97 protein-coding genes, 1 tRNA gene and 3 pseudogenes (2 of these 101 cut by a window edge) are annotated in these 115,343 nt (G+C 66.8%); 53 read left to right on the top strand and 48 right to left on the bottom strand.

What is annotated here, in order from left to right; translation table 11 throughout:
• The 4 genes in view from ACVWWN_RS39860 to ACVWWN_RS39845 are tightly spaced (at most 53 nt apart) and all read right to left on the bottom strand, a layout consistent with a single transcriptional unit that may run on beyond the window.
• A protein-coding gene (locus ACVWWN_RS39860; RefSeq protein ID WP_457148799.1) for an acyl-CoA dehydrogenase crosses the window boundary here: on the bottom strand, positions 1-2,066 show its 5' portion. 127 nt of this gene lie to the left of the window's left edge; only the first 2,066 of its 2,193 coding nucleotides appear in the window; the start codon lies at positions 2,064-2,066; the stop codon falls past the left edge of the window.
• Positions 2,067-2,119: 53 nt separating this feature from the next.
• Positions 2,120-3,067 (bottom strand): 2-hydroxyacid dehydrogenase, encoded by a 948-nt coding sequence (locus tag ACVWWN_RS39855; protein WP_457149458.1) that lies wholly within the window; start codon positions 3,065-3,067, stop codon positions 2,120-2,122.
• On the bottom strand, positions 3,064-4,206 hold the full coding sequence (locus tag ACVWWN_RS39850) for an alpha/beta hydrolase (RefSeq protein WP_457148798.1): 1,143 nt from the start codon (positions 4,204-4,206) through the stop codon (positions 3,064-3,066). Before ACVWWN_RS39850 ends, ACVWWN_RS39855 begins: the two co-directional genes overlap by 4 nt.
• A gap of 1 nt (position 4,207) precedes the next feature.
• Positions 4,208-4,837, bottom strand: a complete 630-nt coding sequence (locus tag ACVWWN_RS39845; protein WP_457148797.1) for a TetR/AcrR family transcriptional regulator — start codon at positions 4,835-4,837, stop codon at positions 4,208-4,210.
• An 89-nt stretch (positions 4,838-4,926) separates the two neighbouring features.
• On the opposite strand from ACVWWN_RS39845, the gene ACVWWN_RS39840 reads away from it, so the two are divergent.
• Positions 4,927-5,505 carry a VOC family protein gene (locus tag ACVWWN_RS39840; RefSeq protein ID WP_457149457.1) on the top strand — a complete coding sequence of 193 codons (579 nt, stop codon included), beginning with the start codon at positions 4,927-4,929 and terminating at the stop codon, positions 5,503-5,505.
• Here ACVWWN_RS39840 and ACVWWN_RS39835 read toward each other — a convergent pair.
• Complete coding sequence (locus ACVWWN_RS39835; protein WP_457149456.1) at positions 5,502-6,137, bottom strand: TetR/AcrR family transcriptional regulator; 636 nt, start codon at positions 6,135-6,137, stop codon at positions 5,502-5,504. The genes ACVWWN_RS39840 and ACVWWN_RS39835 overlap by 4 nt on opposite strands.
• 72 nt (positions 6,138-6,209) lie before the next feature.
• On the opposite strand from ACVWWN_RS39835, the gene ACVWWN_RS39830 reads away from it, so the two are divergent.
• Together ACVWWN_RS39830 and ACVWWN_RS39825 are read left to right on the top strand one after the other, a co-directional pair.
• Complete coding sequence (locus ACVWWN_RS39830; protein ID WP_457148796.1) at positions 6,210-7,109, top strand: oxygenase MpaB family protein; 900 nt, start codon at positions 6,210-6,212, stop codon at positions 7,107-7,109.
• A 50-nt stretch (positions 7,110-7,159) separates the two neighbouring features.
• Positions 7,160-7,468, top strand: a complete 309-nt coding sequence (locus ACVWWN_RS39825) for a hypothetical protein (RefSeq protein ID WP_457148795.1) — start codon at positions 7,160-7,162, stop codon at positions 7,466-7,468.
• Between the two features lie 332 nt (positions 7,469-7,800).
• Here ACVWWN_RS39825 and ACVWWN_RS39820 read toward each other — a convergent pair.
• Positions 7,801-8,994: pseudogene (locus ACVWWN_RS39820) on the bottom strand (alpha/beta hydrolase family protein).
• A 31-nt stretch (positions 8,995-9,025) separates the two neighbouring features.
• Positions 9,026-10,888 (bottom strand): ArnT family glycosyltransferase, encoded by a 1,863-nt coding sequence (locus ACVWWN_RS39815; protein WP_457148794.1) that lies wholly within the window; start codon positions 10,886-10,888, stop codon positions 9,026-9,028.
• 98 nt (positions 10,889-10,986) lie between these two features.
• Between ACVWWN_RS39815 and ACVWWN_RS39810 the strand changes: the two are divergent.
• Positions 10,987-11,755 (top strand): annotated as a pseudogene (locus ACVWWN_RS39810) (trans-aconitate 2-methyltransferase).
• Here ACVWWN_RS39810 and cysC read toward each other — a convergent pair.
• The 5 genes from cysC to ACVWWN_RS39785 form a co-directional block, all read right to left on the bottom strand.
• Positions 11,752-13,620 (bottom strand): adenylyl-sulfate kinase, encoded by a 1,869-nt coding sequence (gene cysC / locus ACVWWN_RS39805; RefSeq protein WP_457148793.1) that lies wholly within the window; start codon positions 13,618-13,620, stop codon positions 11,752-11,754. The pseudogene ACVWWN_RS39810 and the gene cysC overlap by 4 nt on opposite strands.
• A complete protein-coding gene (gene cysD, locus ACVWWN_RS39800) occupies positions 13,620-14,540 on the bottom strand; it encodes a sulfate adenylyltransferase subunit CysD (RefSeq protein ID WP_457148792.1) in 921 nt (306 codons plus the stop codon). The genes cysC and cysD overlap by 1 nt, the downstream gene beginning before the upstream one ends.
• Positions 14,537-15,340 carry a trehalose 2-sulfotransferase gene (stf0, locus tag ACVWWN_RS39795; protein ID WP_457148791.1) on the bottom strand — a complete coding sequence of 268 codons (804 nt, stop codon included), beginning with the start codon at positions 15,338-15,340 and terminating at the stop codon, positions 14,537-14,539. Before stf0 ends, cysD begins: the two co-directional genes overlap by 4 nt.
• Positions 15,341-15,407: 67 nt before the next feature.
• Positions 15,408-16,793, bottom strand: a complete 1,386-nt coding sequence (locus ACVWWN_RS39790; RefSeq protein ID WP_457148790.1) for a sulfatase family protein — start codon at positions 16,791-16,793, stop codon at positions 15,408-15,410.
• Positions 16,794-16,905: 112 nt separating this feature from the next.
• Entirely contained in the window at positions 16,906-17,388 is a 483-nt protein-coding gene (locus tag ACVWWN_RS39785; RefSeq protein ID WP_457148789.1) for a hypothetical protein, read from the bottom strand.
• A gap of 48 nt (positions 17,389-17,436) precedes the next feature.
• On the opposite strand from ACVWWN_RS39785, the gene ACVWWN_RS39780 reads away from it, so the two are divergent.
• Positions 17,437-18,108, top strand: coding sequence for a phosphatase PAP2 family protein (locus ACVWWN_RS39780; protein WP_457148788.1), 672 nt, complete (start codon positions 17,437-17,439; stop codon positions 18,106-18,108).
• Here ACVWWN_RS39780 and ACVWWN_RS39775 read toward each other — a convergent pair.
• Positions 18,062-19,555, bottom strand: a complete 1,494-nt coding sequence (locus ACVWWN_RS39775) for a phosphatase PAP2 family protein (protein WP_457148787.1) — start codon at positions 19,553-19,555, stop codon at positions 18,062-18,064. The genes ACVWWN_RS39780 and ACVWWN_RS39775 overlap by 47 nt on opposite strands.
• A gap of 116 nt (positions 19,556-19,671) precedes the next feature.
• Between ACVWWN_RS39775 and ACVWWN_RS39770 the strand changes: the two genes are divergently transcribed.
• Positions 19,672-20,304, top strand: coding sequence for a L,D-transpeptidase family protein (locus ACVWWN_RS39770; protein ID WP_457148786.1), 633 nt, complete (start codon positions 19,672-19,674; stop codon positions 20,302-20,304).
• 3 nt (positions 20,305-20,307) lie between these two features.
• Here ACVWWN_RS39770 and ACVWWN_RS39765 read toward each other — a convergent pair whose 3' ends face one another.
• The gene (locus ACVWWN_RS39765; RefSeq protein WP_457148785.1) at positions 20,308-20,769 is read right to left on the bottom strand and encodes a nuclear transport factor 2 family protein; all 462 of its coding nucleotides are present in this window, start codon (positions 20,767-20,769) and stop codon (positions 20,308-20,310) included.
• 219 nt (positions 20,770-20,988) lie between these two features.
• Between ACVWWN_RS39765 and ACVWWN_RS39760 the strand changes: the two genes are divergently transcribed.
• Positions 20,989-22,824, top strand: coding sequence for an Hsp70 family protein (locus tag ACVWWN_RS39760; RefSeq protein WP_457148784.1), 1,836 nt, complete (start codon positions 20,989-20,991; stop codon positions 22,822-22,824).
• A gap of 11 nt (positions 22,825-22,835) precedes the next feature.
• On the opposite strand, the gene ACVWWN_RS39755 is transcribed toward ACVWWN_RS39760, so the two are convergent.
• The 5 genes from ACVWWN_RS39755 to ACVWWN_RS39735 are packed head-to-tail and all read right to left on the bottom strand — an operon-like array spanning position 22,836 to position 28,481.
• Entirely contained in the window at positions 22,836-23,837 is a 1,002-nt protein-coding gene (locus ACVWWN_RS39755) for an ABC transporter ATP-binding protein (RefSeq protein WP_457148783.1), read from the bottom strand.
• Positions 23,824-24,822 (bottom strand): ABC transporter ATP-binding protein, encoded by a 999-nt coding sequence (locus ACVWWN_RS39750; protein ID WP_457148782.1) that lies wholly within the window; start codon positions 24,820-24,822, stop codon positions 23,824-23,826. The genes ACVWWN_RS39755 and ACVWWN_RS39750 overlap by 14 nt, the downstream gene beginning before the upstream one ends.
• Positions 24,819-25,781, bottom strand: coding sequence for an ABC transporter permease (locus ACVWWN_RS39745; RefSeq protein WP_457148781.1), 963 nt, complete (start codon positions 25,779-25,781; stop codon positions 24,819-24,821). The genes ACVWWN_RS39750 and ACVWWN_RS39745 overlap by 4 nt, the downstream gene beginning before the upstream one ends.
• A gap of 4 nt (positions 25,782-25,785) precedes the next feature.
• The gene (locus ACVWWN_RS39740; RefSeq protein WP_457148780.1) at positions 25,786-26,823 is read right to left on the bottom strand and encodes an ABC transporter permease; all 1,038 of its coding nucleotides are present in this window, start codon (positions 26,821-26,823) and stop codon (positions 25,786-25,788) included.
• Positions 26,823-28,481 (bottom strand): ABC transporter substrate-binding protein, encoded by a 1,659-nt coding sequence (locus tag ACVWWN_RS39735; protein ID WP_457148779.1) that lies wholly within the window; start codon positions 28,479-28,481, stop codon positions 26,823-26,825. The genes ACVWWN_RS39740 and ACVWWN_RS39735 overlap by 1 nt, the downstream gene beginning before the upstream one ends.
• A gap of 415 nt (positions 28,482-28,896) precedes the next feature.
• On the opposite strand from ACVWWN_RS39735, the gene ACVWWN_RS39730 reads away from it, so the two are divergent.
• The 5 genes from ACVWWN_RS39730 (at position 28,897) to ACVWWN_RS39710 (ending at position 34,226) form a co-directional block, all read left to right on the top strand.
• The gene (locus ACVWWN_RS39730) at positions 28,897-29,187 is read left to right on the top strand and encodes a hypothetical protein (protein ID WP_457148778.1); all 291 of its coding nucleotides are present in this window, start codon (positions 28,897-28,899) and stop codon (positions 29,185-29,187) included.
• 133 nt (positions 29,188-29,320) lie between these two features.
• Entirely contained in the window at positions 29,321-30,850 is a 1,530-nt protein-coding gene (locus ACVWWN_RS39725; RefSeq protein ID WP_457149455.1) for a S53 family peptidase, read from the top strand.
• The gene (locus ACVWWN_RS39720; RefSeq protein WP_457148777.1) at positions 30,847-32,745 is read left to right on the top strand and encodes a zinc ribbon domain-containing protein; all 1,899 of its coding nucleotides are present in this window, start codon (positions 30,847-30,849) and stop codon (positions 32,743-32,745) included. The genes ACVWWN_RS39725 and ACVWWN_RS39720 overlap by 4 nt, the downstream gene beginning before the upstream one ends.
• A gap of 198 nt (positions 32,746-32,943) precedes the next feature.
• On the top strand, positions 32,944-33,783 hold the full coding sequence (locus ACVWWN_RS39715) for a glycoside hydrolase family 26 protein (RefSeq protein WP_457148776.1): 840 nt from the start codon (positions 32,944-32,946) through the stop codon (positions 33,781-33,783).
• Complete coding sequence (locus ACVWWN_RS39710; RefSeq protein ID WP_457148775.1) at positions 33,783-34,226, top strand: cupin domain-containing protein; 444 nt, start codon at positions 33,783-33,785, stop codon at positions 34,224-34,226. The genes ACVWWN_RS39715 and ACVWWN_RS39710 overlap by 1 nt, the downstream gene beginning before the upstream one ends.
• Positions 34,227-34,232: 6 nt before the next feature.
• Here ACVWWN_RS39710 and ACVWWN_RS39705 read toward each other — a convergent pair whose 3' ends face one another.
• Positions 34,233-35,426: a DUF7159 family protein gene (locus ACVWWN_RS39705; RefSeq protein WP_457148774.1), complete on the bottom strand. Its 1,194-nt coding sequence runs from the start codon at positions 35,424-35,426 to the stop codon at positions 34,233-34,235.
• A 454-nt stretch (positions 35,427-35,880) separates the two neighbouring features.
• Here ACVWWN_RS39705 and ACVWWN_RS39700 point away from each other — a divergent pair, with 454 nt between their 5' ends.
• The 4 genes from ACVWWN_RS39700 to ACVWWN_RS39685 all read left to right on the top strand — a co-directional run bounded on the left by ACVWWN_RS39700 (position 35,881) and on the right by ACVWWN_RS39685 (position 39,620).
• On the top strand, positions 35,881-36,546 hold the full coding sequence (locus ACVWWN_RS39700) for a hypothetical protein (RefSeq protein WP_457148773.1): 666 nt from the start codon (positions 35,881-35,883) through the stop codon (positions 36,544-36,546).
• A gap of 179 nt (positions 36,547-36,725) precedes the next feature.
• Positions 36,726-38,057: an L-fucose:H+ symporter permease gene (fucP, locus tag ACVWWN_RS39695; protein WP_457148772.1), complete on the top strand. Its 1,332-nt coding sequence runs from the start codon at positions 36,726-36,728 to the stop codon at positions 38,055-38,057.
• Complete coding sequence (locus ACVWWN_RS39690; protein ID WP_457148771.1) at positions 38,054-39,325, top strand: ABC transporter substrate-binding protein; 1,272 nt, start codon at positions 38,054-38,056, stop codon at positions 39,323-39,325. The genes fucP and ACVWWN_RS39690 overlap by 4 nt, the downstream gene beginning before the upstream one ends.
• Positions 39,312-39,620 (top strand): putative quinol monooxygenase, encoded by a 309-nt coding sequence (locus tag ACVWWN_RS39685; protein WP_457148770.1) that lies wholly within the window; start codon positions 39,312-39,314, stop codon positions 39,618-39,620. The genes ACVWWN_RS39690 and ACVWWN_RS39685 overlap by 14 nt, the downstream gene beginning before the upstream one ends.
• A gap of 14 nt (positions 39,621-39,634) precedes the next feature.
• On the opposite strand, the gene ACVWWN_RS39680 is transcribed toward ACVWWN_RS39685, so the two are convergent.
• Complete coding sequence (locus ACVWWN_RS39680; RefSeq protein WP_457148769.1) at positions 39,635-41,122, bottom strand: mannitol dehydrogenase family protein; 1,488 nt, start codon at positions 41,120-41,122, stop codon at positions 39,635-39,637.
• 87 nt (positions 41,123-41,209) lie between these two features.
• Between ACVWWN_RS39680 and ACVWWN_RS39675 the strand changes: the two genes are divergently transcribed.
• The 5 genes from ACVWWN_RS39675 to dhaK all read left to right on the top strand — a co-directional run bounded on the left by ACVWWN_RS39675 (position 41,210) and on the right by dhaK (position 46,419).
• Positions 41,210-43,015: a LuxR C-terminal-related transcriptional regulator gene (locus ACVWWN_RS39675; RefSeq protein WP_457148768.1), complete on the top strand. Its 1,806-nt coding sequence runs from the start codon at positions 41,210-41,212 to the stop codon at positions 43,013-43,015.
• A 73-nt stretch (positions 43,016-43,088) separates the two neighbouring features.
• Positions 43,089-43,949, top strand: a complete 861-nt coding sequence (locus tag ACVWWN_RS39670) for a class II fructose-bisphosphate aldolase (RefSeq protein ID WP_457148767.1) — start codon at positions 43,089-43,091, stop codon at positions 43,947-43,949.
• Between the two features lie 7 nt (positions 43,950-43,956).
• The gene (locus tag ACVWWN_RS39665; protein WP_457148766.1) at positions 43,957-44,724 is read left to right on the top strand and encodes an HAD-IA family hydrolase; all 768 of its coding nucleotides are present in this window, start codon (positions 43,957-43,959) and stop codon (positions 44,722-44,724) included.
• Between the two features lie 44 nt (positions 44,725-44,768).
• Positions 44,769-45,404: a dihydroxyacetone kinase subunit DhaL gene (gene dhaL / locus ACVWWN_RS39660; RefSeq protein ID WP_457148765.1), complete on the top strand. Its 636-nt coding sequence runs from the start codon at positions 44,769-44,771 to the stop codon at positions 45,402-45,404.
• Positions 45,405-45,423: 19 nt separating this feature from the next.
• On the top strand, positions 45,424-46,419 hold the full coding sequence (gene dhaK, locus ACVWWN_RS39655; RefSeq protein ID WP_457148764.1) for a dihydroxyacetone kinase subunit DhaK: 996 nt from the start codon (positions 45,424-45,426) through the stop codon (positions 46,417-46,419).
• A 7-nt stretch (positions 46,420-46,426) separates the two neighbouring features.
• Here the strand turns inward: dhaK and ACVWWN_RS39650 are convergent, their stop codons facing one another.
• Together ACVWWN_RS39650 and ACVWWN_RS39645 are read right to left on the bottom strand one after the other, a co-directional pair.
• Entirely contained in the window at positions 46,427-47,365 is a 939-nt protein-coding gene (locus ACVWWN_RS39650) for a D-2-hydroxyacid dehydrogenase family protein (RefSeq protein ID WP_457148763.1), read from the bottom strand.
• Positions 47,362-48,165, bottom strand: coding sequence for an IclR family transcriptional regulator (locus ACVWWN_RS39645; protein WP_457148762.1), 804 nt, complete (start codon positions 48,163-48,165; stop codon positions 47,362-47,364). The genes ACVWWN_RS39650 and ACVWWN_RS39645 overlap by 4 nt, the downstream gene beginning before the upstream one ends.
• A 134-nt stretch (positions 48,166-48,299) precedes the next feature.
• Between ACVWWN_RS39645 and ACVWWN_RS39640 the strand changes: the two genes are divergently transcribed.
• The 4 genes from ACVWWN_RS39640 (at position 48,300) to ACVWWN_RS39625 (ending at position 51,744) form a co-directional block, all read left to right on the top strand.
• On the top strand, positions 48,300-48,875 hold the full coding sequence (locus tag ACVWWN_RS39640) for an SLC13 family permease (RefSeq protein ID WP_457148761.1): 576 nt from the start codon (positions 48,300-48,302) through the stop codon (positions 48,873-48,875).
• Between the two features lie 667 nt (positions 48,876-49,542).
• On the top strand, positions 49,543-49,716 hold the full coding sequence (locus ACVWWN_RS39635; protein WP_457148760.1) for a hypothetical protein: 174 nt from the start codon (positions 49,543-49,545) through the stop codon (positions 49,714-49,716).
• Positions 49,717-50,129: 413 nt separating this feature from the next.
• Positions 50,130-50,648, top strand: coding sequence for a hypothetical protein (locus tag ACVWWN_RS39630; protein WP_457148759.1), 519 nt, complete (start codon positions 50,130-50,132; stop codon positions 50,646-50,648).
• A gap of 208 nt (positions 50,649-50,856) precedes the next feature.
• On the top strand, positions 50,857-51,744 hold the full coding sequence (locus tag ACVWWN_RS39625; protein WP_457148758.1) for a L,D-transpeptidase: 888 nt from the start codon (positions 50,857-50,859) through the stop codon (positions 51,742-51,744).
• Between the two features lie 722 nt (positions 51,745-52,466).
• Here the strand turns inward: ACVWWN_RS39625 and ACVWWN_RS39620 are convergent.
• From ACVWWN_RS39620 to ACVWWN_RS39610, 3 genes and pseudogenes are all read right to left on the bottom strand, one after another.
• Positions 52,467-53,963 (bottom strand): amino acid permease, encoded by a 1,497-nt coding sequence (locus ACVWWN_RS39620; RefSeq protein WP_457148757.1) that lies wholly within the window; start codon positions 53,961-53,963, stop codon positions 52,467-52,469.
• A gap of 95 nt (positions 53,964-54,058) precedes the next feature.
• Positions 54,059-54,235: pseudogene (locus ACVWWN_RS39615) on the bottom strand (hypothetical protein); the annotation flags it as partial.
• Between the two features lie 1,359 nt (positions 54,236-55,594).
• Positions 55,595-55,668: transfer RNA gene (locus tag ACVWWN_RS39610), tRNA-Gly, on the bottom strand.
• Between the two features lie 58 nt (positions 55,669-55,726).
• On the opposite strand from ACVWWN_RS39610, the gene dcd reads away from it, so the two are divergent.
• From dcd to ACVWWN_RS39590, 4 genes are all read left to right on the top strand, one after another.
• Positions 55,727-56,299, top strand: a complete 573-nt coding sequence (gene dcd / locus ACVWWN_RS39605; RefSeq protein ID WP_457148756.1) for a dCTP deaminase — start codon at positions 55,727-55,729, stop codon at positions 56,297-56,299.
• A gap of 20 nt (positions 56,300-56,319) precedes the next feature.
• On the top strand, positions 56,320-57,639 hold the full coding sequence (locus ACVWWN_RS39600; protein ID WP_457148755.1) for an ammonium transporter: 1,320 nt from the start codon (positions 56,320-56,322) through the stop codon (positions 57,637-57,639).
• A 243-nt stretch (positions 57,640-57,882) separates the two neighbouring features.
• Positions 57,883-59,526 carry a DUF7159 family protein gene (locus tag ACVWWN_RS39595; RefSeq protein ID WP_457148754.1) on the top strand — a complete coding sequence of 548 codons (1,644 nt, stop codon included), beginning with the start codon at positions 57,883-57,885 and terminating at the stop codon, positions 59,524-59,526.
• An 82-nt stretch (positions 59,527-59,608) separates the two neighbouring features.
• A complete protein-coding gene (locus ACVWWN_RS39590; RefSeq protein ID WP_457148753.1) occupies positions 59,609-60,958 on the top strand; it encodes a UDP-glucose dehydrogenase family protein in 1,350 nt (449 codons plus the stop codon).
• On the opposite strand, the gene ACVWWN_RS39585 is transcribed toward ACVWWN_RS39590, so the two are convergent.
• Positions 60,936-61,556 carry a TetR/AcrR family transcriptional regulator gene (locus tag ACVWWN_RS39585; protein ID WP_457148752.1) on the bottom strand — a complete coding sequence of 207 codons (621 nt, stop codon included), beginning with the start codon at positions 61,554-61,556 and terminating at the stop codon, positions 60,936-60,938. The two genes, ACVWWN_RS39590 and ACVWWN_RS39585, sit on opposite strands and share 23 nt — an antisense overlap.
• 67 nt (positions 61,557-61,623) lie before the next feature.
• On the opposite strand from ACVWWN_RS39585, the gene ACVWWN_RS39580 reads away from it, so the two are divergent.
• Genes ACVWWN_RS39580 through rfbA form a run of 4 tightly spaced genes read left to right on the top strand, consistent with a single transcriptional unit; the run spans position 61,624 to position 64,955 of the window.
• Positions 61,624-62,940, top strand: a complete 1,317-nt coding sequence (locus ACVWWN_RS39580) for a cytochrome P450 (RefSeq protein ID WP_457148751.1) — start codon at positions 61,624-61,626, stop codon at positions 62,938-62,940.
• A 1-nt stretch (position 62,941) separates the two neighbouring features.
• Complete coding sequence (locus tag ACVWWN_RS39575) at positions 62,942-63,694, top strand: maleylpyruvate isomerase family mycothiol-dependent enzyme (protein WP_457148750.1); 753 nt, start codon at positions 62,942-62,944, stop codon at positions 63,692-63,694.
• Between the two features lie 17 nt (positions 63,695-63,711).
• Positions 63,712-64,089, top strand: coding sequence for a nuclear transport factor 2 family protein (locus ACVWWN_RS39570; protein ID WP_457148749.1), 378 nt, complete (start codon positions 63,712-63,714; stop codon positions 64,087-64,089).
• Positions 64,089-64,955 (top strand): glucose-1-phosphate thymidylyltransferase RfbA, encoded by an 867-nt coding sequence (gene rfbA, locus ACVWWN_RS39565; RefSeq protein WP_457148748.1) that lies wholly within the window; start codon positions 64,089-64,091, stop codon positions 64,953-64,955. Before ACVWWN_RS39570 ends, rfbA begins: the two co-directional genes overlap by 1 nt.
• Here rfbA and ACVWWN_RS39560 read toward each other — a convergent pair.
• The 6 genes from ACVWWN_RS39560 to ACVWWN_RS39535 all read right to left on the bottom strand — a co-directional run bounded on the left by ACVWWN_RS39560 (position 64,906) and on the right by ACVWWN_RS39535 (position 76,934).
• Positions 64,906-66,177 carry a YibE/F family protein gene (locus ACVWWN_RS39560; RefSeq protein WP_457148747.1) on the bottom strand — a complete coding sequence of 424 codons (1,272 nt, stop codon included), beginning with the start codon at positions 66,175-66,177 and terminating at the stop codon, positions 64,906-64,908. The genes rfbA and ACVWWN_RS39560 overlap by 50 nt on opposite strands.
• 31 nt (positions 66,178-66,208) lie before the next feature.
• Positions 66,209-67,483 (bottom strand): pyridoxal phosphate-dependent aminotransferase, encoded by a 1,275-nt coding sequence (locus ACVWWN_RS39555; protein ID WP_457148746.1) that lies wholly within the window; start codon positions 67,481-67,483, stop codon positions 66,209-66,211.
• A gap of 38 nt (positions 67,484-67,521) precedes the next feature.
• Positions 67,522-70,632, bottom strand: a complete 3,111-nt coding sequence (locus ACVWWN_RS39550) for a heterodisulfide reductase-related iron-sulfur binding cluster (protein ID WP_457148745.1) — start codon at positions 70,630-70,632, stop codon at positions 67,522-67,524.
• 126 nt (positions 70,633-70,758) lie between these two features.
• Positions 70,759-72,438 (bottom strand): Hsp70 family protein, encoded by a 1,680-nt coding sequence (locus ACVWWN_RS39545; protein WP_457148744.1) that lies wholly within the window; start codon positions 72,436-72,438, stop codon positions 70,759-70,761.
• A gap of 140 nt (positions 72,439-72,578) precedes the next feature.
• Positions 72,579-75,107 (bottom strand): isoniazid response ATPase/transcriptional regulator IniR, encoded by a 2,529-nt coding sequence (gene iniR / locus ACVWWN_RS39540; RefSeq protein WP_457148743.1) that lies wholly within the window; start codon positions 75,105-75,107, stop codon positions 72,579-72,581.
• Between the two features lie 3 nt (positions 75,108-75,110).
• The gene (locus tag ACVWWN_RS39535) at positions 75,111-76,934 is read right to left on the bottom strand and encodes an Hsp70 family protein (RefSeq protein WP_457148742.1); all 1,824 of its coding nucleotides are present in this window, start codon (positions 76,932-76,934) and stop codon (positions 75,111-75,113) included.
• 213 nt (positions 76,935-77,147) lie between these two features.
• On the opposite strand from ACVWWN_RS39535, the gene ACVWWN_RS39530 reads away from it, so the two are divergent.
• The 6 genes from ACVWWN_RS39530 (at position 77,148) to ACVWWN_RS39505 (ending at position 83,298) form a co-directional block, all read left to right on the top strand.
• Positions 77,148-77,720, top strand: a complete 573-nt coding sequence (locus ACVWWN_RS39530; protein ID WP_457148741.1) for an Rv0340 family IniB-related protein — start codon at positions 77,148-77,150, stop codon at positions 77,718-77,720.
• 232 nt (positions 77,721-77,952) lie between these two features.
• A complete protein-coding gene (locus ACVWWN_RS39525; RefSeq protein ID WP_457148740.1) occupies positions 77,953-78,903 on the top strand; it encodes an IniB N-terminal domain-containing protein in 951 nt (316 codons plus the stop codon).
• 112 nt (positions 78,904-79,015) lie between these two features.
• Positions 79,016-80,875 carry a dynamin family protein gene (locus ACVWWN_RS39520; protein ID WP_457148739.1) on the top strand — a complete coding sequence of 620 codons (1,860 nt, stop codon included), beginning with the start codon at positions 79,016-79,018 and terminating at the stop codon, positions 80,873-80,875.
• Positions 80,876-80,945: 70 nt separating this feature from the next.
• Positions 80,946-82,439 (top strand): dynamin family protein, encoded by a 1,494-nt coding sequence (locus ACVWWN_RS39515; protein WP_457148738.1) that lies wholly within the window; start codon positions 80,946-80,948, stop codon positions 82,437-82,439.
• Between the two features lie 51 nt (positions 82,440-82,490).
• Positions 82,491-82,880 (top strand): hypothetical protein, encoded by a 390-nt coding sequence (locus ACVWWN_RS39510; protein WP_457148737.1) that lies wholly within the window; start codon positions 82,491-82,493, stop codon positions 82,878-82,880.
• A gap of 130 nt (positions 82,881-83,010) precedes the next feature.
• A complete protein-coding gene (locus ACVWWN_RS39505) occupies positions 83,011-83,298 on the top strand; it encodes a hypothetical protein (protein WP_457148736.1) in 288 nt (95 codons plus the stop codon).
• A 180-nt stretch (positions 83,299-83,478) separates the two neighbouring features.
• On the opposite strand, the gene ACVWWN_RS39500 is transcribed toward ACVWWN_RS39505, so the two are convergent.
• The 7 genes from ACVWWN_RS39500 to ACVWWN_RS39470 all read right to left on the bottom strand — a co-directional run bounded on the left by ACVWWN_RS39500 (position 83,479) and on the right by ACVWWN_RS39470 (position 88,576).
• On the bottom strand, positions 83,479-84,420 hold the full coding sequence (locus ACVWWN_RS39500) for an LLM class F420-dependent oxidoreductase (protein WP_457149454.1): 942 nt from the start codon (positions 84,418-84,420) through the stop codon (positions 83,479-83,481).
• 12 nt (positions 84,421-84,432) lie between these two features.
• Complete coding sequence (locus ACVWWN_RS39495) at positions 84,433-85,053, bottom strand: TIGR03085 family metal-binding protein (RefSeq protein WP_457148735.1); 621 nt, start codon at positions 85,051-85,053, stop codon at positions 84,433-84,435.
• 40 nt (positions 85,054-85,093) lie between these two features.
• A complete protein-coding gene (locus tag ACVWWN_RS39490; RefSeq protein WP_457148734.1) occupies positions 85,094-86,269 on the bottom strand; it encodes a GAF domain-containing sensor histidine kinase in 1,176 nt (391 codons plus the stop codon).
• Between the two features lie 116 nt (positions 86,270-86,385).
• Positions 86,386-87,093, bottom strand: a complete 708-nt coding sequence (locus tag ACVWWN_RS39485; protein ID WP_457148733.1) for an oxygen-binding di-iron domain-containing protein — start codon at positions 87,091-87,093, stop codon at positions 86,386-86,388.
• Between the two features lie 16 nt (positions 87,094-87,109).
• Positions 87,110-87,652 carry a hypothetical protein gene (locus ACVWWN_RS39480; protein WP_457149453.1) on the bottom strand — a complete coding sequence of 181 codons (543 nt, stop codon included), beginning with the start codon at positions 87,650-87,652 and terminating at the stop codon, positions 87,110-87,112.
• Positions 87,653-87,769: 117 nt separating this feature from the next.
• Positions 87,770-88,042, bottom strand: a complete 273-nt coding sequence (locus ACVWWN_RS39475) for a hypothetical protein (RefSeq protein ID WP_457148732.1) — start codon at positions 88,040-88,042, stop codon at positions 87,770-87,772.
• A gap of 15 nt (positions 88,043-88,057) precedes the next feature.
• The gene (locus ACVWWN_RS39470; RefSeq protein WP_457148731.1) at positions 88,058-88,576 is read right to left on the bottom strand and encodes a class I SAM-dependent methyltransferase; all 519 of its coding nucleotides are present in this window, start codon (positions 88,574-88,576) and stop codon (positions 88,058-88,060) included.
• A 189-nt stretch (positions 88,577-88,765) separates the two neighbouring features.
• Here ACVWWN_RS39470 and dnaK point away from each other — a divergent pair, with 189 nt between their 5' ends.
• From dnaK to ACVWWN_RS39450, 4 genes are read left to right on the top strand one after another with little or no spacing between them, the layout of a single operon-like run.
• Positions 88,766-90,637 carry a molecular chaperone DnaK gene (dnaK, locus tag ACVWWN_RS39465; RefSeq protein WP_457148730.1) on the top strand — a complete coding sequence of 624 codons (1,872 nt, stop codon included), beginning with the start codon at positions 88,766-88,768 and terminating at the stop codon, positions 90,635-90,637.
• Positions 90,634-91,248: a nucleotide exchange factor GrpE gene (grpE, locus tag ACVWWN_RS39460; RefSeq protein WP_457148729.1), complete on the top strand. Its 615-nt coding sequence runs from the start codon at positions 90,634-90,636 to the stop codon at positions 91,246-91,248. Before dnaK ends, grpE begins: the two co-directional genes overlap by 4 nt.
• Before the next feature lie 30 nt (positions 91,249-91,278).
• Complete coding sequence (gene dnaJ, locus ACVWWN_RS39455) at positions 91,279-92,454, top strand: molecular chaperone DnaJ (RefSeq protein ID WP_457148728.1); 1,176 nt, start codon at positions 91,279-91,281, stop codon at positions 92,452-92,454.
• Positions 92,454-92,834, top strand: coding sequence for a heat shock protein transcriptional repressor HspR (locus tag ACVWWN_RS39450; RefSeq protein WP_457148727.1), 381 nt, complete (start codon positions 92,454-92,456; stop codon positions 92,832-92,834). The genes dnaJ and ACVWWN_RS39450 overlap by 1 nt, the downstream gene beginning before the upstream one ends.
• Here the strand turns inward: ACVWWN_RS39450 and ACVWWN_RS39445 are convergent.
• Genes ACVWWN_RS39445 through ACVWWN_RS39435 form a run of 3 tightly spaced genes read right to left on the bottom strand, consistent with a single transcriptional unit; the run spans position 92,821 to position 95,944 of the window.
• Entirely contained in the window at positions 92,821-93,723 is a 903-nt protein-coding gene (locus ACVWWN_RS39445) for an aldose 1-epimerase (protein WP_457148726.1), read from the bottom strand. The two genes, ACVWWN_RS39450 and ACVWWN_RS39445, sit on opposite strands and share 14 nt — an antisense overlap.
• 27 nt (positions 93,724-93,750) lie before the next feature.
• The gene (locus ACVWWN_RS39440; RefSeq protein WP_457148725.1) at positions 93,751-94,917 is read right to left on the bottom strand and encodes an FAD-binding oxidoreductase; all 1,167 of its coding nucleotides are present in this window, start codon (positions 94,915-94,917) and stop codon (positions 93,751-93,753) included.
• Between the two features lie 16 nt (positions 94,918-94,933).
• Entirely contained in the window at positions 94,934-95,944 is a 1,011-nt protein-coding gene (locus ACVWWN_RS39435; RefSeq protein WP_457148724.1) for an ABC transporter permease, read from the bottom strand.
• A 98-nt stretch (positions 95,945-96,042) separates the two neighbouring features.
• Here ACVWWN_RS39435 and ACVWWN_RS39430 point away from each other — a divergent pair, with 98 nt between their 5' ends.
• A complete protein-coding gene (locus tag ACVWWN_RS39430; protein WP_457148723.1) occupies positions 96,043-96,681 on the top strand; it encodes a TetR/AcrR family transcriptional regulator in 639 nt (212 codons plus the stop codon).
• Here the strand turns inward: ACVWWN_RS39430 and ACVWWN_RS39425 are convergent.
• Positions 96,676-97,344 (bottom strand): GAP family protein, encoded by a 669-nt coding sequence (locus ACVWWN_RS39425; RefSeq protein WP_457148722.1) that lies wholly within the window; start codon positions 97,342-97,344, stop codon positions 96,676-96,678. The genes ACVWWN_RS39430 and ACVWWN_RS39425 overlap by 6 nt on opposite strands.
• 235 nt (positions 97,345-97,579) lie before the next feature.
• Here ACVWWN_RS39425 and ACVWWN_RS39420 point away from each other — a divergent pair, with 235 nt between their 5' ends.
• A complete protein-coding gene (locus ACVWWN_RS39420) occupies positions 97,580-100,765 on the top strand; it encodes a multicopper oxidase domain-containing protein (RefSeq protein WP_457148721.1) in 3,186 nt (1,061 codons plus the stop codon).
• Between the two features lie 28 nt (positions 100,766-100,793).
• On the opposite strand, the gene ACVWWN_RS39415 is transcribed toward ACVWWN_RS39420, so the two are convergent.
• From ACVWWN_RS39415 to ACVWWN_RS39405, 3 genes are read right to left on the bottom strand one after another with little or no spacing between them, the layout of a single operon-like run.
• The gene (locus ACVWWN_RS39415) at positions 100,794-101,765 is read right to left on the bottom strand and encodes an antibiotic biosynthesis monooxygenase (RefSeq protein WP_457148720.1); all 972 of its coding nucleotides are present in this window, start codon (positions 101,763-101,765) and stop codon (positions 100,794-100,796) included.
• 2 nt (positions 101,766-101,767) lie between these two features.
• Entirely contained in the window at positions 101,768-104,485 is a 2,718-nt protein-coding gene (locus ACVWWN_RS39410; RefSeq protein WP_457148719.1) for a molybdopterin-dependent oxidoreductase, read from the bottom strand.
• Entirely contained in the window at positions 104,482-105,309 is an 828-nt protein-coding gene (locus ACVWWN_RS39405) for an FAD binding domain-containing protein (protein ID WP_457148718.1), read from the bottom strand. Before ACVWWN_RS39405 ends, ACVWWN_RS39410 begins: the two co-directional genes overlap by 4 nt.
• A 371-nt stretch (positions 105,310-105,680) precedes the next feature.
• Between ACVWWN_RS39405 and clpB the strand changes: the two genes are divergently transcribed.
• The 8 genes from clpB (at position 105,681) to nhaA (ending at position 114,720) form a co-directional block, all read left to right on the top strand.
• Complete coding sequence (gene clpB, locus ACVWWN_RS39400; RefSeq protein WP_457148717.1) at positions 105,681-108,227, top strand: ATP-dependent chaperone ClpB; 2,547 nt, start codon at positions 105,681-105,683, stop codon at positions 108,225-108,227.
• Positions 108,228-108,297: 70 nt separating this feature from the next.
• Positions 108,298-108,420 (top strand): hypothetical protein, encoded by a 123-nt coding sequence (locus ACVWWN_RS39395; RefSeq protein WP_457148716.1) that lies wholly within the window; start codon positions 108,298-108,300, stop codon positions 108,418-108,420.
• Between the two features lie 106 nt (positions 108,421-108,526).
• Positions 108,527-109,369 (top strand): trehalose monomycolate transport factor TtfA, encoded by an 843-nt coding sequence (gene ttfA / locus ACVWWN_RS39390; protein ID WP_457148715.1) that lies wholly within the window; start codon positions 108,527-108,529, stop codon positions 109,367-109,369.
• 14 nt (positions 109,370-109,383) lie between these two features.
• Positions 109,384-110,160 carry an SDR family NAD(P)-dependent oxidoreductase gene (locus ACVWWN_RS39385; protein ID WP_457148714.1) on the top strand — a complete coding sequence of 259 codons (777 nt, stop codon included), beginning with the start codon at positions 109,384-109,386 and terminating at the stop codon, positions 110,158-110,160.
• Positions 110,161-111,060, top strand: a complete 900-nt coding sequence (locus ACVWWN_RS39380) for a hypothetical protein (RefSeq protein WP_457149452.1) — start codon at positions 110,161-110,163, stop codon at positions 111,058-111,060.
• Positions 111,053-111,694, top strand: coding sequence for a TrmH family RNA methyltransferase (locus ACVWWN_RS39375; protein ID WP_457148713.1), 642 nt, complete (start codon positions 111,053-111,055; stop codon positions 111,692-111,694). The genes ACVWWN_RS39380 and ACVWWN_RS39375 overlap by 8 nt, the downstream gene beginning before the upstream one ends.
• 15 nt (positions 111,695-111,709) lie before the next feature.
• Positions 111,710-112,873 (top strand): glycoside hydrolase family 76 protein, encoded by a 1,164-nt coding sequence (locus ACVWWN_RS39370; RefSeq protein WP_457148712.1) that lies wholly within the window; start codon positions 111,710-111,712, stop codon positions 112,871-112,873.
• Positions 112,870-114,720, top strand: a complete 1,851-nt coding sequence (gene nhaA / locus ACVWWN_RS39365) for a Na+/H+ antiporter NhaA (RefSeq protein ID WP_457148711.1) — start codon at positions 112,870-112,872, stop codon at positions 114,718-114,720. Before ACVWWN_RS39370 ends, nhaA begins: the two co-directional genes overlap by 4 nt.
• Here the strand turns inward: nhaA and ACVWWN_RS39360 are convergent.
• Positions 114,704-115,343, bottom strand: partial view of a LysR family transcriptional regulator gene (locus tag ACVWWN_RS39360; RefSeq protein WP_457148710.1) — the 3' portion only. The gene runs 320 nt beyond the window's last position; the window shows 640 of its 960 coding nt (coding positions 321-960); its start codon lies beyond the right edge, outside the window — the gene reads right to left on this strand; the stop codon is at positions 114,704-114,706. The genes nhaA and ACVWWN_RS39360 overlap by 17 nt on opposite strands.

The following is a 115,343-nucleotide window of genomic DNA, read 5'->3' as shown; positions in this document are numbered from 1 at the left end:
TCGGGATCGCCGATCGCACCGTCGGTGCCGAACGACGACACGGCGAACTCCGCGTAGCCCTGGCCGGTCCTCATCGACAACAGTTTGGATATCGCCGCCGCCGGCATCGGATCCCCCCCGGCCAGCGTGAGCAGGGTAGACCGCAGGTTCAGCACCTTGGCCGCGTGACCCTCGGCGATCAGGTGGCCCGCGTGGTCGTGCCCGATCTGGTCGAACTGGCCGTCGCGGATGAACTCCACGAAACCATCCAGGCTGGGCAGGAACGGCGGTTCGCTGGAGCCGATCGACACCCGCTCGGCGGTCAGGGTGTTGCGGCTGACCTCCCAACCGCGGTTCACCTCGCCGAGCACCAGGTCGTCGGGAACGAAGACGTCGTCGATGAACACGGTGTTGAACATCGCGTTGCCGGTCAGTTCACGCAGCGGCTTCACCTCGATGCCGTCGCTGCGCATGTCGAGCAGGAAGTAGGTGATGCCGTTGTGTTTCGGCGCGTTCGGGTCGGTCCGCGCCAGCAGGGCGCCCCACTCCGAGACCTGTGCACCCGTGGTCCAGATCTTCTGCCCGGTGATTCGCCAGCCGCCGTCGACCTTGGTGGCCTTGGTGGTCAGGCTGGCCAGATCCGATCCGGCTCCTGGCTCGGAAAAGAGCTGACACCAGATCGTCTCGCCGCGGAAGGTCGGCGGCAGGAAACGCTCCTTCTGCTCGTCGGTGCCGAACGCGACGATCGACGGGATGATCCAGGCGGCGATGCCCATCGCGGGCCGGCGCACGCGACCGCTGTTGAACTCCTGGGCGATGATGATCTGCTCCACCGGACCCGACGCACGTCCCCACGGCACCGGCAGATGCGGCTGCACCCAGCCGCCCTCGGCGATCGCCACCGTGCGCTCTTCACGCGGTAGCGCCTTGAGCGCATCGACTTCGGCCCGGATGGCGTCCCGCAGCTCCGTGGTCTCCGGGTCGAGGTCGATGTTGACGGAGCGCAGCCCGCTCGTCGTCGCGAGGTCCACCACCAGTTGCGGATAGTCCGCGGCGCGGCCGAAGCACGCGGCCAGCACGAGCGCCCGGCGGTAATAGATGTTGGTGTCGTGTTCCCAGGTGAAGCCGATGCCACCGTGTACCTGGATGCAGTCCTGCGCGCAGTGCTGTGCGGCGGCTGGCGCGAGCGTGGCAGCGACGGCGGCGGCGAATTCGTATTTCGAGCCTTCCGAACCGCTTTCGCGGGCCGCGTCGATGGCGCGAGCGGCGTCCCATACCGCCGCGGTGGCCTGTTCGGTGTCCGCCATCATGCCCGCGCACTTGTGCTTGATCGCCTGGAACTGACCGATCGGGCGGCCGAACTGCTCACGGATCTTCGCGTAGGCCGCCGCGGTGTCGGTCGCCCAGCGGGCGACGCCGATGGACTCCGCGGACAGCAGCGTCGACATCAGCGCACGGGCCAGCGTGCGACTCAGGTTGCTCAGTACCCGGTCGTCGCCGACCTCGACCGCGTTCGCGCGCACGTGGGCCAGCGGCCGCAGCGGGTCCACGCTCTTGACGGGTTCGATTTCCAGCGTATCCGCGTCCAGCACCACCCACTCTTCGCCACTGTCGATGGCCACCGGCAATACGAGCACGGACGCCTGCGCGGCCGCGGGCACCGCACGCACCTCACCGCGGATGACCAGGCTGTCCCCGTGGCGGGTGGCGGTGAGCCCCGAGTCGATGGCGTAGGCGGCGATCACGTCGCCGGACGCCAGCTCGCCCAGCAGCTTGGCATCGGGGTCGTTCGCGGAGATCAACGCGCTGGCGATGGCCGAGGGGACGAACGGCCCCGGCACGGCGCCGTAGCCGAACTCGGCGATGACTATGGCCAGTTCAAGGATGCCAAACCCTTGTCCGCCAACGGATTCTGCGAGGTGCACACCCTGTAGGCCCTGCTCGGCCGCGGCCTTCCAATAGGGCGGTGGATTTGGGATCGCAGTCTCCAGCGCGTCCTGCAGCACCTCGGACGGCGCCACCCGCGCCACCAAGGACCGCACCGAATCGGCCAGGTCGTTGTGTTCAGGAGTGATCGCGATGGGCATCGATGCACCTCTTCGTGGGGGCTTCCCTATTAACCGGTCGGTGGGGAGCGACATTACCCGTTCACCACGTTGGCGAGTTCACCCCCGTCGCGCATCCGACGGCAGTTGTCCACCGCTTGTTCCAGGTAGCGCCGCATGGTGTCGGCTGTGTACCAGGTGACGTGCGGCGTGAGCACGACGTTGTCGAGGACCAGCAGCGGATTGTCGGCGGCAACGGGTTCGACGGCGAAGACGTCGAGGCCCGCGGCGGCCAGTCCGCCGCTGTTCAGCGCCTCGACCAGGGCGGCCTCGTCGACGACCGGGCCTCGTGACGTGTTGACCAGGACCGCGTCCGGCTTCATCCCGGCGATGGCGGCCCGGTCCAGCATGCCCGCGGTCCGTTCGGTGAGCGGCAGGTGCAGCGAGACGATGTCGCTGGTCGCCAGGAGGTCGGGCAGCGTCCGCCAGCCGGGATGCCCGTCGTCGCGGGTGCTGGTGTGCAGCACCCGGGAAGCCGGCGTGCCCATCGCCGTCACGATCGTCTCCACCCGCTTGGCGATGTTGCCGTAGCCGATCAGCCCGACGGTGCAACCGCCGACATCGCGTACGGTCTCGCCGAGGCTGGCGTCAGAGGGCCAGCCTCGGCCCTCGCGGGTGGTCCGGTCCAACTCGGGCAGCCGGCGCAGCGCGGCAAGCATGAGCAGCACGGCACCCTCGGCGACCGACGGCGCATTGGCCCCGGGCATGTTCGCGACGGCGACGCCCAGCCGGGTCGCGGTATCGACGTCGATGGTGTTGACCCCGGCGCCGAGCTTGTGCACCAGCCGCAGCCGTGGCGCCTTCTCCAGGTCATCACCGCTTATCGGGCGCAGAACGTGCCAGATCACGTCGGTGTCGGGGAGTTCGCGATAGAACGTCTCGTCGTCGTCCTCGGCGCAGTACCGAATGTCCAGCCAATCCGTCTGTGAGGCAAGGAAAGCCGTGGCTTTCGCGCCGGGGGTGAAGTGTGCGAGGACTTTCAGCGCCACCGCTTCGCTATCCACCTGGCGATCGTATCGGCCTTCTCGCTGCGCGCGCCGGGCGTGGTGAAGTAGTGGTCGGTGTCGATTGCGCACAGTGCCTTGTCGGTGCTCGCCAGCGCATTGTGGATGCGTTGCGCGTCGGACGGGAACACACCGGTGTCCTGCTCGGCGTTGATCACCAGCGCCGGGCAGGTGATGCGGGCCAGATGCGGTTCGGCCCGGGTCTGCGCGTGCCGCAGGCTCCACATGCCGAGCCAATTGCGCAACGTGCACGCCGCGGCGATGCCGTGGGCGGAGCGGTTGGCCTTGACCGGCGGACCCGCGTAGCACATGTTGGCCGGGCGCTTCGTCGGTTCGATCGTCGGGTCGATCATGCGGGGGTCGGCCCATGTGCGCAGGACCGTGAAGGGGCGGTCGGAGAAGCCGGCCGCGTGTACCCGTTTGAGTTCGGCCTCGGCCCAGTCGGTGATCGCGTTGCTGCGGGCGATCTGGGCCGCACGGTATCGCTTGAGGAAATCGGCCGAGTACGGCGGACCGTTGCGCCCGTCGAACAGGTCGAGGTCGGGATCGCTTGGAATCGGGTCGCTTTCGTCGACCACCGACGCGTCCATCCACGCGGCGAGGACATCGGGTCGGCCGGGGTGCGCCGCGCTGGCGATATAGCCGTCGGCGGGCGTCAGGTCGTTGAGGCCGGCCGCAGGGCGCATGCCCTCCAGGGGTGTGACATGCGGGTCCACGGCCTGTGCCTGGTAGGCGGCCATCAGCGAACCACCGCCGGAGTTGCCCAACAGCACCACGGTTTCCACGCCCGCGACCTCGTGCAGCCAGCGCACACCGACACCGATGTCGACCAGGGCGTGGTCGAGCAGGAAGCTGCTTTCGAATCCGCGGTAGCGGGTGTTCCAGCCGAGGAAGCCGATGCCGCGCGTGGCCATGTAGTCGGCGAGATAGTGCTCCGAGAAGTCGATCTGGTAGTGGGTGGCGATGATCGCGACCTTCGGCTTGCGCCCCACGCCCCGGTGGTAGAGACCCTGACACGGGTGACCGCCCGCGCCCGCGCGCCTGGCGGTCGCCGACGGCAGCCCGACGAATTCGCGGGTGACGCCCGGCGAGCCGGAAGACGCCGATGTTCTGGTCATGTCAGCTGGTCTCCTCGTGATAGATCGTCCGGTAGAAGATCTTGGCCAAGGTGGTGACGCATGCCTCGTCGTCCACCGCCTGCAGCACACGGTTGCCGCTCAACTGTGTGTAGCAGAACTGGTTGAGCATCGACACCATCGCGACCGCGATCAGGTGTGGATCATCATCCTGCCTGCAAAGTGCCTCGCGCTGAGCCTGTTTCACGATTTCCGTGATCAGCCGGATCGGCAGCGAACAGATGTCGTTCCAGTACCCGGCGAAGTCGTCACTGACCATCGCCAGCTGCGACACGCTGATGATCTCGGCCAGTCGGTTGCGGTAGGTGTGCCAGTGTGCCGCTGCGGCCTCATACGACCGCTCCCAGTTGGTCAGGCCCGGTTCCGCGGCGGCCCGGGATCGTTCGCGTGCCTCATCGCGGAATCGGACGGCCCACTCGTGGACCATCGCCTCCTTGGAGTCGTAATAGTTGTAGAACGAGCCGGTTGACTTGCCCGCCTCGGCGGCGATATCCGAAATCGTGGTCGCGAGGATCCCCTTGCGCGCGATCACCGTCTTGGCCGCGGCGTCGATCGCGGCCTGCGTCTGCCTGCCGCGCAGGGTCGGCAAGTGTTCGCGCGGGCCGGTGGTCACTGTGGCGCGCCCCTTCGTCGGGCGTTGTCCGGAACTGAACCTGATGTTAGATTCAGATTACGATCTTGACCAGGGCTGGGAGGGCCGACGTGATCAAGCCGGACAATCCCAACTCGGAGTTCGAACTCGGTGGCGTCAACCATGTCGCGCTGGTGTGCTCGGACATGGCGAAGACCGTCGACTTCTACCGCAATGTGCTGGGGATGCCACTGATCAAGTCGCTCGATCTCCCTGGCGGCATGGGCCAGCATTTCTTCTTCGATGCAGGCAACGGAGACTGCGTCGCGTTCTTCTGGTTCGTCAAGGCACCTGACCGGGTGCCGGGTATTTCGTCGCCTGAGGCGATCCCGGGCATCGGGGACATTGTCAGCGCGGTGAGCACCATGAACCACTTGGCATTTCATGTGCCCGCGGAGAAGTTCGACGAGTACCGGCGGCGGCTCAAAGCCAAGGGTGTGCGGGTCGGGCCGGTGCTCAATCACGACGAAAGTGATGCCCAGGTCTCGTCTACCGTGCACCCGGGCGTCTACGTCCGATCGTTCTACTTCCTGGATCCAGATGGCATCACACTCGAGTTCGCCTGCTGGACCAAAGAATTCACCGAGAGCGACACCAGCGCGACGCCGAAGACCTCGGCAGACCGCCGACCGCCGGTGGCCGCGGGCTAGCCCGTGTAACGCGACGGGTCGGCGAGCGCATCGAGCGTTGCCGCCAATTGGTCTGCGAGCTGCCCCGCGCTCAGCGTGACCGCGCCGGAGAGCCACGCCGAGATGGCCTGGCTTACGCCGCCTACGGCGAAATGTGAAGTGGCCCCGGTGGTGTCGTTCTCCTGTGCCCCGAGAGACCCGGCATGTTGAAACAACAGCGCCGCGAACAGCGCGGTCGATTCCGCGCGTTTGCGCACGATCACCGCATTCGACAGTTCGGCACCGAACAACAGACGGCCCACCCGGGCGTCGGCGGCGATGGCGCGGACGACGTTGGCCATGCCGGCCCGGCTCTGCTCGTCAGCCGGCGCCGCTGCGACGGCGGCCTGCGTGGTGGCCGCGATGTCGGCGATGACCCAGTCGAAGACCGCGGCGACCAGATCGTCCTTGTCGGTGAAGCTCTCGTAGAAGTACCGAACGGTCAGACCGGCCTGCCGGCAGACCGCGCGCACGGTGAGCTCGGAGGCATCCGGTTCCGACCCGAGCAGCTCGAGGCCAGCCTCCAGCAGCTGTCGCCGACGACAGGCGAGGCGATCTGCCGCATCGACGCCGCGGTACGGCCGCGCGGTGCCATTCGACGCCATGCGGACCATCTTGACACCCGTCACGCCGTGCGGACAATATCAGGAAACACACGTTCTCACATTCAGTCGACCGAGGTGGCCATGACCGTCAGCGGGCCGATAGATCACGTCGGACGGGCGATCAACGATCCGGTTCTGGCGGGTGGGAGGCGACCGCCCCGATGGATGGCCGCATCTGAGGATGCCATGCTGGGGATCGGGCTGTTGTCCGGGGCGGCCAACGTGATCATGGAACTCGCCCGGCCCGGCGTCGGCTATGGCGTGAAGGATTCTCGGGTCGAGAGCGGACGCGCGGACCGACACCCCTTCAAACGGGCGAGGACCACGATCACATATCTCGCCGTGGCCCTCGCCGGCAGCGGGACACAGAAGGCAACCTATCGTCGGGCGGTCAACAAGTCTCACGCCCAGGTGTACTCGTTGCCGGAGAGCCAGGTGTCATACAACGCCTTCGACAAGGACCTGCAGCTGTGGGTCGCGGCGTGCTTGTACAAGGGCTTCGTCGACGTCGTGCGGATCTTCGTCGGTGAGATGGACGACGAGTGGGCGGACCACCATTATCGGGAAGGTAGGAAGCTCGCCACGACGCTGCAGGTGCCCGCACAGATGTGGCCTGCGGACCGAAAGGCCTTCGACGAATACTGGCAACAGTCGCTGGATCGGGTGCACATTGACAACGCCGTCCGTGACTACCTGTATCCGATTGCCGCGGGCCGGGTCGCCGGGGCGAATCCACCCCGCTGGCTGGAAAAGCGCCTGGACCCGGTGAATCTCTTCGTCACGACCGGCCTTCTGCCGCAGCGGTTCCGCGACGAGATGAACCTGCCGTGGGACGAGGCAAAGCAGCGCCGGTTCAACCGGGTGACGGCGGCGCTGGGCAGGATCAACAACCTGCTGCCGCGCGCTGTTCGACGGTTCCCGTTCAATTGGGTGCTGATAGACCTGGATTGGCGAATTCGGACGGGACGCCCGCTGGTCTAGCGGCTTGACACCCGGTACACCCCGATATCGCCGTATAGACCCTTGAGCCGTTGTGGACCAAAGCTTTCGAAGCCAAACCAGATCCCGCCGACAGATCGCGCACTGTCCGGCTTGGCGAGCACGTCACCCGTGCCGGCCAAGTTTTCGATCCGGGCGCCCGTGTGCAGGTCTCGCTGACGCTGGGCGCCGCGGACAATCTTGCGGCCTTACGGGCGAGGTCACCGCGGATCCCGTTGCGCGACACCGCCGAAGTCGCCGTCCGCATGCTGGTCGACCACCTCAGCGAGACCGGCTGGAATGTCGTGGTCACCAACGCCGTCGATGCGCCGATCCATGGCATGACGAAGGAGACCAGGTGAGGGATGCGCGACGCGTCAGGGTATGTGACCGCCTGCCGCGTCGCGGTCGATGCTCGGCTGACGAGCACCCTCACCAAGCTGTGGTCCGATTCGGCGCCGGAGATCTGGACCGCACTTGAATTCGGGGGGACCACCCGAAATCGGACCATCGCGGTGCTCTGCGCCATTCGCGGCGGTGAACGACCGGGGCCAAAGCGTCACTGCCGGGTCTCTCGCCGCTGCGCGCATGGTACGGACCTCCGTCGACGCCCTGTACCCGCTGTCGGTGGATCGGCTGGACACCGCGCCCGGCCCAATTGCACCAGGCCGGTCACGTCCCGGCTCGCCGCGGCTCAGGTGAGCATGAAGTCGTGCAGGAACCGGGTCATGCGCCGCAGGTAATCCGGCTGGCTGACGTGCAGGATGTGGTTTCCGGGAAACCAGTGGAAGGCGCAGCGGTCCCAGTGTTCCCACAGCAGCTCGGCCTGTTCGGGAGGCGCCAACCGGTCGCCGAGACCGGCGATGATCAGGCGCCGGTCCCGTGGTACCAGCGGCCGATAGTTCAGTGGTGAGGAGTACCTCGTCGCGGCGCGGCTCAGCTCCGTGTCCGTGCCGGAGAGCGCCTCTCGCAACGCCACCACCTTGTTGGCGGGGAACCATTCGTCGACCGTCCTGTCCGGCGTGACGACCGGCACGTTGGGAATGACTGCCTGAATCCTCTCGTCGACGCTGGCGATCAGCGCAGACGTGTAGCCGCCCAACGACATGCCGGTCAGCGCGATCCGGTCGACACCGGTGAACTCGAGATAGTCGATGAGCGAACGGAAGTCGTGTACCGCCTGCGCCATCGCCTCGGCGAATCCGGCGAAGCCGTGCGCAAAGTAGCCGTAACCACTGAACAGGGAATCCTTTTCGGCGCGGCCACCGTGGAAGGGCAGCGTGTACAGCATGATGTCGTAGCCGGAGCGGTAGAACCACGGCAGCGAGAAGAACAATCCGTTGAACAGGTATGCCGACCCCATGAAGCCGTGAATCAGGCACAGCGTGGGGCGTGGCCCGTCGCCGTGGCGCCAATGCTGGGCGTGGACGACGTTGTTGCGCGCGTATCCCCGGCACTGCTCCCGCAGCGCTGGGTTCACCGCCTCGAAGCTGCTGTTGAACCGGATGTTGTGCACGTTGCCCTTGGCGATCCACTCGGCGACGGGGTTCGCCGGCCGTGAGGACACCCGGGGCACCGACGTCGGCGCCGGGAACGCGAGCGAAGTGTCGCGAGCGCTCGCCAACTCTGCGTAGAAGCGCAGGTGATCATGCTCCGCGCGGGACCAGGAGCGCCGCAGCGCTCCGACCACCGTCGGCAGCATGGTGGCACTCAGCAGCGACGCGATGGCGGTGCGCAGCGCGATGTCGGCGACGGCCTACGAGTCGACGATCGCGCGCTGGCGAAGCGTCAGGTCGATGCGGCGCGGCAGCCCGCGGGCACCGGCGTCGGCGCCGGCAACGTCGGGGACGGGGATCGGCGGATCGACTGGGGCACCGTCGGTATCCACGCCCGCATCGTAACCCGACCTGTGCGCGCCGTTACGTCAACCGATAGACCGTCGAATTGCCAACGGTGGTGCTGGGATAGTGTGCGGCGACCCAGTCGGCGATCTCCCTGGTGTGCGATGCGAAGTGATTCTCCGAACGGATGACCTCACCGTGGGCGCCGGGCCCGAGCGCGCCGTGTCCGCCCTCGACGTAATAGGCGATCTTGCCGGCATGCACGTCGTCGATGAACTGCCGCAGGGTCGGCACGGGGTCGCCGCTCCAACCACCGACAGCCATCACCGAAGTGCCCGACGCGAGCTCCAACGCCGCCGCAGACTGCGAGCCGTTCGTCGCCGCAGCCCACGGGGTGTGCGTCGCGGCCAGCAGGCCGGCCAATTGGGTGTTGGTGCCTTCGTCGCCCATCCACGTGAGGCTTTGGATCGCGGGCCGGATGGCGGTCGGTATCGAGCCGTGGTGCGGTGTGCTGACGGTGGCGAGGGAATAGACCGCAGTACCGGCGAGGCCGGCGATTGTCCCGAGCACCACCGCGGCGACCTGCGTGTGGCGCCACATGACGCCGATGGCGCCGACCGCCGCCACCGCCACGATCAGCCAGGCGAACCACAGCGGACCAAAAGCGTTGCGGGGCAGCAGTATCACTGATGCCGCGGCTGCCAGCGCGAACATCACGGCCGCAGCGACACGACCGTCCCACCTGGACCGGGACCCAAACGCCCACACCCCGCCCATGCCGATGAGTGCGGCGAGGGCCGGTGCCAGCGCAACGGTGTAGTACGGGTGGACCACGCCGCCCATGAAGCTGAACACCAGCGCGGACAGCACGAGCCATCCGGTCCACATCGACAATGCCGCCATCTCGGCCCGACTCAACCGGCGGCGGGCAGCCAGATATGTGCCGAATACGATCACGAACAACGCGACGGCAAGCAACCAGGCGATCTCGTTGCCCATTTCCCCGGTGACCAGCCGGTGCAGACCGGTGCGCCCCCCGAACAGCGGCAGGCCGGATCCGCGGCCCCAACTGCCGAGCGCCACGCCTGGGCTGCGATGGCCCAGGATCCGGCTGATCCCGTTGTATCCGAAAGCCAGATCGAGGACGGTGTTGTCGCTCGAGCCACCGATATAGGGGCGGGCATCCGCGGGGGTGAGTTGCACCGCCAGTACCCACCACCCGGCGGTGACCACCGATCCCGCGGTGGCGGCGAGCAGGTGCAGCGCACGCCGGGGCCACGTCGTCGGCGCGAACCACAGGTAGGTGAGCGCGAAACCCGGCAGTACCAGGAATCCCTGCAACATCTTGGTCAGAAACGACGTGCCCATGACCACGCCGACCAGCACCAGCCAGCGCCATGACGCTGTTTGCACGGCCCGCGCGAGGCAATATGCGCCTGCCGTCATCAGCAGGACCAGCAGGGCATCGGGATTGTTGTAGCGGAACATGAGGGCCGCCGCGGGCGTGAGGGCCAGCACCGCGCCGGCCAGCAGGCCCGCGGCGACGCCCTGGGTGCTGTCGCTGAAACCACGTCGTACCGTGCAGAACAACACCGCAACGGCGGCGACGCCCATGAGTGCCTGCGGGGCCAACGCGGAGAGGCTGTTCACTCCGAACAGCCGCATCGACAGCCCGGTCAGCCAGAGCGAAGCGGGCGGTTTGTCGACGGTGATGAAATTGTGCGCGTCGAGTGACCCGAAGAACCACGACGACCAGTTCTGCGAGCCCGCCTGAGCCGCAGCGGCGTAGAAGGAATTGCCGTAACCGCTGGCCGACAGGTTCCACAGGTAGAGGACCGCGGTCAAGACAAGCAGCACCGTCAGCGCCCAACGCGGCCACGCGGCGCGACGCCCGCCCGGATCGGTGCCGGCCGTGGCAGGCAACTCGACAAGGGCGGTCACGTTGCCACCGTGCAGGTTGATGCTGGGCCGGGGACTGTGCCGCTGCTGCGAACCTCCTGAGAGTCCGGTGCCGCCGGTGATGATGCGACACTGGCGTCATGTGGAACCCCGACGTCTATCTGACCTTCGCCGATCACCGCGGCCGACCGTTCTACGAGTTGGTGGCGCGGGTGGCCGCCGAAGCGCCCCGCCGAGTGGTCGACCTGGGCTGCGGGCCGGGCAACCTCACCGCCACCTTGGCTCAGCGATGGCCGGCGGCCGTCATCGAGGCGTGGGACAGCTCACCGGAGATGGAAATCTGTCGAATCCGCGCGCGAGCGTGGGGTCGACGCCAAGGTCGGCGACGTGCGCGAGTGGCAGCCTGAGCCCGATACCGACGTCGTCGTGACCAACGCCGCCCTGCAGTGGGTGCCCGAGCACCCCAAACTGCTGGTGCGTTGGGCGGGCCAGCTGACCGCGGGTTCGTGGATCGCCATGCAGGTGCCAGGCAACTTCGACGCTCCGTCCCATCAGGCCGTGCGCGAACTCGCCAGACGCGAAAACTGGTCAGAGCCGTTGCAGGACTTCCCGTTCCGGGAGGGGCAGGTGGAATCCCCCTCGGGATACGCCGACCTCCTCACCGACGCCGGCTGCACGGTGGATGCGTGGGAGACCACCTACATCCACGAGTTGGAGGGTGAGAATCCGGTGCTGGAGTGGATCACCGGAACCGCGTTACGGCCGGTGAAGAGCCTGCTCACCGAACCGCAGTGGCAACAGTTCCGCCTCGAGCTGATCCCGCTTCTGGACGCCGCCTATCCGCGCCGACCCGATGGCAAGACCTACTTCCCGTTCCGCCGGATTTTTCTTGTGGCACAGGTGAATTAGGCGGAGCGTCGCTTGTTGAGCAGATCGATCACCCGGGCGACGAGATCGTCGATGTCGGCGCCGGTGGTGTCCAGCACCAGGTCGGGGTTCTCGGGCGCCTCGTAGGGTGCGTCGACGCCGGTGAGGCCCTTCAGTTCGCCGGACCGCGCCCGCGCATACAGCCCCTTCGGGTCGCGCCTCTCGCACTCGTCGCGGGGTGTGGCCACGTGTACCTCGATGAATGGCAACCTGGCCGCGTCGTTGAGGGCCCGGGCGATCTCCCGATCGGATTTCAGCGGAGACACCAGCGAGGCCAATGCGACCACGCCCGCGTCGGCGAAGAGCCGGGTGAGGTGTCCGACGCGCCGGATGTTCTCGGCCCGGTCTCCGGCCGAGAACCCTAGATCGTCGGAGAGCCCGTGCCGGATGTTGTCGCCGTCGAGCAGGTAAGCCACGTCTCCGGACTCCACGAGCGCCCGCTCCACCGCCACCGCGACCGTTGACTTGCCGGACGCCGGGAGCCCCGTGAACCAGATCGTGGCGCCGCGCTGACCGGTCGCGGCGAAGCGGTAACCGCGGTCCAGCGACGACGGGTGCCAGCGGATGTCGTTGCGGGTCTGCACACCCGGTTTCACCTCACGTGGCTCGATGATGGTGCCTGCACCGACGGTGTCGTTGGTGGTCTCGTTGATCAGGATGAACGCACCGCTGTCACGGTTGTCGGCGTAGGAGTCGGCGACGACCACCGAACTGGTCCGCAGCGTCACCTCGCCGATGTCGTTGAGGACCAACTCGACTGGGTTGTCGAGCTCATCGAGGGTTTCGGGGTCCAGGCGGGAGTGCAGCGCCTGGACGGTGGCCCGCACGGTTCTGGCGCCCTGTTTGAGGGCGAGCCGGTCGCCGGCGCGCAACGGGCTGTCGACGAACCAGCACACCGTGGCGTCGAGTTCGCGGGCGGACACCGGCAGGCTCGCCGCGTCGGTGCCACTGACGAAGACGTCACCGCGGCCCACGTCGATGTCGTCGGCGAGTTCAATCGAAACCGACAGCGGCGCAACCGCGGTCGTGCGGTCGTCGTCGAGGGTGTCCAGTGCGGTCACGACCGATGTGGTGCCGGACGGCAGGCTGACCACCGGATCGCCGACGCGCAGGGTACCGGCCGACAGCCGGCCGGTGTAACGGCGGCGCTGCTGCGCGGTCGGTCGGGACACCCACTGCACCGGAAGCCGAAGCTTGCCCGGTACGGGTTGTGGTGCCGACAGCTCGACGTTCTCCAGGTAGTCCAGCAGGGTGGGGCCGTCATACCAGGGCGTGCGGTCGGATGGGTGAACGACGTTGTCTCCGTGCTTGGCCGCGATCGGGATGACGGTGATGTCGACACCGCCGAGACGTGCGGCCACCTGATGCAACTCCTCGGTGACCTCGGCGAACCGCGCCTGGTCGAAATCGACCAGATCGATCTTGTTCACTGTGGCGACGAAATGCTTCATGCCCAACAGCTTTGCGATCCGCGCATGCCTGTTGGTCTGGCGAAGCACCCCGGCGCGAGCGTCGACCAGCAGCACCGCCACATGGGCGTTGGACGCACCGGTGAACGTGTTGCGGGTGTAGCGCTCATGTCCGGGTGTGTCGGCCAGGATGTAACTGCGGCGCTCGGTGGAGAAGAAGCGATAGGCCACGTCGATGGTGATCCCCTGCTCCCGCTCCGCGCGCAGACCGTCGGACAGCGCGGCAAGATCGGCGACGCCTTCGTCGTCCGTCACCGCCTCCAGATGGTCTAGGGGGAGGCTGTCGGTGTCGTGGAGCAGTCGGCCGATCAGCGTGCTCTTGCCGTCGTCGACGGAGCCCGCCGTGGTGATCCGTAGCAGTTGACGGGTCTCGGTCATCAGAAATACCCCTCGCGCTTGCGGTCTTCCATGGCGGCGGCCGAGGTGCGGTCGTCAGCCCGCGTCTCGCCCCGCTCGGACACGGTGGCCGCGGAGACCTCGGCGATCACCCGTTCGATGTCGGTAGCGGTGGACCGCACCGCGCCGGTGATGGTGAGGTCGCCGACGGTGCGGTAGCGCACCCATTCGACCGATGCGGTCTCGCCGTCGGTTGGTCCGGCGTATTCGGACACTGCGAGCAGGATCCCGTCGCGTTCGAACACCTCGCGTTCGTGGGCGAAGTAGATCGACGGCAGCTCGAGGTGCTCCAGTTCGATGTAGCGCCACACGTCCAGTTCGGTCCAGTTGCTGAGCGGGAAGACCCGGACCTGTTCGCCCCTCTTGATCCGGCCGTTGTACAGAGACCATGGCTCCGGGCGCTGGGCGCGAGGGTCCCACTGCCCGAACTCGTCTCGGAAGGACAGGATGCGTTCTTTCGCCCGGGCGCGTTCCTCGTCACGGCGCGCACCGCCGAACGCCGCGTCGAAACCTCCGGTCTCCAGTGCGTCCAGCAGAGTGCGGGTCTGCTGCCGGTTGCGGGAGGCGCCGGGTCCCGGGTCGGGCACCCGGCCGCTGTCGATGGATTCCTGGACTGCGGCGACGATCAGCCTGTGGCCCTCGCCTGTCACGCGGCGGTCGCGGAACTCGATGACCTCGTCGAAGTTGTGCCCGGTGTCGACGTGCATCACCGGGAAGGGCAACGGGATGGGCCGAAAAGCTTTCTCTGCCAGGCGCAGAAGGACGATCGAGTCTTTGCCCGCCGAGAAGAGCAGCACGGGTCGCTCGAGTTCGGCGACCACTTCCCGGATGATGTGCACGGCCTCGGCCTCGAGGAGGCGCAACTCGTCGACGTGCAGCGTGTCGCTGGTGGTGTGGATCATGTCGGTAGCCCGTCTCGTTCCGCGTCGACCCGGTAGCGGTCTGCCCATTCATCGGAGCGTTGATCGGCCTGACGTTCGAGCACCGGCGAGGGTGCCAGTCCCGGGTCCTGACCGAGCGCCTCGAGCACGGCGCCCACGATCTCGGTGAGGTTACGCCAGAGCACCGGGTAGGAGACCTCGATGTGTTCGACACTCTCCTCGTCGAACCAACCGCGCCAGCCCTTCTCCTGTTCGCGCAGCATCGTGACGACATGGGCGATGGCGGCTGCGTTGTACTCGGCACGGGAGTCACGCGCCGGATCGGGTCGGCCGCGCCAGACGCGGGTCTGAACGGCTCGCCAGAACGAAACCGCCTGGGAGACCACGTCGGGGCGGTAGACGTGGATCAACACCGGATCGCTTCCGATGACGTCGCGGATCGCCGAGAGCAGCCCGTGCCCGGAGCGGTCCGCCAGACCCTGTGCGCGCTGCAGTAACAACGGGGTCTGGTTCCACATCAGCTTGCCGCCCCAGATGCCGTTGGGTGTCCGGCCCACCGTGCGGATGTAGTCGCGCCAGATCTCCGGCGGTGCGAGGTCGGGCTTGCCCTCGTCGAGTGGGTCGAGCAGTCGCAGGATCGATGGGTCGTCGACACCGTGGAACCATTGCCGCGGCTGCGGCGACTGGCTCGTGGTCGGCAGATACTGGAAGAACTCGCCGGGCTCACCCGCAACCCCGGTCGCCCGCAGCGATTCGACGAGCAGGGTGCTGCCGCTGCGTTGCGACGCAAGCACCAGATATGCCGTCGGGTGGGCTGACATGCGCGTGAGCCTAACGGCAATCAAAAGTCGCGGCAGCCCCAAGGAATTTGGGTCTTGCTGAATATAACTATTGCGCAGGGGTGCTGGTCGGTTCGTCCTCGATGCCGCGTTCCGCCGCGATCGCCGAACGGCTGGTCACCTGTGCGCCATGGATTTGCAGATATGTCTCGGTATAACGCTCCGAAATTCTGGTGCCGGCGAATTCGGACGGTATCACGTCATTGGTTTTCTGGCGCCAGTCGTTCAACAGCAGCGAGAGGTCGTTGGCGATCACCTCCGCCTTGTCCGTGGCGCCCGGTCCCAGCAGGTTGTGTGACTCGGTGGGGTCCTCGACGAGGTCGTAGAGTTCACGCTGGGGGCGTTCCCCCAGCACCAGCGGGGCCATGGTCCGGCCCGGCGCGCTCTCAGCAATGTCCCACGGCAGATCGAGCATCGGCCGCGCCGCGTAATTCTCGATGTAGCTGTATTCCTTCGTCCGAATGGCGCGTATTGGATCAAAAGAATCGTGGTATGTCTTTGTGGTGTAGACCTCGGAGCGCGCTATCGCATTCTCGACCGGTGCGGCCAGCAAATTGCGGGCATGGGAGACACCGTCGACTTCCGCGGGAATGTCGACAGCGAGGACTTCGAGGAGCGTCGGCAGAAGGTCGACGCCGCTGAACAGTTCGTCGTAGACCCGCGGCGGCAAGGCGGAATCCAGCGGCGGGCGAACGATCATCGCGATTCCGGTGCCCGCGTCGTAGAGGGTGGACTTCGCCCGGGGCAGTGCCGGGCCATGGTCGGTCATGAAGACGACCCAGGTGTTGCGGTCCAGGCCGGTCTCGGCGAGGGTGTCGAGCAGTCGTCCGACGGCGGCGTCGGCGACCGAGATGGACCCGTAGAACTCGGCAAGATCCTGACGGACGTCGCCGGTGTCGGGCAGGTAGTCGGGCACAAGGACGTCGTCGGCATTCGCGGGTTCGTAGCGATCGCGCGGGTAGGGCCGGTGTGTCTCGAAGAATCCCGCGGTGAGAAGGAACGGGTCACTCGGCGGATCGCTCAGCCAGCGGTTGGCGTGTTCGACGACGTACTCGCAGTACGAGTTGGACACGTCGAATTCGTCGAAGCCAAGCGTGGACGGGTACGACGTCTCGTGCTGCATACCGAATAGTGCGGTGTGCCAGCCTGATTCGGACAGTACCCGGGGTAGCGTGCGGACTCCGGTGCGGTATTCCCAGCCGTGGTGGGCGAGTCCGACCAGGCCGTTGCTCTGGGGGTAGCGGCCGGTGAACAGCGAGCCGCGCGACGGCGAGCACAGGGGCGCGGTGGCATGCGCGCGGGTGAACAGGATGCCTTCGGCCGCGAGCCGATCCAGCCGGGGGCTGAAGACGTCTTCATGGCCGTACACGCCGAGATAGCGGCCGAGGTCATGCCAGTGCACGATCAGCAGGTTGTCTCGTCGCGGCTCGGTCACTTCGCTTCACTCCTGGGGTCTTCCGGGGTACTTGGTCGGCCGCCGCAGACAAGAGCCGCGCTGACGTGCGTCTCGCTGTTCGAACTCCATGCGGCCATTGCCTTTTGCGCCGCTACGGGTGGTACGGCACTCCGACGGCGCGGAACACGTACTCCGGGGGCACGTCGAACGCCAACGAGCGCCGGGGCAGGCGCATCAGGACTTCCTCGGGGATGGCGTCCTTGTAGTGCAGCGACAGATGACCGGTGCACCGCGGATCCACGTCGGCGACTTGCACATCGAGTACCAGGCCCGTCGCCGAAATTTCACCCTTGACGGCACCCTGCTGCGACGCATCCCATCGTTGGTCGATGGTCCGTCCCGCCAACTTCGGCACGACGGACATGGTGGCGAGCACCCTCTGGTTGGTGAGAACCAACGATCCGACGTAGCTCGTGATGCTTCCCGCCGACCGCTTGCCGGGCACCTTCCCGGTGAACCGGCGCGTGACGGCGATGTACTCGGCGATGTGCAAAATGCCCTCGGCTTCGAGCTCGGCGCGCATCTGGTCGGGCAGCTTGCCGATGCGGAACAGCTTGCGCAGAAACACAGCCATGGCCAGTCACCATAACGGCCCGAAGTTACAGGTGGTACAGGTTGGAGGATGACACCGCCGAAGAGCTGGCTGATCGGCTCGGCGCTGTCTGCGGTCGCGATTTACGCACTGATGTGGATCGGCTACACGCAAGGCTGGAACTGGCTGAACACCATCGACTCCTCGGCACTCGATGCATTCCATCGCCACGGCGTCGACCACCCCGGCTGGGTGATCGCATGGAATGTGTTCTGTACCGCCTTCGGCCCGACCGCCTTCCGCCTCGCGAGTCTGGTGATCATCGTCATCGCGCTGGTCCGGCGCAACCTGCGGCTCGCGATGTTCCTCGTGATCAGCGTCGAGCTGAGCGGACTGATCACCGAGATCGCCAAAGCGATCGCCAACCGACCCCGTCCCGAGACGGCGATGGTCTTCGCATTGTCGACCTCTTTTCCGTCCGGTCACGCACTCGGGGTGATGGTCGGCGTCCTGGCCCTTCTCACCGTCGTACTGCCGCTCGTGCGCCAAACCCGATGGCCGTGGATCGTCGCGCTGGGGCTAGTGGTCGTGATCGCGGTCGGCGTCGGCAGGGTTGTGCTGAATGTCCATTATCCGTCCGACGTACTGGCCGGCTGGGCGCTGGGTTACGCCTACTTCGCCGGCTGCCTGCTGTTGGTGCCCCCCACGCGTCCCGTCACGGAAGCGGACGAAATACCGGAAGCGCCCGGTATCGCACGCTGAATTTCGCCTTGGTCAACTCCGTCCCGACCTCGCCGTCGTGGGCGAGCACGGTCGGACCGTCGACCGATGTGAACTCGAATTCCGGGACCCGCATCTCGTGATAGAGCGGACTGCGGGTCAGTCGGCCGAGGAGCAGACCGACCAGAATCCGCACCTTGCTCAGCCGGCGCCCGGTTTCGAGGATGCGGACGTCCATCAGGCCGTCGTCCATCCGGTGCCTCCGCGACGGTGCGAACCCCGACGGCAGGTAGGTGGAGTTACCGAGGAAGAACAGCGACGTCTGCAAGTTGTGGTTGTCGTACTCGATGCGCACCGGAGCCTCGCGGCGCAGCGTATGGAACATCGCATAGATGCCCGCCAGGGGCTTACCGATCCGGCGTTCGAGTTTCTCCCGCGTCCGCACGAACGCCGGATACGCGCCGATGCTGGCGGTGTTGATCACCAGCCGCTCGTCGTTCAAGCACACGAGGTCGACGCAGGAGACGCTGCCGCGGCGAATAGCGTCGACCGTTTTCGCCACGGTGTCGCAGCCGATGTCCTTGGCGAAGTGGTTGAACGTGCCGCCGGCAAAAACCGCAAGCGGAACACCGGCCTCGACGGCGATCCCCGCGGCACACGACACCGTCCCGTCCCCGCCGCCGACGGCCAGCACCTCCGCGCGCTCGCTGGCCGAGCGCAGCACCTGCTCGAGATCGTCGCCCTCGTCGAGCAGGACGATCTCCGCCTGCGGCAGCGCGTCGCGGACCTCGTCGACCACGCGGGCGCCCGTGCCGCCACCCGAGTTGGGATTGATCACCAGCACCACACCGGTGCCGTCCGGACGCTCCGGTGTGTCGATCCGCAACGGGTCGGCCGTGGGCAACTTTGTTTCGACGACGGGCGGCACCACGCGGGCACCGATCACCGCGATCGCGGCACCGATGCCGAACCCCGCGAGCACATCGCCCGGGTAATGGGCGCCCGTGGCGATACGCGACATGCCGACCAGGCCGGCCAGCAGAGCCAGTCCCAGGCCGGCCGGCGGGTTCTCCAGGCCCACTCCCACTGCGAATGCGGCTGCGCTGGCCGAGTGACCCGACGGCAGCGAGTTCGATGTCGGAGTGCGCCGACCGCGCCGGGCCAGCGGCACCACGAGCTTGTTGGGCCGCGGCCGCTTCCAGGTCTGCTTGGCCACCTGATTGGTGAAGAGGCTGGTCACGGCGAGACTCGCCACGCCGCGGAGGGCGCCGCGCTGTGTCGCGTTGTGGCGCGTCGCCACCAGCGCCCCCGCGATCGCCAACCACAGCTTCGAATGATCCGCGGCCGACGTCAGCCGCGGCATCACGGCATCGAGCAGCGGGCTGGGCGACTCCGCGACGGCCTCGAACACCTCGCGGTCCAGCGTGCCCAGACCCTGGCCGATCTGCCGGACCCCGATCCAGCGCCGTCCCATGTCCAGCAATTCCATGTGGCCAACCTAGGTCATCGAGGATGGCTCGCCGACCCCGGAGAGGAGACCGGGTCGGCCCGACCATGTGCGACCATGGTCGCGTGCGCCATTGGCGGGGAGGTCTAGGTGCGGCGATGGTGTCGTTCGTGCTGGCAGCGGTCGCCGCACCGGCCGCGGCCGCCGACTACGTACCGTGGTTCGCCCCGAAAGTCGGCAACGCCACCCAGGTGATTTCCGTTGTGGGAGCCGCCGGTTCCAAGGCGACCCTGGACGTTTTTCAGCGCACCGCCGCCGGATGGCAATCCATTCGCGTCGGGATCCCCGCCTTCATCGGCTCCAACGGCATGGCGCCCGAGACCCACGACGGCCAGGCGAAAACCCCGATGGGCATCTTCACGCTCGACTTCGCCTTCGGTACCGCCCCGAATCCCGGGGGCGGTCTGCAGTACGTCCAGGTCGATTCCGACCACTGGTGGGACGGCGATATGAAAAGCGCGACCTACAACACGATGCAGGTGTGCAAGAAGAATCAGTGTCCATTCGACACCGATCCAGCCAGCGGCACCGAGAACCTCAAGATCCCGCAATACGTGCACGCGGTGGTGATGGGTGTCAACAAGGCGCGCGTTCCCGGCAACGGTGGCGCGTTCTTCCTGCATGCCACCGACGGCGGACCGACCGCCGGCTGTGTGGCCATCGATGACGGCACCCTCGTCGAGATCATGCGCTGGCTCCAGCCGGGCGCACTCATCGCGATCACCAAATAGTGCTCAAATATTCAGCGCCTTACCGGGATTCACCTTGAAGCCGGTGATGTTCTCGGTGGACATGTTCACCTCGTAGGTGCGCTGGTAACCGGTCGCGCTGATCCGCCAGCCGTCGGCGGTGCGCCGGTAGCGGTCGTTGTAGAAAGCCGCGCCGTAGAGCATGAAATTGAAATCGGGCACGATCACCCGGTCCTGCAGATACCAGACGCCGGTGGCCTCGTCGCCGTCGACGTCGATCTCGGGGTGGGTCACCCGGTGCTCGGTCAGCACATTGGCGGGCATCGACTCACGCATGAACTCGACCAACGTGTCGCGATCGGTGAAGTGGTGCTCTTCGCCTAGTGAGCTCCCGTAGTCACCGACGATGTCCTCGGTCAGGGTTTCGGCGAAGTCGTCCCAGTGCTTGGTGTCGAGCGCGCGCAGGTACCGGTATTTCACTCGCTGGATCTCGTCGATGTCACTCATGACCGACATTGCAACACAGCTGGTCCGGCAGGAATTGCTCGACCTGGCTTCTGTCGTGGTTACCGCTGCGGCACCGGTTGCTGTGTCCCACATCTGACAGTCCGTGGAAGGCGCTGGCCATACGCACCAAAAACGTGCTGGCGGAACGCTGTTCGTCGTGCGTTGTTACGGAGTGTCTAACGGCCGTCGCGGCGCCGGGCGGCTATCGTGTGCACCGTTATGAGCGACCCGCTGGGGTTGTCGATCGGGACGACCAACCTGGTCGCAGCCCGTCTCGGTAATCAACCGATGACACGGCGTTCGGTGTTGACCCTGTTCAACCACACCGCGCCGGAAGTCGGCATGCCGTCACCACACACCGACGGCATCGTGCTGGGCGGGTTCGTCGAGCGCGTCGGCGATCCGGTGCCCATGGTGGCCGCCGACGGTTCCTCCTACCCCGCTGAACGACTGCTGGCCGACGCTCTCGAGGGCATGTGTCTCGCAGCGGGCGGTGAACCGCCCGCCGAGATCGTGATCGCCGTACCCGCGCACTGGGGGCCGGCCACCCAGTTCGCCCTCCGCGAGGAGCTGCGGACCAGCCCGACGCTGGCTCCCACCGGCGCGCCGCCCCGACTGGTCGGCGACGCCGTCGCCGCACTCACCGCGCTGCAGCGCGATCCTGGCCTCTCGTCGCAGGGGGTGGTGGCGCTCCTCGATTTCGGCGGCAGCGGCACGAGCATCACCCTGGCCGACGCCGCATCGGCGTTCGAACCGATCGACGAGACCACCCGCCACATCGAATTCTCCGGCGATCAGATCGACCAGGTTCTGCTCAGTCACGTGCTGGAGGGCCTTGCCAATGCGGGCGAACTCGATCCGGCCGGAACCGCCGCCGTCGGATCGCTCACCCGGTTACGTGAGGAGTGCCGTCACGCCAAGGAGAGGCTCTCGGCCGACACCGTCACCGAACTGATCGCCGAGCTACCCGGTACGCGGGCCGGTATTCGGGTGACGCGCGGCGAACTGGAGGACATGATCGCCCAGCCGCTGGCAGGTGTGCTGGCCGCGCTGGAAAATGCGCTGGAACGCAACAGGATCAGCTGGTCGGCGGTATCCGCGGTGGTCACCGTCGGCGGTGGAGCCAGCATCCCGCTGATCACGCAGAAGCTGTCCGAGCAGTCACAAGCGCCGGTGGTGACGACACCGCAGCCCGCGCTGGACGCCGCGACGGGCGCAGCCCTGCTCGCCTCGTACGGTTCGAGCGCCGATGCCGAGACCGGGTTGGCCCCCGTGCCGGCAACCGAAAACTCAACGTCCGCTGGCGGGTCCGATTCATCGACGTTCCGCGCGTTGGCGTGGTCGCAGGACGACGACGCCTCGGGCGAGCCGGTCCCGTACGTCGGTGACGACCTCTACGACACCGTTGGCACCGCCGCCCGTCCGCCAGTCCAGTACGTGCCTCCGACCGAGCTGATCGAGGCGGTCCGTCCCTGGCACCGTTTGCCGCAGTTGATATTCGGGATCGCGGCCGCGCTCGCGCTGATCGCCGTAGGCGGTGTCGCCATTGCGCTGACGAGCGCCACCGACAGTTCCGACACCAAACAGGCGCCCAAATCTGTGACGTCGGCAGCGCCGCCACCCCCGAGCACCGAGCCGCCCGCGGCTCCGCGCGTCGAAACCGTCACGGTCACCAGCGAGCCGCCGCCGCCACCGCCGCCCACGACGACGCAGCCTCCACCTCCGCCGCCGCCGACGACAACGTGGGTCACCACCACACAACCCACCACGGCGACGCCGACCACGACGACCACCACCACGACGACGACAACCACAACGACAACAACCACAACGACACCCACGACCACGACGACCACCACGACGCCTCCGACGACCGCGATGACGACGACGTTCATCACCGTGCCGTTCGTCCCGGTGCCGATTCCGATTCAGGTGCCGCAGACCCAGGTGCCGCAGAATCCCTATCCGCAGAATCCCTATCCGCCGAATCCGTTCGCGCCCAATCCGTTCGCGCCGAATCCGTATCAGCAGTTGCAGCCGCAGCAGCTGCCGTAGCGACGGTTCTGCTACACCGGCTGTGCGACGTTGCGCGGATGGTGGCACGCCGCGACATGACCGGAATCATGTTCCGTCAGAGCGGGTTCGTCATCGGTGCACACATCGGTGGCCCATGGGCACCGGGTGTGGAAGCTGCATCCCGGCGGTGGATCGATGGGGCTCGGCACGTCTCCTTCCAGCACCAGCCGGTCACGCTCGGCGTTGCGCCTCGGATCGGGGATCGGCACGGCCGACAACAGCGCCGTCGTATACGGGTGATGCGGCTGCTCGTAGAGCGGGTCGGTGCTGGAGTCCTCGACAACTTTACCGAGATACATCACCGCCACCCGGTCGGATACGTGCCGCACGACGCCGAGGTCATGGGCGACGAACAGATACGACAGGCCGAACTCGTCCTGTAATTCCTTGAGCAGGTTGATGATCTGAGCCTGCACTGATACGTCGAGCGCCGATACCGGCTCGTCGGCGACAATCAGCTTGGGTTGCAGCGCCAGGGCCCGTGCGATGCCGATGCGCTGCCGTTGCCCGCCGGAGAACTCGTGGGGGAAGCGGTTGTAATGCTCGGGGCGCAGCCCCACGCGGTCGAGCAGGTCCTGCACTCGACGCTTGACGTCGGACCCTTTCGCCAGCCCGTACAGTTCCATCGGGTCACCGACGATCTGACCGACGCGTTTGCGCGGATTGAGCGAGGCGTAGGGGTCCTGGAAGATCATCTGCATATCGCGGCGGACCGGACGCAGGTCGCGTCGCGACAGGCCAACCAGTTCCTTCCCACGGAACCGGACCGAACCCGATGTGGGTGCGGTGAGTTGGAGTATCGCTCGGCACAACGTCGACTTGCCGCATCCGGATTCGCCGACCAACCCCAGCGTCTCGCCCTCATTCAGGCTGAGGCTGACTCCATCGACGGCGCGCACGCGCGCCACCTCCCGGTCGACCACCAGCCCCGACTTGATGGGAAAATGCTTCACCAGATCAGTCACCTCGAGCAGAGGTTCACCGGTTGACACGGTTCACCTCCCGCTTCTCGGCGGGTTCCAGCCAGCACCGGTCGAGATGGCCGTCACCGGCACGAGCCTCGAGGGGCGGCATCGTGTCACACTTGTCGAACGTGTGCGGGCAGCGGGCGGCGAAGCGACAGCCCGCCGGCGGATCGAGCAGCGACGGTGGCGCACCCGAGATCTGGTTGAGCTTGCCGGCGCGCGGCTCATCAAGTCGCGCAAGCGATCCGAGCAGCCCGGCGGTGTAGGGATGCTGGGGATCGTAGAAGATCTCGTCGACTGTGCCGTCCTCGACGATCTGTCCGGCGTACATCACGACCACACGGCCGGCCACCTCGGCGACCACACCGAGATCGTGGGTGATCAATACGACCGCGAGATTGCGCTCGAGGTTGAGTTTCTCGATCAGCCGCAGGATCTGGGCCTGCACCGTCACGTCCAACGCTGTGGTGGGTTCATCCGCGATGAGCAGTTCGGGCTCGAGCGCCAGCGCCATCGCGATCATCACCCGCTGACGCATACCGCCCGAGAACTCGTGCGGATAACTGCGTATCCGCCTCTCGGGGTTCGGGATGCCGACCGTGCGCAGTAATTCGACGGCACGAGAACGGGCCTCGGCCTTGGAGACCTCGCGGTGGGCCCGGATCATTTCGACGATCTGGTCGCCGATGCGGTACACCGGGTTCAGCGACGACATCGGATCCTGGAAGATCATCGCGATCTGTTCACCCCGGACACCGCGCAATCCCTGGTCATCGAGCTTGGTCAGGTCACGGTCCTCGAAGTCGACGGCACCTTCGATCGTGGCGTTCGACGATCGGGTCAACCCGATGATGGTCTGCGCCGTCACGCTTTTGCCGCAACCGGATTCGCCGACGATGGCCAGAATCTCGCCGGGTGCCAGATCGAAGGACACCCCGTCGACCGCCTTGACCACGCCGTCGTCTGTGGCGAAGCGCACCCGTAGGTCGCTCACCGACAACAGTGGACTCATGCAGGTGCCGCCTCTCCCAGCCGGATCCGCGGATCGAGATATGCGTAAAGGGTGTCGACGATCGTGTTGAACAGCACGATGAAGAACGCTCCGAACATGGTCACGCCCATCAGGGGCGGGAGGTCGAGGCTGCCGATGGCTCGGCCCGCGTACAAGCCGACGCCGTTGATGTTGAACACGGTTTCGGTGAGGATCGCGCCACCGCCGACGACGGCACCGAAGTCCAGCCCGAACAGCGTGATGATCGGAATCATGGAATTGCGGAGCACGTGGCGGATGCGCACCTGCCGTTCGCTGACTCCCTTTGCGCGAGCGGTGCGTACGTAATCCTCGTTCATGACGTCGAGCATGTTAGAGCGCAGCACCCGGCTGTAGAAGCCGACGTAGAGCACGGCGAGCGTCAGCCAGGGCAGGATCAGGTGCGATGCCCACCGCAACGGATCCTGCGTCAGTGGGACGTAACTGCTTGTCGGGAACAACTCGATTTTGAAGGTGAAGAAGTAGAGCAGGATCGCCGCCAGCCAGAACACCGGCATCGAAATACCCACCAGTGACAGGATTGTCAGGGCCCGGTCGGTGAACCTGCCGGCATGGACGGCGCTCATGTAGCCGAACACGACCGCGAGCACCATCCACAGGACGCCGGCGCCGATGGTGAGCGACAGCGTGGCGGGCAGACCGCGCCAGATCTGCTCGGTGACGTTCTGGGCACTCGCGTACGAGGTGAGCTGCCCGGTGAAGATCTTCTTCATCAGGGTCAGGTATTGCACCGGCAGGGGCTGGTCGAGCCCGAGATCTGCACTCACCCTGGCGATCAGCTCGGGGTTGGCGTTCTTGCCGGCGATCCGGACCGCCGGGTTCGAGTTCGGAATGACGTTGAAGATGAGGAAGACGATCACCGAGATGGCGAACAGCACGGCCACCATCCCGGTTACCCGTCGGGCGATGAATCGGGTCATGTCGTCAGTGCTCCAACCGGATCTTGGCGCGCGGATCAAGCGCATCGCGAAGGCCGTCGCCGAACACGTTGAGCGACAACACGGTGAGCACGATCATCAGCCCGGGAACGATGGTCAGATGCGGTGCGGTGTAGATGGTCTGGTAGCCGTCGGCGATCATCGTGCCCCACGACGCGCTCGGCGGCCGCACACCTGCCCCGAGAAAGGACAGCGCCGACTCCAGAAGCATGTCGTTGGCGATGTTGAGCGTGAAGAACACGATGATCGTCGACACCACGTTGGGCAGCAGTTCGGTCACCATGATCCGCAACGGGCCCTTGCCCTGGGCGACCGCGGCCTCGACGAACTCCTTCTCCCGCAACGCCAGGACCTCGCCCCGGATCGGTCTGGCCATGTAAGGCACATAGACCAGGCCGATGATCAGGATCGGGATCCAGACCGAATCACCGGCGATCGTCGTGACGCCGATGTTGAGGCCGCCGACCGCAAGTGCCGTGCCCAATGCAATCCCGAGCAGCAGCACAGGGAACGCCCACACGACGTCCATCGCCCGCGACAGTACGGCGTCGATCCAGCCACGGTAGAAGCCGCACAACATCCCTACGATCACCGCGACGACCGTCGTGATCGCCGCCGAGACGACGCCGATGAAGATCGACGTGCGGCCACCGTAGAGCAGGCGCACCATCACGTCGCGTCCGTTCTGGTCGGCGCCGAGCAGGTACTGTCCGCGCAGTCCCGGCCCGACCGGGGTGCCGTCGGGGGACACGATGTCGACCTGTTGGCCGTCGACGGTGATCTGGTCGGTGATGTGGTTGGCGTCGGGTGTGGTGTGGGCGACGTGGTCGGCCCACAGCGGAGCGCACAGACACAGCACCACGATGGCGATGAACAGCACGCCGAATGCCAACGCAACCTTGTTGCGGCGCATCCGGAGTGCGGCCAGATACCAGGGGCTGCGCCCCTGGATCAGGGCAGACGGAATCCCGGTGGGAAGCGGCGGTTCTCCCGGCGCCTCCACCTCGGTGAATGGAGCGGCCATTACTTCACGGCGAACGAGGTGAAGTCCTGGGCGAACAGCAGATGTCGATAGCTCTTGTCGAAGTCCATGCGCTCCGACAGGAAGGTCGTGTACTGCTCATTGCCGTACGGAGCCCACACCGCCTGCTCCATGTACGCCTTGTCCAAAGCGGCGTACTGCTCCTTGACGCCGCCATCGCCGAGTTGCTCGTTGCGCAGCTGGTTCATCTTGGCGTCGAGATCGGGGAGATTGACCCGGGAGTAATTGTTTCCATTGGTGGGCAGGATACTGGCCCCGTTGAGCAGCGGCCGGAAGAAGTCGTCCGGGTGCGGGAAATCCTGGAACCAGTCAGCGAAGCCGGTGTCGAGGTCGGGTGTCGACTGGTTGCCGATGGTGGTCCAGTACACGTCGCCGGCGATCACCTTCAGCGTGGCGTTGAATCCCAGCTGGGTCAGCACGTCGTGGTAGTACTCGCCGATGCGCTTGCGGTCGGGCTCGTCGTCCGTCCATACGGTGATGTTCTTGTCGGCCGGGTTGGCCTCGGCCATCAGCTGCTTGGCCTTGTTCATGTCCGGGCCGGGGTACAGCTTGAACTCCTCGTGGCCCGGCATGCCCGGTGGCAGGATCTGTTGCGACGCGTGAAGACGCCCGCCGAACACCCGGTTGAGCGCCTCGGGATCGACCGCGTAGTTGACGGCCTGGCGCACCTTGATGTCGTTGAACGGCGCCTGCTGGGTGTTCATCCAGAAGTAGTAGGTGTTGATGGAGTCCTCCATCCGGAAGCGGTCGCCGTAACGCGACTTCACCTCCGCGAGCCGGTCGGCGTCCGGCGGATCGGACATGTAGTCGACGCGGTTCTGCTCGATGTCGGTGACCTGTGCGGTATTGCTCTTGTTCTGGTTGACGGTGATCTTGTTGACGTTGGCATCCGCCACCTCGCTGGCGCCCGCGTCCTTGACGGTCTTGAACTGCGGATTGCGCTCCATGGTCAGCGTCTGCGGCGCCTGGACATGGGTTATCACGAACGGGCCGCTGGCCGGTGGCGGATTGTTGGTCGCGTCCTTGTCCAGCGCAGTCGACGGAGGCACCGGCGCGGCGAACGGCAGAGCGAGGATGTTCTCGAACGTGCCGTTGGGCTCGGTCAGCGTGATGGTGATGTCACCGGTGTTGTCGTCGGTGACGATACCGGTGATCGTTGGGGCCGTACCGTCTGCATATTCCTTTGCGCCGACGATAGGTTCGTAGAACACCGAGCCGCCGGAGTTGGCTTTGAAGAGACGCTGAATGGCATAGGTGAAGTCCGACGCCTTGATGGCTGTGCCGTCGGAGTACTTCATGTTGGGCCGCATCTTCAGCTTGTAGGTCTTGCCGTCGGGCGAGATCTCGGGCATGTCTTGGGCCAGGCCGGGGACGACCTGTGTGCCCTCTTCGCCTTTGGCGTGCTTGTAGGTGAGCAGGGGCGTGTAGACGTTGTAGAGGGTCTCCCAACCCTCGACGGTGTAGGACAGCTGCGGGTCGACGTAGTCGGGGAACGACGACATCGTGACCGTGATGTCGCCGCCACCGCCACCACCGCCGCCGCCGCCGCCCGAGGTCTCTTGCCCACCGCACGCGGCAACACCCATCGCGATCAGCGGGGTGACACACGCGATGGTCAGGACTTTGCGCAGTTTGTACATCTCGCTCCCTTTGCAGGCGCCGGGCTGATTCCCGTACAGCTTTCCCTTGTTCCGACGGCCTCGTTGAATCTTCGGGAAAATTCCTGCGTTGGCAACTCGAGACGAAAAAATTTCGGTGCTCGACCGCCATTTCAATGGGCAAGCCTGACAACATCTTTGACGGACCCGGGGGGAGTCCGAATTGTCGGCCTCGGTAGCTCGAATTGAACACCGGGCCTGCATAGGCAATCTCGAGAAATTAGCTCATATCGATTCGACCGGAAAGGCGCGGAAAAAGACGGATTCGTCAATTTTTCCGATATAGTGGCGGGCACAGAGTTAACTGTGGCATGATGGCGTCGTCATGTAACTCGTCTGTCAGACTGGTTTAGGGTCGCAAATCAGCTGGTAGCAGGCCATAAGAATGGGAATTAACATGGATTCACCACGTCTGGCTCGCCGCCTCAGTGCCGTTGCCGGCGGTCTTGCGATCGTCGGAATGGTCAGCTTCACTGCGTCCTGCGCCAAGGAAGAAGAGAAGGCGCCCGAAACCTCGACAACGACGACAACCACCACGACGGCGACCACGACGTCGCCGGCGGCCCCTCCGTCCCCAACGGAGAAGAGCATCAATCCGACCGGCCCCAACGCCTTCACGCCGACCCATGTCGAGCCCGCGGCGCCGCCCACCGGTCGTCACGGTGAGAGGCCCGCTGACGCGCCGTAAACGGCGGCCAGCACCAGTCGATCGTCGTCAGACCGCGCAGCTGATGGCTGCGAGGTTGCCTTGGCAAAGTGCAACTGCCGGTTATCGGCTGCTGGTGATGCTCGCTGTGGGCGGGCTCGCACTCGCCGGCTGTATGCGCGTCACCTCTGTGGCGCACGGGCCCGAACTGATTCGTGGGCCCCTGCGGTACTTGTTGGCGAGCTCAACCGATCTGGGTCCGTCGCGGTCTGCCGACGCACAAGTGACGGTCACTCTGTCGGACACGCGGCCCGCGGGGCTGATCGAGTGGGCGGATTCTCGTGGTCTGTCGGTGCGTTGGCGATCCGGTGATCGGTGGGCGGTCGTGGAAGGGCCCGCCAGGGCGCTGGCACGTGCCTTCGACGTTCCGGTGCACGACTATCGGGGCCAGGAGGGGCAGATGTACTATGCGTCCTCACACCAGGCGCAGGCCCCGGAAGCGCTGCGCGACAAGGTCACCGAGGTGGGGCGGATCCTGAGCTACACCCCGCACCGCACGAACAGCCCCGGTTTCCTTCCGCTCGATGTGCCCCAGAAGGGGTTGACGCCGACCGCCCTGTTGGAGGCGTACAACGCCGCCCCGCTCAGCGCAGCGGGTTTCACCGGCAAGGGCGCCACGATCGTGTTCTTCGAATTCAGCGGCTTCGACCAGGAGGATCTCGACACCTTCTCGGAGACCTCGCGCCTGCCCAAGTTCACGCCCGTGATGGTCGGAGACCAGTTTCCCGGGTCGGGTGCCGAGACCGTGATGGATCTCGAAGTGGCACACGCGGTTGCGCCGGATGCGCAGAAGGTTGTCGTCAACGCGCGGCCGACCGTCGAAGGGGACGGCGGATACGAGAAGATCGGCCAGCTCTTCGAGACGGTCGATCGGCAGTTCCCCGGTGCGGTGTGGAGTCTGTCGATCGGGTGGGGGTGTGACGCGCTGGTCCGGGCCGCCGACCTCGCACCGGTGGCCTCGGCGCTGGAGGCTGCGCAGAAGAACGGAACGTCGGCGTTCGATGCGAGCGGGGACACCGCCGGTCTGGAATGCAAGGGTGGTGACGAATGGTCGTCGCCACCGGGCCCCGACGATATCGGGCTGGACGCCGTCTCGTCGCTGCCGGCGATGACGTCCGTCGGTGGCACCACGCTGTCGACCGACGAGCGCGGGCGATGGATTGCCGAACACGCCTGGATCGATTCGCCGCTGTCGCAGGGGAGTAGCGGCGGGGTGTCGGGCCTGTACGGCCGGCCCCAATGGCAGAACCGATTGACCGTCGAGCGCGACCTCGAGCACCGTCGGCTCTCCCCCGACGTGGCCGCGGTCGCCGATCCGTTCACCGGCGTGCGGATCATCTACAACCAACAGGAGCTGATCGGCGCGGGAACCTCGCAAGCGGCGCCGATCTGGGCGGCGTTGACTGTCTTGATGAACCAGTACCTGGTGGCGAACGGCGGCCGCCAGCTGGGCAATATCAACCCACTCCTCTATCGGGTCGCATCAGGCGCCAACCTGCCCGGGTTCCGTGATGTGATCCTGGGGGGAAACGCCGTCGACTTCTCTGCGCCCGGCTACGACCTGGTGACCGGGCTGGGCAGTCCGAACGTCGACTACCTCGTCCGCGATCTGCTCGACATCCAGAGGGGGCGCGCGCCGCGATGACCACGGCCGCCGACGGTGCGGTGCCGATGACGCGGTGCGCGGCTTGCCGCACCGACGTGCCTGCCGCCGCCTTCTGCGGCACCTGCGGCGCGCAGTTGACGACGCTGCGTGGAGATGGCCGCGGCCTGATGCGGGCGGGGGCATACGCGGCAGCGCCCGGCGAGCACGTGCTTCGGCTGTCGGTGGCCAGCTCGTTGTTCCCGCACCTGCCGCACCGCTCGCGCATGCCGTTCCGGGTCGGATTGGCGATACTGCTCATCGGGGTGGTCGCCCTGGCATTCCTGCGATGGCAGGCGCCCCTGATCGCGATCGGCTCGCTCGGTTTCCCGCTGCTGTTTTTCTTTTATCTTCACGAGTCCGACGTCGACGACGATCTGCCGGTTGGTTCCCTGGCCCTGACCGCGGCGATGGGCGCCGTTCTCGGCGTCGGGTGGGCGTGGTTCACCGGGAACATCATCGCCCACTCGTACGACGTCGCGCTGAGCGACGGTACGTCCGGGGCGCATTCCCTGCTGGAGGGCCTCATCATCCCGGCAGGCACCGCGATCTGCATGCTCGCGCCCGCCACGGTGATGCGGCTGTTCCGGCCCGCGACTCGAGAGTCGTTGGACGGGTTCGTAATCGGCGCACTGGGTGCGATCGGCTTCACCGCCGCGGCGACGCTGACCCGGTTGGCGCCGCAGTTCGCCACTGGAGTGGTGGCACGAGATCAGCCGGTCGACGATCTACTCACCGAGGCGGCAATTCAGGGGGTGGCCCTGCCATTGTCCGCCGCGGCGATGGGCGGATTGGTCGGTGCCGCACTATGGTTCACCCGGCCGGCCGACGCACGACATACCCGAAGACTCCCGATAATTCTGCTCATCTCCAGTGTGCTTCTGGTGATTGCGGTGTACACCGCCTTGGGTTTGTTGGAGACGGTTCCGATCTCGAACGGAGCGCACGTCGGCGCTCACTTGGCGGTCACCGTAATCGCATTACTGGCTTTGCGATGCGGATTGCAGGCCGCGCTCCTGCACGAGGCGCACGACGAGATCGACACGGACGCACAGGTGTTGTGCCCACACTGCGACCACGTTGTTCCCGATATGGCGTTCTGCCCGAACTGCGGCGTTGCCACCCGGGCGGCGTCCCGAACCGCCCGCTCGGCGCGGCGGGCACAGCCCGACGGCGCGGTAACGACAACGCGCCCCGGGTATGCGGTGCCCGCGGGATCGTATGCGGTGCAACCGGTGCGTCACACCAGCCATCGGCGGCTGCTGCTGTCGTTGGGTACCGGTGTGCTCGTCGTGGCGGCGGTGGCGGTCGGGCTGTCGATCCTGACCACTCCGGTCGTCCCACGATATGTGTGTCCGCCCGACTGCGGGACGCCCCCGATCGGGAAGCCGGTGGAGAGCAACCCGCGGTTCACGTCGAGTGACGGCAGATTCTCGGTCCAGTACCCGGGAGAAGGATCGGCGTACAAGGCGACACTGGATCCGGACGGGGTGGCGCTGGAATTCACCGGCGGTGACACCGGAACGCTGGACCTGTTCGGTCTCCCCGGGGAGGACCGCACGCCCAAGCAGATCGCCGAGCACCTGATCCACGAGTGGTACCCGGACGCCACCGTCGATTACGAGATCCCCAATGCGATGGTCGGATACCAGCCCGGCTACGGAGTGGTGGCCGACGATTACCCGCAGGGCTCGAGCGGCAGCTTCACGCGGCTTCGAATGGTCGTGATGGTCGCGGTGAAGAACGACTACGCGCTCGTGGCGGCAGCGACCGGTCCCTATCACGCGTTCGCCCCCGACTTCGGCAGCGGCCACCCGTCGGGCGCCAACCTGCAACTGGCCCTGGACATGGGCAAGTATGTGAACAGCTTTTCCTGGCGTGACGACTCACCGCACTGAGCGGGCCCGGAGTCCTCACCATCTGTCTGACGGATACGTCAATTCCACCTCCTCGTGTTCAACCTGTTTGCGAGAATTCCGGCGTGGGAAGTTCGGCGTCTCGCAGTCAGAGGTCAGGTGGGGGCTGGAATGGAGACACAGGCATTAGCGGTTAGCTGTGCACAGAACACGGAGCTCGACGAGCCGCTGAGATTCGGCGTGAGCACCCCCGGAGGATTCCTGGGCGCGGCAGAACTCCAGGCGGTCGCGGACGCCGTCGGCCGGCGGGCCGAGATGGTGATGGCGTTCGAGGACTTCTTCGCCACGCCGCCGATCGCAGAACTGGCGGTGGTCAAGTACTGCGGCGCGGATCCGATCATCACGTGGGAACCGTGGTGCTGGACCGACGACCGATCTCCCGCTGTTGTCCAGTCCGTGTTGTCCGGGGCGTTGGACGACTACGCATCCCGCTGGGCCGACGAGATCAGAGACTGGGCATCGACCGTCTACGTCCGGTTCGCCCACGAGTTCAACGGGGACTGGTATCCGTGGACGCCGACGTTCGGCACGTCGGCCCGCGCTTACGTGGAGGCATGGCGCCGCCTGCACGACATCTTCGCGGATCGCGGGGCGGGTAATGTCAAGTGGGTATGGGCACCGTCGGCCATCGGGGCGAGCAATTTTCGGGACTGGTATCCCGGCGACGACTACGTGGACGTGCTGGGCATCGACGGCTACAACTGGGGGGCCAGTCACCGGTCGACCAGATGGGCAGCCCCCGACGAACTCTTCGGTGACCCGCTGGACGCGCTGCGCGCCGTCTCAGCAGACAAGCCGATCCTCATCTCTGAAGTCGGGTGCGCCGAATCCGGTGGCTGTAAAGCAGATTGGATTGCGCGTTTCATGGAATTCGTCGTGGAGGCGCGAGATGTGATGGGCTTCGTCTGGTTCGAGCACGAGAAGGAGACGGACTGGCGGATCGTCAGCACTCCGGAATCGGCGGCCGCGATGGCAAAAGCGTTGCACGAAGCGAAATTCGGCCGGACGGGAGGCCGATGATGCGCGTCTTCATCGCGCCAGCCGCGGCGATGTTGTCCTTCGTTGTCGCACCGGTGGGCGCTGCGGGTGCAACGCCCGCCGAAGGGGAGATCGTTCGCACCGAAATCGCCAAGGGCACAACGGATGTGCCGATCGCGATTGTCGCTGTCGGCCAGGAGACCACCTTCTACGTACAGAATCTGGTGCTCAAGCCTGCCGCCAGCAGCGGATGGCACACCCACGCCGGGCCGGAGTACACCGTCATCAACGATGGCACCGTGGACATCCAGCAAGCGTCCGGGTGCGTGCCGGTCGCCTACACCGCGGGTCAGGCGGTCTTCATCCAGGCCGGCGTGCCGCACGCGGTGTCCAACCGTGGACCGGGGACCGCCGAGGCGGTGGTCACCTACACGCTGCCGGCGGAGCATGCCGTGCGCGATGACGCGGCGTCGGCGTGTCCCTGACTCCCCCTAGGGATATTCGGGTTCGTGGAACCGGTTGATGATCGGTATGCGCTCGATGATGCGATCGCGTAGCCGCGGCTGCTGCGGTACGGGCGGTACATAGTTGGGCGCGGGCGGCACGTAGGCCGGCGCCGGCGGCACGTAGGCCGGCGGCGGCGCCACCGGGGCCTGATAGACCGGGGGCGGCTCGACCGGCGCCGCGGCAGGCGGTGGGTTGTACACCGGTTCAGGTGCCGCTTCCGGAGCGGGCGGGGCGGCCGCCGCGATGGTCTGCCCCACCGGGGGAACGGCGTCGGCTGGGGGTGCCGGCGGCGGCGCGACGGGCGGCGGCAGTTTCGGCGCGGCCTTCGCGATCGACGGCACCCCGGCTACCCGCCCCAGGGCGGGCGTGGCCGCAGTGGCCAACTGCTGCTTCTTTGGACCCGGATCCGCGCCGGGCGCCAACCGAAGACCGACGGCAACCGACAGCGACACCACAAAGGTCATCACCGCCGCGACGAGGACGGCGGCTACCGCGCCGCTTCGCGTGACAAACGGCCGGCGCGACGTGGTGGGCCGGGGCGCAGGGGTGGCGACCGCGCGCGCCGACGTCACCGCCGCACCGCGGGCCAGCGCGAGATCGGCGTCGGCCGCGGAGAAGATCAGTGAGTCGACGGCGCCGTCGAGCGATGACGCGAGCGCATCGGCGTCCTGCGCCGAACCGAGCACGAATATCGCGCCGGGCCGGCGGTCGCTGCGTTCCAGCAGGGCGGTGACGTCGCCGATGTGCTGCGCCGCGCCGTCTCCAGACACTCGATCGATGGTCTCGAGCGACACCGTCGCGGCGCCGACCAGCGCGACGATGGTGGCGTCCTCCTCGACGATGCACACCGCAATATCGTCGTAGCCGGACATCTCGCCGACACCGACCGCCAGCGCCTCGGCCGCCTCGAGTTCGGAAACCGCGACCACGGCGCCGAGGCCGCTGTCCGTCAGGGCCTTCAGGACGCCCGACGCCGCACCTTGGGCGCCGCTGGTCCACGTCACGCCGATGGCGTGGAGCCTGTTGCCGAACGCGGCGGCGATCTCGTCGCCGAGCGTGTCAACGGTGGCGATGTCGGACACGCCGCGAGAGATGGTGGCGCCCTCACCCGTCGTCCCTTCGACGAGCACCCAGCGCACGGTCGTCGACGTCATCGATAGACCGAGCACGAGGTCCATAACTGCCCCCGATCTGCCTGTCAATCGGTCACGAGACTACCGGGTGGCGGGTCAGGCCGAGTTACACCAGTTTGCACGTCCGCGATGTCGACGACCGGAAGATATTTGCCGAGGCGTACGGCGCCGTCACCCAGCAAAGGGGCCGGTGATCACCATCGGCCGCGGGAAGGCAACGCCGGTAACTGCGCCAACGAGTCCAAGAACGCACACCGTCACGGCGGCGGCCAAAACTGCCGCCCACCGTACAGTTACCTTCGATTGGATTGCCGTGACCGTCAATCTGGGTGTCTTTCATGGTTGTCTGGGGATTGCGCGAGAACGGGTGATTGCTGAGCGTCCCAATGGCTCCCGAGGGCCGCGGTGCCTGCCGGGGACCGCCCCGATGCGCCCGCACATCACGATTTCAATCTACAAAGGTTGCTATTTGGTATCGGTTTCCTCGTAAAGTGCTTCTGTGGGCAGGCACCGACTAGCCAGCACCCGACGAAAGTCGTCGGTCGTCATGGCGACAGTCATCGCGCCCGCCGCTGTCTTTCTGGCGGTCGCGGGGGATGTCTACCCGCTCGCCACCGGCCCCCGCACCGACCCTGTCGCCGAGAGTCTCCCGCCGTGCTGCCTGGAGATCGTGGCGGCTCCGATCGCGCTGTCGTCGGCGACCTACCTCACGCAGTCGGCCACCAGCCCGGCCTCCGGCGAGCTGGTCTCGGCATCGCGATGGCGCGTCGTCGACATTCCGCGGGCGCTTCCCACCGGTGTGGCGCCGGAGCAGGGCCTGCAGGTCAAAACGATTCTGGCGGCCCGCAGCATCAGCGCGGTCTTCCCCGAGATCCACAACATCGGCGGCGTCAGACCCGACGCGCTGCGCTGGCATCCGAACGGTCTGGCGCTCGACGTGATGATTCCCAACCCCGGCACCGCCGAGGGCATCGCGCTCGGAAACCAAATCGTCGCGTTCGCGCTGAAGAATGCCGTTCGATTCGGACTGCAGGACGCGATCTGGCGCGGCGTGTACTACACGCCCAACGGTCCGCGGGGCAGTGCGGGCGGACACTTCGACCACGTTCACATCACCACGACCGGCGGCGGATATCCGACCGGCGGCGAGGTCTACTACCGCTGAGGCGATAGCCGGACTGTCGGCTTCGACGCCCCGCGGCGAAACGGTTTCAAACGGGGGAATACCCACGTCAAACCACATGCGCAAACCGACGCATCCGTCGACAGACCTGAGTAGCGTGATCCAGATCACAGGTTGAATTCGGGAACTGAACTCTTCTCGGATGACGAGAGGTACCGCGCATGACGACGACTCAGCATGCTGATCAGCCGGCCGACGTCCCAACGGCCAAGACGGCGAAACAGGGTTTGGTGTTCCCGGGGATGGGGCTGCTGTTCGTGGTCCTCATCTGCTGTTTCACCGCGTGGGGAATCGCGGCCGACCTGACCACCCCGATGGTGGCGGGGTTCAAGCAGATCTTCGACATGAACACCTTCCAGGCATCGCTTGTGCAGTTGGCGTATTTCGGCGCTTATTTCCTGCTCGCTATTCCTGCGGCCCTCATCAATCAGCGGTTCGGGTACAAGGCCGGACTCCTGAGCGGTGTGCTGCTCGCGGCGGCGGGTGCCATTGCCTTCTATCCGGCCAGCAAGATCATGACCTACGAGGCGTTCCTGGTCGCCCTGTTCGCGATCGCCGCGGGTTGCTCGATTCTCGAAACGTCCGCGAACCCGTACGTGCTGTCGCTCGGGCCGGAGGAAACGGCCACCCGCCGGCTGAATTTCGCCCAGGCGTTCAACCCCGTCGGGACGAACATCGGCGTCCTCCTCGCGGCCACTCTCATCCTGCCCAAGCTGGACGAGCCGATGAACATGGCGAACCTGACCCCCGCGCAGGAGCAGACCATCCGGGCCGGACAGCTGGGCGCGGTGATGGGCCCATACCTCGGGCTGGGATTCGTACTCATTGCGATCGGGATCGTGATCGCCATCAAGAAGTCCCCGCCGATCGTCGAGGAGTTTCCGGACTCTGACATGGAAGGCCAGCGGCCGCTGAAGATCCTGCTGTCGAACAAGCGCTACGTGTACGGAGTCGTCGCGCAGTTCTTCAATGTGGCCGCCCAGGTGTGTACGTGGACCTACCTCATCCAGTACTCGCAGCAGGCGCTGAACGGCTCGCTGGAGTTGGGCGGCTACCTGTTGCAGGTCAGCCTGATCGTGTTCCTCATCTCGCGCTTCATCATGACGTGGGTCATCGGTCGCGTCCGGGCGACCAAGGTGCTCGGGATTCTGGGCGCACTGGCCGTCGTGCTCTGCGTCTTCGCGATGGTGTCCCCGAACGTGGCCGGTGTCACCGCGGTCGTCGCGTTGTCCTTCTGTCTGTCCCTGATGTTCCCGACGATTTACGGTGTCGCGCTCCAAGGGCTCGGCCCGGCAACCAAATTCGGCGCCGCCGGCCTGGTGATGGCCATCGTCGGAGGTGCGATCATGCCGCTGATTCAGGGGCGACTCCTCGACGCGACCAGCCCCGCGCTGTCCTTCATCGTCCCGGCCGTCTGCTTCGCCGTCGTCACCAGTTTCGCCGTTTTCGATCTGAAGGCATCACCCAACGCGGTTAAGGAACAAGCAGCATGAAGCGCTACTGGATCATCTTGCTGACGCTGGTCCTGGCCGCCTGTGGTGGTGGCGGCCAGAAGGCCAACTTCTCCGACGCGACGAAGCGGCTCGAGGTCGTGTCCTGGTGGGTGTCTCCGTCGGAGCATCCAGCTTTCGAGGTATTGCTGAACGCCTTCAAGGCCGGAAACGCCGACGTGGAAGTCGTCGATGGTGCCGTCGCCGGCGGCGGCGGCAGCAATGTGCAGGTCGCGCTGGCCGCGCGGCTGAGGGCCGGTGACCCGCCGGACGTCTGGCAGACGTTCCTCGGCAGTTCGTTGCGCGCGTGGGTGGACGCCGACCGGATCGTCGACGTGTCCCGCGTGTTCGAGAGTTCGGGGTTGGACCGCACCATGCCGCAGACCCTGCTCGACGCGGCGACCTACCGGGTGAAGGCCTGGGGCGTGCCGACAGGCTCGCATCGAGGCAACGTGCTGTGGTTCAACCTGCGCTTGCTCCGTGAGGCGGGCATTGCGCCGCCCGGGCCCGGCTACACGACAGAGGCGTTCCGGGCGGATCTCGCGAAGCTCGCGGCCGGCGGCAAGACCGCGTTGTGTCTGGGCGCCAAGGACAGGTTCACCTCCACCGAGCTGTTCGAGAACACGCTGCTCGGCGTGGTCGGCACCGACGGATGGGCCAAGATCCGAGACGACTCCTTCAACTGGACGGGATCCCAGCTCCGACAGGCCGTCACAGAGTATGGCGAGATCGTCGCGCGCGCCGATCCGGCCGCCGGGGGACTCACCTGGGATCAGGCGGCGAAGAAACTGGCGACCGGCCAGTGCGCGTTCCTGTCGATGAACGACTCCGTCTACGGAGAACTCGTCGCGAACAAGGCTGTGGAAGGCCAGGACTTCGGGTACATCCCCTATCCCGGAACGACGGGGGCCTACCTCGCCATCGTCGACACGTTCGTCGTATCGGTCGACGCGAAGGACGGGGTGAATGCCTTGAAGTTCTTGGAGACCGTTGCGGACCCGAAAGTGTCGCTGGAGTTCAACAAGCTCAAGGGATCCGTGCCGATCCGCAGCGATGTCGACGTCGCGTCGCTACCGCTGTATCAGAGACAGGCCTCGGAGTCGTTGTTCAACGACAGGGTTCTTCTCTCGATGACCCACGGTGAGCTCATGTCCTCGGATTTCCAGGGTGCTCTGTACGACGCGGTGGCCGCCTACGGGGGTAGCAAGAACGCGAACGCGTTCATCGATACCCTGCAGAACTCGATCGAGGTGCCTGTTGCCGGACGGTGACGAGGACCAAGCACTGTTTCTCGTCGTGACGATCAAGCCTCGACTCGACCGCCTCGAGGAGGCGGCGGCCCAGCTGAAGTCGATGCGACAGCACACGCTCACCGAGCCCGGCTGTGTGTTCATGCATTTTCTTCAGCCACAAGACGATCCGGACACGTGGATGATGCTCGAGATGTTCCGGTCGCGGGCGGCGTGGGACGAACACATGCGTCAGCCGTACAACACCGAGGGCAACAGGATTCTCGAAGATCTCCTGCGCGAGCCCTCCGACCTGCGTCTGCTCAACGAGAAGTAGTTCGCCGCGACGCATCAGGCCGTGGCGTCCAACACTGCCGCGATCGTCTCCTTCGCGCCGTGCTCGGCGAGAGCGCAGCGGTACCGGTCGAAAGCGGCAACGAAGCCGGCGTGCTCCGCGGCACCGCTCGCCAGAAGCGGCTCGATTCGCAGCGCTTCGGACGGATCGCCCGATACCAGTAGATTCCGCGCGCTGTCGTCGAGGCGAGGCTCGGTTGCCTCAATGGCCTTGCCGTCGTCATCCTGGCCCTGCAGCACACGACTCCACGCCGCCAGCGTGAACGCGGGGATGCGGTGATCGCCGCCGCGCGTGAGCAGTTGGTTGAGCGTGGCGGTGAAGAAGACGGGAATCTTGGACGCGCCATCAGATGCAATGCGCGTCAGCTGGTCGTGCATCGCCTCGTTCGAGAAGCGTTTGAGCACAGTGTTTTTGTAGTCGGTCAGATTCACATCGCGCGGAGGTTCGAGCAATGGCAACACGACGGTGTCGAGGAAGCGGTCGAGCAGTGCCCGCACCTGCGAGTCGCGCATGGCCTCGGCTACCTCGTGGTAGCCGAGCAGCACGGCCGGATATGCCAGGGTCAGGTGGCCGGCGTTGAGCACCCGTACTTTGACCTGTTCCCAGAGCTTGACTTCGTCACTGAACTGCACACCGACGGCGTCGAGCGCGGGGCGTCCGTCGACGAAGCGGTCCTCGATCACCCACTGGGTGAAGTCCTCGGCCACGAGCGGGATTTGGTCGTCCAGGCCGCTGCCTGTGTTCAGCCGCATCGCGTCCTCGGCAGACACCGACGGCGTGATGCGGTCGACGAGCGAGTTGGGAAAGGCGACGTTGGTGGCGATCCAGTCGCCGAGTTCCGGGTTGCGTGCACGGGCGAAGCCGACGAAGGCGGTACGTGCGACGTCGCCGTTGTGGCGCAGGTTGTCACACGAGACCACGGTGAACGGCGTGACGCCGGCCGCGCGGCGGCGCGCGAGGGCCTCTGTCACGAAGCCGAAAACGGTTCGCGGGTGGTCGTTTCCGGCAATGTCGTGGGCGACGTCGGGGTGGTCGGTGAGAAACGAGTCCGATGCCGCATCGACGTGGTAGCCGCCCTCGGTGATGGTCAGCGTGACGATGCGCAGGTCAGGGCTGGTCAGCAACTCGAGCACCTCGCCGGGCTGCTCGGGCGCGAGCAGGTACTCGAGTTGGGCACCGATCACGCGTACCTCGGTGTCGCCGTTCGCCGACGCGATGGTGAGCGAGTACAGGCAGTCCTGGGCGTGGTACTGCGAGGCCTTGCGTTGCGCGCGCTCACCGCCGGAGAGGCCGATGCCGACGATGCCCCAGGCCTGCTGACCGGGCAGGGCCAGGCACCGGTCGATGTAGAAAGCCTGGTGCGCGCGGTGGAAGTTTCCCACCCCGAAGTGGGCGATACCACGCTTGAGGCGGGCGCGGTCATAGGACGGCGTCGCCACCTGGGGCGGCAACTGCGAAATCGTGCGATCGTTGAGTTCGGTCATCGATGACCTCCCAACTTGACGGTACGCCGAATCGTTCAACCGTCGAGGGGCTTTCGAGTCGATCGGCGCCGCGGGTACGTTGAATACATGTCGCTGACGGGTACCGAGCCGTCTTGGGCCACGGCGCAGGCGGTCACGGCCGTTGCGGAAGACCTTGCGGGCGAGTTCTCGTTGCGGCCGCTCCTTGAACGGATCTTGTTGCGCTGCACAGAATTGCTGGGATGTGACGCCGGATCGATCTCCAGCGTCGACGAGGCGGCCGGCACCTACCGCAAGGAAGCGGACATCGGCATCCGGTGCCAATCGGGCCAGGTTTTCCCCATCAGCGAGGGGATGACGGGCGCTGTCGTCGGCCACCGGCGGCCGGTCTGGTTCGACCGCTACGACGAGGTGGTGGGCGGCCACGTCGACTCGGCGGACCGCGCGACCCTGCGGGGCGTCATCGGAGTGCCGCTGGAATGGCGCGGGTCGATCATCGGCGTCTGCATCGTGTTCAGCCGCGACGACGCCCGGGCGTTCGGCCCCGACGATGCCGAACTGCTGTTGTTGTTCGCCAAACAGGCCGCGGTCGCGCTGACCAATGCCCGGATGCATGACATCGCGGAGGAACAGGCGCGTGCGCGGGCGACTGCGGCCGAACGGGAGCGGCTGTTGCGCGAGGTCTACGACACCCTCAATCAGGGCCTGGTCGGTGTCGTCGGTTACCTCGGCCGTGCTGAGGACGCACTGTCCGGCGGTCTCGACGGGGCCCTCGACACCGCTGTCCAGCATCTGATCGGCGTGGCACACCAGGAAGCCCGAAACGCGCTGTCGGCGACCCGCCGAAACATGTTGGGGCTGATGGGTTCTGCCCTCGGTGACCGCGGGCTCGAGGAGGTGCTGGCCGATGAGGTCGAGTGGGCCCGGCGGGCGGGTCGCCTCGACGTGCGGCTGGTGGTCGCCGGAAAGTCGGCGCCCCTGGATCCGGCGCAGGCCCACGAGATGCTCCGGATCGCCCAGGAGGCCTTGACCAACACCGTCCAGCATGCGGACGCGACGTTGGTCCGGCTGGGTATCGCCTATGACCCGGCGGGTGTCTCGCTGTTGATCCAGGACGACGGCCGCGGTTTCGATCCCCACAGCCTTTCGCCCGATGCCGGATCGGGACTTCGGCGCATGTCGGATCGCGCCCATGCCGTCGGCGGCCGGGTCGAACTCGACTCCGTGCCCGGCTGGGGAACGAGCCTGCGCGTCCGGTTCCCTTATTCGCAGCCGGCGCCAGCGGCCGAGGGCAGGCCGCTGCGGGTCCTGATCGTCGATCCGCAGCCTCTGGTGAGGGCCGGTGTCCGCAGGCTGATGACCCAGGCCGGCCTGAACATCGATGTGGTCGGGGAGGCCGTGGGTGCCGACCAGGCGGTCGGGCTGCAGGACGTCGTGTGTGCCGACGTGGTCGTTTCGAGCCTGCGCCTCGGCGACGACGGGGAGGCCGACGGCGTCGAGTTGACCAGGCGGCTCGTCGAGGCCGGCCGCGGACCGGTGCTGTGCCTGTCCGAACCCGGCGACGACCATCTCGTGGCGGCCGCGCTGCGGGTGGGGGCGCACGGCTGCCTGGACAAGGGTGTTGACGGGCCCGCGTTCGCGCAAGCGGTCGTCGCCACCGCACGCGGCCAGGCATTTCTGTCCGGAACGGCATTGCAGAGCCTTCGGCGCGGCCTGCGCCGGGAAGGCTCCGGCACGCTCACCAACCGGGAGCTCGAGGTGCGCGCGCTGCTCGAGAAGGGCCTGCCGGACAAGCGGATCGCCCAGGAGCTGATGATCTCGGTCAAGACCGTCGAGAAACACGTCAGCTCGTTGCTGCGCAAGTCGCAGGTACGCAATCGCACGGAACTCGTGGCGTCCGTCCATCGACGTTGAGGGGGATATCCCCACCCCGAGACGGGTGGTTTCACCGATACCCGGCCGCCGGGCGCGCACGTAGGTTCGGTGCGTGCCCGTCGTGCCCTTGAAAGACATCCTGGATCGTGCGCTGGCCGAGCGATACGGCGTCGCCGCGATCAACATCTTCAACGACCTGACGCTGGAAGCCGTGCTCGCCGCGGCGGTCGACCGACGTTCGCCGATCATCATCCAGACCTCGGTGAAGACGGTTCGGTCGATCGGCCTGGATGTGCTGTACGGCATGTGGGAGACGATGACCGCAGGCATCGAGGTTCCGGTGTGCCTGCACCTTGACCACTGTCCGGAACGGGACGTCATCACCGATTGTCTGCGCAAGGGCTGGAACTCAGTGCTGTTCGACGCGTCTCGGCTGCCGGTCGAGGAAAACCTGCGCCAGGTCATCGAGGTCGTGGCGGAAGCGCGGTCCGTCGGCGCCCACGTGGAGGGCGAGATCGAGGCGATCACCGGGGTGGAGGACGGCATCGGCTCCGACGACGTGGCCAAGCGGCAGTCACTCGAGGTGGCCGTGGACTTCATCGGACGCTCCGGCGTCGACGTCTTCGCACCGTCGATCGGGAACGCCCACGGCGTGTACGTCGCCGAGCCCACGCTCGACGCGCAGCGGGTCAGCGATCTCGTCGAAGCGACGGGGATACCCGTTGCGCTGCACGGCGGAACGGGCATGACCGACGAGCAGTTCGCCGACCTCATCGCCCGCGGCTGCGCGAAGGTCAACATCTCGACGGCCCTCAAGGTCGCCTTCATGAAGACCAACCTCGAGCTCCTGCGCGGCGCCGAGGCGGCCGACAAGTGGGACCCGCCTTCGCTGTTCCGTGATGTGCGCGCGACGGTCATCGATCTGGCGGCGGGATACATCGACAGGTTCGGCAGCGCGGGCAAAGCGTGGTGAGTCGCCGGTGAGCGCGCTCATCTTCGACTGCGACGGCGTGCTGGCCGACACCGAACGCTTCGGACATCTGCCCGCGTTCAACCAGATGTTCGCCGACTTCGGCCTGCCCGTGCGCTGGAGCGAGGAGGAGTACGGCCGCAAGCTGAAGATCGGCGGCGGCAAGGAGCGGATGATGAGTCTGCTCACCCCCGAGTTCGTGGCCGCCGCCAACCTGCCTTCCGATACCGATGGGCAGCGGGCGGTCGTCGGTCGATGGCATCAGCGTAAGACCGAGATATACACCGAGATCGTCGGCGCGGGAGCCCTTCCCGCGCGTCCGGGCGTCCGGCGCCTGGCCGCGGAGGCGGCGGAGGCGGGCTGGCGGCTGGCCGTCGCGTCGACCTCGGCCGAGTCGTCGGTGCGGGCCGTGCTGGAGCACGTGGTCGGGCCGGAGGCAGCGGCCGGATTCCTCGTTCTTGCCGGCGACGTGGTGCCGCGCAAGAAACCGGCTCCCGACATCTACCTGCTGGCGCTGGAACGGTTGGGGCTGCGGGCCTCCGACGCTGTCGTGATCGAGGACTCCGGAAACGGACTCGACGCCGCTCATGCCGCAGGCATCAAGTGCGTGGTCACCGTCAACGATTACACACGCGACGATGACTTCGGCACCGCCGCCCTGGTGGTGTCGAGCCTGGGCGATCCCGACGGCGAGGACACGGAGGTGCTGGCTAACGCCAGCGGCGTGCCGGTGGGTGACTGGGTCACGCGCGCGACGCTCCAGGCCCTGGTGTGCTGAGCCCGTCGCCACCCGACTTTTCTGATCGACGAAGGGAAAATCTCATGGCTGCAACACTTCTCGACGTGGAGCGCACCGTACGGGTGATCGCCGAAACCGTGGTGGCCAACGAGAAGTACTTCGGCGATCTCGACGCGGTCGTCGGCGACGGCGACTTCGGCTATTCGATGGCGCGAGGCTTCGAGATCGTGCTGTCCGATTGGGACGGCTTCGACCGTACCGATATCTCCACCTTCCTGAAGAAGGTCGCCGTGGTGATCACCAGCCGGATCGGAGGGACCTCAGGCCCCATCTGGGGCACTGGGTTCCTCCGCGCGGCATCTACCGCGGCAGGCGCCAACAGCCTTGAGGCAGAACAGATTGCCGCCATGCTGAGAGCGGCCGTCGAAGGAATCAAGGCACGCGGCAGCGCCGAGCTCGGTGATAAGACGTTGCTCGATGCGCTCATACCCGTCACCGACATGCTCGAGGAGCGGGCGAAGGCGGGATCGACCGCGGGCGAGACACTGCAGGCCGCGGCGGCGACAGCGCGGTCGGCGGCGGAAGCGACGCGACCGATGGTCGCCAAGAAGGGACGAGCCGCCTATACCGGCGAACGAAGCGTCGGAACGCTCGATGCCGGTGCGGTGGCCGTCGCGGTTCTCATCGAAGCACTGGCAGACCAATGGCAACGCAATTGAACGACAGGAAGGCACTTCAATGAAGAAGTTCGTCAACGATCCCAAGGAATTCGTGCCGGAGATGCTGCGCGGTATCGCGCTGGCGAATCCGGACACCTTGAAGTACGTACCCGAGTACAACCTGATCATGCGGACCGACGCACCCTATGAGAACAAGGTGTCGATCGTCCAGGGCTCCGGTTCGGGCCACGAACCCGCACACGTGATGATCGTCGGTAAGGGGATGCTCGACGCGGCCTGCCCCGGCGATGTCTTTGCGGCTCCGCCAATGGATTACGTGCTCGAGACGTCGAAACTTCTCGCATCGCCGATGGGTGTGCTGCACATCATCAACAACTACACGGGCGACCGGATGGCCTTCGATATGGGCCGCGAGATGGCGGAGGCCGACGGGGTCATCATCAAGACACTCGTTGTCGACGACGACGTCGCGGTCAAGGACTCCACCTACACGGTCGGGCGCCGCGGCGTGGCAGGCAATTTCTTCGTGATCAAGGCGGTCGGCGCGGCGTCGGAGAAGGGCGCGGACCTCGACGAGCTGATCCGGATCGGCGAGAAGGTGAACTCGGTGACCAGGACCATGGGGATGGCGCTGACGTCGTGCACACCACCGGCGAAGGGATCGCCGCTCTTCGAACTCGGTGCCGACGAGATGGAGATGGGTGTCGGCATTCACGGCGAGCCCGGTCGGCGGCGCGAAAAGCTTGCCGGCGCAAACGAAATCATCGACGAACTGGTGGAGGCTGTGGTCAGCGATCTGCCGTACGACAAGGGTGACGACGTCGCACTGATGATCAATGGTCTCGGCGGCACCCCGATCAGCGAGCTTTACCTGCTCTACGGCCGCGCACACGATCAGCTGGCCGGCCGCGGCATCAATGTGGGCCGAAGCTACGTCGGTGAATACTGCACGTCGCTGGACATGGCCGGCTGCTCGGTGACCCTGGTAAGGCTCGACGACGAGATCACCTCACTGCTGGCCGAGCCCGCGGAGATAGCCATCCGGACGTTCTGAGTGCGGGTCAGATCACGCGGACCGGGGTTCCGGCGCGCCAGGCGGCGATGTCGTCGACGGCGTCACGGAAGAAGATGTCGTATGAGCCGCGGGTGACGTAGCCCAGATGCGGACTCAGTACCACGTTGTCCAGCAGGGTGAACGGGTGCCCGGCGGGTAATGGCTCCTGGTCGAACACGTCGAGACCCGCGGCGGCGATGCGGCCCGCGCGGAGCGCGTCGATCAGAGCGGCCTCGTCGACCAGTGGGCCGCGGGACGTGTTGATCAGGACCGCCGACGGCCGCATCAGGGCGAGCTCGGCTGCGCCGACGATGCCGCGCGTGCGCTCGCTGAGGCGCAGGTGCAGAGTGACCACGTCGGAGGTCTCGAAGAGTTCGTCGTGCTCGACACGGCGTACACCGGCCTTCGCGGCGGCGTCGTCGGTCAGGTTCTGCGACCACGCGACGACGTCCATCTCGAAGGCGAGCCCGACGCGGGCCACCTGGCGGCCCAGCCGGCCCAGCCCGACCACCCCGAGGCGAGCGCCGGCCAGGTCGAACCCGATGGTCCGCTGCCAACGACCGGCGCGCACGTCGGCATCCGACCGCGGTACCTGCCGGGCGACCGCATGGATCAGCGCCCAGGTCATCTCGGCCGCCGGTGTGCTCAGACCACCTGTGCCGCAGACCGTCACACCACAACTACGGGCTGCGTCCAGGTCGATCGCCGCGTTGTGCGGCCCGGTGGTGACCAGCAGCCGAAGACCTCCCAGTTGGGAGAACAACGCCGCGTCGAACGCCACCCGCTCCCGCATGGCCACCACCACCTCGGCGGCGCCGATGCGCCGTGCCAGCGCGCCGCCGGTGAGATGCTCGTTGACGAAGTCGACCTCGGCGTCGTCCAACGTGGTCCAGTCGGCGAATTGCGCTGCGCAACTCTGATAGTCGTCCAGTACAACAATCCTCATGAGCCGGCCCCCATCCGGGTGCCGTGGGCGCCCAGCCGTTCCGAGAGTTCGTCGGTGGCCCTGCGCAGCACCGGCACCAATCCCAGCAGCTCATCGAGTCCGGCCCGGATCGACGGAATGGAGATACTCAGCGCACCGACCAGGCCACGATGGTCGAAAATCGGCATGGCCACGGCGACAACACCTTTCACGCGGTCCTCGAGCGATGTCGCGTAGCCCCGGCTGGTGGCTTCGGCCAGCTCGGTGCGCAGCTGTGCCGCCGCTTGCGGATCGGACTGCGCCAGCGTGTCGAGCACCTTGGATCTGACCCCGGCGTCGGCATATGCCAGCAGGACCTTGCCCGGCGCCCCCTGATGTGCGGGTATCGCGATGCCGAGATCGGTGTAGGTGCGGCGCAGGGCCTGGTGCGACTCGACCTGCCCGATCGTGCGCCGGCTCGGGGTCGCGTCCAGGATGTGCAGGCCGACGGTCTCGTCGGTGACGTCCCGCAGGCGGGTCATCACCGGCCGGGCCTGGTTCTCCAGCGACAGCTGTTCGCGGGCGTTGTCGGCCAGGCTGAGTAGCCAGGGTCCCAGTGAGTACGCGCTGGAGTCGGGGACCTGGGTCAGCAGCCCGTGCCGCACCAGTGCGGTGACCAACCGGTGCGTCGTGCCGCGGGTGAGGCTGGTCTGGCGCGCGATCTCGCTGATCCCCATCACCGGCCTGGCCCTGGAGAAAGCACTCAGAATCGCCGCGGCGCGTTCGATCGACTGCACGCCGGTCGAACGGTCGGGAATCACGTCATCGGGCTCGGTGCTCACGCCGGGAGCCTAAGGCAGCCCACCTGGAGATCCCTGAGCCGGACCCGGGTCCGGTGCCACCACCCATCCGGGGAGTGGTCTCCAACACGTGACGTTGCCCGTATAGCGGAACACTGTATCGGGGAGTGGGCACGATGGCACCAGACCAATCCGGCCGCCGCTACCACCGAGGACGAGAACCAGTCGATCAGACGGCCCCGGCCTCGCCCCACCAGCGGTTCGACGATCTGCGCGGCTCTGTCGGACTGTGGCTCGGACCGGTGCTCTTCGCCCTCGTGCTGGTCCTCGCCTCGGGGCCGGAATGGCCGCAGCGAGCACCGTCGGCGGTGTTCGCGCTCGTCATCGTGTGGTGGATCAGGGAGGCGCTACCGCTGGCGGCGACGGCGATCTTCGCGATCGTGCTGTGCGTGGCGATGGGCGTCGCCGATGAGGACACCGTGTTCGGCGCATTCGGCTACGACACGATCTTCACGTTCCTCGACGGATTAATCATCGCCCGCGCCGTGACAGTTCACGGCCTGGACCGGCGGATCGCGCTCGGGGTGCTGTCGGTGCCCTGGATCATGCGGTCGCTCGCCAGAACCGTGGTCGCGTTCGGTGCGTTGGCCGCCCTGCTGTCAGCGTTCATCTCCAACACCGCGACGGCCGCCATGCTGTTCCCGATCGGCCCCGGCATCGTCAGCGCGGTGAGCGCCATCAGCACCAAGTAGGGCGGACCCGCCGGCTACGGGCTCCCGGTGTCCACGCCGCCGAACGCGATCGGGTACGGCTCGGGGGGATGGTGCCGTTGACCACCACGCTGCGCAGCGGGATCGTGTTCGACATCCTCGGCGTCGCGGTGCTGGTGACCGGTGTGCTGTTCTACGCGCCACTGATCGGCATCTGAGTCGTCGAGCGTCGCGAGCGCGTACTCCCTTGCGCGCCTGGGCATTTTTACAGGTAGTCCGCTACGCGTGCCCTGCCTGAGACGCGTCGATACGTTTCGGATGTCATCAGACAGTCGAAACGGGGGACCGACAATGTCGTCGAAACTGATAGCAGTACAGATCGCCAATGTGGCAGCCAATGCACGATCCGAGCGACGCGACGTGCATCGCAAGCGCCATCCCAGGCCGACGAGAACCACTGCCGGGCGGCATGTGGTGGCGGTTCCGGAAACGTCGTGGACTGTGCCGGCGCGCCGGGTCCGGCCGATCCGGTCTGTCGTGGGTGCGGCCGTTGGGGCAATTGCCCGGGTACGCGCGGCTTTGACCAACTCGCCCAGCGAGGCCGAGGTAGTGCCCGTCGCAGCCAAGTGAACGTCAAGCGTAAGCGCGCCGTCGGCGGGGTGAAACGCGCTGCAAGACAGCGGCGTGATTGCCGGCTATTCAGCCGGTCGTGGCGCAGACCGCCGTCGGACTGGCGATCACCGCGTTCGCCCGCCTGACCTTGCAGTCGCACACACCCGAAGTCGTCGACGCCGTGGAGGCGAAACTGCGCGCGGTGCCTTCCATCAAGACCGCATTCGCCTTCGCCGTCACGAAACCCTTGTCGCCGCTGCACATTCCGTGATCGGTCGGCGATATCTCGCAAGACGTGTCGGTCGCTTGACCACCTTCGATCGGGCCCGACGAATGGCATTCGGATTTGCCATGCACACTTCGCCGTAAAACGACTTCGGTAGGACTCGGCCGGCGGGTGCGGCCGGCGAGCAAAGAGCGAGGTGGGGGGCGTTTCAAGATCACCTGAGCGGTATATGATCCCCTGCGTCGCGGGAGTCGAGAATGATGTGGTAATTGCAGACGGTTGCTGAGTGGGGCTCGGCACTGTCAAAGTCACCTTTTGGAAACGATCGGTGCGGCGCGTGTCGTTTTTCGTATCGGCGCTGCTCCAATTGTGTCGGCCGTCAATTGTGGCAGGTCTTCACGCACGAGTTCAGTACAGCCGGCGGGCCGGCTGGATTAGCGGATAGGGAGTTGACGTTGATGACGATGTTAGATCGGGTCAGCATCAAAGTAGTTGCTGGCGCTGGGTTGTGCGTGGCGGCCGTGACGTTGAGCCCGGGCGCGGTCGCCGCCCCGTTCATAACGGGCGGCGGCTACGCCTGCATCCAGACGTCAGCGGGCGGCGGTGCGGCGCCGGCAGCCGCCGGCGCGCCGGTAGCCGCCGGCGGGCCCGCGGGCGCGTGCAGTCCCGCCAGTGCTCCGGTCGTCGACATGGCTGCCGGTGTTCCGCTGGCGTTGCCTGGGCCGGTGCCGGTGGCTGCGCCGGTGCCTGTCGGTGCGCCGGTGCCGGTGGGTGCGCCGGTGCCGGTGGGTGCGCCGGTGCCGGTGGGCGCTCCGGTGGGCGCGCCGATTCCGGTGGCTGCGCCGGTGCCAGTGGGTGCGCCACTGATTGACATGGCTGGGGCCTTTGCCGGTAAGGGCGATCCCACTGGACCGCCGCCGCCTGGCGCACCTCTGCCCGGTCAGCCGATTGTGCCCGGTCCGTCGCCTGCGGGCTGAGGCGGAAGCTCTTTGCGTTTGTGCGGACCCGCTGGGGTTGCCCCCAGCGGGTGCGTGGCACGTCCTCGGCGTGCCATTGCCCAGATTGGCTCAGGATAGCCAATGCGTGACTGACTAGCGACGAATGACTAACGCACGCTTGTATTTTCACTCTTCACGTCAGCCCTACCATCACAATGACAACTTCATTTCGACGGGAGTAAGAGCCATGCGGGCGGTTGTTCGGTGTGTTCTCGCGATGAGCGTGATCGCGGCGAGTGTGGTCGCGGGGCCCGCTGGTGTCAGCGATGCGGCGGCGAACGGGCCGGATGGGCTCGCCATCGCGTCGGTTCTACCGACGCGGGGCGAGGTGGTGGGTGTGGCGCACCCTGTGGTGGTGACGTTCAGTGGGCCCGTCGCCGACCGGCGCGCGGCCGAACGCGCCGTGGACATCAAATCGGCAGCTGCGATGTCGGGCAAGTTCGAGTGGCTCGACAACAACATTGTGCAGTGGGCCCCCGACCGATTCTGGCCGGCGCACAGCACGATCGCGCTCTCGGTCGGCGGCCTGGCCACGAGCTTTCAAACGGGACCCTCCGTCGTCGGTGTTGCCAACGTCGCGGATCACACGTTCACCGTGAGCATCGACGGTGTCGATGCGGGACCGCCGTCTGCGCCGCCGGCGCCGCACCACCGACCGCACTGGGGTGAAGCGGGCGTGTTTCCGGCCTCGATGGGTCGGCCTGAATACCCGACGCCGGTCGGCATCTACCCCGTGCTGGGCAAGGACCGCGACGTGACAATGGATTCGAGCAGTGTCGGCATCCCGGTCGACGCGCCGGACGGTTACCTGCTGGACGTGGAATACGCCGTCCGCATCACCGACCGCGGCCTCTTCGTGCATTCCGCTCCGTGGGCCGTCAACTCACTCGGGTTCGAGAATGTCAGCCACGGCTGTATCAGCCTGAGCCCCGAGGACGCCGAGTGGTACTTCAACACGGTCAACGTCGGCGACGCGGTGATTGTGCAGGAAAACAGCGTCGAAGTCCCCCGAGCGGTCACGCCGACACCGGGAGCCGACGACAGGAATCGAACCCGCGTCCTCATCGGAAGCTGACCACTTCCGGGTAGCGGCGTAGTACGCGAAACCCGTTGCGTGCTCTCGGAAACGATCCTGATGGCACGCGCAGGATGGCGGCTATTCGGGCTCAGGCCAACACTGCAGATGACGTTGATGAGCAAACTGGCGACTGTTACTACGGGCCCCGTCGTCCCGGAGATGTCCACGCAACTCGGACAGGTCCCGCCGGCCGCCCTGACCGCCACGCCGGCTTCGCCGGGACTGCCGCCCAGGGCACTCGCGCCAGGGGCGCCCGACCCGGCTCCGTTTCCGAATCGGACGTTCGGCCTCGTGCTTCGGAAGTACGACGTGCTCCGGTCACTCGGGGCGGCGCTGGAATCGGAGATCCTCGACAACGTCGATCTGTCGGGGCTGTGGCAGTCCCTGGGCTATGACCTGGAGAGCGCCATCAACACGGCGCTGGGCACCATGCTGACACAGACCTGTCCGGCGTCGCGGTCGATGTCTGCGGCATCCCCTTGCTGGGTTCGATTTCTCTCCGGGCGCCGGTTACACCAACGTGGCGGCACACTCGCGTTGATCGGGTTCAACCTCGCCGACCCGCTCAATTTCGCCAGAGCACCCACGCCCGGCCTCAACATCATCAGCGCGGGCCCGCTCTGCTCCCCTCCAGCTTCATCGTTGACGCCGAGGAAGCAAACCACCAGATCGCTCGGTTCAACGCCGAACTCGCCGATGAGATCGCTCCGGGACTGGCGTTATTTGTCGTCGTCCTCATCGTGTGGCAGCGGGCGGTTGGCGACGACCGGGAATTGGCCGGTGAAGCCCTCGCGTTCCCGAGCGACCTCCAGCACCCGCCCGCGGACCGCAAACCAGCCGACGATGAGTGCCGGAATGATGACCACCAGCGTGGCGACGGTCCAGGTGCCGATCGGCGGGTCGAACGCCATCAGCACGACGACCCCGAACAGGAACACCAACGTGAGATAACCGGTGTACGGCGTGCCCCACAACCGGAATGACGGCCGCTCGAGGATGCCCCGTTTCGACCAGCGGTAGAGCTGGATCTGACAGATGACGATGGTGCCCCAAGACGCGATGATTCCGAGGGCCGCGATGTTGAGCACGATCTCGAACGCCTGGCCGGGCACGAGAAGGTTGAGAATGACGCCGAACAGCCCGACGGCCGCGGTCAGGAAGATTCCGCCGTACGGCACGCCGCGGCTGGACATCTTCGCCGTGAACTTCGGTGCGCTGCCGTTCATTGCCATCGACCGCAGGATCCGGCCGGTCGAGTACAACCCGGCGTTAAGGCTGGAGAATGCGGCGGTCAGCACGACGATGTTCATGACCGTGCCCGCGCCCTGGACTCCGATCTTGGAGAAGAACGTGACGAACGGACTCTCGCCGGCCTTATAGGTGGTGTACGGGAGAAGAAGGGCCAGCAGGAACAGTGAACCGACGTAGAAGACAGCGATACGTGCAATCACCGAGTTGATCGCACGCGGCATGATCTTATGCGGATGAGCGGTCTCACCGGCCGCTGTTCCAACGAGTTCGACTGCGGCATAGGCAAACACGACGCCAGACATGACAATCACCAACGGGAATAGGCCGTGGGGAAAAAGCCCGCCATTGTCGGCGATCACGCTGAAACCGGTTGGCTGCCCTTGGATCTGGTAGCGGCCCGCAAGAAAGATGGTGCCTGCGACCAGAAATGTCATCAGTGCAAGGACTTTGATGGCCGCAGCCCAGAACTCGAGCTCCCCGAACAAGGTAACCGAGATGAGGTTTATGCCCACCACGGCCGCCAACGCGAGCAGGGCGATCAGCCACTGCGGGACGCTCCCGAACGACGTCCAGTAGTGGAAATAGGTGGCGATCGCCGTCGAGTCGACAATGGCCGTGAATGCCCAGTTCAGCCAGTACATCCAGCCGGCGACGAAGGCAGCCTTCTCGCCGAGGAATTCGCGCGCATACGACACGAAGGACCCCGACGACGGTCGGTGCAGCACGAGCTCGCCCAGCGCACGCAGGATCAGGAAGACGAAGATGCCGCAGAACGCGTAGCTCAAGAACAGGCCCGGTCCGGCGTTGTGTAGTCGGCCGCCGGCACCGAGGAACAGCCCGGTGCCGATGGCACCGCCGATCGCGATCATCTGCAGTTGCCGGGGCTTTAGGCCCTTGTGGTAGCCCTCGTCCTCCGCCATCAGCGCGGAGTTGTCGTAAGCGGGCGACTTGGGTGTGGTGGTCATCGAACCAGTCCTCGCTCTAGTTAGTTTCGGGGTGATGCAGGATCAATAGGATTACCTAGGGCATCCCACTGTTCCGGGGGCCCCGGCGTGTCGCGGACGTCCCGAAACGTCATAACGAAGCCACACACGGCGACGACGGCCGCAATCGCGTAGCCGATTATCGAATACCAACCGGCGTGGAGGTACGCGGTGACCGCGACGATGAACATCGCCAGGAACACCAGGGACATCCCGATCAATGGAATCTTCGCAAACAGATCAATGCGTGCCATGAGACCCACCTCGATAGACCGAATCACGGTGTTAACAGTGAACACCTTCCGACCTGTGGCGGTGGCGAAATGGAACTACGCGCTGCTTGGGGCTCGCAACGCGTATGCCGCCAGGCCGTGCCGCTTGCCGCCGTCACCCCAGTCACCTGCTTTGCCCTGGCATTCCGCCACGTGTCAGGACAGCGAGGCGCACTATGGGCGCTTGAATGCAGCCCCAGACCGACCTGAGTCGGCGAAACTGCAGCTGACATCTCCCGAATGTCCACATGGGTTTCGGACATCACGGAGCATGCCGCTGCCCGGTGTGGAACGGCAACGGCTCATCGCCCGTGAGCGGAATTGGTTGAAGGTGAAGCCACGATCCACTCCTCGATGAGAGCACGCGAACTTCGTCCGTAATTCCGTGCACCCAGCCTTTTGCCGGGCCATCTTGGCAAAGGTCTGCTAGAAACCCAGGTTTATCAGGATTTATAGCTCGCACTCGCCGATTCGACGCCAGGAGTTCGCTCCGGAATCGGGGCTGATCTCCATCGAGCACATGCTGGGGAAATAGTCATTCCTTACAAACCCGACCACTACCAGACCGCTGCCAGCGCGACGGTGCACATCCCTCGAGAGTGCATGGATCGCGATATTGCGCAACCGCGTTCTTTTGGGAGCGGTTGACCGAGTGGAGTTCTGATTTAGCGATCCTTCGAACAATTGGCTCTTTGAAGTCAGTATGAACTTGATCTCGCCGCAACCGCCTGGGCCGATTGATCGGTGAGGCTATCGAGCGCAGATCTCCAGCGGTTTTTGATGATGGGTCGGTTATCACGAACTAGTTCATCGGGTCAATTCAAGAGCTTCGGAATTACCGCACTCGTAATTTGACCAGCGGTCAGGTGAAACGCGGTAGAGATGCATGGTCTGTAACGTTGCGATGCAAAAAACCCGGCATTTTCTTGCCGGTAGGCTTTGATGATGGTTTTCCAGGGGCGCTGTTAACCTTCGCGAAGTTCTAGACCAACACGCCGATGTTCGAGCCTTTGATGAGCTCAAATAGCTTGTTTTGCACCTTCGTATGTCTTCGATCGTCCCGACCGATCTGCTCGGCCGATCGTGACCGCGCTATCAGCGGCGAGCGCGACCGCCGAACGGCTCATGACCGCCACGGCGGTCACGGAGTCCCCTCACTCGCAACGGCACTTGCCAGGACGAAGATATAGCCAGTGGGGCCACCTGAGCGCAGAAACTCTGAGGTGGGCGCGAATCGGCTAGCAAACTGCCTTCCGGCGATGGCAGCGTTACGACCGCGTCACGTGTGGGTGTACTAACATTTTTTCGGCGCCCGTAAGTTGCCGTTTAGCCGCGGTTTCGTGGAGCCGATGACGGGAATCGAACCCGCGTATTCAGCTTGGGAAGCTGATGTTCTGCCATTGAACTACATCGGCCTGACTGGCTGATCCCAGTGAACACGAAGGCTAACACCTCACCGGCTACGCTCGTCGCGTGCTGCTCTCCGATCGCGACATTCGTGCCGAAATCAAAGCCGGGCGGCTGGGCATCGACCCGCACGACCCCGATCTGGTGCAGCCATCGAGCGTCGATGTCCGTCTGGACAACCTGTTCCGCGTCTTCAACAACACCCGCTACACCCACATCGACCCTGCGACCCGGCAGGACGACCTCACCACGCTCGTCGAGCCCAAAGAGGGCGAGCCGTTCGTGCTGCACCCCGGCGAGTTCGTGCTCGGGTCCACGCTGGAGCGGTGCACGCTGCCCGACGATCTCGCCGGTCGCCTCGAAGGCAAGTCGTCGCTGGGACGTCTCGGCCTGTTGACGCATTCCACCGCGGGCTTCATCGACCCGGGCTTCACCGGCCACATCACCCTCGAGTTGTCGAACGTCGCCAACCTGCCGATCACGCTCTGGCCCGGGATGAAGATCGGTCAGCTGTGCCTGCTCCGACTGACCAGCCCCGCCGAGCATCCCTACGGCAGCGCCCGGGTCGGCTCGAAGTACCAGGGCCAGCGCGGCCCGACGCCCTCGCGCTCGTATCAAAACTTCATCAAGTCCAGCTGACCCGGGCAAGGGAGCCTGAAGTGCCAGTCATCGATCCTGCCCTCACCGCCTGGCTGCTCGCGAGCACCGCACTCGTCCTGCTCATGACGCCCGGCCTGGCCATCTTCTACGGCGGGATGGTGCGCACCACGGGCGTGCTCAACATGATCATGATGAGCTTCATCTCGATTCCGCTGGTCACCGTCGCCTGGCTGCTCGTCGGCTACACGCTGGCTTTTTCCGAGGACAGCGGTGGTGGGCTGATCGGCAACCTCACCCACTTTGGGATGCTCGGCATCGACCCGGGCACCGCGCGCGGGCCGGTTCCCGAACTGCTCTTCGCCACTTTTCAACTCGGCTTCGCAATCGTCACCGCCGCACTGGTCAGCGGCGCGATCGCCGACCGCGCCAAATTCGCGGCCTGGATGGTCTTCGTCCCGGTGTGGACGGTGACGGTCTACGCCGTAGTCGCCCACTGGGTGTGGGCCCCTGACGGCTGGCTCTTCGAGTTCGGCGCCCTCGACTACGCGGGTGGCCTGGTGGTCGAGATCGTCTCCGGCATGTCCGCACTGGCGCTGGCTCTGGTGCTCGGCCCGCGGATCGGTTTCAAGAAAGACGCGATGCGGCCGCACAACCTGCCCTTCGTGCTGCTGGGGGTCGGCCTGCTGTGGTTCGGTTGGTTCGGCTTCAACGCCGGCTCGGCGCTGGCCGCCAACGGAATGGCCTCGGCCGTGTTTTTGAACACGTTGGTGGCCGGGTGCCTCGGCATGCTCGGATGGCTCACCGTCGAACAGGTCCGCGACGGTAAGCCGACGACGTTCGGCGCCGCCTCCGGTGTGGTCGCCGGCCTGGTGGCGATCACACCGTCCTGCGGAACTGTGAACACCCTCGGAGCCGCGGCCGTTGGACTCGCCGCCGGGATCGTGTGCTCCTTCGCCGTCGGGGCGAAGTTCCGGTTCGGCTATGACGATTCCCTGGACGTCGTCGGCGTGCACTTCGTCGGCGGTGTCGTCGGGGTGCTGCTCATCGGGCTGCTGGCGACTCGGGCGATGACCGGGGGTGCGAGCGGCCTCTTCTACGGCGGCGGCTTCGCACAATTGGGCAAGCAGGCGCTGGGCGCGCTGGTGGTGGGCACCTACGCCTTCGCCGTGTCCTATGTACTGGGCAAGGTGATCGACCACACCGTCGGTTTCCGTCTCAGCGCCGAGGACGAGACGTCCGGCGTCGACTTCACCCAACACGCCGAGACCGCCTACGCCGAGGGCGTGCACGGCCATCAGCCGTTGCGCCGCCCGTCGTTGCTCGGTGAGCTGGGAGCGCCCCGCCCCCGACCGAAGCCCGCCGGAGGAACCGACTCCTGAGCATCGTCCCGGGAATGTGAACCGCGCGGCGCCCGTTGTCGTTAACCCGGGTAAGGTTCTTCTTACCGGCGCCGGCGAGCACTTGAACCGTCGCGGTCCGGCCAGAGCTTCAGCGCCATCAGCTAACACCGTTTGATGTAACGCCACTGCTGTCAGCGCCGATGAAGTCTCTAGTAGCCGGCTCGTACGGGATGAGTGCCCATCGGTGGCCCCGAACACGTAGCAAACATTTTGGAGGGTGGAGTGGACATCGTATTAGGTGTGTCGATGACACCTACGACGGTCCGCATGGTGCTGGTCGAGGGGGAGAAGGCCGACGGGAAAACCGTCGACCACGATGCATTCGACATCGCGTCCGTCGAAGGCCCGCAAACATTTAGTGCGGCAGACCAAGTGATCTCCGCCGTCCTCGGCACCAAGGAGAGTGCCGAAGCCGGCGGCCATCACCTCAAATCAATCGGCGTCACGTGGAGTGACCACACCGAGGCGTCCGCGCTGCGCGACGCGCTGACCGCCCGTGGCATCGACGACGTGATGCTCATCGCGGAGGGCCATGCCGCCGCAGCCCTGGCTCAGGCCGTGGGCCGAGCGGTCGGCTACGACACCACCGCCCTGTTCTTCATCGACCGCGACAACGCGACCCTGTCGGTGGTGCAGACCGACGACGGCTCCGTCGTCAAGGTGCTCAGCCGCACCCTGCACAGCGCCGACGCGATGGCCGTGCTCAGCGAGATGGCCGCGGCAGTCGACGAGCAGGATTCGCCGCCGCAGGGGATGTTCGTCGTCGGGTCCGGCGTCGACGTCAGTTCGGTGAAGGCGCACCTCGAGCACCTCGTCCGCATTCCGGTCAGTGCGCCCGAGGAGCCGGGGCTGGCCCTGGCCCGCGGTGCGGCGCTGGCATCGGCCAACGCGCCCGCGTTCGAGGCGACCACCGTCGGCCTGGCCTACTCGCAGGATCCCGACGGCACGACCGCCGGTAACGCCTATCGCGGCCTTGCGTTCGCGGATACCCAGATGGCACCCGCAGGCGGCGCGGACGCGCTGCTCGACGACTACGCTCCGCAGACCGACGAGGAACCGATCGACGAGGGACGCAAACCCTTCCTGCTGGTCGGCAGCGCGTTGACGTCGATCTTCGTCGTGGGCGTTGTCGCGCTGGTCATTTCGCTGGCGATCAGCATCCGTCCCACCGCCGACCAACGGCCCAGCCCCGGTCAGAGTGCGATCGTGCCGAGCAGCCAGGCGCCGGCCGCCGCACCGCCGGCACAGGAGGCCCAGCAGCCGGTTCCGCCGCCCGCGCCGCCGCCGGAGACGATCAAGGCACCCGTGCCCGTCGCCGTGCAGGAAGCGCCGCCACAGGCGCCGGCGCCGCGACAGGTCGTCGTCGAGCAGGCGCCCCCTCCGCAGGCAGCACCGGCCCCGGCGCCCGAGGCGCCGGCTCCCGCTCCGCCGCCGGATGCGCCCCCGCCTGCGCTGCCCCCGCCGGCCTGGGTCCCGCCGGTCGTGCTTCCGCCGCCGGTGGTCGTACTGCCACGCCCGCAGAATCCGTGGAACCCGTGGCAGCCGCCGCAGCAGAACCCGCCGTGGAATCCGTGGCCCCAACAGCCACAGCTGCCACAACAGGAGCCGGACGAACCCGACTTCCCGCAGCAGCCACCGTGGCAGCAGTGGCCGGGTGGCGGTTCGGGCGGCGGCTCGGAGTCGGGCGGTCACGGGGGTAACGGAGGCCATGATGGCTTCCCCGGTAACGGTGGCGGTTCGGGTGGCTTCCCGGGCTTCGGTGGCGGTTCTGACCACGGCCCCGGCGGCGGTCGCGGCGGGGGCGGCGGAGGTGGCGGCGGCGGAGGAGGCTGCTTCCTGATCTTCTGCAGCGGCGGCCACCGCTAGGAACACGGTTCGTCACCTACCGTTGGTCTGCTGCTCAGTGTCGCGTAGCAGTTAGCTCATCGCGGCTGCATATAGAAGCAGTATGCGATGCACCGTCTTCGGAACGGGTTACCTCGGAGCCACACATGCGGCCGGGATGGCCGAACTCGGACACGACGTTGTCGGCGTCGACATCGACCCGGGTAAGGTCGCGAAACTGGCGGCCGGCGACATCCCGTTCTACGAGCCGGGCTTGCGAAAGATGTTGAGCGACAACCTCGCGGCCGGCAGGTTGCGCTTCACCACCGACTATGACGACGCTGCTGAGTTCGCCGATGTGCACTTCCTCGGCGTCGGAACTCCGCAGAAGAAGGGCGAGTACGGCGCCGACCTGCGTCATGTGCACGCTGTCATCGACACGCTGGTGCCCCGGCTGGGCCGGTCCGCCGTCATCGTCGGCAAGTCGACAGTCCCCGTCGGAACCGCCGCTGAACTGGTCCACCGGGCCCAGAGGCTGGCGCGCGACGGTGTCGACGTGGAGATCGCCTGGAACCCCGAGTTTCTCCGGGAGGGTTACGCGGTCAACGACACCCTGCACCCCGATCGCATCGTGATTGGTGTGCAGAAGGATTCGGCGCGGGCCGAAGCGGCGATCAGAGAGCTCTACGCACCGCTGCTCACGGAGGGCGTGCCCTTCCTGGTGACCGACCTGCAGACCGCCGAACTGGTGAAGGTGTCCGCGAACGCGTTTCTGGCCACCAAGATCTCGTTCATCAACGCGATCTCGGAGGTATGCGAGGCGGCCGACGCAGACGTCACGTTGTTGGCGGACGCGCTGGGGTACGACCCGCGGATCGGTCGTCGCTTCCTCAACGCCGGCCTGGGCTTCGGCGGGGGCTGCCTGCCCAAGGACATTCGCGCCTTCATGGCCCGCGCAGGCGAGCTGGGCGCCAACCATGCGCTGACCTTCCTGCGAGAGGTCGACAGCATCAACATGCGGCGCCGATCCCGGATGGTCGAGCTGGCCGGCACGGCCTGCGGCGGGTCGCTGCTCGGCGCCAACATCGCCGTGCTCGGCGCGGCATTCAAGCCGGAATCCGACGACGTCCGCGACTCGCCCGCGCTGAACGTGGCGGGCATGCTGCAGCTCAACGGCGCGACGGTCAACGTGTACGACCCCAAGGCGATAGAGAACTCGCGTCGGCTGTTCCCGACCCTGAACTACTCGACCTCGGTCGTCGAAGCCTGTGAGCGAGCCGATGCCGTGCTGGTGCTCACCGAGTGGCGCGAGTTCGTCGAGCTCGACCCCGACGACCTTGCCGACACGGTGCGCGCCAAAGTCATTGTGGACGGTCGCAATTGCCTGGACGTTCAGCGATGGTCCCGATCCGGCTGGCGGCTGTACGCGCTGGGCAAAAGCGCGCAGCGCATCAGTCGGCAGATGCCTGCCTGAGCATTCCGTCGAAGCCCTGCCACAACAGCATGAAGACGAGCTCGACCACGCGCTCGCGCGGCACGTCGCGGTGTTCGTACCACCAGCGGGCAACACCGTCGGTGGCCGATTGTGTCGCGCGGGCGAGAATCCACGAAGCGTCGTCGAGCGTTATGCCGTGGACCGACTTGGCCTTTCCCGCGCCGAACTTGATGAGATCGGCGATGCTGGCGGTGCCTTGATCGGCAATGTCCCGGTAGACGGCCGCGATGTCGGCGTCCGCCGGGGGATCCTGATGCAGGACGCGCCAGATGAACGGATCCTTTTCGACGAACTCGAAGTAGTTCGCAATGCCGGCGCGGACCAACTCCTCGACCGTGGCGCCCTCCAGCCGTCGCAGTGAGCGCTCCCTGAGCTGCTGGGCATGCTGCTCGAGAAGTGTCACGTGCAGTTCGCGCTTGGACGCGAAGTGGTCGTACAGGACCGAGGGCACGACACCCGCCTGCGCGGCGATGTCCGACATCTTCGCCCCGGCGTAGCCGCGGTCGGCAAACACCTCGACCGCCGCGTCGAGAATGCGAATCCGCCGCTCCTCGGCCGGTATCCGCTTCCTTGCCATACCGAATAGTAATTCGGTACGCTGTCGACGACTTACCGAACCGCAATTCGGTTGTATGGAGTCCGACATGCATGGTCCCGTTGGACAACGAATCCGATGGATGGCCATCCACGGCGTCATCCGCGGCATTTCAAAACTTCTGGCGCGCCGCGGCGACCCCCAGGGCCGGCTGATCGCCGATCCCGCCGTGCGAGCCAAACCGGTCGAGTTCACCGAGGAACTCCGCGCACTGGGTCCGATCGTCCGATGCCGCGCCATCTACATGACCGTCGAGCATCAGGTCGCCTTCGACCTGCTGCGGTCCGACGACTTCCGCGTCATCGCGATGGGGTCCAACCTGCCCAAACCCCTGCAGTGGGTGGCAGATCGCACCAAGCCCGATCTGCTGCACCCGCTCGAGGCGCCGTCCATGCTGTCGGTCGAGCCGCCCGACCACACCCGCTACCGCAAGCTGGTGTCGTCGGTGTTCACCACCCGCGCAGTCGCCGCGCTGCGTGATCGGGTGCAGGACACCGCGAATGCGCTTCTCGACGACCTTGATGGCGCGGACACGGTGGATGTGGTCGATCGTTACTGTTCGGAGCTTCCCGTCGCCGTGATCAGCGACATTCTCGGCGTGCCGGACGACGCGCGGCCGCTCATCCTGGAGTTCGGTGAACTGGGTGCGGCCAGCCTGGACATCGGACTGACGTGGCGGCAGTACCGGCAGGTCTACCGCGGCATCGAGGGATTCAACCGGTGGCTGGGCGAGCATCTGCAGCAGCTGCGGCGCCACCCGGGCGACGATCTGCTCAGCCAGCTGATCCAGGCCTCGGACCAGGGCGCACTTCTCGACGACCGGGAGCTGCTCGCCACCGCGGGGCTCGTGTTGGCTGCCGGCTTCGAGACCACGGTCAATCTGCTGGGCAACGGGATCCGGATGCTGCTCGACAACCCGGAACACATCCAGACGTTGGCGGCCCGACCCGAGCTGTGGCCGAACACCGTCGAGGAGATCCTGCGACTGGACTCGCCGGTGCAGCTCAGCGCGCGGATGGCCCGCAACGATGTCGAGGTCGCGGGCACGCGGATCCGTCGCGGCGAGGGCGTAATCCTCTATCTGGCCGGCGCGAACCGCGACCCCAAGGTCTTCACCGACCCGCACCGGTTCGACATCGAACGCGACAACGCCGGCAAGCACCTGTCGTTCTCCGGGGGCAGGCACTTCTGCCTCGGTGCGGCGCTGGCCCGCGCCGAGGGCGAGGTCGGCCTGCGGACGTTCTTCGAACGCTTTCCGGGCGCCCGGCTGGCCGGCGATGGCAGCCGGCGCGACACCCGGGTGCTGCGCGGCTGGTCCTCTCTACCGATCACGCTTGGCACGGCGCGCACCGCGGTAAGTTCATGAGGTGGATTTCCGAGCGGCACTGCTCGACCAGACCCGGGAGTTCGGGGACCTGATCGGCAGCGCAGATGCGTCAACCCCGGTGCCGACCTGTCCCGAATGGACACTGCGACAGCTGTTCCGCCACGTCGGGCGTGGAAACCGCTGGGCGGCACAGATCATCGCCGAGCGCCGGACGGAGACGCTGGACCCCCGTGAGGTTCGCGACGGTAAGCCGCCGGATGATCCGGACGGCGCCACCGATTGGCTCAACGGCGGTGTGCAGCTCATCCTCGACGCCGTCGACCGCGTCGGCCCTCAAACCCCGGTGTGGACGTTTCTCGGTCCGCGGGCCGCCGGCTGGTGGATCCGCCGCCGCCTGCACGAAGCCACCGTGCATCGCGCCGACGCGGCGATGGCGCTCGGCGTGGATTACGAGCTCTCGCCGGAGTTGGCCGCCGACGCCATCAGCGAGTGGATCGAGCGGGTTTCCGTGGAGGCCAAGCCGCACTCTCCGCCGCTCGATCGGGGGCGGACGGTGCATCTGCACGCCACCGACGACGGGCTGGGCCCGACCGGCGAGTGGACCATCACCAGCGACGAGCACGACGGCATCTCCTGGTCCCACGACCACGGCAAGGGCGATGTCGCGCTGCGCGGGCCGGCGAAAGACCTGCTGCTGGCTGTCGTGCGCCGGGCAACGGTCGCCGAATCGGGCATCGAGATGTTCGGCGATGCCGCGGTCTGGGACAGCTGGCTCGCGCGCACGCCCTTCTGAGTGGCATCCTTCCGACCATGACGACTTCGGAGATCGCGACCGTCCTCGCCTGGCACGACGCACTGAACGACCAGGACTTCGACACGCTGGTGAGCCTGTCCAGCGACGACGTCGAGGTGGGTGATGCGAGCGGTGCCGCGCAGGGGCACGCCGCGCTGCTCGACTGGGCCCGCTCCGCGGGCATCACGGCCGAACCGCGCCGGATCTATGTGCACGACGGCGTCGTCGTCGTCGAACAGCAGGTCACGTCCGCCACGACCCCCGGGATGGGCACGGCTACCGCGGCGTCGGCGTTCCGCGTCGTGCACGACCACATCACGTCGGTGTTCCGCCACGACGACCTGGCCTCCGCGCTCGCCGCGACCGAGCTGACCGAGAAAGATCTCGTGAACTGATGCGCGGAATCATCCTGGCCGGCGGTTCGGGCACCCGCCTGCACCCGATCACGATCGGCGTCAGCAAGCAATTGCTGCCGGTCTACGACAAGCCACTCATCTACTACCCGCTGTCGACGTTGATGATGGCCGGGATCCGCGACATCCTGATCATCAGCACCGCCAGCGATGCGCCGGCGTTTCACCGACTGCTCGGAGACGGCTCGGCGCTCGGCGTCAACATCACCTACGCGGTGCAGGATCGGCCCGATGGGCTGGCTCAGGCGTTCGTGATCGGCGCCCAGCACATCGGGACCGGCTCCGTGGCATTGGCGCTCGGCGATAACGTGTTCTACGGCCACAGCCTCGGCACCGCACTGCGGCGCTTCCAAACCATCGATGGCGGAGCGATTTTCGCGTACTGGGTGGCCAATCCCTCGGCCTACGGTGTCGTCGAGTTCTCCGATGACGGCGTCGCGCTGTCGATCGAGGAAAAGCCCATCACCCCGAAGTCGAACTACGCCGTGCCGGGTCTGTACTTCTACGACAACGACGTGATCGAGATCGCCCGGTCGTTGCGCCCGTCGGCGCGAGGTGAGTACGAGATCACCGACGTCAACCTGACCTACCTCAATGCGGGCAGGCTGATCGTCGAGACACTCGACCGCGGGACCGCCTGGCTGGACACCGGGACCGTCGACAGTCTGCTCGACGCAAGCGATTTCGTGCGCACCATCGAACGGCGGCAAGGGCTGAAGATCGGGGTGCCCGAAGAGGTGGCCTGGCGGATGGGGTTCATCGACGACGAGCAGTTGGCGGCCCGCGGGCAGAAGTTGCTCAAGTCCGGCTATGGCGACTACCTGTTGCAACTGATCGACCGTGGCTGACCGGGGTGGCCAGCACCGCGGCGATCGCGGTGGTGAGCGGCACCGACAGAGCCAGCGCGATACCGCCGACGGCCGAGCGCGCGATCTCGATGGCCACACTCTCACTGGTCAACACGTCCCCCAGAGTCCGATTGGCGACGCTGAACAGCAACAGGAGCGGTAGCGCGCTGCCGGCGTACGCCAGCACCAGGGTGTACACGGTGCTGGCGATGTGGTCGCGGCCCACCCGCATGGCGCCGAGGAAGATGGCGCGGCGCGAGCTGCCGTCGCCCAGTTCGGCCAGTTCGAAGACGGTCGACGCCTGTGTCACCGTGACGTCATTGAGCACGCCGAGCGAACCGATGATGAAGCCCGCCAGCAGCAGGCCGGTGATCGACACGTTGCCCAGGTAGGCGGCGACCTCGTTGTTCTGGTCCTCCGAAAGCCCGGTCAGATGCGCGAGTGCTATTGCGGCCCAGGACAACAGTGCCGCGAGCAGGAGTGAGGCCAGAGTGCCGAGGAGTGCTGCACTGGTACGCAGGCTGACCCCGTGCGCGAGATAGATCACCGCGTACAGGATCGCCGCCGACGCCACCAGCGAGACCGGGATCGCCGCCGCCCCTTCGCGAAGCGCGGGCAGCAGGAAGACCACCAGTACCGCGAAGGCAACGACGATCCCGACCAGGGCCCGCAGCCCACGCCACCGGGCGACGGCCACCACCACGACGGCGAACGCCGCCGCCATGGCGGCCAGCGGCCACGTCCGTTCGAAGTCGTAGAACGCATACGAGGTAGCGCCTGCCTGGTCGACCTGACGGCTGAGGCGGACGTGGTCGCCGACGGCGAGGCTGGGCTGTCCCGGGCCGGGGCTGAACTCGAGCAGGGTGTTGGCGCCCTTGTTGGGTCCGGAGTCGATGGCCACCGTGGTCTGGATGCACTGGGCCCGGTCGCCCGGCGCCTGCACTGGATCGGCGGTCAGCACCGCGCCCGCCGACGGACTGCCGCAGACCGCGGCGCTGCTGGACAGCACGTGGCCGGATTCGGTGGTCACCGCGCCGCCCGCGGCGTTCTGGAAGGGTAGCGGGATGTCGACCCGCTGCTCGCTGGGCCACAGCCACGCCGCGCCGGCAAGCGCCGCCACCCCGATCGCGATGAGGAGGCCGACGACGACCTTGGCCGCCAACGGGCCGAGCGGAGCGGGACCGCCACTCGGGGAATGCGAATGCGCGTGCGAGTGCGTCACCCGCAACAGGGTAGAGGCTGCGGCTGGCCGGCTACTGGCGGTAACCGGCCAGGAAGTTGCCCAGCCGTTCGATCGCGTTGACGAGGTCACGCGCCCACGGCAGCGTCACGAGGCGCAGGTGGTCGGGCGTCGGCCAGTTGAAGCCGGTGCCCTGGGTGACCAGGATCTTCTCCTGCAACAGCAGGTCGAGCACCAGTTGCTCGTCGTCGTGGATCTCGTGGACCTCGGGGTCCAGCCGTGGGAAGGCGTACAGCGCGCCCTCCGGCTTCACGCAGGAGACCCCGGGGATGTCGTTGAGCGCGGACCAGGCCACATCGCGCTGCTCGAGCAGCCGTCCGCCGGGCAGCACCAGGTCGTCGATGCTCTGGTGGCCGCCGAGCGCCACCTGGATCGCGTGCTGGGCAGGGACGTTCGGGCACAACCGCATGTTGGCCAGCAGGCTGATGCCCTCGATGAAGCTGCTCGCGTGCTCCTTCGGGCCGGTGATGACGAGCCACCCCGACCGGTAGCCCGCGACCCGGTAGGCCTTGGACAGGCCGTTGTAGGTCAGCGTCAGCACGTCCGGCGCGACGGAGGCCATGCTGATGTGCTTGGCGTCGTCGTAGAGAATCTTGTCGTAGATCTCGTCGGCGAGCAGCAGCAGTTGATGCGTACGCGCCAATTCGGCAATCTGCTCGAGCATTTCGCGGGAGTAGACCGCCCCGGTCGGGTTGTTCGGATTGATCACCACCAGCGCCTTGGTGCGTTCGGTGATCTTCGACTCTAGGTCGGCGATGTCGGGCTGCCACCCCTGGGTCTCGTCACACAGGTAATGCACCGGCGTCCCGCCGGCGAGCGACGTGGACGCCGTCCACAGCGGATAGTCGGGCGCGGGGATCAGCACCTGGTCGCCGTTGTCGAGCAGCGCCTGCAGCGTCATCGTGATGAGCTCGGAAACCCCGTTGCCCAGGTAGACGTCGTCGACGTCGAATCGCGGGAAGCCCTCGACCAATTCGTACCGCGTGAACACCGCGCGCCGGGCGGCCTGGATGCCCTTGGAGTCGGAGTAGCCCTGCGCATTCGGTAGCGCCGCGATGATGTCGCGCATGATGACGTCGGGCGCCTCGAAGCCGAAAGGCGCGGGGTTGCCGATGTTCAGCTTGAGGATACGGTGGCCCTCGGCCTCCAAGCGCGACGCATGCTCGTGCACCGGGCCCCGGATCTCGTACAGGACGTCCTGCAGTTTGGACGACTGCGTGAACGTGCGCTGCCGCGGATGATGGCCGGTGCTGTGCCACGGCAGCTGATGCGTACTCACGTCATCCATGATCGCATTGCTGTCGACCGATTTTGCTGAGTCGCCCGTTAACGCTTACCCGGCGGACGGGCGCCCTTGGCGATGCCGAGTCCCTTCACCGGTGGCGCGGGGGTCTCGCCGTTACCCTCCGCGGAAGTCTCAGGCGCAGCACTGGATTCACCGTTCGGTTGCGCTTCGGCTTGTTGGGCAGGAGCTTTCGCAGCGGGCGGGGCCGATTTCCTGGCTCCCGGCCGCCGTGCGCCCGGTGCGATACCGAGTCCCTTGACCTCGGGTGCGGGGCTTGCGGGCTCCGGCTTTGCGGGCTCGGGTGCCTCGGGTTCGGGCGCCGGTGCCGGTGCAGGCTCGGGGACCGCCTGCTTGGCCGGCGCTTTCTTGGCACCCGGGCGCCTGGCACCAGCGGCGATGCCGAGTCCCTTGACCTCCGGCTCGGCCTTCGGCGTCTCGGCCGCCGGAGCCTGCGCCGCCGGCGTCTCGGCCGCCGGAGCGGCGGAGGTCGCCTTCTTGGCGCCCGGACGCTTGGCGCCTGCGGCGATGCCGAGTCCCTTGACCTCGGGTTCGGGTTTAAGTGTCTCCGCCGCCGCTTCCGTCGCCGCGGGGGCCGCCGTCTTCTTGGCGCCGGGACGCTTGGCGCCAGCCGCGATGCCCAACCCCTTGGCGGGCGGCGCAGGCGCCTGTTGGGGAGCAGCGGCCGCCGCTTCCGTCGCAGCGGGCGCCGCCGTCTTCTTGGTGCCGGGACGCTTGGCGCCGCCGGCGATGCCGAGTCCCTTGACCGGCGCAGCGGCCGCCGGCTTATCGGCGGCCGGTGCAGCGGGCTCCGGCACATCCTCGGGCTCGGCTTCATCGGGAGCCACGACAGCGGGGGTGGACGCCTCGACCCGGGCCGCGCGTTCCTCGGATTCCCTTGCAGCAGTTCCCTTCTCGGGCAGAGTGACCGAGCTCGTGTCGAGCGAGCCCAGCAGCAGCTGGGCCACGTCGAGCACCTCGGCCTTGGGCACGTCGTTGGCTGCGGCGACGTCATCGACACCGTCGGTGATCATCACGCGGCAGAACGGGCAGCCGGTGGCGATCTTGGACGCGCCGGTGTCCAGCGCCTCCTCGACGCGCTCGTGGTTGACGCGCTTTCCGATGTGCTCTTCCATCCACATGCGCGCACCACCGGCGCCGCAGCACAGGCCGCGGTCAGCGTGGCGCGGCATCTCGGTCAGCTTGGCCCGTGAAGCCTCGATGAGCTCACGCGGCGCCTCGTAGACCTTGTTGTGCCGGCCCAGGTAACAGGGGTCGTGGTAGGTGACTTCCTCACCACCGCCGACCGGCTTGACGGGCACCAGCTTCTTGTCGCGGATCAGCCGGTTCAAGAGCTGCGTGTGGTGCAGCACCGTGTAGTTGCCACCCACCTGCGGGTACTCGCGACCCAGCGTGTTGAAGCAGTGCGGGCACGTGACGACGACCTTGCGGTCCACCCGCTCGACACCGGAGAACAGATCGTTCAGGGTCTCCACGTTCTGTGCGGCCAGTTGCTGGAAGAGAAACTCGTTGCCGGAGCGGCGGGCCGAGTCGCCGTTGCACGTCTCGCCCTCGCCGAGCACCAGATACTTGACCCCGGCGATGGCCAGCAGCTCGGCCACGGCCTTGGTGGTCTTCTTCGCGCGATCCTCGTAGGCGCCCGCACAACCCACCCAGAACAGGTACTCATAACCCTCGAAGGACTCGACGTCCTTGCCGTAGACCGGCACGTCGAAGTCGACCTCGTCGATCCAGTTGGTGCGATCCTTGGAGTTCTGGCCCCACGGATTGCCTTTGGCCTCGAGGTTTTTGAACAGCACACCGAGCTCGGAGGGGAACTCGGATTCCATCATCACCTGGTAGCGGCGCATGTCGACGATGTGATCGATGTGCTCGATGTCGACCGGACACTGCTCGACGCACGCGCCGCATGTGGTGCAGGACCACAATACGTCGGGGTCGATCACGCCCTTCTGCTCGGCGGTGCCGACCAGCGGGCGGGTGGCCTGATCGGGACCGGAGCCGAGAACCCTTCCGAAGCCCGACTCCGGGACGTGGTGTTCTTCAGCGTGCTTCTCCCCGCGAAGTTCCTCGCCCGCGCCACCCTCAGGGGTGTTCTCCAGCGGGGTTTCCTTGTCGCCCAGGATGTATGGCGCCTTGGCGAACATGTGGTCGCGCAGGTCCATGATCACGAGCTTGGGTGACAGCGGCTTCCCGGTGTTCCAGGCAGGGCACTGCGACTGGCAGCGGCCGCACTCCGTGCACGTGGTGAAGTCGAGATAACCCTTCCAGGTGAAGTCCTCGATCTTGCCGCGGCCCAGCACCGCGTCCTCGGCAGGATCCTCGAAGTCGATGGGCACGCCCTTCGACTCCACCGGAAGCAGCGGTCCGAGGGCGTTCGGCAGCCGCTTGAACGTCACGTTGATGGGCGCGAGGCCGATGTGCAGGTGCTTGGAGTGCAGCACGATCAGGAGGAAGACCAGCATGACGCCGATGTGCAGCAACAGCGCGACGGTCTCGATGATCTCGTTGGCATGGCTGCCCAGCGGCGAGAGCACCGCCCCCATGCCGTGCGAGAAGAAGGCGCCCCAGCCGTAGGGGAGGTTCTCGTTGACCACCGACGACCCGCGGAACAGCGCGTAGGTCCAGATGACGTTGAAGATCATGAAGAGGATCAGCCACGCGCCGCCGGTGTGTGAACCGTAGAAGCGCGAGTCGCGGCCGTATTCCTTGGGCTCCGAGCGCAGCCGGATCACCGCGAAGGTCGCAATGCCGAGCAGCACCGCGAGAGCGAAGAAGTCCTGCAGGAAGCCCAGGGCGTCCCAGTGGCCGACGAACGGGATGGCGAACTTCGGGTCGAACAGCACGCCGTAGGCCTCGAGGTAGACGCTGGCAAGGATGAAGAAGCCCCACATCGTGAAGAAGTGCGCGATGCCAGGAATCGACCAGCGCAGCAGCCGGGTTTGCCCGAAGACCTCCTTGAACTGCGTGGTGATGCGGGTGTCGAGGTGATCCTTGCGGCCGTGCTCGTCGCTGGTTTTCTGGCCCGAGCGGATCAGGTTGGTCAGCCACAGGACGCGCTTGGCGGCGAACACCAGCACGACGGCTGTCATCAGTAGCCCGACGATGAGCCTGATCAGCGTCTGCGTATCCACGGCGTGCCTCCCGGTTCCCAAGTTACCCAAGGGTAACTTATCGGATGTTACTCGCCAGTAACTTTAGCTCGATACCGGCTCATAGTGGCATCCTGTGGGGAAATGTCGCTACGAAGGGTGCCCTAACTAACTTCCGGCGGCCGGCGCGGCATCTGCGTTGCCCGTGCCGGTATCACCGTTGCCCGCACCGGGGTCGATGGGCGGTACCGGTGGGTCCTGCGGGGTCTTCGGGGCTTCCCAGGGCGGGGTCCACGTCGGCGGTGTCCACGGAGATGTCCAGAGCGGAGGTGTCCACGGCGGCGGCGTCGTCGGATCCGCCGCCGGGGGCTCGGGCGCGGGCGGTGGCGGCGCCTGCGTGGTCACCGGCGCCTGCGTCCACGGCCGCGGTGCGGGCGTGAAGCGTGTGACCGGTTGCTGGACGACGACGGTGGTGACGTGGGAGGCCTGCGGCGCCGGGGGAGTTGGGAGAGGTGCCGACGCCGCAGGCGCGGGGGAAATGGTCGAGGGGGCCGTCGAGAGAGTGGAGGTGTCGGTGGCGGTGGTGGCCGCTTCGACCGGGGTGGTGGTGGTGTCGCTGACCAACGTGATGCCGAACACCGTGGCGGCGATGGCGGCGGCGAGCGCGGACAGTCCGAAGAGCACCAGCGGGGCGCGCCGGGGCGTCTGTTCGCTCGCCTGCCACTCCTCGTGCCGGAACACCACCTCCGGTCGGCCGTCGGCCGGCTGCTCGTAGAAGCCGGTCGCGTCCGTCTCATCGGACCACGCCAGGGTGACGGCGGTCGGTACCGCGATTCCGGGGGCCGGAGTCAACGTGGTGGGGACATCGACGATCCGACCGCGCTGGGCGATCAACGCCGCGCCCTCCGCAGCGGTGAGCTGGGGGTGCGGGGTGGTGACCACGGGTGCGCGCAGATGTTCGGAGAGGCGAAGGGTGACCAGCGGAATGCGCGCACCGCCACCGATCGTCGCGACGGCCGTCACCCCGGCCGCCGGAACACCGGTGTGCTGGAGCGTATCGTCCAGCGCCGCGATGAACTCCGCGAGTGGAGCGGCCAGCAGGTCCTCGAGTTCGGTGCGGGTGACCCGAATGTCGACGCGCCGCCCTGGCAGGTCGGCGCCGATCGCGGTGGCCGTCTCCGCGGACAGCCGCTCCTTGGCGCCGCGACATTCCTCGCGCAACCGGACGAGCGAGCCCACCATCGCGGTGCCCGACGGGTCTGCGTGCGCGGCCTCGCCGAGTCCGGCGACGACGTGCCGCAGCAGCGCCTGGTCGATTTCGTCGCCGGAGAAGTCGGGCAGGCGGACCGTTTCACCGATGCGGGCGAGGTCGGCTCCGGCGTCGGCGAGGGTGATGCTCGTGCCGCTACCGCCGAAGTCGCACAGCACGATCACGCCGTTCGTCGGCAGACCGGGGTTCGCCCGCAGGGCCGTCAGGGCGGCGATGGCGTCCGACATCACCGGGAGTCCGTCCGGCAGGCAGCGGCGCAGCGCGTCGAATATCGGCGCGGGCCAGTGCGCCGGGACCGCGATCGCCGTGGCCGCCACCGGCTTGCCGTCGGTCGCCGCTTGCGCCGTCGCGTCCAGCGCCCCGGCAAGCAACCGTCCGGGCTGATGCCGGGATCCATCGTGGGCAACCAGCGGCACCGGATCGCCGACCCGGTCGACGAAGCCGGTCAGTCGGTGCCCCCGCACGCTGATCTCCGAGGGCCGGACGACCGCGGATTGCCCGTCCCGGGTGCCCGCCAGGTTCGTCGCACCGACCGACAGGCCGAGCCAATGGCCACAGGTGGCGTGCAGATCGGACATCGGACACCTCGCAGATCGGGAACGAATATGACTGCGAATGACCGTATGGCGAACGTCGTGACCGCAAATCCGGTGCAGGTCCCGTCACGAAAAGCGGGCAGTAGGGGAAATCGATTAGGGGATGCGTCGCTGTAGGGGGATCAGCCTTGTGGCGCAAGGAGGGCGCGCAGCATCGACAGCATCTCCGAGCGGGACTCGGCGCCGAGACGCCGCCTGATCCGCGCGACATGGTGTTCGACGGTCTTGGCGGAGATGAACAGCTGACTGCCGATGTCCCGGTAGGGCATGCCGAGCAGCAGGAGTTCGGCAACCTCGCGCTCCCGATCGGACAACCGTGACGACATGGGCCGCGACGGGCCGGCGCTGGGCGTCGTGGCGGCCGCGTGTTCCGTTCCGGGGGCCTCGTCCACCGCAACGGTCTGCTTCAGGTCCCTCGCGAGTTGCAGCATCGCCCCGGACACCCGGCCGTCGGGCGTCTGGAGCGCGGCCTGGCCGGCCAGTCGCGTGGCATCGGCCGTCAGCCCGAATTGCGACAGGCCCCGTGCTGCCGCGGTGACCTCGTCGACGTCGACGTGGTTGGCCAGCACGCGAAGCCAGCTGCGGCCGGCGTTGGCCAGCACCCTGGCAAATGCGCTCTCGCCCGCGGCGGCGGTCAGCGCCTGGCCGTGCGGCGCCACCGCTTCAGGTGAATTCGCCAGAATCCCGGCGTGCACACCCGCCCAGTGCAATGGCAGCGACCACAGCACGGGATTGCCGAGCGAGTCCAGCAGAGCGAACGCCTCGGCGAGAGTGTGCTGCAGTCGATCCACCTGGCGCAGCCGCGCCGCAGCCACCCACAGTTCACCCAGCGGCAGGAGTGCGAAGAGATCCATCGAGTACTCGGCGAGCACCTCCATCGCCGCGTACCAATGCTTCTGCACTGCGCCGCTGTCGCCGCTGCGCCTGCCGATCGCCGTCTGCAGGGCCGCTGCCCACAGCGCGTCGCGACGGTGCAGTGTCGAATCCGCCGATCCGACCGCCGCAGCCACATCGGAGGTCGCTGCGGGCAACTGCCCGTCCTGCATCCTGACCCAGCCCAGCAGCAGCCGGTGCCGGTGCACGACGAAGAGCTCGTCATCGGCTCCGCTGCGCACCGCGCGGCCGATCACACTTCTGGCACGCACGGGGTCGCCGCCGTGCAAAGCGGCCAGCGTCACCAAGGCGGCCGGGGTATCGGGGGCGACGCCGGCCGGCTGCTGCTCGGCGGTGATCGACTGGCCGAGCCGGGCCACCGCGACCGGGAACGGTTGGTCGAGGGACAGCAGCAACCCTTCGGCGAGGCTGCGGGCCGCGCGCGCGGTCGACGTCGGTGGGCCCAGGCTCTCCGCGCTCAGTGCCGTCCGGGCGGCCTGGAGATCACCCGCGGCGACGGCGACGATCGCGCCTGCGGCGCTGACGAACGAGTCGGGGTAGGGGCCGAGCCAGCGAAACAGGTCGGCGGCCTGGGCGGCACTGCCGTCGTGTACGGCGATGCTCGCCGAGATGCGCACGGCGGCAGCGCGTTCGGCATGGTCTTCGGAGGCCAGCAGCTCGTCGGCCAGCCGGCCTGCGGTGGCGCAGTCGCCGGTCAGCGCCAGCGCATCGGCCAGCCGCGCGGACAGCGCTGTCGCGCCCGCGTCCGCCGCGGCACGGTACAGCCGCGCCGCCTTGGCGGGGTGGTCCCGGCTGCGGGCGGCCAGCTCAGTCAGGGCGGTGGCGAGCCGGTCGTCACGAAGGCCGTGCTCCGCCATGCGCAGCGCGAGATCTGTTGACAGAGTTGATGATTCGATCTGCGATACCAGCAATGAAATCTCGACGTCGTGATGCCGGGCGGCCCCGATGATCTGGGCGATGCAGTGATGTACGGAATGCAGGAACGACTGGTGATGGGAGGGCTCGAGCAGTCCGCTGGCTCTGGCACGGTCGACGAGCGTCTGCGCCTCATCGGCGCCCAGTCGCAGCGCCGCGGCGATGTCGTCGGGCCCGAGGTCGGTGCTCAGCGACGAGACGAGCAGCGCATCGAGCACGGGTTCGTCCAGCCGGCGAAGCCGGTCGATCAGCGCGAACGTCGCGGCCGAAACCACAGCCGCGGCAGCGGATTCGCTGTCCGACGAGCCGGCTGCGGCGATCGCGGGCCGCAACAGGAACGGTAGCCCCGCCGTCGCCGGCATCAGGGACTTGACGACATCCGAAGGCGGTGCAGCGCTGAGTATTTCGGCGGCGACCCGGCCGACGTCGGACGGCTTCAAGGCGCTCAACGCCACCACGGGGTTCTCGCGTTCGATGGCCGTGGTCAACGCGCGCAGCGCCGCGCGATGGACCAGGGGTTCGGTGGCAACGACGACGGTCGACCCGGGATCGCCGACACGTTCGAGGAGTCGACCGAGTTCGTCGTCACCGAGCAGGTGCGCATCGTCGATGACGACCGCGGCGCAAGGGTCATCGCCGTCGCGGGGCGGTCGGGTCAGCAGCGCCATGCCGGCGCCGCGCAGTGCGGAACGGACGGTGGCGAGAACGGAACTCTTACCGGTGCCAATGCCTCCGGAGACCAGGATCTTGACCGGCACGGCTGGGTCGTCGCACAGCGCTGCGACGGCGGCACGCGCGGCGGGCGGGATGTCGGCCAACGGATCCGGTGCCGGGCTCGCCATGGGTCACGGACTGACAGATGCGGTGACGGTGGTTTGCGGTGCGGCCGACGTGATCGGCTCCATGGCGGCCGCCGTCGTGGTCGTCACCGCCGCCTGGGTGGTGGTGGTGACCGGCTGGGTCGTGGTGGTCGGCTGCGTGGTGGTCTGCTGGGTGGTGGTCGTGGTGGGTGGCGTGGTGGTGGTGGTCGTCGTGGTGGTGGTGGTGGTCGTGGTAGTGGTGGTGGTCGTGGTCGGCGACGTGGTCGTTGTCGTCGGCGGCGGAGGCGGCGGAGGTGGTATCACAGAGGTGGTGGCCTGGCCGTCGTCACCGGTCACCGTGATCGTCTGCGGCGCTTCGGATGTCGCAGGTTGTCCGGGTGACGGCCCCGTCTCGACCGTCGTCGCCGTTTCGGTCACCGGTCCGGTGTTGCTGCTCGTGCTGGTCAGGGTGACGGCCAGCCCGCCGACGGCCAGCAGCACCGCCGCCGCGGCCGCGCCGAACAGCAGCGGCGGCCGCTTGTACCACGGCAGCGGTCCAGGCTCGAGGCCGATTCCCTCTTCCTCATGGGCGAACTCGACATGCGGCCGGGCATCGGTCGGTCCCGGATCGAAGGTGTAGTCCTCGCCCGCGTACGGAACCGGTTCGGCGCCCGGCGCATCGTCCTGCGACCACGCCAGCGCCCGGAATGTCGCCGACGCGGCGCCGTCGGAGGCCGATTCGGCGGCCGCGAGTCCGGCGGCGCCGGCGGCCCACGCCGCGGGGGCGATGCCCGTGGGCACATCGGCGGCGGTCGCCATCCCTGTCGGCGCGTCCGCCGACATCCCGCGGTCGGCGACCAGGGCGGCGCCCGTCGCCACGTTGAGTTGTGACTGCGGCGTGGTGACCACTGGCGCGCGTAGCCGTTCCGACAGCTGCTGCGTGACCAGCGGAATGTTGGCCCCGCCGCCGACAGTCGCCACCGCAGATACGTCGGCGACGGCAATGTTGTTGCGCTGCAATGATTCATCGACGATGTTGAGCAGACCGGCGAGGGGTCCGGAGATGATGTTCTCCAGTTCGGTGCGGGTCACCCGGACGTCCGAGTTGAACCCGGGCAGCTCGGCGGGAACCGCTGTCGCGGTGTCGGCCGACAAGCGCTCCTTGGCCTTTCTGCACTCGTCGCGCAGCCGGGCCAGCGAGCCGACGGCGGCGGTGCTCGCCGGGTCGGCGTCGTTGGCCTCCGCAATGCCGACGATCACATGGTTGAGTAGCGCCTGGTCGACCTGATCACCCGAGAAATCTTGGTAGCGAACGGTTTCCCCGATGGCATCGAGGTTCGCGCCGGCGTCGGCCAGCGTGATGTTGGTTCCGCTGCCGCCGAGGTCCACGAGCACGACGACCCCGTTCGACGGCAGTCCCGGTGCGGCCTGCAGTGCCGCGAGTGCGGCGACCGAATCCGGGATCAGCGCCGCGGGCACGCCGTCGGGAGCGAGGCTCGGGACGGCGCGAAGCGCTCCCCGCAGCGCACCGACGGTGGCCGGCCCCCAGTGCGCGGGCACGGCGATCGCGACCGGGGCTCCGCCGCCCACCGTGCGGGCCATCGAGTCGAGGGCTTCGACCAAGACCCGCTCGCCGCGGTGCGATGAACCGTCGGCGGCGACCAGCGGCACCGGGTCGCCGACCCGGTCGACAAATCCGCTGAGCACCAGACCGGGCGCATTCAGGTTCGGGTTCTCCCCGGGCACACCCACTTCGGCGGCCCGGTCGGCGAACAGCGTGAGGACGGAACGCCGCATCACCGGGGCTCGGCCCATCCGGGCCGCCACCAGGTTGGTCATCCCGATCGACAACCCAAGCGAGTCGCTCAATTTCCACCCCATGCTTGTGGCCGCGAATTCGGCCGAAACTCACCATAGCGGCTCGGGATGCCCGATTCAGGGACATCCCCCTAGTGGCGGAAAGCCCCTAACGTCGTGTCCCCTAATGCTCCAGCGGCACAGGTGGGTTTCGCACCGATCACCACCGCTTGGTCCGCCGATAGCATCGTGACAACAACTCAAATAGGAGGGAGGGGAAGTTCGATGGCCAACTCGCTGCTCGATTTTGTGATGTCGCTGGTGCGTGATCCCGATGCCGCGGCAGCCTACGCCGACAATCCGGCACAGGCGATCGCCGACGCCAACTTGACCGACGTGACCAGCGTCGATGTGAACAATCTGATTCCAGTGGTATCGGAGTCGCTGTCGATGGCGGCGCCCTCAGTGTCCTCTGCGTCCTCGGTGTCACAGGGCGGCGACGGCTTCGACGACGGTGGCGGAAACGTGTGGGCCAGCGGTGCGGCAACCGCTGCGTTCGATGCGTTCGACGATCATGTGCCGGCCGCCGTCGTCGACGACGTGCACTTGGTGTCCACCGAACTCGTCAATGATCCCGACACCGGATTGCAGTCCGGGCTCGGTGGCCTGGGTGATGCCGGCGTGCCGGACGTGGCGGGGGTCGATGACCCGTCGCTGCAGTTCGACGGACCGGTGATCGACGATGCGCCCGTCCACGAAACGGCCGCCGACGATGACTGGAGCCACTCCGTCAGTGACCATCAGCAGGACGACCACCACCTGGAGACGGATTCGTCCGGGTTCGACATCTTCGAGTAGTCGCGCGGGAAGCCCGAGAGAAGCCCGGCCCTGAAGTGGCCGGGCTTTTTGTCTGCCCCTAACGACCCCCTAATCCCCTAATGGGGGGACGGCCCCGATCCCGGCATGTATGTGTGGAGGGAGGGGTTCGCGCCCCGTTTCTGGGGCGTCCTGCCGTCCATAACGTAGTCATCAGTTCGCCGGGCAGCCGGCGACCAGCTTCCGAGAACACACACCCGAAAGGACCACAGAAATGACGAACGTACTCGATTGGATTCTCGACCTCTTCCGCGATCCGGTTCAGGCCCGGGCCTTTCTCGACAACCCAGACCGCTCCATGGCCACCGCCGGCGTGCAGAACGTCACCGCGGCCCAGGTGAATGCCGTGGCCGCTTCCGTGGCTCCCGCCGCAGTCATCCACGGCGGCGGGAACCCGGTGCACGGTCTGCAGCAGGCCGTCGCCGAGACCCACGGCATCGCCTTCACGCCCCAGTACCAGCCCGAGGTGCTCAGCAACAATGACACGCTGAGCCACAACGACACCCGGTTCCTGAGCCCCGAGACGAACACCGTGGTCGACCACAGCGTCGATCTGGACTTCGGCGATATCACGTTCGGGGACAAGACCACGAACACCGCCACCAACGGTGGCGTGGTGGTCGACGGTGACAACGACGGCGACATCCTGACCGACGGCTCGGTGAAGCAGGAGGGCGACGACAACACCGCCAACACCGGCGACATCGAGACCGGCGATCACTCGCCGGTGATCGTGGGCACCGGCAACGAGACCGAGGACAACTCGCAGGAGACCGGCGGCGGCGACATCATCCAGGACAACGACGGCCCGGTCGTCAAGACCGGAGACATCGACACCAGCGGCGGCAACGCGTCCGGTGGCGACGGTGGCCACAGCGGCGGCATCCTCACCGGTGGCGGCGGCGACGGTGGCGACGCGAACGCCGGCGGTGGTGGTGGAGTGATCATCGCTCCCGTCCAGACCACGACCACGGAAACCCACGGCGGCGACGTCACCACTGTCGAAACCGGCGGTGGGGACATCTCGGGCGGGATCGACGCCAGCCACGACGACAATTCGTCGAACAGCCACAACACCGACAACTCGACCCAGGACAGCCACGACGACAACTCGGTCCACGAGACCACCGATATCCACCAGGGCGTCGACGTCGACCTGTTCTGAGCAGAGACAACCCAGTAGCGCAGCCGGCGGGGATCGTTATCCGATCCCCGCCGGTTGGCACGCCTACCGTTGGAGCCGGGCGCCCAGAGCAGGCCGAAAGTAGAAGGACACCATGACGCAACCGAATGACCCCCGCAAGGTCAAGGTCATCGTCGAGCTCATCGACCATGCGACCAAGATCGCGCAGGCGCAGGAGCGCGGCGACCTGGTGGAACGCCTGTGCAAGGCCAAGGAGCGGATCACCGACCCACAGATCCGGGTGGTGATCGCCGGCCAGCTCAAGCAGGGCAAAAGCCAGCTGTTGAATTCACTGCTCAACGTTCCGGTGTCCCGGGTTGGCGACGACGAGACCACGGTGCTCGCGACGATGGTCTCCCACGGCGAGCAACCCACGGCGCGATTGATCGTCACCGCCGCCGACGGCGGGGAACCGGACTCCGTCGAGATCCCCATCGCCGACATCAAGAACGACTTGCGCCGCCATCCCGCGGCCGGTGGCCGCGCGGTGCTCCGTGTCGCGGTGACCGCGCCCAGCCCGCTACTGAAGAACGGCTTGGTGTTCGTCGACACCCCCGGCGTCGGGGGCCACGGCCAGCCACACCTGTCGGCCACGCTGGGGCTGCTGCCCGATGCCGACGCGATGCTGATGGTCAGCGACACCAGCCAGGAATTCACCGAACCCGAGATGACCTTCATCCGTCAGGCGTTCGAAATCTGCCCGCTGGCCACCATTGTGGCCACCAAGACCGATCTGTACCCGCACTGGCGCGAGGTCGTCGCCGCGAACGAGGCCCATCTGCAGCGGGCGGGGCTGTCGATACCCATGACGCCGGCGTCGTCGCTGCTGCGCAGCCACGCCCTCCAACTCAACGACAAGGAACTCAACGCCGAATCCAACTTCCCGGCGATCGTGAAGTTCCTCACCGACAAGGTGCTGTCCCGGGAGAACGACCGGGTGCGCGACCAGGTGCTGGCCGAGATCCGTTCAGCGGCCGAGCATCTGACTTTGGCGGCCGATGCCGAACTGTCGGCCCTCAACGACCCGGACGCTTGCGAGCGCCTCACCGCCGACCTCGAGGCCCGCAAAAAGGAAGCGCAGGACGCCCTGCAGCAGACCGCGCTGTGGCAGCAGGTGCTCAACGACGGAATCACCGATCTGACCGCCGATGTCGACCACGACCTGCGGGGCCGCTTCCGGGCCATCTCCCAGCACACCGAAGAGGTCATCGACTCCTGCGATCCGACTCACCACTGGGCCGAGATCGGCTCCGAGCTGGAGAACGCGGTCGCGACCGCCGTCGGCGACAACTTTGTCTGGGCCTACCAGCGGGCCGAGGTGCTGGCCGCCGAGGTGGGGCGCACGTTCGTGGAGGCCGGCCTGGAGTCGATCCGGATGCCACAGCTCGACGCCCGCGAAATGGGCGCCAGCTTCGGCGAATTCAAGTCGCTGGCCAAGTTGGAGTCCAAACCCATCAGGGCCACCCACAAGGCGGTCACGGGTATGCGCGGTTCGTATGGCGGTGTGCTGATGTTCGGCATGCTGACATCGTTCGCCGGCCTCGGCATGTTCAACCCGCTGTCGCTGGGTGCCGGGCTCCTGTTGGGCCGCAAGGCCTACAAGGAAGACATGGACAACCGGATGATGCGGGTGCGCAACGAGGCCAAGATGAACGTGCGGCGCTTCATCGACGACGTGTCGTTCGTCGTCAACAAGGAATCTCGCGACCGGCTCAAGGGCATCCAGCGTCAGCTTCGTGACCACTACCGCGGCATCGCCAACCAGACCACCCGCTCGCTCAACGAGTCGCTGCAGGCCACCATTGCCTCGGCCACCCTCGAGCAGAACGAGCGCAACACCCGGATCCGGGAACTCGAGCGGCAGCTCAACATCCTCAAACAGGTCACCGATCATGCGGTCAAGCTGGCTCCCGGCGGCGCCGAATCGGCTCCCCAGCCCGTCGCCACCACCTAGCCGCCTAAGCTGGACAGTCGGCCATTACCGGAATGGGCGGTCAGCCCAGAACGTTAGCGAGTAGCCCGAGATGAGCACGAGCGATCAGGTGCGCGCCATCCTGACCGGAACCATCCAGGCGTACCGGAGCGACCCTGCCTACCAACAGCGCCCCGACGTGCACAACGAGCTCGAGCGCATCGGCCGCCGGCTCAATCAACCCATCCGGATCGCCCTCGCCGGGACGTTGAAGGCCGGTAAGTCCACCCTGGTGAATGCGCTTGTGGGCGAAGACATCGCACCCACCGATGCCACCGAGGCCACCCGCATCGTGACGTGGTTCCGGCACGGACCCACGCCGAAGGTGACGGCCAACCACCGCGGGGGCCGGCGGACCAACGTGCCGATCGCGCGCGACCCCACCGATAAGGGGCTCACCTTCGATTTCGCCAGCCTCGACCCGGAGGATGTCGTCGACCTCGACGTGGACTGGCCGGCGGCCGAGCTCATCGACACCACCATCATCGACACGCCGGGAACGTCGTCGCTGTCGCGCGATGTGTCCGAACGCACGCTGCGCCTGCTGGTGCCGCAGGACGGGGTGCCCCGCGTCGACGCGGTGGTTTTCCTGCTGCGCACCCTCAACGCCGCCGATATCGCGCTGCTCAAGCAGATCGGCGAACTGGTCGGCGGATCGTCGGGTGCGCTGGGCGTGATCGGGGTGGCGTCCCGCGCCGACGAGATCGGCGCCGGTCGCATCGACGCCATGCTCTCGGCCAAGGATGTGGCCAAGCGGTTCACCTCGGAGATGGACAAGACCGGTATCTGCCAGGCCGTCGTCCCCGTGTCGGGGCTGCTGGCGTTGACCGCCCGCACGCTGCGGCAGAGCGAGTTCGTCGCGCTGGAGAAACTGTCCGGCGTCGATTCCGCCGAGCTCACCAAGGCGATGCTCAGCGTGGACCGCTTCGTCCGTGAGGACAGTCAGTTGCCGGTCGACGCCGCGACCCGGGCGGCGCTGCTGGAGCGGTTCGGCATGTTCGGCATCCGGATCTCGATCGCGGTGCTGCGCGCCGGTGTCAGCGACTCGGTGGCGCTGGCCGACGAACTCCTGGAGCGCAGCGGGCTGGTCTCGCTGCGCGACGTGATCGATCAGCAGTTCGCCCAGCGGTCCGACCTGCTCAAGGCGCACACCGGGCTGTTGTCGCTGCGGCAGTTCGTGCAGAACAACCCGATCTATGCGACGCCCTACATCATCGCCGACATCGACCCACTGCTGGCCGACACGCATGCCTTCGAGGAGCTGCGACTCCTCAGTCAACTACGCTCGCGGACAACGACTTTCAACGACGACGAGATGGCGTCACTGCGCCGCATCATCGGCGGGTCGGGAACCGACGCCGCGAGCAGGCTGGGTCTGCAGCCCGATGCCCCCTACGACGGCCCGCGGGCCGCGTTCGCGGCCGCACAGCGGTGGCGGCGGCGCGCCGATCACCCGCTGAACGATCCGTTCACCACGCGGGCCTGCCGTGCCGCGGTGCGCAGCGCCGAGGCGATGGTGGCGGAGTACGCGGCGCGAGGCCGCTGACCGGCACGCGAAGGCATTGCCGGACAACCTCATCCACCGGCTGGGGACACCGTGACCGTCTCGGTCACCGTGCTGGTGCTGGTGCTGGTGCTGACGGTGGTCGTCGGCTCCGTCGTGGTGGTCGTCGTCGTGGTGGGTGTCGTGGTGGTCGGCTCAGTCGTCGTGGGCGTGGTGGTGGTCGGCTCGGTGGTCTGCGTCGTGGACTCGGGGACGCTGCTCGTCGTCGACGTCGTCACCGCAGCCGTCGTACTGCTCGTCGTGATCGGGGTGATGGATGTGGTCGGCGATGGGGCATCACCCGAGATCAGCTTGGCCAGTCCGTACACGACGAGGGCGACCAGCACCGCGCCGATCGCACCGAATGCGACCAGTGCCACCGGCCTGCGATACCAGGGGTCCGGTGTGCCCGGCGGTGGCCCGGGAGGTGCACCCGGGGGTTGATCGTTGCCGCCGTAATTGATGTAGGCGGTTGGCTCGTCGTCGGAATAGTTCGGATTGTCGGGTCCGTAGCGCGCCACGGGGACCGATAGTAGGCGTTCACGGCCGCGGATAGAGCGTACGAGTCACATTCGTGCGGGGTCCGCGGCGCGTCGTGTGGGTGGTCGACTCGCCGTCGTCGTCCTGTTCGCTGGTGGTGCGCGGCGCAGGACGCGATGACGACTCCGAACTCGGCGTCGTGCTGCCCGACGTGTCCGATGACGACGTCGGCGAGCTGGTCGGGGCGTCGATGTCGGTGGTGACCGGGGGACTGGTGCTCGTGATGGTCGCGGTGGTGGTCGGAGTCGACGATCCCGCGCTGGTCGCGGAGAAGGACGGCTCGACGAAGTCGAGCGGAGCCTGGTCCGGCTCGCTGAACTGACGCGTCACGAAGATCCCCGCCGCGACCAGGATGCCGATCACCGCGAGGCCGGCCACGCTGGCCCCGACGACCGCTCCTGTGCGGTTGTACCAGGGTGTGGGCGCCGCCGGGCCCTCGCCGTCGGTGTCCCGGCCAGTCACGGCCACCGATAGTAGCCGCGGGGCGTGCCGGCCTGCCGGATCAGCCGAATTGCGGAACGACCTGTTCGGCGAAGAAGTCGATGTGCGCGAGGTCGGACATGTCCAGAAGCTGGAGGTAAACCCGTTGCACACCGGCCTCGACGAAGGGCCCCAACTTGTCCACGATCTCCGCGGGCGTGCCTGCCACCGGCGAGTTGCTGCGCACCTCGTCGACGTCTCGACCGATCGCGGCGGCCCGCCGCGCGACCTCCGCGTCATCGCGGCCGGCGCACACCACGAACGCCGCCGAACAGGTCAACGAGCCGGGTGCCCGCCCCGCGTCGGCGACGGCGGTCGCGACGCGGCCGAACTGTAGCTGCACCGTCTCCAGGGGGGCGAATGGGATGTTGAACTCGGCGGCGAACTCCGCGGCCAGCGCCGGGGTCCGCTTGGCGCCTCCGCCACCGATGATGATCGGCGGATGCGGCGACTGAACGGGCTTGGGCAGCGCGGGCGATGCCGCGACGGTGTAGTGCTTTCCGCTGTAGTCATACTTCTCGCCGACCGGGGTCGTCCACATGCCCTTGATGATGTGCAGCTGCTCGGTGAGCCGGTCGAATCGTTCGCCCAGTGACGGGAAGGGGATGCCATAGGCCTGGTGCTCGGCTTCGAACCAGCCTGCTCCGAGGCCCAATTCGACTCGGCCACCGCTCATTTCATCGACCTGAGCCACCGAGATGGCAAGCGGGCCGGGGTAGCGGAAGGTGGCCGAGGTGACCATCGTGCCGAGACGGATGGTCGAGGTCTCGCGGGCGAGTCCCGCCAGCGTCACCCAGGAGTCGGTGGGTCCGGGAAGACCGTCGCCACTCATCGCGACGTAATGGTCGGATCGGAAGAAGGCCGAATATCCCGCCGATTCGGCGGTGCGGGCCACGGCTAGTTGGTCGGCGTACGAGGCGCCCTGCTGGGGTTCGACGAAGACGCGGAAATCCACGCCCGCCAGCCTAGAGGTCCGTCACAAGCCGCGGCGGGCCGCGCGGACGGCGGCGATGACCTGGGCGTCGGAAAAGGCGAGGTCGGCCTCGTCGCGTCCGGCGACGAACAACGTGAGCTCGCTCACTTCGCCGGTGACGATCAACTCCGGCCCGTGGCCCACCACCGCGACGGTCTCACCCTCCGGCGTCTCGAGCGTCACATGCGCGGGCACCTTACCCATCGTCAGCCGGGCCATGACGGCGAGCGGCCGGCGCAGCGCGGTCACGGTGCCGTCGTCGAGGGACCTTGGCTCCCAATCGGTCTGGGCGCGGCGGACGTCCTCGTGGTGGATGAACATCTCGTCCATGTTCGCGACCGGATCGAGGAGTTTGAACGGCGAAAGGAGCGGCGGGCCGGATGCGATCTTGTCCAGCAGGTCGTCCCAGTCCGCGGAGGCGGCGACCTGGCGCTGGACCTTTTCGGTATAGCCGGCCAGAAACGGGATCGCGATACCGGGCGTCGCGTCGAGACGGCGCTCCCGCACCACCAGGTGGGCCGCGAGGTCGCGGGTCGTCCAGCCCGCGCACAGTGTCGGTGCGTCGGGCCCGACCGTGCGCATGGTGTCGACGAGGGCAGCGCGTTCACGTTGGGCCGCGGTCATCGTCAAACCCTAGAACGACCCCTGCCGGTCCTGCCCGCGTTCACCAAGATGGGCACTCGGGCAGCGTGGTCGGCAGCCGACAGCTCCCGACGGTCCCGTCGCCCGGTTTGCTGTCGACGGTGAACGTCCCACCGAGGGCCTCGACGCGGTCGCGCAGACCGGTGAGTCCGAAGCCTGCGCAGTCAGCGCCGCCGATCCCGTCGTCGCGGACCGTGACGTGGAGGTGGCCGCCGACGAGATCGGCGTGGATCTGGATCGCCGTCGCGTTCGCGTGCTTCGCCGCGTTGGTGAGCATCTCCGAGACCACGTAGTAGGCGCCTACTTCAATCGGTGCAGGCAACCGGTCGGCGAACGAGACGCATACCTCCGTCGGGATGGCGGATCGACGTCCGAGCGCCCGCAGCGCGGGGCCCAGGCCGGCTTCGGACAGCACCGAGGGGTGGATCCCATGGGCGATCTCGCGGAGTTCTTCGCCGATCTCGAATGCGTCGGCGACCGCCGCGCGCAGGTCATCGCGAGCGGAGTCGAGATCCGTGCAGTACTCGGCTGCGGTCCGCAGTCGCAGCGCGAGCGCGACGAGGCGCTGTTGTGCGCCGTCGTGGAGGTCGCGAGTGATGCGGCGGCGGGCCTCGTCTGCGGCAGCGACGAGTCGTGTCCGCGAGGCGATCAGCTCGGCGCGATTGTGGGCCGTCGCGATCGCGGTCGCCAGGAGCTCGGTGAATTCCGTCATGCGGAGTTCGGTGTCGGGCGGCAGCGGGCCCTGCTGGGACCCGACGGCGATCATCCCCCACAGTCGACCGTCGACGTGGATGGGCATCCCGGCGCTGCAGCGCAGTCCTTCCTCGAGGTAGGCCTCGCCGCCGGGTATGTCGCGGTAGTCGTCGACGCGGGCGGGTGCTCCGGTGCGCTGGATGGTCGCGGTCAGACCGGTCGGCGGATAGTTCTCCCATGCGTGACCCACCTTCACGTGCGGGCCCGAGGTGCCTTCGTTGGCCAGCATCGTTGTCGTTCCGTCCGGCTCGAAGCGGATCATCCGGGCGGTGCCGGATCCGAAGTGGCGGAGGGCTTCTTTCGTGACAGCGTCGAACACCGTTTCCGGGGCTGCGCCGTCGGCGACGAGCATGGCAATGCGCCGCAAAGACGCCTCGGTCTCGGCGAGGTCACGCAATCTGTCGCGGTCATCGGCGGTCACCCCGGTTGAGTTGCGCACCGTCATGAGGTTCCCTCCTCGGCCACCCGGCCAAAAGTAGTAATTACCACATACCATCAGAAATAGTTACTACTGTTCCCGATGGATCGCTCTCGGGCGCCGAGAGTGGCGTTCGTGACCACTCAGGCCATCGCGGCGTATCCATCGGCAAGGCCGCGTAGCTGGGCGGCGCCATCGCCGGTGTACGACGAACCGTGCATGAGCGCCAGCGTGGTGGGGTTCAGCCCGGCCAGCCGTTCGAGCGTCGGCTGCAAATTCGTCGTCAGACCCGTCGCTCCGAAGATCGCCTCCGCTTCGAGTGCCGGTGCCACGCAATCGGAGTCGGTCACCGCCGGGCACCGGCCGGTATGGGTGAACAGATCACCGGCGAGCAGCGTCGACGTCGTCTCGTCGAACCACAGCCCCGCTTCCCAGTTATGGGGCACGTGCGGCGTCTCGATGAACCGCAGCCGGTGCCCGCCGATGTCGCGCGCTTGCTCCATGGCCGGCACCGGCGGCCGGTCGCACATGTCGGTGAGCGACAGCATGCATGCCAGCGGACCGTGGGTGACCTCGGCGTTGGGTGCGGCGGCGAGCAGCAGGTTCACCGCACCGGATTCGTCGGCCTCGACGTGGCCGAACGAGATCCAGCGCAGCGTCTCGAGCGGCATGACGCGGTTGATGGCCGCGGACACCTGAGGAAACAGCCGTCGGTGACCGCAGTGGAACAGAAACGGTTCCTCGCCGGTGAGCAGGAACTGGTTGAACGTGAAGCCGTGTTCGGTGATGTCTGGAACCCAGGTGGAGAGCCGGTAGATGCCGGTTCCGATTTCGTCGACGGTCGTCTCCATCACACCATGGTGCGCCTCAGAAAGACTGCACGCCCGAGGTGGCCACCACCATGCCGTGGCGGGTGGCGTCGTTGGTGAACCGCGTGCCGTCCTCGCCGGCCACGATTGTCCAGCCGACGGCCTGGTACGTGCGGTAGTCCAGCGTGACCACCGGGATGTCGCCGAGGTTGCCGACGATCCAGCTCAGGGTGCCATCGGCGGTGAGCCGGACGCCGTTGGCGGGCATGCCGTCCATCGTGGGGGAGTTGGTGAACTGGGATTCGCAGCCGACCTCGGATTCGTCGAGCTGACAGCGGGTCTTGCCGGACTTGGTCTCGATGTACACGTAGCCGTTCGCGGGCGTCAGCTCCTCCGAGCCCGGCGCCCGTGTCGGCGAACTCGGCGGCGGGGGGTTGATCGTGCGGGGCGGGGCCGCCGTGGGCCTGGTCGGTTGGCTTGTGGGAAAGCTGGGTTCCGTCCCGGACGGCGGGCTCCCGACCGGACTGCCCGCCGTCGTGCTGTGGCAGCCGGCCAGGACCGCGACCGACACAAGAACGCAGGCAGGAGCCGTGCGGGCCATCACAGGCCAAGGTTATGCAGCGGCGGCGCGCTCGCGGTGGTGCCGCGCCGCGCGACTTCTGCAGGACGGTCGCCTCTTGGGGGCGGCGACAGCCATGACGCAGAACTCGGGAAGGAATCACGTGGGCTTGGTGGCCGCCAGCACCTGCAACGCGACAGGTTCGCTGAACTGTCCACGCGGCTCGATCGCGAGCAGCGCGTCGGTGATTTCTTGTTCGAACGCGGTCCGCCTGTCACCCAGCAGCCGGCGAAGTGGCAGCGAGGTCGAGTGGAAATAACCCAGCGCCTGTTCGGTCGTCCAAGCCCGCGTGAATTCGTAGACCAGCCGATGCACGTGACAAAACGGCGAGCGAGCCAGAATCTCCTCGTGCGGCTCGCCGGCGTCGGCCATGTTCGGGATGCCGGCCTACCAGTCGGGTGGCAGGAAGTGGCGTTGGACGTCCTCGATGGCTTGCTGCCATGCCGTGGTCGGCCGGACGAGGCAACTGTCGTTGGCGATCACGATGCCGCCTCCGGCCTCGACCATGTCATCGAGGACGGTCAGGACTCGTTCGCGGTCCATCCAGTGGAATGAGCGCCCCATGGTCACCAGCCTGAAGCGTCCGAACCCGGCCGCAAGGTCCGCCGAACTTCCCGGTGCCCACGTCACATTGGTGATGTGGGCCGCCTGCGCTTCGCCGGCGGCTTCGGCGAGCATCTCGGGCTCCGGGTCCACGCCGATCGCCGCGGCGACGTGTTGTGCGAGCGGGATGGTCAGCTGACCGGTGCCGCAGCCCAGGTCGAGAAGTCGCCCGATGCCGTCGAGGTGGAACCGCCCGACGAGGTCGGCAAAGAACGCCTCCGGATAGCCGGGCCGGTATTGCGCGTAGTACCAGGCAGTTCCTGCGAACAGGGCGCGGCTGGAGCTGCCGGATGAATCGGTCACGCTCCCATGTTGGGCGTTGTCGGAATAGATCGGGAACAAAGTCGAGAACCCTGCCGTTGACCACTTCGACAGTTGAGTGGAGCAGGCTCAAGTCTGAGTTGACACGGTAGTGTCTGCTGGAGCAGTCTTGAGTGCGGTGCACTCACACCCCTAGAACGTCCTAAACAGGAGATATCAGGAGGAAACACCATGGCTCGTGCGGTCGGAATCGACCTCGGGACCACCAACTCGGTCGTCGCGGTGCTGGAGGGTGGCGACCCCGTCGTCGTCGCGAACTCCGAGGGTTCCCGCACCACGCCGTCCGTTGTCGCGTTCGCGCGTAACGGAGAGGTGCTGGTCGGCCAGCCCGCCAAGAACCAGGCGGTGACCAACGTCGACCGGACCATCCGTTCGGTGAAGCGTGAAATCGGCACCGACTGGTCTGTGGAGATCGACGGCAAGAAATACACGCCACAGGAGATCAGTGCGCGCATCTTGCAGAAGCTCAAGCGCGACGCCGAGAGCTACCTCGGTGAGGACATCGCCGACGCCGTCATCACGGTGCCGGCCTACTTCAACGACGCCCAGCGTCAGGCCACCAAGGAAGCCGGCCAGATCGCCGGCCTCAACGTGCTGCGCATCGTCAACGAACCGACGGCGGCGGCCCTGGCCTATGGCCTGGACAAGGGCGAGAAGGAACAGACCATCCTGGTCTTCGACCTCGGTGGCGGCACGTTCGACGTCTCGCTGCTCGAGATCGGTGAGGGCGTCGTCGAGGTGCGTGCCACGTCGGGCGACAACCACCTCGGTGGCGACGACTGGGACGACCGGATCGTCGAGTGGCTGGTCGACAAGTTCAAGGGCACGTCGGGCATCGACCTGACCAAGGACAAGATGGCCATGCAGCGGCTGCGTGAAGCGGCCGAGAAGGCCAAGATCGAGCTGAGCTCGAGCCAGAGCACCTCGATCAACCTGCCCTACATCACCGTCGACGCGGACAAGAACCCGCTGTTCCTCGACGAGCAGTTGACCCGCGCCGAGTTCCAGCGGATCACCCAAGATCTCCTGGACCGCACCCGTCAGCCGTTCCAGTCGGTGATCAAGGACGCCGGCATCTCGGTGTCGGAGATCGACCACGTCGTGCTCGTCGGTGGCTCCACCCGCATGCCTGCGGTCACCGAACTGGTCAAGGAGATGACCGGCGGCAAGGAGCCCAACAAGGGCGTCAACCCCGACGAGGTCGTCGCCGTCGGCGCCGCACTGCAGGCCGGTGTCCTCAAGGGTGAGGTGAAAGACGTTCTGCTCCTTGATGTCACGCCGCTGTCCCTCGGTATCGAAACCAAGGGTGGCGTGATGACCAAGCTGATCGAGCGCAACACCACGATCCCGACCAAGCGGAGCGAGACCTTTACCACGGCCGACGACAACCAGCCGTCGGTGCAGATCCAGGTCTTCCAGGGTGAGCGCGAGATCGCCTCGCACAACAAGCTGCTGGGCAGCTTCGAGCTGACCGGTATCCCGCCGGCCCCGCGCGGCGTGCCGCAGATCGAGGTCACCTTCGACATCGACGCCAACGGCATCGTGCACGTGACCGCGAAGGACAAGGGCACCGGCAAGGAGAACACGATCCGCATCCAGGAGGGCTCCGGCCTGTCCAAGGAGGAGATCGACCGGATGATCAAGGATGCCGAGGCGCACGCCGACGAGGACCGTCAGCGCCGCGAGGAGGCCGATGTCCGCAACCAGGCCGAGTCGCTGGTGTACCAGACGGAGAAGTTCGTCAAAGAACAGCGTGAACCAAAGGAGGGAGCGGGTGGTCCGGCAGTATCCGCGGACACCCTGACCAAGGTCGACAGCGCGATCACCGAGGCCAAAACGGCGCTCGCCGGCACCGACATCGCCGCGATCAAGACCGCGATGGAGAAGCTGGGCCAGGAGTCTCAGGCCCTGGGCCAGGCCATCTACGAAGCCACCCAGGCCGAACAGGCCGCCGGCGGCTCCGATGCCGGGACGGCCGGGTCGTCGCAGAACGACGACGTCGTGGACGCCGAGGTTGTCGAGGATGACCAGGAGAACAAGTGAGCCAGAGCGATCCGCACGAGCCGGTGACCGTCACCGACAAACGGCGTATCGATCCCGAAACCGGTGAAATCCGGGAAACCGCGGCCGGGCCGGCCCCCAGTGGGCCGGCGCCGGAGGCGGTGGCTGGATCGGACGCCGATGAGGTGGCCGAACTCAAATCCACTCTGCAGCGCGTGAAGGCGGAGTATGACAACTACCGCAAACGGGCATTGCGCGATCAGCAGCAGGTCGCCGAGCGGTCCAAGGCCGCGGTGGTCGCCCAGTTGCTCGGCGTGCTCGACGACCTCGACCGCGCCCGCAGCCACGGCGACCTGGAATCAGGTCCGCTGAAGTCGGTAGCCGATAAGTTGTCGACAGCGCTTGAAGGGCTTGGCCTTTCGGGTTTCGGCGCCGAAGGTGACGCGTTCGACCCGGCGTTGCACGAAGCCGTGCAGCACGAGGGCGAGGGCACCCATCCCATGGTCGGCACCGTGATGCGGCGTGGCTACAAGGTCGGCGATCAGGTGCTCCGCCACGCCCTCGTCGGTGTGGTCGACACCGTGCCCGACGATGCCGGCGACGCGCAGGCCGACAAGAACGGTGAGCAGGCCGATGAGGCCTCAGAATCGTAAAAACCAGTAAAGGTGAGGAGGTGACGCACCATGGCCCAACGTGAATGGGTCGAAAAGGATTTCTACAAGGAGCTCGGCGTCTCCTCTGACGCCACCGAGCAGGACATCAAACGAGCCGCCCGCAAGCTGCTCGCCGAGAACCATCCCGACCGCAATCCGGGCAATCAGGCGGCCGAAGATCGGTACAAGGCCGTGTCCGAAGCCAAGGAAGTGCTGACCGACTCCGCCAAGCGTAAGGAATACGACGAAACCCGCAGGCTGTTCGCCAGCGGCGGGTTCGGTCGAGGCCGGTACGGTGGTGGCGGCAACTTCGGCGGATTCGGCGGCGACGGAGCCGAGTTCAACCTGAACGACCTCTTCGATGCCGCCGGGCAAACGGGTGGCGCCAACATCGGCGACCTGTTCGGCGGTCTGTTCGGGCGTGGCGCCCAACAGCCGCGGCCCACCAGGCCGCGTCGAGGCAACGACCTGGAAACCGAGACCGAGCTCAGTTTCATGGAGGCCACCAAGGGTGTCGCCATGCCGCTGCGGCTCACCAGTCCCGCGCCGTGCACGAATTGCCATGGCAGCGGCGCGCGTCCGGGCACCAGCCCGAAGGTGTGCCCGAACTGCAACGGCTCCGGTGTCGTCAGTCGAAACCAGGGTGCGTTCGGATTCTCCGAACCGTGTACCGAATGTCGCGGCAGCGGCTCGATCATCGAGCATCCGTGCGACGAATGTAAGGGCACCGGTGTCACCACCCGGACCCGCACCATCAACGTCCGGATTCCGCCGGGTGTCGAGGACGGCCAGCGCATCCGGTTGGCGGGCCAGGGCGAGGCCGGTCTACGGGGAGCTCCCTCCGGTGACCTGTATGTGACCGTACATGTCAAGCCGGACAAGGTATTCGGTCGAGACGGTGACGATCTCACCGTCTCGGTGCCGGTGAGCTTCCACGAGTTGGCTTTGGGGACAACGCTTTCGGTTCCCACGCTGGAAGGCAAGGTCGGTGTCCGGGTGCCCAAGGGCACGTCGGACGGCCGCATCCTTCGGGTGCGTGGTCGTGGGGTGCCCAAGCGCTCCGGAGGCCACGGGGACCTGCTCGTGACGGTCAGGGTGGCGGTGCCACCCAACCTGGAAGGCGAAGCGGCGGAGGCGCTGGAGGCCTACTCGAAGGCCGAACGGGCCAGTGGATTCGATCCGCGGGCCGGATGGGCCGGTGTGTGATGCCGTCGAAGCGCTCCAGCGACGAGGCCCGCACGTTTCTGATCTCGGTGGCCGCCGAGCTGGCAGGTATGCACGCGCAGACACTGCGCACCTATGACCGGCTCGGATTGGTCAGCCCGCGGCGCAGTTCGGGCGGCGGGCGCCGCTATTCGCAGCACGATGTCGACCTGCTGAGGGAGGTGCAGCGGCTGTCCCAGGACGAGGGCGTGAACCTCGCCGGTATCAAGCGGATCATCGAGCTGACCAACCAGGTCGAAGCGCTGCAGTCGCGGCTGCACGAGATGACCCAGGAGCTCGAGGCGCTGCGCACCCAGCCGCGTCCCAAGAGCACCGCGCTGGTGGTGTGGCAGCCCCGCACCGGCCCGGCTAGGCGACGGTGATCCGGAACCGCGCGACCGCCGATTCGCCGGCCTGCACCGCGCGGTAACCGCCGCGGCGCAGGGAGTCGGTCGGCGCGGCCATCGGCTCGAAACACACCACATCGTCGTTGGCGGGGGCGAAGACCTGCGCGGCGCTGAACCCCTCGTCGAAGTGCACTTCGATGCGCCGGCCGCCGCCCGACAACGCGAACACCGCGCCGGGTGCGACCTCGTCGTAGCCATCGTCGATGGACTTGTCGCCCAACAGTTCTGTGGACGCCTCCCGGGCTTCCGTCGCACCGGTCGGCACCCCCCACGCGTTGACCGGACGGAAGCGCATGGCCGGTGTCTCGATCTGCCACTGCGACCTCGGCACATCGGGTAGCTGGAGGTACGGATGGAAACCGAAGCACAGCGGCACCCGCGCGCCGGTCGTGGCCGTGACGGTGGTCGTCACGGTCAGCGCGCGATCGGCCAGAGTGATGTCCAACGTCAGCAGGTGCGGGAACGGGAACGTTGCCAGCAGTCCCGGCCGCGCGGCGAAATCGAGTTCGGCCGTCAGCTGGGACTCCAGCTGCGTGGTGACGCTCCAGTCTGGGTAGGCGGCCAACGTGCCGTGAATCGGCACGCCGTGCTCGTCGGTCCGGATGCCGCCGGTGCCGGGGGTCAGGGTCACGACGGCACCATCGACGCCATAGCCGTTGCTGCTCAATCGGTTCGCCCACGGATAGAGGATCGGGATGCCCATCGTGCGGTGCGTCGACACGTAGGCCTGCAGACCGCGGCGCTGGCCGAGCAACTCCACCCCGTCGTCGTCCAGCGACGTGCCGATCATGCCGGCCTTCGGCACGTAGGTGGCGGTCAGTTTGGACGAGGGGTCACGCAGCGTGACGGTTTCAAACTCCGGCATGGTTCACGATCCTGCCACGACCGCGTTTCAGCTGGCAGGAGGGTCGTGCTGAATACGTTCGACCGGTGCGCCTTTGGCGATCAGCGCGGCCTTCGTCGCGGCCACCATATTGGGCCCGCCGCAGATCAGGATCTGGCGATCGCCCCAGCTGCCGTAGCGCGTCACCACCTGGGGCAGGGTCCCCGTCTGGCGCACGTGCAGGCCCCGCGGCGGCTGCACGTCCGGATAGTCGGCGGCCCACGGCGGATCGCTGCCGTATTCCGATACCGGGGTGACCGACAGCCACGGGTTGGTCGACGCCACCTGCCACAGAGTCCGCAGGTCGTACAGCTCGCAGGGGTAACGGGCGCCGAAGAACAAGTGAACACGCGGGTTCTCACCGAAGCGGGTGAGGTCCATGATCAGCGTGCGCAGCGGCGCCAGACCGGTGCTGCCCGCCACCATCAGCACGTCGCCGCCGTTGCGGTCGATGTGCATGGCCCCGTGCGGGTTGGACAGCCGCCACCGGTCGCCGCGCCTGGTCTCGCCGACGATCGCGGGACTGATCATGCCGCCGGTGACCGATCGGATGTGGAACTCGATGCCGCCGTCGCGGTCGGCGGGGATCGCCGGGCTCAGGTAGCGCCACCTGCGTGGCCACTGGGGCACCTGGGCCATGACGTACTGGCCGGGGTGGTAGAAGAGCGGCCGGTCCAGTTGCAGCCGGACCACCGAGACGTCGCGAGTCGCTCGGATGTGCTCGATCACCGTGCCGTCACGGAACGGCGGCCCCTTTTCGGCGTCGGCGGCGCCGCGCATCACGCCGACGACCAGTGCGACGACGTCCCGAGTCGTCCCGGCCAGCCTGTCGTCCCACTTCTCGATGAGATGGCTCCGCAGCGTCGTCAACAGCGCGTCCTGCATCGTGTCGTAATGCCGTTGCGTGACACCGTATTTGCGGTGATCCCGGCCGAGCTGGGCGAGGAACGCCACCGGCTCCTGGGCGCGCTGTGCGATGAGTTCGCCGAACAGCCACGTCACCGCCTCCGCGAATGCGTGGCGCTGAACGTCCATGTCCGGCGGGAACAGGTCGCGCACCGACATGTCGATGGCGAACCAGCGGGTGTAGAACCGGCGGATCAGGTCGTCGGAGCCGCGCGAGGGATCGACCGCGTCGCGCAGCAGACGCAGCGCGTCACGGTCGTCGAGTCCCACGCCGCCCGAGTGTAAGTCAGGCGGCTCGGCGCTTTGGCTGCCGCAGTGCCGCGGCCACCGTCAGCGCCACACCGGCCAGGATCCAGCAGGCCAACACGGCTATCGCGGTTGTCGCACCGGCGCCGTCGAAGAACGCCGTGGACCGCAGCAGGGTGGCGTTGGCGCCCTGCGGCAACCACTGCCCGAGCGTGCCCCAGCCGCTGGGCAGCAGCTCGGGGGCGCTGGTCAGGCCCGACAGCGGATTGCCCAGCAGGAGCGCCACCAGCGCGCCGGTCGCCAGACCGGCCCGGCCGAACAGTGAGCCGAGGCCCAGCATCGACAGCCCGGCGGCCAGCACACCCAGCGTCAGACCACCGGCCACGCCCCAGAAATTCTGGTCGATGGAACCCAAGACGTAACGCAGCAGTGCGGCGATCGTGAGGCCGGCCAGCCCGCTGAACACGACCACGGCCGCGAACCGGGTCCAGATCTCTCGCCTGAGCATCATCACGAGCGAGATCGCGGGCAGCAGCCCGGCCAGCGTGATCGGCAGCGCCGACGCCGCGAGCCCTATGCCGCGCGGATCCCGGGCGGTGGGGGCGGCGAGGTCCTCCGTGGCCAATGGAACGCCCGCCTGTTGGGCGATTCCGGTGCCCAGCTGCGTCAGCATCTGCGCGACGGCGGGGCCGGCGCCGGTCGCGATCAGCAGCTTGCGCCCGTCCGGTCCGAACGAGATCCCGCCGTAGACGTCCCGGTTGCGGATCGCGTCCCGCAGCGCCGCCTCGCCCGGATAGTAGGTGAGCGCGAAGGAACCCGGGGCGTGGCGTTCGAGAAGGTCGGCCACTTGCCCATTGGCCGCCTGCGGTCCGGCCGCACCGATGGGCACGTCGTGCGGCTTGGAACGCGTGGCGGGCAGCGCGAACGCGATCGCAATCACCGCGATCGCGACGGCGAGCGCGATCACGATGCCTACCGCACGGACGGCGGCCGGTGGTTCGTGCGTCGGCGAGGCGTACTGGCTGTACCGGGGAAGGGTGTCCGTGTTCATCGATCACTCTTTTCATCCAGTGTTGAATTACTCCTTTCCAGCAGCTTAACGCCGAGGCAGATATATTTCAACAGCCATTGAAATGTTAGTGTCGAAGAGTGGCTCCACCTGCGACATCAGCCAAGCGACGAGGCCGGCGTCAGGGCGTGCCGGTGTCCCGTGACACCGTGCTGGCCGCGGCCAAGCAACGATTCGCGACAGAGGGCTACGAGAAGACGACGCTGCGCGCGATCGCGCGCGATGTCCATGTCGACCCGTCGATGGTGCTGTACCTGTTCGGGTCCAAGGATGAACTGTTCCGGGAGTCGCTGCGGCTGATCATCGACCCCGAGGTCCTGGTCACCGCCCTCCGCGGCGATCCTGACGACGACCCCGACATCGGCACCCGGATGGTGCGCACCTACCTGAACATCTGGGAGACGCCCGACACCGCGGCCAGCATGCGCGCGATGTTGCAGTCGGCCACATCGAACTCCGACGCGCACGACGCGTTCCGCGATTTCATGCAGAGCTACGTGCTGACCGCGGTGTCGGGAGTGCTCGGCGGCGGTGAGCAGGCCCGACTGCGATCGCTGCTGGCGGCGAGCAGCCTGGTGGGTACCGCGATGCTGCGCTACGTCATGGAGGTGGCGCCGCTGGCGACACTGTCCGCCGACGACGTGGTGACACTGATCGCACCGACGGTCACCCGCTATCTGACCGCCGACGCCGAGGAGTTGGGCCTGCCCGGTCTATAGCCCGTGAATTCCCTTGTACAGCACCAGAAGACCGATGACCACGAGAATCCCAGCCACCAGGGTGGCGTGCTGAGCTTCCATCCAGTCCTTGAGCCGGGCCAGTGGGCCGTCGAGACGGTCTCCCGACACCGTATAGGCAAGGATCGGGATCGACACCGTCGAGCCGGCGAAGGCGACATACCAGATCTCGGCGATCCACACACCAGAGGAACCGAGGCCGGCCGATCCGATGGCCAAACCGGCGGCCGCGCAGATGAATAGCACCTTAGGGTTGAGCACGGTGAGGACGGCTGCGGTCAACGCCGCCCGCATCGGCGTGACGTTGCTCAGGCTGCGCATCCACGCCGGCGTGTGGGCGGCGCGCTTGCGGGTGAACCAGCGGTACAGGCCGAACACCACCAGCGCTACACCGACGACGATGCGCAGCCATGACGCCCATGACGGCGGCTTGTCGAACCCGCCCATCAAGCTGGACACCTCGACGAAGATGGCCGTCAAGGCAGCCAGGCCGATCAACCAACCAGCCAGGAACGCCAGCCCCGTCGGGCGTGGCCGGGGCGTGTGCAGCACCAGCACCGCGGGAATGATCGAGAGCGGCGACAGCGCCACCACAAGGGCCAACGGAATGAGTTCGGTCAGCACCGAGCCCCAATTATGCGTCACAGATTGCCCTTCGTCCCCTGACCAGAAGGTAGGCCCAATCGCCGGATTTCGCTCGGTCTCTCTGATAGTGATGGGCCATGCGTACCAGATCGGCAACGCTCGGTGTGGAAGGCGTTGTCGGCGCAGGATACGAAGCTGTAGCAAACCCACCAGTTTGACAAGTCTTCCTCCGGACCGCGGTTTGCTGGGTAGTCTTCTTGCGGCATTGACGCTGCTCGATCACGTCCGTGGGGGAATGGGGGAGACCGCTGTGGTCCGTCGACGGAACCTGGTCCTCGCCATCGCTTTGCTGGTGGTCGTATCGCTGGTGGCGATGTTCACGTCATGTTCGAGACAGCGGCAGGCGCCCGCGCCGCAGGCCGGTGTCAACGCCGGACCCGACGGCAAGCCGGCCGCGTTCCAGGAGCCGGTCCGGCTGTCCAGCAAGGACGGCGTGCTCGAGGTGCGGCTGTCGGCCCACCAGGGCACCGTCGCTCTGGACACCGTCAAGGAACCCGTCTCCAACTTCCTCGTCTTCGGCTATGACCTGATCAATGGCACGAGTTCGGACGGTGCGGCCAAGGGTGACAACCTCTACCCGGCCCCGACCCTGCGGGTCGAACCCGGTGAGCGCTTGATCGTCCACTACGACAACGACCTTCAGGGCCTGAACATCCAGGACTTCTATGATCCGGCCTTCACCCCCCAGGACGGCCAGGTGCCGGTCTACCCACCGATGCTCACCGAGGCGCCGCTGAACCTGCATACTCACGGTCTGCACGTCAGCCCGCAGGGCAACGCCGACAACGTGCTGCTGTCGATTCCGGCCGGGATGGGCAACACATACACCTACGACGTGCCGAAGACCATGCCCAACGGGCTGTACTGGTACCACAGCCACCGCCACACCATGACGGCGATGCAGACGTACATGGGCCTGGCCGGCCTGCTCGAGATCGGCAGGCCCGACGGCAATCTTCCGCTGGTGACGAAGAACGACATTCCGGTGCGCGACATGGCGATTCAGTACAACTATGTCTTCGACCGCAACGGCACCGGCCATCAGCTCAACAACCTGACCTGGCCGCAGTGGGTGAGCACGCTGACGGGCCCCGAGGGGTCGCAGATGGCGGACGGTACGTATCGACCCAGCCTTGCGCCGGTGAACTTCGAACAGACCACCAACGGAGCCGAGTACATCACCGCCTGGTGGCAGGGCCCGCTGTCGCCGCACAACAACCGCGGACAGACCCAGTTCATGCCGTCGAACCTGATCGCCTTCGACAGCCCGACCAAGAAGGTCGCCGAGAATCCGGCCCTGCCGGAGAATCAGCGCGATCTGCAGTTCACGGTCAACGGCCAGTTCCAGCCGGAGTTGAAGCTCAAGCCGGGCCAGACGGAGATCTGGACGGTGGCCAACGTCAGCGACATCGCTTACATGACAGTCAGATTGACCGAGACCGCGACCGGAAACCACCCGAAGTTCTCCATCGTGGGGCAGGACGGCAACCCGTATACCCAGGTCGGTCGCCCGACCTACGGCGACGGAACGACGCTCGACATCCCACCCGCGTCACGGTTCGCGATCGCGGTCACCATGCCAGGGCAGGGCGACCTGGTCCTCGAGTTCCCGCCTGACCCGCGCGCGAAGCCGATCGTCAATCCCGGTGTGCTGTATACCAATAATGGCACCAAGAATCCGCCTGCGGTGCTCGGCACGCTCCACGTCGACCCGAAGTACGTGAGCTACGCCGACGGTTTCTTCGTGTTCCCGACGCAGACGCTGCTGCGGGCCACCCCCGACACCAGCGGGTACGGACAGACCACGGCGTTCGAGCCGGGCCAGAACCTCGACGCGTATACGTCGTTCGTGGACACGTCGGTGATGACGCCCGCGGTCAACCGGGCGCTGACGGTCACCGGCGGGTTCGGCAACGAGAAGGCCGACCACAACGACCCCAAGGCCATCGTGTACATGTTCGACGCCAACACGTTCCCGAACATTCCGCTGATTCAGCCGCGCCTCAACTCGGTGGAAGAGTGGTCGATCACCAACTTCAACAACGATGCGCATCCGATGCACATCCACGTCAACGACTTCCAGGTCACGCAGGTCGACGATCCGAATCGAGGAACGACGGGCGTACAACCGTTCGGCGTGGACAACGCCAACGTGCCCGCTCCGCTCATCGACGAGAACCACGTAGCGACCACGCCTGCGTCGCTCAACCTTCGACAGGAGTTCCTGGAATTCGCCGGGACCTACGTGATCCACTGCCACCGGCTCAACCACGAGGACAACGGCCTGATGGCGCTCATCAACGTCATCCCCGAGGTGTCGACGTATGCCGTCGCGATCCCCGGCGGCAACGGCAAGCCGGCCTCGGTCCAGGTGCGAGACGCCGAGGGCGACAAGGTGTTGCAAACAGTGGTCCCGTTCCCCGATTTCGAGAGCGCCCCCAGCGTCGCCATGGCCGACGTAAACGGGGACATGATCCTGGACCTGGTGGTCGGCACGGGCCGGGGGGTGTCGCCCGAGGTCGCGGTCTACGACGGCAACAACACCAAGGACGGCGTCTTCAAGACCGAGCTGACGCGGTTCGCGCCGTTCGACGCGGACTTCACCGGCGGGGTGACGGTGGCGGGCGCCGACATCGACGGAAACGCGATGGCTGACAACGTCATTGTCGGGTCGGGACCGGGCATGGAATCGCAGATCAAGGTCTTTTCCTCGACAGTGCCGTCCGAGGCGGGCAAGGCCCCCGACGTGTTCTCCGCGTTCACTCCGTATCCCGGGTCCCAAGCGGGTGTGACCCTTTCGACCGGACTGGTGGAGGCGGGTTCGGGCCGGGAGAGTGTGGTGACGGCGCCCGGCCCCGGCGATGCGCCGCTGATCAAGACCTTCCGGTGGGACCTGTTCACTCCGACGGCGAGGGCACAGGCCAACGGAACCACGCCGCAGGGACATCCGAGCAAGCCGAGCGATCCCCGGATGTCGTCGCAGTTCATGGCGTACGAGGAGAACTACAAGGGCGGCGTCACCCTGTCGACCGGCTGGGTCGCGGGTGCCGAGGGCGGCGCCAAGAGCATCGTCACCGGACAGGTCGGCGGAGCCGGCACGGTCCGGGTGTGGTCGTCGGGGTCGCGGCTCGACGGTCAGCCCGGGATGTACCTCGACAACCCGAACCACCACGAGGAAAACGTCAAGTACGCCCAGATCGCTTCGTTCGAACCATTCGCGGGTGCCGGTGTGACCGTCGCGACGACGAGTACCACCCACGGCGCCGACCTCCTGGCGGCCGGCATGGTGCCAGGTGGTCCAGAGGTGCGGAAGTTCACGCTTGAACGCCCGGCGCCAGACAGGAAAACCCTTGCGCCCAAGCTCATTGCGACGGTGCCGATGCCCACAGCGCCTGGTGTCGTGCCGCTCGGCGGGCGCTAGGGTTTCGGGTGGGCGAAGCCGGGGTGTGTCAGGGTAGGTGCCAGAACACCCTGGTGACGATGTAGAAGACGACTGTCCAGGCCACCAGGGCAATGGCGGCGATACCGATGCCGCGCCAATTCGTCTGTGCCTCGGGCGCATTCGGCGGTGGCCGCAGCCAGTATTTCAATAGCGGGTTCACGTAGTAGGGCATCGTCACGAAGCTCATCAGGAGGCTGGAGAAGAGGTTGCCGACGAGCATGCCCAGCCACAGCGGCATGTGCAGCGGCGACAGTACGAGCGTGAGGAGCACGACGGTGGGATAGAGGCCCACCCACACCGCGATGGATGTCTTGAGCTCCGACGGCGGTGGCGCCTCGTCGCCGCGGTCCTCGAACGCGAACCAGCTGCCGAACGAGTTGTCGATGGTCCGTGACCGGAATTCGGAGAACTGTTCCCCCTCTGCCAGCAACTGTCGGCGATCCTCGGAGGTCAGCCATTTGTCGAGGTTGGTGGCGTTGTCGAAGCGGTACAGGGCCGTCCACTCATCCTGCACGCCCTTGACTGGGCGAAACAGCTCCGTTCCGCGGAAGCCGGGGAACTTGCTCTCCGCCTGGCGAAGCCGTTCTTGCCAGTCGAGGAAGTCGTCGACGGACTCTGGGGCGACGACGTGCGTAACGGCCACCGTCACCAGGGGATCCGTGTGGCGGGCACCGCCGCCGAGAACCTGTTGCGTCCCGATCCCCTCGCAGTACTGCTGCCCTTCGTCGAGGCGTTCCTGACGGGTGGCGCTGTTCAGCCACGCCTGGACGTGGGCGATCGAGTCGAAGCGGTAGACCACCACCCACTCGGCCTGCACTGCGGTCGGCGGATTGATCTCGGCGCCGATGAACCCCGGGTATTTGGACGCTTCCCGGTTCATGTCCTTCTGCCAAGCTTCGAACTGCTGCTCGCGGCCGGGGCGCACCTTTTGGCCGATGATGACGGTGGCAGCGGTATCGGTTGGATTCTTGGTGTCCATGCTCAGGTCACCGCGATCAGGTTCGTCGAATCGAGCCGGGCGTAGATCCTCTCGGGTGTCAGCGGCAACGCCCGAAAGCGCACACCCGTCGCGTCCTCCAGCGCATTGGCCAACGCCGGTGCCACCGGGTTGATGCAACACTCCGCCATGCCCTTGGACTTCATCGGTCCCACCGAGTCGGACGATCTCACGAACAGCAGCTCGGTGCGGGGGACGTCCGCGTAAGTGGGGATCCGATAGTTGCGCAGGTTCGGGTTGACCATCACGCCGTTGTGGTCGACGCGGAAGTTCTCGGTCAGTGCGAAGCCGATGCCCATCGCGACGCCACCGTCGACCTGACCGCGCACCTGTGCGGGGTTGATGATCACACCCGCGTCGGTGGCGTGCACGCTGTAGAGGATGCGGATCTCACCGGTGACCCGGTGGACCGCGATGCGGAAGCCGTGCGTGTTCGACGTGACGCTGCGCGGCGAGCCGTATGCCTTGCGCGACTCGGTGAACCGAATACCGCGGGCGCGGCCGGCCTCGACGAGTTCGGCCAGCGACACGCGGTTGCCACCGCACACGACCCCGTCGTCGTCCATCGCGCAGTCGGCGACGTCGACGCCGGCGTGGATGGCCGCGAATTCGAGTATCCGCTTCCGCAGTGCGGTGGAGGCATAGTTCACCGCGTTGCCTGCGACGAACATGCCTGCACTCGCGAACGCGCCGGTGTCGAAGCCCGTCCTGTCGGTGTCGGATTGCACCAGGCGGATCCGGGACGGTGTGGTAGCCAGGTTGGTCGCCGCGATCTGCACGTGCACGGTCGAGGTGCCTTCACCGAACTCGACTGTGCCGACGGCGATCTCGTAGGTGCAGTCGTCACGAAGCGTTGCCCAGGCATCAGAGATGTGGTCCGTCGGCGGCGCGGTTTCGTGTAGCGACGTCGCGGCACCGGACCCGACGAGCCAGTCATCGCCGAGGTCACGTCCGGTGTCGTCGAGCCGTAGGGCTTCGTCGACGAGGTCGATGCACTGCGTGATGCCGTCCTGGGTGAAAGCCACGTCGTCGGGGTGATCGTCGAGCGCCAGCAGCGCGTCGCCGGGTCGGACGACGTTTCGGCGCCGCAGTTCCATCGGATCCATGCCCAGCTTCACCGCCAACTCGTGAATCGCGCATTCCACCGCGTAGCCCGGCTGGGTCATGCCGTAGCCGCGCAGCGCGCCGCTGGGCACGGTGTTGGTGTAAACCGACCAGGCGTCGAATTTCTTGTTGGGACAACGGTAGAGCGCGATTGCGGCGCCGGCGGCGAACAGCGTCTCACCGCCGTGATTGCCGTAGGCGCCGGTGTTGGACACGTTGCGGTATCCGAACGCGGTCAGCGTCCCGTCGGCCTTGGCCCCGAGTTTCACCGTCACCTTCATCGGGTGCCGCGGCGAGGCCGTGGTGAACTCCTCCTCGCGGGTGTACTCCCAGGACACCGGGCGGCCGGTGTCCAGCGTGGCCAGCGCGGGCAGATCCTCTGAGATCAACTCCTGTTTGCCACCGAAGCCGCCTCCGACGCGCTTGCAGAACACGCGCAACTGGTCGGGACGCAGGTCGAACAGATGGGACAGCTTGAGCTTGGCGATCGACGGTGACTGCGAGGCCGTGCGGACGTGCAGCCTGCCGTCCGCCATCCAGGTGATCGATCCGTGCGTCTCGAGATGTGCGTGTTGCACCCGCGGCGAGAAGTACGTGCCTTCATGGATGACGTCGGCCTCGGCGAATCCCGCTCCGGCATCGCCGATTTCACCGTGCAACTGGAGCAGGATGTTGCGGTCCTTGTCGCGGGCGAACGGGTCGTCGTAGCGGTGCAACTGGGGCGCGCCGTCGGCCATCGCCTCTTCGGGATCGAAGATGGCGGGCAGCATCTCGTACTCGACACCAACCATGCGGCAGCCCTCTTCGGCGGCCTCGACCGACTCGGCGAGCACAGCGGCCACCCGCTGGCCCGTGAAGCGCACGACGTTGTCGAGGATGTAGGTGTCGTCGGGATCCACCAGGTGGTCGGTGTGGATCGCGGTGCTGTACCGCTTCCGCGGGACGTCCTCCCAGGTGTACACGCGATGCACGCCGGGGACCGCCAGCGCGGCGGTCTTGTCGATGGACACGATGCGGGCGTGCGCATGCGGCGAGTGCAGCACCTTGATGTGCAGCATGCCCGCCATCTCGGTGTCCATCGTGAACTCGGCGGTTCCCGTCACGACGCCGATGGCCGCGGGCGCACCCACGCTGGCGCCGACGGCGTTGCCGGGTTCGGCCTCCTCGATGGCGGTGAAGCCGTTGACGGCGTCTTCGATCGCGCGATATCCGGTGCACCGGCAGAGGTTTCCCTTCAGCGCGCGGGGCAGATCCTTCTTCTGCTCGTCGGTGAAGGTGGCCGCGGTCATGATCATGCCCGCGGTGCAGAAGCCGCACTGAAATCCCGGGGCGTCGCGGAACTGCCGCTGCATCGGGTGCAGGTCCTCCGGCGTGCCGAGGCCCTCGATCGTGGTGACCTCGCGGCCCTCGGCGCGGAATGCGGGGGTGATGCAGCTGTGCACCGGGTCCCCGTCCAGCCACACCGTGCACGCGCCACAGTCACCTGCATCACACCCTTTTTTGACACCGTGCCAGCCCAACGACCGAACGAGGGTGCGCAGGCACTGCCCGGGATGTGGCTCCGCATCGAATGCCTCACCGTTGACGGTGTACGTCATGAGAACGCTCCGACGCTGAGTTCGGTGCGGATGTCTTCGGCGAAATGTTGTGCGAGGTGGCGACGATGGTCGGGCGTGCCGTTCGGATCGTCGAACCAGACCGTGTCGGACAACTCGTCGATGCGGCCCGCCAACGTGTCGGCGTCCGGCATGACGTCGAACGCGAGACGCACCGGGCGGGTGGTGCCCGCGGTGATCGTCAGGAGTAAGTCGTCGGCGCCGGGCCGCTGGGTGGCGATCATGAAGATCGTCGACCGCCCGAGCTGGGTGAGGGTGAAGCGCCGATGTGCGTACCGCTTACGTAGCGCGCCCAGCGGGATGTCAACTCTTCGCAGCAGCTCCCCCGGCGACAGGATGTTCTCGTGGTTCCCGGTCACGAAATCGACTGCGTCTACAGTGCGTGCCGTGCCATCCGGGGACAGCAGCGTGTAGGTCGCCTCGAGCGCCACGGTCATCGTGATCATCGGCCCCGCGGGCAGGGACATGCAGATATTGCCGCCGACCGTGGCCGAGTTCCACACCTTGAACGACGCCAAAAACGCCTCACAACTGACGGCGAACAGCGGGCCGGCCCGCCAATCGGTCGGCGCTGCGAACGCGTACAGGTCCCGAATCGTGCACATGGCGCCGATTTCGAGGCCCGCGTCACCGGCCGCCAGGGCGTCCCAGCCGAGCGGCACCAGGTCGATGAGGCGGCGCAGGTCGGGTTGCTGATCGGAGAACAACCAGGTGCCGCCGGCCAGCCAGGCGTCGCCGGGTCGCCAGTGGGCTCCTGGCGGGTCGAGTGGTTGGCGGACAACTTCGGTGACGGTGTTGATGTCCAAATGCGTTTCCCCTCGCAGCCAAAGCGTCCTCTGGCGCAACGCGCCCGCACTTGCTCGATTCAGCGTAAGCCAACAAACGGTGTGGTAAACGAGTTTGCCGATGTCGACGTGCCGATTACTGAGTTGCGCGAACCCAGGTTGCTGGCGGCAGCGGCCCGGGTCTCCAGCGGCCGACGTGAAATCGTCGACCGACTCGGCGATGCCGGCGAAACTGGCGAAACTGCGAACAGGTCGCGAAATACACGGATGGCGCGATCTCCCCGCAGGCTCGGCAAAAAAGTTGGAGTTGAGCGGAACAGACTCAACCTTGACGGCGTTGCACATCACGACAAGCATTTACCCAGCCATTTTCGAATGATCGGAGGATCGTCGTGGATTCGTTCAATCCGACGACCAAGACCCAGGCGGCCCTGACTTCGGCCCTGCAGGCGGCGACCACCGCAGGCAACCCGGAGATCCGGCCCGCCCACCTTTTGATGGCACTGCTCACTCAGAACGACGGCATTGCCGCCCCCCTCCTGGAGGCCGTCGGCGTCGAACCCGCGACAATCCGCGCCGAGACGCAACGACTCCTGGACCGACTGCCCAGCGCCAGCGGCGCGGCCTCGACGCCGCAACTGTCGCGGGACTCGCTGGCCGCGATCACGGCCGCCCAGAACCTCGCCACCGAGATGGACGACGAGTACGTCTCGACCGAACATTTGATGTTCGGCCTGGCCGCCGGAGATTCCGAGGTGGCGAAGCTGCTCACCGGGCACGGTGCGTCACCGGAGGCGCTGCGCGACGCCTTCGTCAAGGTGCGCGGAAGCGCCCGCGTCACCAACCCCGATCCTGAGGCCACGTATCAGGCGCTGGAGAAATACTCCACCGACCTGACCGAGCGCGCCAGGGAAGGCAAGCTCGACCCGGTCATCGGCCGCGACAACGAGATTCGCCGTGTCGTGCAGGTGCTGTCGCGCCGCACCAAGAACAACCCGGTGCTCATCGGTGAGCCCGGCGTCGGTAAGACCGCGATCGTGGAGGGTCTGGCCCAGCGGATCGTGGCGGGCGACGTCCCGGAGAGCCTGCGCGACAAGACCGTCGTATCGCTGGACCTCGGCTCGATGGTCGCCGGAGCGAAATACCGCGGCGAATTCGAGGAGCGGCTCAAGGCCGTGCTCGACGACATCAAGAACTCGGCCGGTCAGATCATCACGTTCATCGACGAGCTGCACACCATCGTCGGCGCCGGTGCGACCGGCGAATCCGCGATGGACGCCGGCAACATGATCAAGCCGATGCTGGCCCGCGGAGAGCTGCGGCTGGTCGGCGCCACCACGCTCGACGAGTACCGCAAGTACATCGAGAAGGACGCCGCGCTGGAACGCCGCTTCCAGCAGGTGCTGGTCGGCGAACCGTCCGTCGAGGACACCGTCGGCATCCTGCGCGGTCTCAAGGACCGCTACGAGGTGCACCACGGTGTGCGCATCACCGACTCCGCGCTGGTCGCGGCGGCCACCTTGAGCGACCGCTACATCACCGCGCGGTTCCTGCCGGACAAGGCCATCGACCTGGTCGACGAGGCCGCGTCCCGGCTGCGCATGGAGATCGACTCCCGCCCCGTCGAGATCGACGAGGTGGAGCGCATCGTGCGCCGGCTCGAGATCGAGGAGATGGCGCTCGCCAAAGAGGAAGACGACGCCTCCAAGGACCGGCTGGAGAAGTTGCGTGCCGAGCTGGCCGACCGCAAGGAGAAGCTCGCGGAGCTCACCACCCGGTGGCAGAACGAGAAGAACGCCATCGACATCGTGCGTCAGCTCAAGGAGCAGCTGGACACGCTGCGTGGCGAGGCCGACCGGGCCGAGCGCGACGGTGACCTGGCCAAGGCCTCCGAGCTGCGCTACGGCCGCATCCCGGAAGTCGAGAAGAAGCTCGACGCGGCGCTGCCGCAGGCCGAGGCCCGCGAGGACGTCATGCTCAAGGAAGAGGTCGGGCCCGACGACATCGCCGACGTGGTGTCGGCGTGGACCGGCATCCCGGCCGGGCGGATGCTCGAGGGCGAGACCGCGAAGCTGCTGCGGATGGAATACGAGCTCGGCAAGCGCGTCGTCGGTCAGAAGAAGGCCGTCCAGGCCGTTTCTGATGCGGTGCGCCGCAGCCGCGCAGGCGTGGCCGACCCGAATCGGCCGACCGGCTCGTTCATGTTCCTCGGCCCCACCGGTGTCGGTAAGACCGAGCTGGCCAAGGCGCTGGCGGAATTCCTGTTCGACGACGAGCGGGCGATGGTCCGCATCGACATGAGTGAGTACGGCGAGAAGCACTCGGTGGCCCGCCTCGTCGGTGCGCCTCCCGGCTACATCGGCTACGACCAGGGTGGTCAGCTGACCGAGGCGGTGCGGCGGCGTCCGTACACGGTGATCCTGTTCGACGAAATCGAGAAGGCCCATCCGGACGTGTTCGACGTGCTGCTGCAGGTGCTCGACGAGGGCAGGCTGACCGATGGTCAGGGCCGCACCGTCGACTTCCGCAACACCATCCTGATCCTGACGAGCAACCTCGGCTCCGGCGGCACGGAGGCGCAGGTGATGGCGGCGGTGCGTTCGGCGTTCAAGCCGGAGTTCATCAACCGCCTCGATGACGTCATCATCTTCGACGGCCTCAACCCCGAGGAGCTGGTCGAGATCGTTGACATCCAGCTACAGCAGCTGGCCAAGCGGCTGGCACAGCGGCGGCTCACCCTCGAGGTGTCGCTGCGCGCGAAGAAGTGGCTGGCCGACCGTGGGTTCGACCCCCTCTACGGGGCCCGCCCGCTGCGCAGGCTGATTCAGCAGGCGATCGGTGACCAGCTGGCCAAGCTGCTGCTGGCCGGTGACGTGCACGACGGCGACGTGGTGCCGGTCAACGTCGGCGCGGACGGAGACACCCTGGTTCTGGGATGATCTACTTCGCCGAAACTGTATTCCAGCAGGCGTCTACTCGTACTTTTCCTGCTGGAATACAGTTTCGCGGGTGATCACGACTAGCTTCTCGACGCCTACGGGCTGGCCGGAGGCGGGCTCGGGATTCGCCGAGTTGACCACGGCCACCCGATCTTCCTCCTCGGCGGCCCACCTCGACCGCCCCGCGGCTTAGCTCGCCGATCCGGCCGACGTCATGGGCCACGTGCAGACGCTATGTGAGGAGATTGTGACTTGCTCGAGTTCGGGGTTCGGCGGGCCCAGCAGATAGGCTAGGCCTGATGGTCCCGCTCTGGTTCACCCTGTCCGCACTCTGCTTTGTGGGTGCGGCGGTGCTGCTGTACGTCGACATCGACCGTCGACGCGGGCTGGGGCGCCGCCGCAAATCGTGGGCGAAGTCGCACGGCTTCGACTACGAGCAGGAATCGCGGGAGATCCTGAAGCGCTGGAAACGCGGTGTGATGTCGACCGTCGGGGACATCAGCGCCAAGAACGTGGTGCTCGGCCAGATCCGCGGCGAGGCCGTGTTCATCTTCGACCTCGAAGACGTCGCGACCGTCATCGCGCTGCACCGCAAGGTCGGCACCAACGTGGTGGTCGACCTGCGGCTCAAGGGCATCAAAGAGCCGCGGGAGAACGACATCTGGCTGCTCGGCGCCATCGGTCCGCGGATGGTGTACTCCACCAACCTCGACGCCGCGAGGCGCGCCTGCGACCGGCGGATGGTCACATTCGCCCACACGGCGCCCGACTGCGCCGAGATCATGTGGAACGAGCAGAACTGGACGCTGGTGAGCATGCCCGTCACCAGCACGCGTGCCCAGTGGGACGAGGGCCTGCGCACCGTCCGCCAGTTCAACGATCTGCTCCGGGTGCTGCCGCCGGTACCGCAGACGGGTCAGGGCGGCACCGGTCAGCCCGTGGCACGTCGCAGCGGATCGCCGAGCCGGCCGCTGACGCCTGCGCCGGCCCGCTCCGAACTGCCGCCCGGTCGCACCGATCTTCCGCCGAGCCGTGCCGACGTGGGCCGCTACACCCAGCAGCGGCCGGACCCCCGCCAGTCCGAGCAGCGGCCGCCGCCACCCTCGCGCAACGGACGCCAGTCACCGCACTATCAGCGGTAAGTACTCTCTAGGGCATGTCACGCCCTGTTGCCCTGATCACCGGACCCACCTCCGGGCTGGGGGCGGGGTTCGCCCGCCGGTACGCGATCGACGGTTATGACCTGGTGCTCGTCGCCCGCGACGTGGCGCGGCTCGAGCGGCTCGCCGCGGAACTGCACGACGAGGCGGGCGCAGGCGTCGAGGTGCTTCCCGCCGACCTCGCCGACCCGGCCGACCGCGCGAAGGTGCGCGACCGGCTGGCGGCCGGGGTGCGGGTTCTGGTGAACAACGCCGGCTTCGGCACCTCCGGTGAGTTCTGGTCGGCCGACCTGGCGCTCTTGCAGAAGCAGTTGGACGTCAATGTCACCGCGGTGATGCAGCTGACCCATGCCGCGATGCCGCCGATGCGCGCCGCCGCGGCGGGAACGGTGATCAACGTCGCCAGTGTGGCCGGGCTGTTGCCCGGCCGCGGGTCGACGTACTCGGCGTCCAAGGCGTGGGTGATCGCGTTTTCGGAGGGTCTGGCGAATGGTCTGGGCGGTACCGGCGTCGGCGTGCACGCGCTGTGCCCCGGCTTCGTCCATACCGAATTCCACGAGCGCGCGGGCATCGAGATGAGCGGCACACCGTCGTTCCTGTGGCTCGAGGTCGAGGACGTGGTGCGCGAAACCATGGCCGACGTCGCCAAGGGCAAGGTCGTCATCGTCCCCGGACTGCAGTACAAGGTGCTTACCGCGGGTGGCCGCGTGGTGCCACGCAACCTGGTGCGTACCGTGACGAAAGTTGTTGGCAGAGGCCGTGGCCGGACGTAGCTGCCGGTGCGGCTGATCGCCGTGTCGGCGGTGGTCGTCATCGCGGCCTCGGCGTGTTCCGGCGACGACAGCCCCCCGCATCCGTATTCGACGCAGGCCTCGGGGATGGGGCAGTCGCAGGCCATCTTGGGCTGGAACATGTCCGTGAGCAACCTGCGGTTCGACGGCGGTTACGTACTCGTCGACGTGGACGCCGCACCGGCGCAGGCCGGATCCCCGCACGCCAAGCCCGACGACATCCGGTTCGGGTTGTACGGCGCCCTCGCCCACCCGATCGAGGCCAACGGTCTCAACGGCTGCCGCGACGCGACAAGCCTTGCTCTGCAACCCCTGTCGGCTCCGACGCCGGATCGGCTGACGGGCACGGTCTGCCTCGGACCCTTCCGGGACGAGTCGCAGGTGCGCGGCGTGTACGTCTATTCGCCCCGCGACCGCACCCCGGGGACCACCGCGGCCTACCCGGCGGCGTTCCCGGTCGGCGTCCCCCCGACCAACGAGAATGACACCGGGCTGCAGCTCAAGACGACGAGCGTCGATGCGTTCCGGGCCGACGGCACCCAGCTCGAGCCCACCGCACTGGGCGACCCTGCGGCGTTCAGCGGCAACGGCTACATGTTGATCGGTCTCGAAATCGGCGGTCTGGCAACGAGATACCGCGATGACTCGGCCCGCCGCGGCGGTCCGCTGATGGTGTTGGCCGCACCGACACTGCCGCCGCCCGGACTCAGCCACGCCTGCGACGTCTACGGTGCGTCGGTGCTCGTCCTGCCCGACGCCTCGCTCGACGCCGTTCAGGTGCGCGCCTCACTGTGTACGCAGGGTGAGATCAACGCCGCGCTGCTGTACGCCACCGTGTCGATGGTCGGCACACACGCCGCGCTGTGGACCAAAGATGAGTGAGCCGGGCCCGACCGAATGGGGGGTGGGTCCCGGAGTGGGACCCTGGGCCGGCGACCCACCCGACGACCCCCGCTACGACCCTGCGCTGCTGCGCGACGGCGACACCCGCAACGTCGTTGACGCGTACCGGTACTGGACGCGCGAGGCGATCGTGGCCGACATCGACCGGCGCCGACACCCGCTGCACATCGCGATCGAGAACTTCGGCAACGACGCCAACATCGGCGGTGTCGTGCGCACTGCCAACGCCTTCGCGGTGGACACCGTGCACATCGTCGGCCGGCGCCGCTGGAACCGGCGCGGGGCCATGGTGACCGATCGATACCAGCGGCTGTGCCACCATGACACCACCGCCGAATTGCTGGCCGCCGCCGCCGAAGCCGGGCTTACCGTCGTCGCCGTCGACAACGTTCCCGGCGCGGTCCGGCTCGAACACACCACCTTGCCGCGGGACTGCCTGATGATCTTCGGTCAGGAGGGGCCCGGCATCACCGACGAAGCCAGGGTGGGTGCCACGCTGACCGTGTCGATCGCGCAATTCGGGTCGACCCGCAGTGTCAACGCCGCCGTCGCCGCGGGCATCGCGATGCACACCTGGATCACCCAACATGGAGACATGGACAACGCCTGGTAGGGCAGGATCAATGCCATGGATCAGGTATGGGCCAACCGTGCGGCTAGTGCGGAAGCGGCCATTGCCAAGCGACACCTCAAACGTCTTTGGGGCCTGCCCGGGACCCAGTTGGGCGTCGTCGCATGGCCGTCGGAGCGGAAGTACCGATGGTTCGGCACCTGGCACTACTGGTGGCAGGCCCATCTGCTGGACAACCTGGTCGATGCCCAGCTACGCGATCCGCAACCCGCCAGGAAGCAGAAGATCGCCCGCCAGATCCGGGCACATCAGCTGCGCAACAACGGAACCTGGGTCAACGACTACTACGACGACATGGCCTGGTTGGCGCTGGCACTCGAGCGCGCGGGGCGGCTGGCCGGCGTCGAGCATCCCCAGGCGTTGAAGAAGCTGGCCGAGCAGTTTGTCAGCGCGTGGGTGCCCGAAGACGGCGGCGGCATCCCGTGGCGCAAACAGGACCAGTTCTTCAATGCGCCGGCCAACGGACCCGCCGCGATCTTCCTGGCCCGTTACGACGACCGGCTGCGGCGCGCCCAGCAGATGGCCGACTGGATCGACGAGACGCTGATCGACCCCGAGACCCATCTGGTGTTCGACGGCATCAAGGCCGGCTCGATCGTGCGGGCGCAGTACACCTACTGCCAAGGCGTGGTGCTCGGGCTGGAGACCGAGCTCGCGGCCCGCACCGAGGACCCCGACCATGCCGAGCGGGTCCATCGGCTGGTCGCCGCGATCCGCGACAACATGACGGCGGACGGCGTCATCAAGGGCGCCGGTGGCGGCGACGGCGGCCTCTTCAACGGGATCCTGGCCCGCTACCTCGCGTTGGTGGCGACCACCCTGCCGCAGAACGGTCCGGCCGACGCCGAGGCCATGGACACGGCCCGCTCGCTCGTGCTGGAGTCCGCCCGGGCGGCGTGGGATCACCGGCAGACCGTCGACGACCTCCCCCTGTTCAGCGCGTTCTGGGAACGCCAGGCCGAGATCCCGGTCGCCGGGGGCAAGCAGGCTGAGCTCGTCGAAGGCGCGGTCAACGCATCGGAGATTCCCGAACGCGACATGTCCGTGCAGTTGTCGGGATGGATGCTGATGGAGGCCGCTCACTCCGTCGCCCCGCCTGAAGAAACCGAAGTACCAGAAGAACCAGAAGAAACCGGCGAAGCCGAGCCCGAAGAAGCGTGACCAGCGAGTCCGCGCCGCGTGTCGTCCGGTTGCTGCCGACACGCTTGCACCGCGATCCCAAGGCGATCGGGACCACCGAGAAATGGGCAGCGGCGCTGCTGCTGGCATCGACCGTCGCAGCCATCGTGTGGGCGAATTCGCCATGGGCGGCCAGCTATTGGGCGCTGCTGGACACCCACGTCGGATTCGGCTTCGGTGCCGCCCGCTTCGAGCTGACCGTCAAGCATCTGATCAACGACGGCCTGATGACGTTCTTCTTCTTCATCGTCGGACTGGAGGTGACCCGGGAGTTCGCGATCGGCGAGCTCACCGACCGCGCACGGGCCGCGGTGCCGGTGGTCGCCGCGCTTGCCGGGCTGGCGGTGCCCGCAGTGGTTTTCCTGCTGTTCAATCCGACGGGAGAGAACGCGGTGGCTTGGGGCGTGGTCATCTCCACCGATACCGCCTTCCTGGTCGGCGCGCTGGCCATCATCAAGCCGAAATTCCCTGCCCGGCTACGGATTTTTCTGCTCACCCTGGCGGTGGTCGACGATGTCGGCGCGCTCTGCGTGATCGCGCTGTTCTACTCCGACAACATCAGGGTCGTACCGCTGGTGGTTTCGCTGGTCCTGGTCATCGCGATCGCGCTGGTGCGGTTCGTTCCCGCCGGTCGTGGTCCGGCCTATGCGGCACTGGGATTGGCATTGTGGGTGTCGCTGTACCTGTCCGGGGTCCATCCGACGCTGGCCGGGGTGGCGATCGCGCTGCTGATTCCCGTGTTCACCCCGGCACGCAGGCAGGTGGAGGAAACCGTCGAGGTGATCCGGGCCTTCCGGCAGTCGCCGAACTCGCAGTACGCGCGGGCCGCCACCCGCAGCCTGCGCGAATCGATCTCGATCAACGAGCGGTTGCAGACCGACGTCGGGCCCTACGTGTCCTTCCTGGTGCTGCCGCTGTTCGCGTTGGTGAACGCGGGAGTGCGGCTGGATGCCGACAGTGTGCTGGCGGCGCTGCGGTCACCGCTGTCGTGGGGCATCGTCGCGGGCCTGGTACTCGGCAAGTTCGTCGGTATCAGCGGCGCGACGTGGTTCATGCGGCGCACGGGTCTGGGCGAGCTGGCGCCGGGACTGACGCTGCGGCGGGTGGCGGGCGGTGCCGCGTTGTCCGGAATCGGTTTTACCATCTCGCTTTTCATCGTCGACATCGCGATCGCCGAACCCGGCCGGCAGGATCAGGCGCGCATCGGAGTGCTGGCCGCGTCCGTGCTGGCGTTCGTGGTCGGTTGGGCATACTTCCGGATCACCGACTGGGTCAGCCCGCCCGAACCCGTCGGGCTCAAGCTACTGCGGGCCGTCAACCCGGAACGCGACCACATCAAGGGCGACCCGGACGCCCCGCTGACGTTGGTCGAGTACGGCGACTTCGAATGCCCGTTCTGCAGCCGCGCCACGGGTTCCATCGACGAGGTCCGTGCTCATTTCGGGGTCCGGTTGCGCTATGTCTGGCGCCACCTTCCGCTGGAGCGGGTGCATCCGCGCGCCTTCGACGCGGCACGGGCCAGTGAGGCGGCGGCGCTGCAGGGCAAGTTCTGGGAAATGGCCATCACGCTGTTCGCCCATCAGGACGACCTGGAATGGTCGGACATGTATCGCTACGCGGTGTCGGTCGGCTGCGACATCGAACAATTCGACCAGGATGTGCGGGCGCACGCGTCGAAGGTGCTGCACCACGTGGCCGACGACGTCGAGGACGCGGAACTGATGGACCTGAACTCGACGCCGACGTTCTTCGTCAACGGCAAGCGGCACAAGGGGCCGTGGGATTCCGCCAGCCTGATCCGGGCACTCGAGGCTAACTCCACAACGTGACGTGGATCTTCGGCCGGAACCGGGTCACCCCGACGCCGGCTCCGCGCAGCATCGCCTGTGTGCACCGCGGCGTGGTGATGAAGCGGACGAGCTCCGACACGGCGGGCTGACGCGCATCGGGTGGCAGCGTCATGGCGCTCCACTCGCCCGAGGCCTGCAGCCCAGGGCCCTTGATGTGGATCAGCCGGCCGTTGCTGAGGTCCTTGCCGACCGAGAAGCCGATCGCCAGGGTGACACCCCCGACGCGCTGCACCTCCTCCAGCGCCGCGGCATCGCTCTGGAAAATCCGCTGCGCCGACTCCGGTATCGCCAAACCCCTGAGCATTGCCGCTATTTCACCATCGGTGCTACCGGCCGACGGCCCGAGCATCCAGGGTTGCGCGCGCAGCAGCGCAGGCGTCGGCGGCTGGGTGGCGAGCGGGCTGCCCGGGCCGGCGACCGCGACAATCTGATATTTCAGGAAGGGCCGCACGACGATCGCCGGATCGGACGACTCGTCTCCGACGGGGCCGAGCGTGATGTCGACCGCGCGGGATGTGATGAGTTCCCGGAACCGGCTCCGGGCATGCACGCTGAGCTCGACGGACAAATCGTTGGCGCGTGACGAGAACAATTCGATCAGG

Source organism: Mycobacterium sp. URHB0021, from assembly GCF_054057895.1.
Note: the sequence above shows the minus strand (reverse complement) of the source record. Positions and strands in the feature narration are given on the sequence as shown.

Excerpts from the sequence above, each read along its gene's own strand:
- ACVWWN_RS39850 (WP_457148798.1), bottom strand. The coding sequence starts at position 4,206 with ATGACCAGAACATCGGCGTCTTCCGGCTCGCCGGGCGTCACCCGCGAA.
- ACVWWN_RS39835 (WP_457149456.1), bottom strand. The coding sequence starts at position 6,137 with ATGGTCCGCATGGCGTCGAATGGCACCGCGCGGCCGTACCGCGGCGTC.
- ACVWWN_RS39830 (WP_457148796.1), top strand. The coding sequence starts at position 6,210 with ATGACCGTCAGCGGGCCGATAGATCACGTCGGACGGGCGATCAACGAT.
- cysC (WP_457148793.1), bottom strand. The coding sequence starts at position 13,620 with ATGACCGAGACCCGTCAACTGCTACGGATCACCACGGCGGGCTCCGTC.
- cysD (WP_457148792.1), bottom strand. The coding sequence starts at position 14,540 with ATGATCCACACCACCAGCGACACGCTGCACGTCGACGAGTTGCGCCTC.
- stf0 (WP_457148791.1), bottom strand. The coding sequence starts at position 15,340 with ATGTCAGCCCACCCGACGGCATATCTGGTGCTTGCGTCGCAACGCAGC.
- ACVWWN_RS39785 (WP_457148789.1), bottom strand. The coding sequence starts at position 17,388 with ATGGCTGTGTTTCTGCGCAAGCTGTTCCGCATCGGCAAGCTGCCCGAC.
- ACVWWN_RS39780 (WP_457148788.1), top strand. The coding sequence starts at position 17,437 with ATGACACCGCCGAAGAGCTGGCTGATCGGCTCGGCGCTGTCTGCGGTC.
- ACVWWN_RS39775 (WP_457148787.1), bottom strand. The coding sequence starts at position 19,555 with ATGGAATTGCTGGACATGGGACGGCGCTGGATCGGGGTCCGGCAGATC.
- ACVWWN_RS39770 (WP_457148786.1), top strand. The coding sequence starts at position 19,672 with ATGGTGTCGTTCGTGCTGGCAGCGGTCGCCGCACCGGCCGCGGCCGCC.
- ACVWWN_RS39765 (WP_457148785.1), bottom strand. The coding sequence starts at position 20,769 with ATGAGTGACATCGACGAGATCCAGCGAGTGAAATACCGGTACCTGCGC.
- ACVWWN_RS39760 (WP_457148784.1), top strand. The coding sequence starts at position 20,989 with ATGAGCGACCCGCTGGGGTTGTCGATCGGGACGACCAACCTGGTCGCA.
- ACVWWN_RS39750 (WP_457148782.1), bottom strand. The coding sequence starts at position 24,822 with ATGAGTCCACTGTTGTCGGTGAGCGACCTACGGGTGCGCTTCGCCACA.
- ACVWWN_RS39745 (WP_457148781.1), bottom strand. The coding sequence starts at position 25,781 with ATGACCCGATTCATCGCCCGACGGGTAACCGGGATGGTGGCCGTGCTG.
- ACVWWN_RS39740 (WP_457148780.1), bottom strand. The coding sequence starts at position 26,823 with ATGGCCGCTCCATTCACCGAGGTGGAGGCGCCGGGAGAACCGCCGCTT.
- ACVWWN_RS39735 (WP_457148779.1), bottom strand. The coding sequence starts at position 28,481 with ATGTACAAACTGCGCAAAGTCCTGACCATCGCGTGTGTCACCCCGCTG.
- ACVWWN_RS39730 (WP_457148778.1), top strand. The coding sequence starts at position 28,897 with ATGGATTCACCACGTCTGGCTCGCCGCCTCAGTGCCGTTGCCGGCGGT.
- ACVWWN_RS39725 (WP_457149455.1), top strand. The coding sequence starts at position 29,321 with ATGCGCGTCACCTCTGTGGCGCACGGGCCCGAACTGATTCGTGGGCCC.
- ACVWWN_RS39720 (WP_457148777.1), top strand. The coding sequence starts at position 30,847 with ATGACCACGGCCGCCGACGGTGCGGTGCCGATGACGCGGTGCGCGGCT.
- ACVWWN_RS39710 (WP_457148775.1), top strand. The coding sequence starts at position 33,783 with ATGCGCGTCTTCATCGCGCCAGCCGCGGCGATGTTGTCCTTCGTTGTC.
- ACVWWN_RS39705 (WP_457148774.1), bottom strand. The coding sequence starts at position 35,426 with ATGGACCTCGTGCTCGGTCTATCGATGACGTCGACGACCGTGCGCTGG.
- fucP (WP_457148772.1), top strand. The coding sequence starts at position 36,726 with ATGACGACGACTCAGCATGCTGATCAGCCGGCCGACGTCCCAACGGCC.
- ACVWWN_RS39690 (WP_457148771.1), top strand. The coding sequence starts at position 38,054 with ATGAAGCGCTACTGGATCATCTTGCTGACGCTGGTCCTGGCCGCCTGT.
- ACVWWN_RS39680 (WP_457148769.1), bottom strand. The coding sequence starts at position 41,122 with ATGACCGAACTCAACGATCGCACGATTTCGCAGTTGCCGCCCCAGGTG.
- ACVWWN_RS39675 (WP_457148768.1), top strand. The coding sequence starts at position 41,210 with ATGTCGCTGACGGGTACCGAGCCGTCTTGGGCCACGGCGCAGGCGGTC.
- dhaL (WP_457148765.1), top strand. The coding sequence starts at position 44,769 with ATGGCTGCAACACTTCTCGACGTGGAGCGCACCGTACGGGTGATCGCC.
- dhaK (WP_457148764.1), top strand. The coding sequence starts at position 45,424 with ATGAAGAAGTTCGTCAACGATCCCAAGGAATTCGTGCCGGAGATGCTG.
- ACVWWN_RS39650 (WP_457148763.1), bottom strand. The coding sequence starts at position 47,365 with ATGAGGATTGTTGTACTGGACGACTATCAGAGTTGCGCAGCGCAATTC.
- ACVWWN_RS39640 (WP_457148761.1), top strand. The coding sequence starts at position 48,300 with ATGGCACCAGACCAATCCGGCCGCCGCTACCACCGAGGACGAGAACCA.
- ACVWWN_RS39630 (WP_457148759.1), top strand. The coding sequence starts at position 50,130 with ATGACGATGTTAGATCGGGTCAGCATCAAAGTAGTTGCTGGCGCTGGG.
- ACVWWN_RS39625 (WP_457148758.1), top strand. The coding sequence starts at position 50,857 with ATGCGGGCGGTTGTTCGGTGTGTTCTCGCGATGAGCGTGATCGCGGCG.
- ACVWWN_RS39620 (WP_457148757.1), bottom strand. The coding sequence starts at position 53,963 with ATGACCACCACACCCAAGTCGCCCGCTTACGACAACTCCGCGCTGATG.
- ACVWWN_RS39590 (WP_457148753.1), top strand. The coding sequence starts at position 59,609 with ATGCGATGCACCGTCTTCGGAACGGGTTACCTCGGAGCCACACATGCG.
- ACVWWN_RS39585 (WP_457148752.1), bottom strand. The coding sequence starts at position 61,556 with ATGGCAAGGAAGCGGATACCGGCCGAGGAGCGGCGGATTCGCATTCTC.
- ACVWWN_RS39580 (WP_457148751.1), top strand. The coding sequence starts at position 61,624 with ATGCATGGTCCCGTTGGACAACGAATCCGATGGATGGCCATCCACGGC.
- ACVWWN_RS39570 (WP_457148749.1), top strand. The coding sequence starts at position 63,712 with ATGACGACTTCGGAGATCGCGACCGTCCTCGCCTGGCACGACGCACTG.
- rfbA (WP_457148748.1), top strand. The coding sequence starts at position 64,089 with ATGCGCGGAATCATCCTGGCCGGCGGTTCGGGCACCCGCCTGCACCCG.
- ACVWWN_RS39555 (WP_457148746.1), bottom strand. The coding sequence starts at position 67,483 with ATGGATGACGTGAGTACGCATCAGCTGCCGTGGCACAGCACCGGCCAT.
- ACVWWN_RS39545 (WP_457148744.1), bottom strand. The coding sequence starts at position 72,438 with ATGTCCGATCTGCACGCCACCTGTGGCCATTGGCTCGGCCTGTCGGTC.
- iniR (WP_457148743.1), bottom strand. The coding sequence starts at position 75,107 with ATGGCGAGCCCGGCACCGGATCCGTTGGCCGACATCCCGCCCGCCGCG.
- ACVWWN_RS39530 (WP_457148741.1), top strand. The coding sequence starts at position 77,148 with ATGGCCAACTCGCTGCTCGATTTTGTGATGTCGCTGGTGCGTGATCCC.
- ACVWWN_RS39525 (WP_457148740.1), top strand. The coding sequence starts at position 77,953 with ATGACGAACGTACTCGATTGGATTCTCGACCTCTTCCGCGATCCGGTT.
- ACVWWN_RS39520 (WP_457148739.1), top strand. The coding sequence starts at position 79,016 with ATGACGCAACCGAATGACCCCCGCAAGGTCAAGGTCATCGTCGAGCTC.
- ACVWWN_RS39515 (WP_457148738.1), top strand. The coding sequence starts at position 80,946 with ATGAGCACGAGCGATCAGGTGCGCGCCATCCTGACCGGAACCATCCAG.
- ACVWWN_RS39495 (WP_457148735.1), bottom strand. The coding sequence starts at position 85,053 with ATGACCGCGGCCCAACGTGAACGCGCTGCCCTCGTCGACACCATGCGC.
- ACVWWN_RS39490 (WP_457148734.1), bottom strand. The coding sequence starts at position 86,269 with ATGACGGTGCGCAACTCAACCGGGGTGACCGCCGATGACCGCGACAGA.
- ACVWWN_RS39485 (WP_457148733.1), bottom strand. The coding sequence starts at position 87,093 with ATGGAGACGACCGTCGACGAAATCGGAACCGGCATCTACCGGCTCTCC.
- ACVWWN_RS39480 (WP_457149453.1), bottom strand. The coding sequence starts at position 87,652 with ATGGCCCGCACGGCTCCTGCCTGCGTTCTTGTGTCGGTCGCGGTCCTG.
- ACVWWN_RS39475 (WP_457148732.1), bottom strand. The coding sequence starts at position 88,042 with ATGGCCGACGCCGGCGAGCCGCACGAGGAGATTCTGGCTCGCTCGCCG.
- dnaK (WP_457148730.1), top strand. The coding sequence starts at position 88,766 with ATGGCTCGTGCGGTCGGAATCGACCTCGGGACCACCAACTCGGTCGTC.
- dnaJ (WP_457148728.1), top strand. The coding sequence starts at position 91,279 with ATGGCCCAACGTGAATGGGTCGAAAAGGATTTCTACAAGGAGCTCGGC.
- ACVWWN_RS39450 (WP_457148727.1), top strand. The coding sequence starts at position 92,454 with ATGCCGTCGAAGCGCTCCAGCGACGAGGCCCGCACGTTTCTGATCTCG.
- ACVWWN_RS39445 (WP_457148726.1), bottom strand. The coding sequence starts at position 93,723 with ATGCCGGAGTTTGAAACCGTCACGCTGCGTGACCCCTCGTCCAAACTG.
- ACVWWN_RS39435 (WP_457148724.1), bottom strand. The coding sequence starts at position 95,944 with ATGAACACGGACACCCTTCCCCGGTACAGCCAGTACGCCTCGCCGACG.
- ACVWWN_RS39420 (WP_457148721.1), top strand. The coding sequence starts at position 97,580 with ATGGGGGAGACCGCTGTGGTCCGTCGACGGAACCTGGTCCTCGCCATC.
- ACVWWN_RS39415 (WP_457148720.1), bottom strand. The coding sequence starts at position 101,765 with ATGGACACCAAGAATCCAACCGATACCGCTGCCACCGTCATCATCGGC.
- ACVWWN_RS39410 (WP_457148719.1), bottom strand. The coding sequence starts at position 104,485 with ATGACGTACACCGTCAACGGTGAGGCATTCGATGCGGAGCCACATCCC.
- ttfA (WP_457148715.1), top strand. The coding sequence starts at position 108,527 with ATGGTCCCGCTCTGGTTCACCCTGTCCGCACTCTGCTTTGTGGGTGCG.
- ACVWWN_RS39385 (WP_457148714.1), top strand. The coding sequence starts at position 109,384 with ATGTCACGCCCTGTTGCCCTGATCACCGGACCCACCTCCGGGCTGGGG.
- ACVWWN_RS39375 (WP_457148713.1), top strand. The coding sequence starts at position 111,053 with ATGAGTGAGCCGGGCCCGACCGAATGGGGGGTGGGTCCCGGAGTGGGA.
- ACVWWN_RS39370 (WP_457148712.1), top strand. The coding sequence starts at position 111,710 with ATGGATCAGGTATGGGCCAACCGTGCGGCTAGTGCGGAAGCGGCCATT.